Genomic DNA, 115,343 nt, shown 5'->3' with positions numbered 1-115,343 from the left:
AAAATTGCCGAAGAAGTCAAGCAACAGATGGGGGAAGCACCCGTCATTATTGGATTAAGCAAATGGTCAATTGCAAGCGCACTGACCTTCTATAGTCATCACCCACTTGCGGATATTCGTTCGCGCAATGTATTCGGGGAACCTGCAGTTATGTACGATTACTGGCAAGCCTCAGGGGAGCCGATTCATCAACCGATTCTTCTGGTTGGCATGAGAAAACGGGCCTTTGATGCATTTTCCGAGCAAGACAACAACCCCGAAGCCAGCCTCGTAACACCCAGTGAAATTAACTCACGTATTGTCTATCGACATGATGGCGTCCCTTTGCGCAAGGTTTACTATCGTATAGCGCAAGGTTATCTTGGCCATTCCACCGCAAAATAATTGAGATACAGCCCAATCGGGTGAGGATAAAGGAGGAGCCATAGTGAGCTATGGCGACGACGAACAACGCCGCAGTGTTCTCGCCAGATACAATCCAAGTGTTACCGTTATTTATGAAAATCACAAATGGACGTGTTGCTGGCGGTATCGCTCGGCTATGTTTTACTCAGGGTGATCAGGAATCAGGCGGATTGAGGGTGAAAATGGGGTTTTCAGGCAGGCACTACTTAGGGTATTGTTAGATCCACCGACACAATGATTTTTAGTCAGATGGCTGCAATATTATACCTTCTCAAAATCATCGACTGAAAGCTTGGAACAACGTCTATTAATATCTGCGCTCTGAGATTTGCAGCCAATTTGGCTGCTCGTTAGTAAAGGTTTCTAATACAAATTTCCCGGCAATATCAGCATTTCTCATCGAAAGCCCCCTGGTTACATGCCGAGATTACTCCTGTTGGTTGAGAAGCGCGCAGCATAACCGTTTAGATTTATTTACTTCATAAAATTAATGATCAAATCCTCGCCAGGTTCCTTTAAGGAACTAATTGAGCTAAAATAAACCTTTGACTAGGAGATTGTCATGTCTGTAAACGTAAAACTATCAGAGAGCCTGGTGGCCGAGGCCAAGCGCTACGCGCAAACACAGCATCGCTCGCTACCCAAGCAGATCGAATACTGGTCGCAGATTGGCAAAATTGCAGAGGAGAATCCTGATTTGCCGTTTACCATGATCCGCGACATACTGATTGCCGATCAGGAAGAGCCAACGGGTGAGTACCAATTCGACTGATGCGGTTATATGTCACGCCCACATTTGAGCGCGCTGTAAAGAAACTGCACCCACAGCAAAAACCTGATCTTGATGAAGCAGTGCGTGCCATTGCATCAAATCCTGAATGCGGTGAAGCAAAAGTAGGCGACCTGCTTGGCATCCGGGTCTATAAATTCCGTTTATCAAACCAATTGTGCATGCTGGCATATCGTATTCTCGATAAGGATAGCTTGAAACTACTGGTCTTCGGGCCCCACGAGAATTTTTATCGCGATCTCAAGCGGCATGAGAAGTGATCTTTTTTTATTCAGCATTAAAATAGCTGAACTTTAAATTAGTTTTGGGGGTATTACCAAGTTAAGTCAAATTGGACTGATTTTACACCTCGAGTCAGTATTATGAATATTTAACAATCAATGAGTTAAAAATTAGTGCATTGACTAGTTTTTATGCAAATTTACTTAACTTGGCAATACCTATGTACATCTTTCATGTTAGCTGGGTTCCCGATAACCCCGGATATTTCGATAATTCAGGCCGCTTTATATTTTGGGCTGAAACGGAATCTAAATCTAAAGACAAAACGCCTGCCAATACCCATGCTGGCACTGTTTTTCAATAAAAAACAGTTACAACAGTTTTTTATTGATGAATTCCCGCTAAAAACAGCACTTGTCAGTGTATTAAATCCACAGCCATCCCATTTCTACATAGCGCTTCCCAGTCAGGACGATATCCCACTGCCAAGCCCTGAAATGGCATTAATTACCGGTGAAATGATACCCGAAGAATTTGACTGGCAGAGCTGGAATATCTTGGTTTATCCTTGGAGAAGCCTTTATTATTCTTAAGGAGGCTCTGATTAACTCACCTTTGTCATTCCGAACGTAGTGAGGAATCTTTGGCAATCAACAATATAGATTTCTCGCTATGCTCGAAATGGCAGTTATTCAGAGGTTCCTTAAGGGAAATCCGTTTCTTAGCATTACTGTTGATACCGGTATAAAATTGACCACCTGTGCCGGTTGAAATTTGACCAGGGGAAATCAGTGCGTAGGGTACTACGCATCTGTGGATAAGTCGACCAGTATCCAGTGGGCACGGTAGCGCCTTGTCTGAAACCGTCGTGCGGACAATCTTGCCGCGCCGTACACCTTCCAGCCCCAACCGTTTCATCAGCCGCTCAACAGTGCAACGAGCTACCTGTATTCCTTCGCGCTTAAGTTGTCGCCATACCTTGTCGGCACCATAAACCTGCAGATTGGCCTGCCAGATTCGTTGTATCTACGGCATCAGATCGTCATCGCGAATAGCTCGGGCACAGCGCAATGCCGGATTACGCAGTTCGACAACGTGACGTCGATTCCCGACGAAGCGACCTGCAATACCTTGCAGATCGGCTCGACTCCGTGGGTGTCGCGATGCCGGTCAATGAACGATCTTAGGATTTGAGTTTACGGTCGAGCTCCGCCTGGGCAAAAAAAGCACTGGCCAGTTTCAGTATCTCATTGGCGCGACGTAATTCCTTGACTTCACGCTCCAGTGCTTTGATGCGCTCGCGTTCTTCACTGGTGACGCCATCTCGCAAGCCTGTGTCGATCTCGTGCTTCTTTACCCAATCATGCAATGTCGGTGGTGCGCAGCCAATCTTTGGCGCTATCGATTCTATCGTCGCCCACAGCGAAGGATACTCACTGCGATGCTCTTGCACCAGACGGACTGCGCGTGCTTTTACTTCAGGGGAATATTTGTTTAATTTATTCATGGCTCCATTCTCTCAAGATTTGGAGCCTCCTCAAAACCCGGGGCGATTCAGTTCTAATATGCTGCCAGTTTTCCGCAGGATAATCATAGAAGGCCAGCATGGAATCTTTATCCTTTGTCAGACATTCCATCGCCTTCGGATACTTCGGACTAAAACGTTCAATACAGTTATCAAATGCTTCATAAGCCTTTTCCCGTGTTTCCGCCTGCCAGATGTTATGCAGTACTTCCTTGACCTTGAGTTGCATGGCCTTGGGCAGCTTTTCCATTACATTGGCGGTTTTATGCACCCAGCAGCGCTGTTGACCGGTATCCGGCCAGCATTTGGCAACAGCTTTCCAGAATCCCAGTGCGCCGTCACCGACAGCCAGCTTAGGAGCCTCCTTAAGCCCTCAGTGATCATGCCCAAAATAAGCACCAACCAGCCACACTGTACCAATACCTAATACGATAAGTATTACCTGCTGAATGGTCGCACCAATCTCCGGACGTTTATGCAGACTGGGAATGAGGTCAGCCATCGCGACATAGGTCATACTGGCCGCAGCAAGTGCGAGTATGGGTGCGATCAGATGATCGAGTTGATTAAGCATGAAATAGGCCAACACTCCTCCCAATACCGTGGCCACACCGGATAGAAGGTTGAACCATAGTGCGCGCGCACGTGAGAAGCCTGAATTGAGTAATATAATGAAATCCCCTGTTTCTTGAGGAATCTCGTGTGCAGTAATTGCGATTGCCGTAACAATCCCCAACTGGATATCCGCCATAAAAGCTGCTGCGATTAGTATACCGTCTACAAAGTTATGAAACGTATCACCCAGTACAATCATCATGCCACTACGGCCATAATCATGATTAACAGGGATTGGCGCTATCTCAGCTGCCGCTTCATGCACCTCGCACTCACCCAAGTGGCAATGACGCCAAATCAGCAATTTCTCCAGGATAAAAAAAACAAGAATACCGCACAGCATCATTAGGGTTAACTGTCTGGGCTCAGATGAAAGCTCCAGCGCTTCGGGCAGCGCATTGAGAAAGGCAGCACCCAAAAGTGCACCAATTGCATAGGAAACCAATATCGATATCCAGGTACTACTCCGTGCATTCAGTGTCAGCAATGCGGCAAGTCCGATGCTCAGCAGCGCCCCCAGCACGCTGGCCAATATGATCCAGGTCAATACCGACATGTTATCCATTCGATGAATCTGACGTCATCCACAGCAGGGCAGCCATTCTCCCGGTTTGTCCATCGCGGCGGTAGGAATAGAATCGGTCAGCGTCACTGAAGGTGCATAATTCGCCACCAAACACCTTATCAACACCTGTTTTCGCGAGACGCTGACGCGCCAGCTGGAAAATATCCGCATAATACTTTCCCCGTTTATCAGTCTCTGTAAACGCATTTACTGACTGACTATCGGATTGGATAAAAGTCGATCTGACCTCTTCACCAACTTCAAAATATTGGGGTCCGATTGCCGGCCCAAGCCAGGCAATGATTTGTTTACTTGTTGAATACTGTCGCATTTCTCGAATCGTATTTTCAATAATACCGCTTGCCAGTCCCCGCCACCCCGCATGGGCAATGGCAACGACACTTCCAGCCTCATCACATAAAAAAACTGGCAAACAATCTGCCACCAGAATGGCACAGACAACTCCACTGCATCTACTGATAGCCGCATCCCCTTCAGATTTGATATTGCTTACAGTATCCACCCATATCGGTCTATTTTTATGCACCTGAGCCAACCAGCAAGGTTCTTGAGGCAAGTATTGGCATAACTGCGCACGATTTCTCTGAACCACATCCGGATTATCGCCAACATGATCACCCAGGTTGAATCCAGAATAGTTGCTACGCGGATTATGGTCAGATTCTCTCTTACGAGTAGTAAATAGTGCCTTGATATTATGCGGCGCAGGCCATTCCGGGACAATCCAATCCATCATGGTTTCGGTATTGCGAGGAGAAAAAAACGCATCGGCACATACAATAATTTTACAGATTTCACTCTCACCGAGAACTACTGCAATGTCAACGGATAAAGATCCGCGAACACATTACATATACGATCTATTTGTTCTGGCGTATGCGCGGCGCTGATACTGCAGCGAATCAGCGAACTGCCCGCTGGAGCCGCAGGTGGAAGAACCAGATTTACATATATCCCCTGATCCAGCAAAGCATTCCATAGCATTAATGCCTGCTGTGGACTGTTTAAAATAACTGCAACTATAGGTCCTGGTTGCGGACCCAGTTTATAACCATTCTTTTTCAGCATCGAGTAAATTTGATGCGCATTCTGCCAAAGCCGTTTTCGCAGAAGATACCCATTCTTCAACAAGCTCAATGCGGCTCGCGTCGACGCAATGGTCGCTGGTGAAGGGGATGCAGTGAAAATATAAGAATGACTAACATAGCGTAGCTGCTCAAGCTGAGCATGATTACTGACACAGTAGCCGCCAATGCCACACAGGCTTTTACTAAACGTACCAGTAATAAAATCAACTTCCTTGAGTAGCCCTGTCATTTCCACCAGGCCCTGGCCCGTCTCACCCAGCACACCCAGGGAATGGGCTTCATCAATCAATAAAGTTGCGCCATAAGTATTTTTCAATTGCACAATGTCAGCCAATGGTGCCTGATCACCCAACATGCTATAAATACCTTCCACAATGATCAATGTGTTCTGACAGCGATCCCCAAGACGGCGCAATCGTTTCTCCAGATCAGCTGCGTCGTTATGGCGAAAACGGATGATATCCGCACCACTCAATACACAACCATCATAAATACTGGCATGTGCATCCCCATCGATAAGCACCACGTCACCCTGGCCGACCAATCCCGAGATTGTGCCCAGATTTGCCTGGAATCCGGTTGTAAATACAATGCAGGAGCGACAATTATAAAATGCCGCAAATTCACTTTCCAAGGCACGGTGACCCAAGTAGTTGCCATTTGCCATACGTGAACCCGTTGTTCCCGTCCCTTCCTGATCAATCGCCTGATGAGCGGCTTGCCTGCATTCTTCAGCAAAACTCAAACCCAGGTAATTATTGGTTCCGAGCATCAAAATAACACGCCCGCCAATTCTGGCCTCGGTTGCCGATAAAATTTCCTCGATTGGGATACCAAAGGCACCCAACCCTTCTGGTAATTGGGCCTTTCTCAAGGCAGCAGCCGTATCCAGTTTCTCCAGCAGGTTCATTTTGATGTATTTTTAATTTTATAAATCAGATCGGCCAGATCCTGAACGGTCAGTACGTCTACGAGTGTATTAAGTGGCACTGAAATATCAAAATGATCTTCTATTTCCATCACTAAATTCAGCAACTTGACTGAGTCAATGGCAAGTTGTGTAATCAGATTGGTTTCAGCTGAGATAACCACTTCAGTCTCAACAAACTTTACCAACTGCTCGCAGAGCATCTCCGCAATTTGCGCTTGAGTCATTTCAGTCATAGCAGGTTCAATTTAAAATAAAATGAATTCGGACAAAAAGCACATATTCCTGATAAACCAGGATTAGGTTAGCGTGGGTAAAGCAACTTGCAGTGGCATCTTGGGGTGCCAGTTTTGTAATGCTTTCTGTAGGATAGTGATATCACAGGTCCAGTCAGGATATTGAAGTTCCTGAACTTTACCCGGTGTCAACATGGGTGCGTAACCCAGAACGGATGCCAGCCACAAGTTCAGGCTTGCCAGTGACGACAGTCCAATCAAAGGGATACGCACATGACGAATCTTTCTTCCTAATACTTGCTCTGCAATCGACATAATCATGGCATAGTCATAGCCACTTGGAGTACCGTCATCGATTTCATAAATACCCGATATAGGCGTCTCAATGCTCAACCAGCAAATCATCGCTTCCACCAGATCGTTAACATGTACCAATCCAAAACGATTTGTAGCCGGACCAAGAGCAGGTAAAACACCATATTGCATTGCCTGTAACAGAGGAGTTAGCACTTTGTCACCCGGGCCGTAAACTGCCGCCGGTCGAAAAACAGTCACTGCCAATTGATCAGCAACCATTGACAGTAATTGTTCAGCATCATATTTACTTTGCGCATACCATGACAGCTGTGGCTGTCTCGCAGCTAATGATGAGATATAAAGTAATCTGGAACAGGAACCTGTCTTGGCGACCGCCTGCAAAAGGTGCTTAGTACCGATAACATTATTGGATAAGAAACTTTCCCAGGAGTGTCCTTTAACCGCCCCAGCGCAGTGCACTACTGCATCGGCACCAGCCACCAATTCTTGCTGTATCTCAACACAGCTTAAATCACCAACAATCCATTCAACAGCAGAATGTATAAATGGGGCAGAAGCCTGCCGGGTAAGTACCCGAACCTTCCAACCCTCATCAATAAGCCGATCCAGCAGCACCCGTCCAATGAACCCAGTTGCACCTGTTACCGCAACAAGCTGGGGCATACGCAGTCGAATGAATTTGAACGATATTTATTAAACAGCAACTTGACCAGCTGATTTTTTGCAATTATTACGTTGCAAAAACCCTTGACGAGCAGCAAATCGAGACAACTTACCAGACGATGTTCTTGGCAAAGTATGAGGAGGAACAAGTTCTACCAGACAATTTACCCCAAAAGCCATATAAACCACCTGCTGTAGACGGTTGATAAGTAATTGACGGTCATCAGCAGAAGACAACCTACTCTCCACCACCAGCACTACCGAAGTTGAACCATTTTCATCGCTAACTCCAAAAGCAGAAGCCTCGCGCGTTCTGACTTCTGGTTGTTGCTCTGCCAATTCTTCTACATCCTGCGCCCTGATATTTCTACCATTGACGATAATGACATCGGTGCGCCGCCCAGTAATATATAGGTCGCCCTCATATAGAAAACCGATATCACCCGTATCAAGCCAGCCATCTTCTTTAACCACTTTGGCGGTTTCAATTGGATTGTTAAAATAACCTGTCATTACACTACCACCCTTAACCAAAATGCTGCCGACCATCATTGGGGGAAGTTCTACGCCATTTTCGCCAATTATTTTGATCTTGTGTTCAGCCAGCGGACGTCCACAATTTGCAAATTCATTAAATTTTCGCCCATCCGCCTGAACCCGAACCGCCATTTTCTTTTCAACCAGCGTCTTTGTATCCACACACAAGCTGCGTGCACCTTGACCAACACTTGGAAAAGAAACAGCCAAGGTGGATTCCGCCAGTCCGTAGCAAGGCAAAAAGGCATTCTCATTAAATCCAGCAGAAACAAATTTTGCAGCAAAGTTTTTTAAAATATCCAGACGGATCATCTCCGCACCCACCCCTGCGGCGCGCCAGCAACTCAAATCCAGTTCCTGAAGATCAGATTCTCGAGCACGCATCATGCAAAGTTTCAAACCAAATGGCTGACTGAACGCTATCGTGCAACGGTTGCGACTGATTAATCTGAGCCATTGCAGCGGCCGAATGGCAAAATCGCGCGTTGCCAGATAATCCACAGACAATTGTGCAGCCAATGGCGCCATCACTAAACCAACCAAACCCATATCATGGTAAAAAGGCAGCCATGAAGCACAGCGATCACCCTCTCTGACGTCCAGACCGTCGCAGACAATACCGCGCAAGTTGCTCATTAAAGCACGCTCGGTAATCACTACGCCGCGTGGCAGGCGTGTGCTGCCAGAAGTAAATTGCAGATACGCAGTTTCATCCGGCGTATTTGCATGAGGTTGTGTGTCTATCCCGGGCAGTTGCGCTAACTGTTCAGGTGTGCCACACCATCTGAATTCATTATTTTTAATATCAATCACGGCTTCTTCCAGGAAACCAATGAAATCAATCTCGGCCAAAGCCAGACTGGCCTGGCTACTCTCCAGCATACCCCGGAGTTGCTGCACATAAACTGCATGACTACCGAGATTAACCGGAACCGGCATAGCAAATGGCACCAATCCGGCGTAACGGCAAGCAAAGAAAAGTTCAACAAAAGCAGGTGTAGTATCCGCAATTAACGCCACCCTGCTGTGACGGGCCAATCCAAACCCTGCGAGTCTTTTGGCAGTGGATAAAGCGCGCTCGCGCAATACGTCATAAGAAACAACCGACTTCAGATTTCCTTTGGCATCATAGAAATTATAACCAGTCTCTCCTTGTGCTGCGTACTCAAGCGCTTCAATTAAAGTACTGAAATCTGCCCTGCGCTGATTTAGTCTATTTGCAGTAGGTGTGGCGGCTAATAGCTTTGATGCGGAAAGCAGAGAATCTGTGTTTTCTTTTAATACCGTAGTCAACTTGGTAATTGTCGAGCTCAAAATCTTCCCCTAGTAATATTCTGGTCAACTTGTTTAACAGGACGACGGCGCTCAATTTTGAGATGAGTACTGATCTGTCGATATTTGTATAAAAAGACAAATCCACTCGTATTGCCTGACGAGAACAAGTGTGTCATATTTGGTAATAAATGCGTGGACGCGAGCTTATATAAGCATGATTTTTCTGTCAAGCAATGACGGTGTGAATGTTGTTATTCTGCTACAGTTTTCATCATTTATTCATGAATACCTATCGAGGCAAAATTACCGAAGTCAGCTCTAAAATAATCCCAATACCTCTATCGGTCTGCACTCAACAGCAGACTAAAATCAGTACGCAGACTCGCTCATTTGAGGGTTTTGTGCATTCCACAGAAGAATCACAATAAAATTGATCACACTCAAAGTTAAATCTACCGATATAGATAAATGATGAAACCAAGCCCTATCCTTATTCTATTAAAGCTCTTCCTGATAGTTGCCCCAATTGATGCATTGGCTAAAAGCTGGGTACTTCCCCCGAATGATGTAGATATTTTTGGCGAGATCCAAATCATCGCGGCCCATCGCGAAGAAACATTACTCGACATTGCGCGACATTATGAGATTGGACAGGACGAAATGTTACTTGCCAATCCCAACGTGAATCGCTGGTTACCAGAGCAAGGCTCTGAAGTAGCGATACCTTCCCGTTACATTCTCCCTCAGGCACCGAGAACTGGGCTAGTCATCAATCTGCCAGAGATGCGCCTTTATTATTTCCCCAAAGCAACCAAAGGTGAAAAACCCAAGGTTATCACCTACCCCGTCAGCATTGGCAGAATGGACTGGAACACACCGCTTGGAAAAACCACCATTACCAGAAAACAAAAAGATCCGACATGGACACCTCCTCAGTCTCTCAGAGAAGAAGCGATGGCAAATGAGGGAAAACGCTTGCCGGATATCGTACCGGCAGGCCCAGATAATCCACTCGGACGCTACGCCCTATACCTGGGTTTATCCGGATATCTCATTCACAGCACGAATAAACCATTTGGTGTCGGCATGCGGGTTACTCACGGCTGTATACGCATGTACCCGGAAAATATAGAAGAATTATTTACAATCATTCCGGTCAACACGCCCGTATACATTGTCAATCAACCGATCAAACTGGGCTGGCTTGAAAAAAATCTGTATATTGAGCTACACCCACCGCTGGATGAGGACATGACTGATACTGAGCCTGTTTTGTACATGCAAGAAATCTATACTGCCGTTCAGTCTTTCTTACAAAAAACAGATACATCCTCTGACGGGAAGTCGATTCACAGCACTAGAATTAATGAAACAGCACTTGCTGAAGCTATTAAAAGAATAGATGGTATCCCAACACTCATTTCAACAGAATAATGATAATGAGCTACATACATACAACCTCAACCATTATCACTCCGGTATTATTTCCGCCGCGAGAGACGTAATTAATACCGAAGTTCCGCCCGCTAAAACATTATTTATGCATGGCACGTTTGAACATACGATCAATTTTTGTCTCAGTATCAATCGACCGCACATTTGCCTCATTAGCCTTATCCATGGCACGGTTCGCCATATCATTGGCGCTATTTGCTGCAGCGCGTGCAGCGGCAGCGTCTGACTGTGATTGAGAAACTCCAGCTTCAAGCGCATCTACACGAGACTTAAGTGAGCTTAATTCATCTGTCGTAGCGCAACCAGACAACCCCACAACCCCAACTATCAGCAATCCGAGAGCATTAGCACGTAACATCTTTACCTCCTTCACAAAATTAATAAAACTGGCGAGTTGTATTTAACTACATTTCCGTTTTTTTGCAAAGAGAATTAGTACATTAACATATTAACTCCTTAATCAAGCCAGCTTCCTCCACGCGAAGGCTCAAAGCTTGTCAATAATACTGCCATGCCCGCTCACTGGTCCATCGTTCGCTTTTATAGCGTTGCCACGCGGCTTCCTTTTTGATAGCAATGTTGATTGCGCTCAATACCGCATCAATATTAACTGGTTTGTGGGGAAGTTCAACTTGCCCAGTCAGATTAACATCCAGGTGCAGCTTACCTTTTTGATATAGCGACCAGATTTCACTGCCATAGTCCGTATAAGCAAGCTCGGGGGAAAATCTGCTGAGAAAAGCAGTAATATTCCTTACGTCGCGCCTCAGGATTGCCTCCGCACTGTTATTATGCGCGGCATGAACAGCTTGTGGAAAGTCAATGATAACCGGGCCAGCGTTCCCGATCAGCACATTGTATTCTGAGAGATCACCATGCACGATACCGCTGCAAAGCATCCGAACCACTTGCTGAATTAGAAAACCGTGATAAATTCTGGCTTGCTCCGCTGTCAAATCCAGTTGATTTAACCTGGGCGCAACATAACCGCTGCTATCCACGATCAACTCCATCAACAGCACTCCTTCAAAAAAATTATAAAACTTTGGAGTAACCACGCTGGCAGTAGCCAGCTTTCCCAGTGTATCCACCTCCACACTGTGCCAGGCATCATCCCGGATCGTACTTACAAAACCACTTTTGCTACGCATAAAACGAGTATGACGGCGATTGGTAATTTCACGTCCTTCCAGATAACAGGAGTTTTGTCGAAAATTTCGCTTCTGCTTTTCCTTGTATACTTTGGCACAGCGATATTCTTCCCCACACTTCACTATATAAAGCATCGCCTCCTTACCGCTCATGAGTTCGCAGACAACTGAGTCAATCAGCCCTTCTTCGATCAGTGGTTCCATTCTGCTAGGTGTTTTCATGGTTTTCATTCTCCTGTTAGCTGAGTCACTAATTTATCGAATCAGAAACGCGCCACATCGCTTCTACAAATTAATACTGCGAGAATCTGGTAGTTTTACTGCGATGCCACTGTGCATCGGGCAGTGATGAATCTGCTGTCCTGGTTGCTACTTTATTTGGATCAGTCTGCTTTTCCGCATCATGCAAGGGTTGGTTTTTACGGGTAAGCGAGTTTACGGGATGTTTTTTTACCTCTTGTAATGCTTTATCAGTCGATAGGAAAATCATTGCATGAACTCCTTTGGAAAGATCATCACGGCACTCCATATCCGGGATGTGAAACGTATTGTAAAGAGAAAAATATGATTTTGGAATGTGACAAATTGTCGCGCGACAATTTGTCACACCTTGATTTCGAGCTCGAATACCCTCTGCTCATTTAATGAAAACCATGTCTAACCTGCGCATTAGTGCACGATAGTCAATGGTTATAATATGGAGACACAGTTACACTCGCGTGACATTAGCCATTCTTTATGTGTTACCTCATTACCTAATCCCAGCCCATCAAAATCCATGAATAAGTTTTTATTTATTGCCACCCTATCGTTACTCACCCTGTTAACAATGACCGGTATCACATTGTGTTATGCGGACAAGCTCGACAACAAACTCCAGGCAATGCAGACAAAAATTGATGCGCTAGGTGAAGTTAATCCTGAAGAAGCGCCGCAAAAAAAAAGATTGCGCGAAATATTCAACGAACATTTGCAGATACTGCACGATCATCAGGATTATCTCGACAAAACAGCCACCTATTCCCAACAACTGGAAAATTATCCGCAGCAGATCACGACACTGAGGCAGCATCAAGCCCCGCCGGAAGCAGGAATAACTTCACAGCAACTTGCCAAGCTGACGCTAAATGAAATGGAGCGACAATTGGTTACTGCTCAGGCAGATCTGTCGGAATTAAAAAATCAGCGACAAAAATCCATTTCGGACCAGACACAATTACGTCAACGCATGGACAATATTCAGGAGGAATTGGCCTCTATCACCAATCAACGCTCCTTACTCAACGAAAAATCAGCGGTCATCCAAAAGGATGTCGATAAAAAAATACGGGGTGCACTTACAGATATACATGATGCTCAACTCCAAGCGTTAGCCGATAAAACCAGGATGCTCGAACTGGAAGCGCTGGTACTGCCATATGCCGCAGAAATAATCTCCCTACAGGAAGAACTATTGCTTGGCCCAAAAATTGAGAATCTGCTTCAGAAAATAGAACTGCTAGCCAGCGAAACCAACCTCAGACGCATGGCCGACACCAGGCAAGTCATTGAGCAATCCGAGCAGCTTTCTGACGAAAACATCCAGCAGTACCCGGAATTGAAACAATTAGCTGTGGATAATAAATTACTGGCTCAGAAATTGAATGACTATGCCAAACGCACGAAGCGGCTCACCAACCGGAAAACACGCGATGAAAATCGTTTTTCACTAATTACACAAAGCCACATAGCGCTGCAACAGCGACTCGAACTCGAGGGTGAAGATACTGATCTGGGCATACAAATCAGAAAGCAGTTCAAGAAAATCATGATCAAACCAAACGCGGCAAGAACAAAGCGTGAGCTGAATAACGCAAAACTCGATCTATATCAGCTGGAGCAGGAACGATTGCAAATTATGGATAGCATGAAAACTGTACAGCGCTTTCTAAAAAATGCAGAGATACCATCCGCTGACTCCATCGAATACAAAAAACTGACAGATACGTTTGCAAAACTGAAACAGTCTCGCGAACAGATCATTGAACAATACACCGATGTATTAAAAGGCCATATCAAGGAACTACAGTTTTATTTGTCCGCTCAGAATCAACTGACTGAAAAAATAGAACAGCACCAGGTTTTACTGCGGGAGAATCTGCTGGTTACCCGTAGCGCCAAACCCGTAACACAAGTAACCCCACAGGATTTTCGCGATGCACTTGGCTGGTTTAACTCCCCCCAAACAAAACGTAGTTTCACCAAAATAATAAGTTCTTCATGGCAGGAACTGGTGACAATATTTGGCACCTTTACCCTGCTTCTCACCCTGTTCAGGTGGTTATACTGGCCAGCTTATCTGCGCTGGGAAACAATTGGCAACAGTTTGCGCGGTAAGGTCCATCAGGACAGGCTAATCTACCCAGTAGGCATGCTGCTGAATTGTATTCTGGTGGCCGGATACTTTTCTTTGCCATGGCAATTGGCTGCGCTCATCATTCAGGATAATTCATCTTCAGAAGTCAGGCACGCCATGGTCGCCAGTCTGCAGGTTGCTGCCATTGCGATTTTCTGCTGGGTATTTTTACTGCTGCTGTTTCGTCCCGGTGGACTGCTCAGTCACCAATTTAAATGTGATGAGAAACTCGTCACTAAAATGCATCGTAACATCAAACGATTTGCTCCATTTATTGCCGCACTCAGCATCCTGATTGCCTTTATGGATACGCTGGATGATGATCTGGTACGCAACACGCTTGGCCGACTGACATTTGTAACACTTTGTCTCGTTCTGGCAATATCTGCACTGGGGTGGACAGGAATCAGTCTCAAAGCCAGGCAATTCTATCAGGGCATGGAATTCAATCCGGTATTGAATCCAAAATACTGGATGACTGCCTTGTTTCTGCTGCAAGGCTATATGATCGCGATGGCGCTGATCGGATATTATTTTGCTGCAATCTACCAGTATATTCTGGTCTTCCAGTCACTAAGCTGGGTCACATTTTTTACCTTGCTGTATTACGTCAGCTTCCGTAGCCTGCTGATTGCCCAACGGCAAATCGCATACCAGCGTGCCATCGAAAAAAGGGAGGAAATCCGCGCACAACGTGCACAAACAGACAAAGGCGAAGCAGACTGGGTTGATGAAAATTATGTTGATATCAAGACCATCAGCAGGCAATCCGCCACACTACTGAAAATCGGTATCTGGGGCTTGCTGATCACCGCATTGGGGGGAATCTGGATCGATGTCCTGCCAGCTCTCAGCTTTCTTGAAAAAATCACGCTCTGGCAAACCTCCTCACAAATCGATGGAGAAATCATCTCACAACCCATTACGCTCAAAGCGCTACTGGTTGCATTCATCGTATTTGGCCTCGCGTTTATTGCTGCACATAATCTGCCTGGCACACTCGAATTACTGGTTCTACGCCACCTCTCGCTCAATACCGGCACAGGCTATGCCATCACCACTCTACTCAGATACGTCATCGTAGTGGCAGGCGTTACTGCCACCTTTCAGACTTTAGGAATGGAATGGTCGAGCATTCAATGGCTGGTAGCCGCGCTCGGGGTGGGACTGGGATTTGGATTACAGGAAATTTTCGCCAATTTCGTATCCGGTGTCATCCTGCTTTTTGAACGTCCCATCCGCGTAGGCGATGTTGTAACGCTCAACACCACCACTGGAACCATCAATAAAATCCATATTCGCGCCACCACTCTAATTGATTTCGATCGTAAAGAGATCGTTGTGCCCAACAAGATATTTATTACGCAACAGTTAACCAACTGGTCACTGAGCGATCAAATAACGCGTATTGTATTACCAGTGGGAATCGCCTATGGATCAGACTGTGAAACCGCTCGCAGGCTATTGCTGGAAATCGCAAGCCAACATCCAGCTGTATTAAAAGATCCCGAACCTTCCGCTTTTTTTATGCGCTTTGGTGAAAGCTCGCTGGACTTTGAGTTAAGAGTATTTTGTGGGCTAATACAGGATAGACCAAAGCTGATTCATGAAATAAATATGGAGATCAGTCGTCTTTTTGCGGAAGCAGGTATCAATATCGCCTTCCCTCAACTAGATGTCCATTTACATAGCCTGACAACGATTTCGCCTGATAAGTTGAAATGGCGGGCGGATTCAAGAACGAACTGCAACAGTTAATGTTTAATAGTGATATTGACATCAGTCACTATTCGTCTGTGGAGATGAATATCTTATCAAGCCATGATCGAAGTTTGAAGATTTTATCGCCTGAAACGGGCTATTAACGCTGATTGGACTCAAAATATACATAATCTTCTTTGAAAGAATTAGATGTAATTTATTGTTTTTAAAGTTTATAGTTGGTTTTAGGGCAAATACTAAATAGCATCGATAAACAAAAAATACATAAATTTTCTTCAAAAGAACTAATTTAGTTTTAGAATGAAGCCGTGGGTGTAGAAACCAATCTTCATGCGGTAAAAATGATTGCTTGAGCGATGCTTAAACAAGAACCTGCTGAATAATAGCGATAAAAATAACTCGGCTAAACAAAAAATCCAAGTATAGCGACACTGGCTGCAAGCAATTACCTAACTTAAGAAGAGTTCATCGGGATTCTTCGTTGATTTATTTCAATCAGTTCGTTACTGGATACTATGGATACTTTCTTTCATGATATATCTGGACCAATTACCGTCTGGGTTCGCGGTGTCGGAGAACACTCGGAAAAAACTATCCATAAATTCGTCGACCTCTTGACCAAGCAGGACATCGAAGTACAAGATTATCGCACTCCCTGTAGTCACTCCGGTATCGTCTTTAGCAACAAAGTAACCCCGGAACTCTGCGAACAGTTATGCGAACTTAGCCACAACGGCCAAATACAAGTCCTTGCCTGCTGTCACGAAGCAATTTCAGGAGAAGCCATCTGGCAATTAATGGAAGCTGGCGCGTCTGATGTACTGGTTTGCACAAAAGATAATTTGATCATTCACGAAATCACCGCCCGCCTGCGCCGCTGGGAAGCCATCAATCGGTTACTCAATTCCTCGCTTGTTCAAAATGCATTAGTTGGTACAAGCCAAACACTGCAAACCATATTACGCCAAATAATCGAGGTCGCGCGCTTTACCAACGTATCGGTATTAATTCTCGGCGAAAGTGGCACAGGAAAGGAATTACTGGCCAATCTCATACACACGCTCGACAATCACACCGATAAGGGCGAGCTTATCATTCTGGATTGCACGACCATTGTGCCGGAATTATCAGGCAGTGAATTTTTTGGTCATGAACGAGGAGCGTTTACAGGCGCCACATCTTCAAGGGATGGAGTATTCGCACTTGCGAATGGCGGCACGCTTTTTCTGGATGAAGTGGGCGAATTATCTCTGACCATGCAAACTCAGCTTTTACGCGTAATCCAAGAGCAAACTTACAAGCGTGTCGGCGGTAATGCCTGGCAACGCACGTCATTCCGGTTAATTTGTGCCACCAATCGTGATCTCATGGCACAAGTTCAACGCGGTGAATTCCGCGCCGATCTCTATTACCGAATTGCCAGTTACATATGTCGGTTACCGCCTCTACGCGAACGATCTGAAGATATTTTGCCTCTAGCAAATTATTTCCTAAAAAAAAACTGCACGGACCACGATGTGCCCACCATTGATAAACCCATTCAAGAGTACCTGTTGCGCAGGCAATACCCCGGCAATGTGCGCGACCTCAAGCAGGTAATCGCGCGAATGTTGTGCCGCTATGCGGGTGAAGGCCCTATTACGGTCGGCTGCATTCCACCAGATGAACGGCCAGTTTTGTCTGAAGATTGGAAAGAATGGCGCGATATGAGTTTTGAACGGGCAATCCGCATCGCGCTTAGTCGCGGCGTGGGGCTCAAAACTATCAGCAAAAATACCGAAGAAACCGCCATTCGTATCGCGGTCGATGAAGCGAACGGCAACTTGCAGCGGGCCGCGCAACGTCTTGGTGTAACCGATCGCGCCTTGCAGTTGCGCAGAGCAGCGCAACGCCAGGAAAACAGCAAGTATTGATTACGCCATTTTTGTCTGCGGACTTTATTCGAAAAAAGCGAATTGCGCCGTGTTTAGCCGTTTGGATAAAGCGGATGGCCGATGTTGCCGCTCGGTAGGGATTAACTTTTTCAAATTAGTTCCCAAAATCAATTTTTCCTGCTGCGGTGAAAGACGTAATGCCTTGATTTTTGACAATTCAATGCCTGGATGAAGCCATGGCCCATCCGAACCAAACAAAATCTTGCCAGCTCCGGCGCGTTTTACCGCTTGCTCCAGCAAATCGAAACGCCGTACACCGGCAGTATCCGTATAGATATTCGGATGACGAACCAAATGATCAATGAGGCCCAGTTGTGCACGCCAATCGTCGGCAAAGCTGCCGAGATGGGGAATGATGAAGTTGACATCCGGATATTCTTGCGCCAGCAGCTCACAAACCGATACCTCTCCCACCACATCGTAAAGTACCGGCAAAGCGAAAGCCCTTGCCTCATCACAAATTTCACGGGTAATCGGTGCATCATGGCGATGCACTTTGATCCCGGCAAATCCATATTGTCTGACAGCGGTTTCGATCAATTGATGTACCCTCCCGCGGTCTCTGACCGCATGCACAAATGCAAAGCCATAAAACCTGTCAGGCTGGCTGGCTACAATCTTCGCCACTTCTTTATTGGCGACAGCGTAATCCGAATGAAATGCGGCAAATAAAACGCTGCGCTGAATTCCTGCCGCAGTAGCACGGCGCATATAATCCTCTAATGGAGCCCGAGTATCCCAGGGTCCAGTAAAACCATCGCCGCTTCCGGCATGACAGTGGCAATCGATGATCATCATGTCCTCAAAATGTTACTATGTTACGAATAGTTGCCTATTATCCCCATCTGACAAGACTGACATGCTGTCTCTGTCCTATTGCTGTCAGAAACCTGATGCTGGTCTCAATTCCATTAAAAAAATTGGGCAAATAAAATTTTTCATTCGCTCCGTGAATAGCATCGCCTGGTAAACCAAAGCCCATCAATACAACAGGCAGATGCAAAATTTCCTGAATCAGACCCACCACCGGAATCGTGCCGCCATTGCGTAAAAATACCGGCGCTGCCGCGAATCCCTGACGATAGGCACCCACCGCAGCAATTATTGCAGGATGGTTACGGTCCATCAGTACAGGCCGGGATGATGCGAAAGTGCAAATTCGTGTCCGCAGACCCGGCGGTGCAATCTTTGCCACATATTTACGGAATAACCGATCGATTTCCTGCGGGTCCTGGTCTGGCACCAGACGGAAGTTCAGTTTGGCCACAGCACGCGCTGGAATGACTGCCTTAACGCCGCCTCCCTGATAACCGCCATGCATGGCGGTTACTGTAATCGCAGGGCGGATTGTGGTACGTTCATACAATGAATAATCCTGTTCCCCCCAACCCATTGCCGCTCCGGCATGTTGTAATATTTTTTCGTCAGACGGCCCGACTCTGTTCATGAAGGCACGTTCCTTCGTATCCCATCGGCGCACGCGGTTATAAAAACCAGGGATAGCTATACGTCCATCTTGATCATGCATTTGCGCAATTATTTCACATAGTGCTTGCAACGGATTATGGATAGCACCGCCCGACACGCCCGAATGTAATTCCCGCTTTTGCCCAGTGATCTCCAGTTCAAAATTGATTAAACCTCGCAAGGCGTAAGTAATGGCAGGCTGATCGGCAGCCGGGATTTGCGTATCTGATATCACGGCGCAATCCGCGGCAAGAATCTGCTGGTTAGCAATTATGAAAGCCGGTAAATTGGGACTGCCGATCTCCTCTTCACCCTCAAACAGGAACTTGACATTAACAGGCAAATCCTGACCGCTCTGAAGAAATGCCTCCAGTGCCTTGACATGCGTAAAAAGCTGACCCTTATCATCGGAAGCGCCTCTACCATAGAGATTGTCTCCGCGGATAACCGGCTCGAATGGTGGCAATCGCCACTCATCCAGCGGGTCAGCCGGTTGCACATTATAATGGCCGTAAATCAGCACCGTAGGTTTTCCCAGCGTCCGGCATTTTTCAGCGTAAACAACGGGATGACCGCTGGTAGGAATCACAGTCACTCGTTCCATACCGATTTTTTGCAAATGACCGGCTAGCCACGCCGCACAACGCTGGATATCACTCTTATGCTGCGGCTGCGCACTGATACTCGGGAATCTAACAAACGCTTTTAACTCAGAGATAAAGCGTGCGCGCTTGTTCTGCGCATAAAAAAGCGTATCAGTTGAGATGGTTAACACGATAATTCTTATCCGCGTATCTCTCAGGATATCGATTGATCGCGAATCCTGGTAACAGCAAGCCCACCTTGCCTGCTTCGCTTCTAAGCACCAAACAAGTCTCAAATGGTAACATACTGAAATTAAATATATTTATCATGATAATCGCCTCTTATTACACGATTGACTCCGATAACAACTTTTTGACTTCAAGCAAAAATTTCCTCACCAAACTCAGGCTGTTGTTGTCTATTCTCTCCCCACGTCCGCCAAATATCCGGTATAGGATTGCCGCTACCAACCTTAAAATTTTGCCCGCCATCCCGTAAGCCCAAATTATTGACCGCCCATTGGCCAACGTGATACCAAATATCCGGACCCGGATCGTTTGCACGACTCGCACTGGATTGTCGATGCACCAAAATATGGGTAAGGTTCATATTTTTAACAAGGTAACGCACTAAACAACGCCCAGCCTTGATCTGTTCATTAGTCAGAACACCTTGAGGCGATGCGCCGTTCGGATATACATACCGTTTTCCCTTTATATCAGGAAAATTACCTGCAAATTCAACGGCCACACTGCCAGCATTTAATCCATTTGAAGCATTAAGGTAAGCTGCCAGTGGATGCAATTGCAGTATCTGCCCGTTCGGCTTGATTACAAAGTGCGCAGTGACACGATCATACCGATTAACTGGCGTATTTTTTTGATTGCCGGCAGTCTGATGCAACACCAATGCGTAGACTTTACTCATATCGCGCGGCTTTCCTTTGCGCTTATCTTTAGGCGTAAAACTGGTGCGATCTTCGATGGGCGCACAATCAGTCAGCATATTGGTAACTCCGCCCGAGAGCTTACGAGCTCCGGTGCTAATGGTGTTCCATACATCACCAAGAAACGCTTCCTGATCGGATCGCTCCGGTTGAATGCTATTGACCTGCCATTCATTATTAATCGCAGCGTTTAGTTCCGAATCTCTTCGAATCGCTGCAGGAAGATTTGGCACGTACATCCGCGCTGCGGACATTAAGGCAGCATTGGCGATAGCCTCGGGATTGGCTTGCGGATTGGCTAAAGCTGCTTGCCTGGCTGCTGCCGCTGCAATGCGCACAAAACGCCGCGCCATTTCCAGTTCTGCTTCTTCTGCAGGCAAACCGCTGAATTCAAGCTCCAGCGCTTTACTGACGGCTGTTCCGATGGCACCACCGATAGCCGTACCAACGCCCGGTATGGGAATAAAAGATCCTAGCGCTTTGCCAACAATCGGCAGCGCAACCTTGCCAATCGCTTTCAAACCTTTACCCAATGCAGGTAACACTTTCTTGCCGACGAAACGGCCAAATTTCTTCAATCCTCTGCCGATTCCCTTGAACATTTTGCCGAGAAATAAATCCAGCTCTTCTTCGTTGGAAATAGCCAATAATTCGGCGGCGAGTTCAAGCTCTTCCGCTTCGCTGAAAGGGTACTCCAGCTCCCATACTGTATTCTTCGGCAGGATCAAACCACCGGAGCCGCTGGCTGGAGCTGCCACTGGCCCGATTCTTTGTCCCCGGACATCCTTCGGTCCCATTGCAGCATAGGCTTTTCCAAGATTTTTAGCCAAAGGGCTCGGCAGAATGTTGGCCACCTGAATTTGGTCGAGTGCCTTGATTGGAACAATCGGATTTTTATGGTGAGGTAGCATCATTTTTCCAGCCCGAATCAAAGTACGTGTAATTAAATGCTCTATTACAGCACCGCATCCGCGAACAGGGCATGCACCGCTTGCTTGTATTCTGGCCAGATAATATCCAACTTTTCCCGGATACATCGCTCGTATATCTTGGTGAGTCTTATGTTCAAGTCTTTCCAGAAAGGATTGATCAATCGCTTTTCCAACCTTCAGAGTTTGGGTGATTATTTTTTTAGTTTTTCCGCCAACGGTTCTTCGCTCAAATAGAACAACAATATACACACCCACATCACCGTGAATTCGATCACGCGGGCGCTTCCGGATTTCCTCCCAGGTATACAACTTGGGCTTTTCATTACTGGGTTGCCAGGTTAACCAGGCAATAAAACCGGGCTCTTTGATATACGATTCAAGCTCAGAATTTTCCTCCGCATTTTGTCTGGAGCAAGCCGCCTTCAACGCATCTTCGGTATCCGGCCCAACGATGCCGTTTGCCCTTAATCCTTGCTGACGCTGAAAATTCCGCACGGCGCTGCGTGTTTCCCGGCCCATAATTCCGGTCACAGGAAGTTGCGTTCCCGTCGCTTGATTCAAGCAATCCTGTACCCAGCGGGTGCGTTCTGAGCCGGATGGTTCCGGTTCACTAGAATAGGGCTCGCTCGCAATCGGATAAGGTTCATAGACAGCGCTTCCAAATGGCCGTCGCAATCCCTTTACGAAAGGTCTTGTTTTCGAGAATGGCGGGCGCTTGGTTCCTTTTGGCTTCAAACCGGGACGAACGCCAAGCCTAAAACTGCGGTTTCTATATCCCGTAAATGAGCGGCGGATTCCTCGCTCACTCTCCACTTCGAACATTTCTCCCGTAATTTCTGGAGTAGGTTCTAACGGTATGGTTTTAAATCTCAATCCTTGATTCATGATTCACCTCTCGCCTATAGCTGTCATTATATGAAGCCCAAATACACTGATTCGCCACCGCGATTTGCAGCCTTGTTAGGGCCTCGTGTCAATGTACTCAGTATGTCGATGCAATGATCAATTTCTCCGATGGTATGCCGCGCTGTAATTAAAAAACTCAGATGCGCCTCGCCGTTATTGCGAGGCCGTGACAATACCGTTTGAATACCGTTGCGGGAAAGGTATTGGTGCATTCGGACTGCGGCATTTCCAACAATTCCCCTCAAGGTTTGCACAGGAAACCAGCCACCAATGGAATCCCGGCCGATGGTTTCCAATCCTTTGCGGAATTGCGCAACCCGCTGAGCCAATCTGTGTCGTAACAAATTCCCGTGAGCTTCGTTCACCTTCAACGCATGCCAGGCAGCCTGAATAACAGCTATTGATGGCGGACTGCCATGTACTCGGGTATCGCTGGTCATTTTAAAGCGCTTGATCAGTGTATTGCTGCCTGCCAGAACTGCTACCGGCACACCGAAACCTTTTGCCAGTGATGAACCCACTACAATATCCGGCCCAAAATTTCCACTCCAGCGCAACATACCACCCCCGCCTTTTCCATACGGACTGTGCAACGCGGGCGACCCTCCCAGAATTCCCAAAGCTTGGGTATCATCCAGCACCAGTAAGCCGCCAAAACGCCTCACAATCTCCAGATAGTCACCAACCGGTGCAGCATGGCCGCACGCCGGGCAAAAGCCATCCGCGATTGCCACGGGATGTTTCCCCTCATGTGCATGCCGCTTGATTTGTGCCAATAACGCATCAGGGTCGTGATGCCTAAAAGAATAAACAGCAACACCCTTGGCACTAAATCGCTCCGCTCCCCAGCGCGCAATCGCATAAGTCCCCTCGTCCAGATACAAAGTTACCGGTTGCTGGCACAACATCCCGAATAAATCCCAAAACAGATGCAAAGTGGAAGGCATTAAAACGCCTTGTTCGCATCCTTGTAATTGCGCCAGCTTCTCGGCTACTTTCTCGGCCCCGGGCGGTTCGGCAAGCGCTGCCGGAACCCCTAGTGTCAGTTGTTGCCAGGATTGCAAGAACTGGCTTGGATGATGCAATCCGAGGTAGAGCGCCGAGGTAAAATTAATCATAGCCATGCATCTCACATCGTCCGCTGCTGACTCGCCAAACGTTTCTGCAACAATACCGAGGGCAAAGTCGAATTCACGGGAGCATTGACGGTCGGATCAGCCGATAGGTCGACACCCGTCGCAGCACGGTAGGCATGGATATAGCCCTGTGCCTGTGGACGGAAAAACCGCGCCCAATTGAGCGCCTTGACAGGCTCAAACTCGTCGCTCCAATGTCCCCAGCGGATAGAAAGCAAAAGCTGCTCGCCGAACATACCCAGGTTACGGAAATGCAGCACGCTGGTATCGGTCCAGCCTTGCAATTTTTTCATCGCGTCAACACGATCCATCCAGGGCTCCGGATAAGCCACCATGATCCGGGTAGGTAGTAATTCCCGGAACTCCGGTCTGGCCAGCAACCACTGCTGCATCAGCATTTCAATGCGCGCAGTCGACGGTAAATCGCCGAACTGGTTGTGTGCACCCTGGGACAGAATCAAGTGTATTTCCTTGAGGGCATTGAGCACCGGGAAAGCATCGGCCTTGACGGTGGTATCGTCATCCTGTTTATAAAACACAGTACACAACCGCAACAAATGGTGAAAAGCCTCTAAGAATTTTGAACGCGTGTCGGCAGGCCGGAAATTCTGCACCGCTTTGCCTTCTAGGTGGAGGCCATAATGGTGATCGTATTCGTAATTGCGCCGATTGACCGTCAAGCGGTGTTGTTCATCCTGGATGTAGCCCCAAAGCACATTATTGAGCGGCCGTAGCGGATCCATTTCCAGATTGGCAAGCGGATCACGTGCAGAGGCGCGCACATTCTGAAATCGCCGCGTAATGGCGTTGGTTGTTTGCACCAGCATGCCTTCTTCGTGCCAGTAAGACCAGATGAGCTCCAGCAAGCACGGATTGGCGAGTTTTTCTTGCAGCAACCCAAAACATTCATCTGCGTCACCATTCGGGCTAGCTTCTTCGAATGGCTTAATTTTGATCGGAATATCAGGTAATTTACGTCTAATAACAGCGAGATAGGGCAACACATCTCCATTACCATCGACACCCACTAGATAATCTTTGTTGAAAGCTTGATTCAAGCCACTGGGTGGTATTGGAAGATCACGGCGATTCAAGTATGCTTCATCCCGAGCCGGATCAAAAGGTTGCAAATCATTGTGATGAACTCCGCAATTTACCATCACAAAAGCTTCTGTAGCCGCTTTAACAACACGATAAGCATCAGAATCTGTAAAAGGTAAAAAACGATTCTTCAATAACTTATCTCGCCACATCGAATGCTTTTCATCATAACGATCACTTTCAAATTGACTTAATTCCCGCGGTTTCTGCTTACCACAGAAAATCCAATCCATGAAACTCAGATAATTATTGAATGAAAGTGCTTCTGCACTATTACGAATACCTGTCCAAAACGCGGTATCTTCAGTAAAAGATGTTTCTGTCCGAGTGAGGCTGGTCGTAGTTCTGGCATCGACATGATGTACGTTACGTACAGCCGTGCCAATCAAGTTTGTGGCGATTGATGAGCCGTCAGCATGCTTGAGCGATGTATTAAAGGAATAACCACCTTGCATTCCTGTCGTATCGACGGCTGCTTCGTATACGCGATCCATGCCATCCACAAAGATAGAAGGTTGAGATAAACCGCCCTGATTAGAAGACAATTTAATATCTGGATTCCCCAAAGATGCGCTATGTGAAATACGAAGTTTGGCCGGTTGACCCGCTACAATATCTTGACATAACGCTTCTTCAGTTTTTGGACCACACATTACAAGCTGCTGCGTAAAATTTACTGGCACTCCAAGATTAATCTGTTTGGTGCAATTACAGTCTATTGAGAATAATCCTTGTGGTTCATCGCCTGAACACGCAGCCGGTTCCTCATGGAAACCAAAGGCATTCTCATAAGCTAAACCATATTGGTGTGAATCACCTCCTGGAAGCTCAAAAACCGCATACCCATTGTCATCAGTGACCCGTGTTCTTATATGCTGCCATTCACTGAGTTTCCATTCCAGAACTTTAATGCCCGCCCCATTGATCGGTATTTTATTTCCGCCCGAATCATACAAGCGAACTCTCAGCACGCCATCACATAGAGCTTCGCAGTTCTGAACTTTTCTGGATTTTGTATTCATGTCATTCTCCTGAGTAAATAGTTAATAAAACGATTTTGTTGGTAGTAAGTTTGCAAGCCAAGGCTTCGGCTGTTCTGATTGCATTGAACAGGCTGCGGACACTGTCAAGGTACTGCGCAGCGCCCAGTGGGTGAGCAATTTTCCCAATATAGTGCTTTCCTGTTCCGGGCTCATGCGGCCATCGGCACGAGCTTGACCGATCACGGCAAAAGCCAGCACTGGTGATGCCCGATACATTCTCACTGGTTCCTGCCGCCACGCCTGAAAAAGTGCCTGAAGCTGTCGCGGCTGGCGGTTTTGCACCTGCAAGGCTTCAGCCAGGCTGTGCCCGCGCAGGCTTTCTGGCCGATGATTAATCAGCAGCGCCACGAAGCCGGGCAAAGTCGCCTGCAGCGACTGATAATCCTGCTGTTGCGCCGCATCCAATCCATCCAGCGGGTAGTACGATTCCCAGAGTCGCGCCAAACGTTGCCACTGTGGATGCGGATAAAGCGCCTGACCAATCGCACAACTCAGCTTGACCCGTATCCACGGCGCAGGATGCGGATCATCCCGATTCAAGCGGAATACAAAAGCGCGCGGCAAGCTGACCACGCCCATCAATCCGAGCGTTGCGGCAATACCAATGCGAGCAACAGACCAGAAATCGGCGATGATTTCTGAAATCCACCGTTCCCACAACAACCAAGTGGTGCTATAGGCTCCACTACCCCGTTGCATACCTTGCAAAACAGGCCGCAAGGAATTGACCAGGTTAAGCAATGCGGCAGACTGATGTCCTATCTCATGAATCAAAGAGGAAGCGATACCACTGCCCACCATGCGTTCCCGTGGAATACGAATCACCGCTACCGGATTCTCACCGCCACCCGGCAATCGTGTTCTTGCACGACGAATTGCTGCGCCAACACCTCGATCGAGATAGCAGATGACCGGCGGTACCTCGTAGTAATGCCCCGGAATAGTGAGCGCATCAGCCGAGACGACCTCAAGACCGGAAAGCCAAACGCCAATCTCATTCTCGCTGCGCTGCGTGAGTGCATCGTTGAATAAATCAAATTGTGTCAGCACCGCATTGAATCGCAACCGCAACAGAGAAAACAGCCGTTGCGCATGGGCAGGATTTGCCCTCCGGCCAAACGGCCCGCGCAACCAGGCGATGTAACGTTGGATCAAACTTCTGAGTTCCCGCCGTCCCTGCATTAGATAACGTTCGATGCCAGTTTGCGTTGCCGGTAATAACGATGCCGCTGGCAGCATGGTTTCATGCAAGGCGAATGGCTTGACACGTTTCAACCTGGTCAGCAAAGCGCGAGCTTCTTGCTCGAGCATCCATGCGGCGTAAGAAGCGGCGGCCATGATAGGTTAAACTCCAAACAATATGATTTTGTTACCGCGCCGCATCCAGCGGCCGCTTACGGCACCCCGCCCACAGGAAGGACACGCGCCGCCTGAAGCTCCGGGAGTTACAACAGGAGCGCCGCGAACCAAGCCCGGTGCAAGTTGACGGGCTGCTGCCGCAACTGCTGATTGCGCGACTGCTCTCGGGTTAGCCGCCTGTGAGGTTAATGCTGCGTTTTTTGCGGCTGTTCCTGCAAACTGGACAAAGCTTTTGGCAGCTTCGTATTCCTGATCTTCATGGCTTAATCCTTCCAGCTCCAGGCCAAAAATGCGTCCTGCGGTGGAGGCTGCTTGGCTGCCGATTTTGGCACCGCCCGCACCGCCGAAATAACTGCCAATAGCACTACCCACCGCAGGCAATGCTTGCTTGGCTGCACCTTTCAACAGACCGCCAAGTTGCTGACCTACCGGAGATTTAATAAATTTCCCAGCCACTTGTCCCGCTCTTTTAATGAGATTTCCCAGAAACCGATCCAACTCCGCTTCGTTACTGACACTCAGAAGTTCTGCCGCGAGTTCCATCGCTTCCGCCTCGCTAAAAGCACCGGTTTCACCGTATTCTCCATACTCTCCATATTCTCCGTATTCGTCATATTCGTATTGCTCCTGTTCGTAGTTTTCCAGCTCGGCGTTACTTTCCAGTTGTGTGCGATCAATATCGTGCATGTTCATTCTCCTCACAAATATGTTTATGAAACTGCTTAGCAATTCACAATGATGATGTTGCGACCACGCCGGAACCATCGGCCTCCACGCCCTTTACCAGGCACGGCTGATGGCATGGTTGATGTCGATCCCGAGCCTGTTAAATTGGGCGCGTAGACCTGTGCGGCCTTGTTAGCGGCCATTTGCGCAGCGCTGCGAGGATTAGCAACAGGCGGTGCTGATACGGCATTCTTCACGGTATTTGCGGCAAAACGCACAAATTGTTTTCCACCTTCAAATTCTCGATCTTCCTGACTTAGTGCCTCGAGTTCGAGTCCAAGCGCGCTTCCTGCTGCGGAAGCCAACCCGCTGCCAATCTTGGCACCAAGAGGACCGCCAAAATAAGCTCCCAGTGCACCACCGGCAATCGGTAAAGCTTTTTTTGCAACGCCCTTGAGCACACCACCCACCGCCTGACCAATGGGAGATTTCACTACTTTTCCTAGAGCGCTACCTGCTTTCTTGATCAGTTTCCCAAGAAAACGATCAAGCTCTGCTTCGTTAGTAACTTCCAGAAGTTCGGCGGCAAATTCCATCACTTCTCCTTCGTTAAATACTTCCCCCCATTCCGCTTCACCATACTCAAATTGCTCGCCTTCATACTGTTCACCTTCATATTGTTCGGCTTCAAAATCACTCATTTCAGGATTGAATCCAAAAGTATTTTCACTCTGATACATGGTGTAGTCCTCCACTAATTTTTTATTCAAGTGCTTACATTAAATAGCGCTGTGCGCTCCTTTCAGGTCAATCGGTTTAACTTTGATCTCCCTTATCTTGATATATGCAAGTCACATGCCAAAAAAATTAATGTTGCAATATATTCCTTAGAAATTAATTAATATACTGAAAACAAATACGAAAAAATAATTGAACAAAAGAAATGAATAAGATGAGAGAGTAAGTTCAACGAAATTTACTTCGTTAAGTGTGGTCCACGCCGACTTGCACGCGAAAAAGATTTCGGCTCTATGGTAGTCCACTGTGATGCAGGGCAGATTCAAGAACCAACTACAGAATTTAATCTTTAATAAACATTATGATATGCGCTACTTAGTACTTGAAATAACACCTATTCCGTGAATGCTTATTAGTAGAAATCCAGTGTTAGCTTGTATTGATCCATACGCTTTACTATGGCAAGATGCGGTGCTATGGTTAATGACTAGCACCCGCCTAAAAACCCGCTCTCTATTTAAAAGGCTATGTCATCGTTAATTGTTGGTCACTGCAAATAAACACTATTTATCATTTATAAACAAGTCGTTAGCCAAAAAACCAATAATTGATATTTTTCTTTAAATTCACTGGGTTACATGGCAACCACTAACTAACGATGACATAGCCATTTAAAAAGACAACAAGTTACCTCCAGTTATGGTAAGGAGGCTTGTGGAGATTCGGAGCTAAACCGACCTCATCTACAGAGGCTGGCCTACTAAATTATAAGGCTCCAGATTATCAGTGACAATCTGGAGCCTTATAGATATGTAATCAAATTCCAGGACAACAAACGCGATTTCTTCCTGACCGATCCTGCAAGCCATAACATAGGCAGGATCATCAATGGCAGCGTCCAGGGCTCTGAAACGACACCGACTGTTACTGCGTCGGCAGTCAATTGGAAGGACATATTGTCAGGTGTGATCATGCTTAATACCCAGTTTGTAGCCCAGCCAGCCCCAGATTGCGGATAATCCCGCGCCTGTCAGACCGATTCCCAGCAGACCAAGCAGGCTCAGTGGAGCGAACAGCCAGCTGCTGAGCGCGTCACCACCACGAAAAATAACGGTATCAATAAAATGCTTGCCTTTATACTTGGTTTCCACATCCACTGAGGTAAACAGCGCCTCACGACCAGGCCGGATGATGGCGTATTCTCCTACTCGGCGAATCACCATTGCGGCAATAAGCATAGCAGGCGTTGGCATGAGGCCAAATGCTATGAACGCCAGCACCATCAACAACGGAACCAGCGCCAGGGTTTTACCGACACCAAGAAATTGCATCAAACGGCTGGTCACAAAGAGTTGCGTCAAAATGGATAATACGTTCACAGCCAGATCTATTAATGCGAAAACCTGTGTCTGGCTTTCCCTGTCCTGAAAATATTGCTCAATAAATGCAGCTTGCTGCAAATACAAAAATGTACCAATGGTGCTGGCCAGCAGAATAAATATGGCGATTCCTTGTAAATAGCGCGATTGCATCAGTAATGTCATGCCGGAGAACCAGCTGCCACCCATCTTCTGATCGGGCAATACCTGATTGTGTTGCAAATTACTCCCATGATTTGAATGAAACATCAGTCGATCACTATGCCAGCGTAGGAGCAAACGGATGCAGATCACGGCAACCGAAAGTAAGGCAGCGCTAAACAGCAATAAATTATGCGCACTCAAATACGTAACCAATAGCGCAGTTATTGCCGGGCCAGCAATCGCACCAGCACTGCCACCCGCCGCGATGACGGCAAACAGCCGATGCGACTGCTCCTTGTCGAACAGATCCGCCATCAAGCTCCAGAATACCGATACAACGAAGAGATTGAATACGCTGAGCCACACAAAAAAGGTGCGTGCAAGCCAAACATTGTTAGGGTCCCAGGAGAATCCCTTATAGAACAAAAGAATATTGATGATAAAAAAGGTATAAACCCACGGTAAAAAAATACCGCGGGCAAAACGACTACATATCCAGCCATACACCGGCACTACCAACAACATTGCGATGAATGTTGCGGTAAACAGCCATGGCAGATGGCTGACTCCCCCTGCCAGCCCCATTGCATCGCGCATCGGCCGCAGCATGTAATAACTGGACAGCAGACTGAAAAAATAAATAAAAGACAGCAGTACCGCATAAATTTCGGCTTTTCCGATCTGTAGCAGTCGCTCGGTCCAATAATTGCCCTCCGTCTGCTGAATGGGACTGACAATATCTTCTGACTGGCTTTTCACGGACATCAGTCCCGTTGCGGCGCCTGATAGAAAACGTCCCAGTCAATCACCGGGTTGCTATCAGGCAGACTGACGATCTCGAAAGTTTTGTTGTAAGCAGAAGGACGTTTCAAGGCTGCCACACAAACCCGCGCAACATCCTCGCGGGGAATCATCGCGCGGGCATAAGTTCCTTGAGTTACCCGGATGCCGGTTTTACCGCCAACATCATCGGACAAGCCACCGGGACGCACAATCGTGTAGGAAATGCCACTTGCTCTCAACACTTCTTCTGCTTTTTCTTTCCAACGCAGGATGGGGCGAACCTCCCCTCCTGTTTTATATACTGATGCGCTAAGGAACCTCTGAAAAACAAACATTCTGAACGGCAGTCACTCAAAAACTAGCCACTATTTTCAAATAGTGACGCTGATTTTTATGAAAACAGCTATTTCTCTCTGGAAACAAGTCCATTTACTGGCTTGTTTTCAAATTTCAGACGCAACAAGGCGTCGACGTTCATAGGCGTCACCACGGATGACGTTGGCAATGGCTGTCAGGAAGGTCAAACGGGCCGCATTTTTGGCCAGGCCGCGATAGCGATTTTTAGCATACCCAAAGCGGATTTTGATATCCCGAAACACGTGTTCGACTTTGGCGCGGCGTTTCGCCAGCTCACGGGCGGCACCGCGCAGTAGTTGAGCCGCCCCGGAATCGTCTTTCGTGAGCCTGGCCAGTTTGCCCGGACGCATCGCGATCACGCAGGCTGGAGGGCTTTCCGCCGGCATCTCCGGGCGTTTATCCAGCCCCTGATATCCGGCATCGCCATGAACAAACTGTTCCTCGCCATGCAGCAGGGCGGCGGCTTCGGCAACGTCGCTGACATGCCCCGAGGTTACTTTGAGCGTATGCACCAACCCGGTTTCATGATCGACGCCGATATGAAACTTGCTGCCGAAAAACCATTGATTGCCCTTTTTGCTGGAATGCATTTCTGGATCACGCGACCGGCTCTTATTTTTGGTTGAAGTCGGCGCGGCAATCAGGCTGGCATCGACGATGGTGCCGGCTTTCAAGAACAACCCACGCTCACCCAGCGTTTGGTTGATGACCTGGAAGATCTGATCCATTAACCCGTGTTTTTCCAGTAAATGCCGAAATTGCAAAATGGTGCTTTCATCCGGCACGGCTTCCAGACGAATGCCGCAAAAACGGCGCAGTGATTCAATCTCATACAGCGCATCTTCCATGCCCGGATCGGAATAGTTGTAGATAATTTGCGCAACATGCGCGCGCAGCATCAATTCCAAGGCAAATGGTTTGCGGCCACGCCCATTGCCTGGCGCATAGTGTGGTTCAATAACATCAATCATAGCCTGCCAAGGCAATAATCCATCAAGTTGATCGAGAAACTTCTCGCGGCGCGTGACTTTGCCCTTATTGGCGTATTCGGCATCAGCAAAACTCATCTGTTGGTAAGGTTTCATGAATAGCTTCTCGAAAAAGTTTGATGCAGAATTATATTACTTGCGGGGAATTAATCAGAGGTTCCCTAAGACCGGCTGTTGAAACTATGATGATCTGCTTCACGCTCTGCTGTTTTGCCGCGTTCACCAGGTGTTGCGTCCCTTGGTAATCAACAAATTGTCCACTGTTGGGATCGGCATCATCCTGGGTGCGCGCACCAATGGCTGAAAAGACATAATCTATGCCGCGCATGGCATTTTCCACCGATGTGGCGTCACGTATATCACCTTTGAATAATTCAGCGCGATCACCAAACAGCGATCTTGCCTTGTCTTCATCACGCACGAACACACGAACATGGTATCCCTGATCAAGTAGTTTTCTGACGATATGCTGCCCAGTACCACCCGTTGCCCCGGCTACCAGTACGCGTTCGTTTTCTGCCGCATTCGTCACGGCTGTCGCTATTGACGTGCCTGTGACCACTATCGCTATGATCATGTTTTTCATGTGATTTAGTTTTCAAGGGTTGTAAAAATATTTTTTTCAGCAGTTAAACGCCAATTCACCAATAAAGGCTCTGCCCGCATGAGGTTCGCCTGATAGCTGCGTTCATTAGTGATGTTACATTGCAAAACTGACACGTAATCCCCTCATAGACGATCTTGTAAAGCATTACAAAGCGCGGGACACACGATGCTGATCGATCTTTGTTTTGACAATTCTGGCGAAGAAGTGCCCATGAGGCAGTGGCGTGCTACCCACCGTTAAAATGGTGGGTAGCACTTTGCCTTGCAGCGAGGAGGAGAGTAAATAAAAGTTAAGAAGATGCAGTCAAACCAGGTGTGAAACTAGTTCAGGCGGGAAACAGCTAACTTCAATCGTTCAAATTTTTTGGCGCGGCGTTTGTTCAGCCAGACAATCACTCCGGTAATTAACATAATGAGTGGTGCAAACCCTACGATTAATACAAGAATCTGCCCGGGTTGACCAAGAATTTCGCCGTTGTGCAAAGGAAGCTGCAGATTGATGAAAGTATCACCGGCGGCAAGCTTGTGTGGATCACGCACTTCAATAATGTCACCACTATATTGGTCTACCCAGACCAGCGTCTTGCCGTTTGAGGTGAACTCGGTTGGCTGGCGTGCTGTCACCATGTAAACACCATTTACATCTGCTGGCAGGAACAGGCGTTGCGGCGTGATCTCTTCAGCAAAATGGGTAGTTATTTTTGCTAACGCTTGCTCAGGTGTCAGCGGTGCAGTGTTATCCATCACCTGGGATTTGAGATCACGGGGTATCTCAGTCAAGGGCGAGAAATAACCGATCATTGGTTTGAACACTTGGGGAAGATTAAAATATACGCCGGATAGCGCGACTGCAAACATTACGACCGCAGTATAAATACCCGTGGTTTTATGCAGATCGAAGTTGAAGCGGTGTGAGCTGGCATTGCGTTTTATAACAAATGCTTGCCGAATTTTGGTGAATTTTGGCCACCACAGATAAATTCCGGTTACGGTCAAAAACAAGGTCAACAGGGCGGTAATTCCCATAACCAGTTTTCCGGTATCTCCCGCCAGCAGCTTGTAGTGAAGCTGAAGGATCACGGTCATCAGTGCATCATCCCGGTCGCGATGCCCCAGTATTTCTCCGGTATATGGGTTCACCATCACCTCATAAAAATGATGGTTATGGCCTTTGTGCTCTGGATCCGGATGTTTGATCTGGTAACGCACCATCAAAACATCATCTTTTTCCCGTGGCAGATAGAGATGGTGCGGCGGATCTTTGATTGGCGATACCTGATTCGCTGCTTCGATCACGCTGAGGAACGACTGGTATTCTCCCTGAACCTCAACCTGCATCATGTCTGCATTCAGCCATTTGTCAATCGCGTGCTTGTAGACCAGGAGACTTCCCGTTACACCAGCCAGCGCGAGCAACACACCTAGCCATAGCGCGATGTACAAATGAATTTTCAGCAACACCGTGCGCAGAGTGGTCTTTTTTATGGCTGCGACCCATTTGCCGGATAACGATCCGGTTCCGCCTGGCACCGGAAGCATCCCAGCTGTTTTTGACGAGGATAAAGGATCTATTGTTGACATATGCCAACCTCCGCTTTCAAGTAAGAAATAAGCTATTCAATTTTCTTATGACTTCGCTTCAATCAGCACCCGGTTAAAATCGTAAATGAGCTTCTGATTGAGGATAATTGTAGGGGAAAAAAAAGATGTGTCAATGCGACAAATTGTCGCACCTATATGTTTTTATGGGAATTATTGGGAGAATCAAGAGAGGATTGGGGGTGTTTAATTATCCCATCTGCCCCATGTATTAGACGACAATTAACCTGTCCGGTCAGGCGACAATTATCTTGACCGGTTGAGTGAAAGTATCAGTATGAGTTCTTTTCTATATAAGGAGAAAGAACTTGCCTGGAAAACATATCACTCATCAACAGGAAGCTATTTATATGAAGAATCGTCAGATAGGGCATGGTCAGGGGACAGCGGCTGCGAAAGCGGGGGTAAGTATCCGCAGTGGCCGCAGGATTGAGAAGGGTGTGCGGGTGGAGAAGTCGCAACGGCAATGGCGCACGCGCCAGGATCCTTTGAGCTGGTTTGGGAGACTGAATTGGTTCCATTGCTGCACGGGGAACCTGAACTGACCGGGACTACGCTTTGGGAGTACCTGGATGATCGATATCCCGGCCAATACCCGGAGAAATTGCTCAGAAGCTTGCAGCGCCGTGTAAAACACTGGCGGGCAACGCAAGGTCCCGGTAAGGCGGTCATGTTTTGCCAGTCGGTACCTGCCGGGCACCAGGGGTTGTCCGATTTTACCTGGCCGCGCACGGCAATTACGATTGCAGGCAAACCATTTGATCACCTGCTGTATCAGTTTTGTCTGGCTTATAGTCATTGGCGCGCGGTTCATATCATCCGGGGCGGGGAAAGTTATAGTGCATTGGCCGATGGATTGCAGACCGCCTTGCATAAACTGGGCGGCGTGCCCAGGGAACATCGCACCGACAGCCTGAGTGCCGCATACGTCAATGCGAGCCAAAAACAAGAACTCACGCAATCTTATGCGGCGCTGTGTCAACACTACGGCATGAAGCCTACGGTCAATAACCTGGGCGTCAGTCATGAAAATGGCGCCGTAGAAAATGCCCATGGTTCGCTCAAACACCGGATTGAGCAGGCGATCAAACTGCGGGGATCGGCGGATTTCGACAGTGTGGTTGCCTACCGCCGTTTTCTTGAACGGATCGTCGATAAGCTCAATCTGCGCTGCAGGGGGCGATTGGCGGAAGAGCAATCGCATCTCCAGCCACTGCCACGCTACCGCTTCATGGACTTCAGTGAACTGACCGTCAAAGTGACCACCAGTAGCACCATAGCGGTAAAACGGGGGCTCTACAGTGTGCCATCCAGACTCATTGGCGAGAACATCCGGGTTCATCTCTATCACGATCGTCTGGAATGCTTTGTCGGCCAAACACCGGTCATTACATTACCGCGCGCGTATCCGAAAACGCCGGAAGGACGCGCCCGGCGCATCGATTACCGTCATGTGATTCATGCATTGGCGGCAAAGCCACAAGCCTTTCGCTTTTCCCGGCTGCGGGATGATCTGTTGCCAACGCCACAGTATCACCAGCTGTGGGCGCGGGTACAACAACAATTTGATCCCGGACTCGCTTGCAAATGGATGGTATCGGTGCTGCGTTTTGCCTACGACTATGATTGCGAGAGCCAGTTGGCCGCTGAATTGTTGCAACAACATCCGCTACCTGAACTGCAAACACTGCAAAAGCGATTTCTGCGGCAGCATGCGCCGCAGCCGGACATCCCAATTAAACAACACACTGCGGATACCTACGATCAACTCCTCAGCGGAAACTGGGCAACACAAGGAGGCAGCTCATGTCTGAATCGCTCCCACTGATGCTCAAGGAACTCAGACTCCCTGCCTTTGGCCAGCATTACCGGCACTTCCAGGATCAAGCCGCAGAACACGCCTGGAGCTACAGCCAATATCTCGCCGCCCTGTGCGAACAGGAAGTCGCCCAGCGCTTCCAAAGCAGAATCAGCAACTGGACGCATGAAGCCAGACTGCCGCGCGGCAAAAGCTTTGCCACTCTGGCGCTGACCGAACTGCCTCAAGCCGCTCAGAAAAAAATCATTACGCTGCGCGACAATACCTACTGGGCGAGCCAGGCAGACAATGTGTTGCTGATCGGCCCATCCGGTGTCGGCAAATCACATGTGGCGGCAGCATTGGGGTTGCATTTGATTGAACAAGGCATTCGCGTCAAATGGATATCAGCTACCGCACTGGTTCAACTCCTGCAGCAAGCCAGGAAAGAACTGGACTTGATGTCCGCCATGACGCGGCTGGATAAATACCGTGTACTGATCGTTGATGATATCGGCTATGTCAAAAAGACCGATTCGGAAACACAGGTATTGTTTGACTTCATTGCCCATCGCTATGAAAGCGGAAGTCTCATCATTACTTCAAACCAGCCTTTTAGCCAGTGGGATCAAATCTTCCCTGACACCATGATGACTGTTGCCGCCATCGACCGGATCATCCATCACGCAACCATCATCGAAATCGACAGTGAAAGTTATAGGAGGAAAAACCAGAAAAAATCATGAAGTAGCTAATAAACTCAACCGGCCATCATAATTGTCGTCAAAGCGGCCAAGATAATTGACGCGAGATACCCATGTGTCCGGATGGCTGTGCTGCCAAGATAACCATGGCCAGCGATAACGGCAGGTGTCAAGATACTTTTCGCCTAAACACATCATTTAAGCAACTTTTTCCTGGCGGTTTCCGGCGATTGCTCATTACCGGGGTTGAGCTTTACTATAGGAACCTCTGAAAAAAAACGTTCCGAACGGCAGTCACTCAAAAACTGGCCACTATTTCAAATAGTGATGCTGATTTTTATGAAAACAGCCGTTTCTCTCTGGAAACAAGCCCATTTACTGGTTTGTTTTCAAATTTCAGACGCAAATTGGTAAGGTTTCATGAATGGCTTCTCGGAAAAGTTTGATGCAGAATTATATTGCTTGCGGGGGATTAATCAGGGGTTCCTTAAGACAATAAGACTCCTGGGTTAGGGCTGCGCGTCACCGCTGCAGGCTGATTTATCCGATTTGGTGAGTTATTTTTTTCATGTGATTACGGTGACACTCACTGAGCATCGTACTTTTAGGTTTCAGGCAGCAGCCAATTCGCTGGCAATCATTTCAGCCTGCTTCAATACCATTTCAGTCGCGATCAATTGCATATCGGGCGGATAACCGAATTGCCGCAGTGTGCGTTTTACGATCACTTTCAGCTTGGCTTTCACACTTTCCTTGATCGTCCAATCTATCGAAGCATTTTGACGGACCCGCTGGGTCAGTACGATTGCCAGTTCACGTAACTTGTCATTTTGCATCAGTTGCCGTGCACTGTCGTTGCTGGCCACAGCAGTGTAAAAGGCATATTCAAAAGTTGATAAATGAAGCTTCTCGGCCTCTTGATCGGACGCCACGATTTCCTTGCTGATTTTGATCAACTCATCAATCACTTCAGCAGCGGTCAGAATCTTGTTGTGATATTTCTTGATGGCATTTTCCAGCATTTCCATCAAAGATAGGCTTTGCATCAAATTTGTCTTGGCGCGCACTTTCAGTTCATCGTTAATCAGTTTCTTCAATACTTCCAGAGCCACATTCTTGTGCTGGTAGTCTTTGAGTTCCGCCAGGAAGTCATCGGAAAGAATTGAAATATTGGGTTTCTTGATACCGGCTGCGTCGAATACATCAATCACTTGCTCCGATACCAAAGCCCGGTCAATGACCTGCCGGATGGTGGTTTCAATGTCCTCATTGGTTTTGCCACCACCTGTGCTGTCGAATTTGGACAGGCGTGCTTTGACAGCCTGAAAGAATGCCACTTCGTCTTTCGCATCCAGGGCTTGTTCATGCGGAATGGCAATGGCAAAAGCCTGAGAGAGTGCAGTTATTTCATTGATGTAGCGTTTCTTGCCATCTTCCAATCCGAGAATATGGTCTTCAGCCGCCAGAATAAGCGCCAGTTTCCTCGAAGTATCTGCCGCAAAATAATCTTCATAGGCGAAGCCGTGATACATGGCGGAAACGACTTCTAGTTTCTCTAGCATTAACGCGACGGCTTGTTCCTGCATTAAAGTCGGATCACCTTTTCCACCCGCATCAGAATAGAACGATAAGGCTTCTTTCAAATCCGAAGCAATGCCAAGATAATCCACCACCAACCCACCGGGTTTATCGTGGTATACCCGGTTGACCCGTGCAATGGCTTGCATCAGGTTGTGGCCTTTCATGGGTTTGTCGATATACAGCGTATGCATACTCGGTGCATCAAATCCGGTCAGCCACATGTCACGCACGATCACCAGTTTCAGCGCATCGCTGTCATCCTTCATACGTTCAGCCAGTAGCTTACGTTGCTGCTTGGTAGTATGGTGTTTTGCCATGACCGGACCATCGGAGGAAGCCGCTGTCATCACCACCTTGATCACGCCCTTGTTTAAATCCTCTGAATGCCAAGCCGGTCGCAGTTTGACGATTTCACCGTAAAGATCAGCGGCAATACGGCGCGACATGCACACAATCATGCCCTTACCGGCAAAGACTTCCTGGCGTGCTTCAAAATGACTGACGATATCCTGCGCAATGTTCTGGATGCGGCGCTCACTGCCAATCAGCGCTTCCATCTGTGTCCATTTGGATTTGGCTTTCTGCGAATCGGTCAACTCATCCTGATTCAGTTCGTCATCCAGTTCCTTGATCAGTTGCCTGCCTTCCTCACTCAACGCGACTTTTGCCAACCGGCTCTCATAGTAGATGCGCACCGTGGCGCCATCCTCCACAGCCTGTGCAATATCGTAAATATCCACATAGTTGCCAAACACGGCGGGTGTGTTCACATCCGTGCTTTCAATCGGCGTACCGGTAAAACCCAGATAAGTGGCATTGGGTAGCGCATCGCGCAGGTACTTGGCAAAACCGTACACCACTTTCTTGCCGATCACTTCACCCTGCGCATCTTTATCATCGATGGTTTTAGCACTAAAGCCATATTGCGTACGATGCGCTTCATCGGCGATCACCACAATGTTGCGGCGGTCAGAAAGCTCTTCATATACATTGCCTTCTTCCGGCTGGAATTTCTGGATCGTGGTAAAGATCACGCCACCGGATGCCACACGTAACAATTCTTTTAATTGCTGACGATTCTCGACTTGCCTGGGTTCCTGTCGCAACAACTGTTTACAGGCTGCAAAAGTATCGAACAATTGATCATCCAGATCGTTGCGGTCAGTAATCACCAGTATCGTCGGGTTATTCAATGCCAATACGACCTTGCCGGTATAAAACACCATCGACAGCGATTTACCGCTGCCCTGGGTGTGCCAAACGACACCGGCCTTTTTATCGCCTCGGGGTTGTTGCGCCACATTGGGCAAACCATAGCTGGCCGGGCTTTGCATGATTCTGGAATCAAGGCTAATGTCTGCTGCACGCAAGGTTGAAGCCACCGCTGCATTCACTGCGTAATACTGATGATAGGCGGCAATCTTCTTGACTGTGCTGATGCTGATCACGCCAGTCTGTGGATCTTCTTTCCTGGATTGCTCAAACACCACAAAATGCCGCACCAGATCGAGCAAGGTTTTTTTGTTCAGCATTCCTTTAATCAAGGTTTCCAGCTGGCTGACCAGATGGGAGGCTTCTACCTTGCCGTCGGCGGTTTTCCAGGTCATGAAGCGACTGATACCTGCTGACAGTGAACCGGCTTTGGCTTCCAGTCCATCCGAGATCACCAGCAAGGCGTTGTAGGTAAATAAACTGGGAATGCTCTGTTTGTAGGTTTCCAGTTGCTTGAATGCGGATTTAATCGTGGTGTTTTCATCGGTGGCATTTTTGAGTTCAATCACGACCAGCGGGATGCCATTCACAAACACCACCAGATCGGGGCGTTTATTCTGGTTGTTTTCAATAACGGTAAACTGACTGGCCACGACAAATTCGTTATTGCCGGGGTTTTCAAAATCAATCAGCCAAACGATATCACCGCGCTCATTGCCAGCTTGCTGGTAACTGACCTTTACGCCTTCGGTGAGCAAGCGGTGAAAAGTTTCGTTGTTGCTGAGTAATTCCGGGGAATGGATGCGTTCGACTTCTTTCAGGGCGGTTTGTAATACCGTGACCGTCATACCAGGGTTGATGCGCTCGAGGGCTTTTTGTAACCGGCTGGTGAGCAATACTTCGTCGTAGCGGGTGCGTTCGGGATGGTCACCGTCGGGAGCAATGTCTGGGGCGTGGATATGACTATAACCGAGCTGCTCAAACAGTTTGATGGCTAGCTCTTCAATCGCTGATTCGGTGAGCTTAGTCATTTTGAACAGATGCCGCCAAATTAAGACGGTTAGCGGCTGCCAGGAGCCGCTTATCCTGCGTCCACAGCCGGGTATTGCCGGATAACTGCGTTGAAGCTAATAAATGGGCATCGATTAAGCCAATACCCAAACCAAACAGCGAATGTTTTTCGATGAAATAATTTACTTCATCGGTAAAAGCAACGGGAGCCTGGGGCAGATTATCCAGCGCGGTCAGAATTTCTTTACGTTGGTGCAAATTGCCCAACGCCAGTTCACCACGCACAAAAGGATGACCCAATACATTATTTTCAGTCAGCAGGCGGACTAAATGCGGATCGTTATTGCGCAGATGATTAATCCAGACCGAGGTATCGACCAGAATCATTCAGGCATTGATTCGCTGGTTTGCCGGCGTGGGATAGCGTTCAATTGCGGCTCAGAGCCGCCCAAATTGGCCAGCCTTTTGGCACTTTCTCGCTCGATTAGGGCTTTTAATGCTTCTTTGACCAGTGCGGACTTCTCCTGCACATGGGTCAAGGCCTGTGCTTTTTTCAGTAATTCGTCATCTAATACGATGGTGGTTCTCATGGCTTTCCTCCAGATACGTCATCGAATGATGCGCTTTATTATGCATGGAGGCAAGTAGAAGAAAAGCGCCTGTGTTTCCCGGCATGGCCCATTCTTGCTTCGATGCCGTATATCGTGAGCTTAGACATAATAAGTGTCCGTATCCCAGCACCGGGGATTAGTTTGAATATATTCCGCAATTTTCAGGTAAGCATCCTCGTCGCGGATAATGTGCTCGTAATAATTGCGCTGCCAGAAACGTTGGCCGGATGTACCCGATATTGCATTAAGCCGTTTGGTCACCGACGATTTAACCCCCCGCACAACATCCCCCACCGTAGAGGCGCGTTGCACCGTTGATGTGGGTAGTACCGCAGGGGCGCGTTGCACCGTTGATGTGGGTGGTACCGTAGGGGCGCGTTGCACGCGCCCTGGTTGTTCATCCGAGTCCGCGCATTCAGGGTGCATGCCATGGGGCCGCGTGCAATTGGGGCGGATGCAATCCGCCCCTACGAGTTGGATGATACCGTGGATGTGATTGGGCATGATGACAAATTCGTGCAATACGACATGGGAACGGATACGTTCTGTTTTGCGCCATTCTTCATCTGCGACAATCCCCGATTCATTGAATTGCATCTCACCATCAACAATGTTTCCAAACAATGGCACCCGATTATGCGTGCAGATGGTAATGAAATACAATCCGGCCTGTGAATAATCATATCCTTGCAATCGAATCGATTTGCGGCGATGGATGGTTGGATTGTAGGTCATTGTATTCGAATGATTGTAGGAGGTAGGGGAGAATAATCATTTTCCCCTACGGATTATTGCCATTGATCAAATTGATGATGACTTTCACCATCGTGTCTTTTTCCTCGGGTTTGCTTTCGGCAATCAGCAACGTAAAAGCAACCAGGGCATTATCGGCGATGCGCTTTTCTCCGTCTGTATTAAGGAGATAATCATGCCGCGCCAGAAACCAGACAAACAGCGCGGCGGCAATACGTTTGTTGCCATCGGAAAAGGAATGATTCTTGACGATAAAATACAACAAATTGGCCGCTTTCTCTTCAATACTGGGGTAAAGCTCCTTGCCGCCGAACGTCTGGTAAATGGTTTGCAGCGAACTTTTGAAGGAATCATCTTTCTCGTTGCCAAACAGTCCACCTAACTTTTCCCACGCGCGCCAAAGCTGAATTTGCTGGATCGCTTCATCATACGAAATTCTGCATTGTCCGGCTTGCTGGATGCCAGTCACCTGTAAACGCTGATGATCGTAATCGTCCAGCACCGTCAATGCGTGGCTGTATTTCTCCAGGATCGACAAGATACCTTGCGATTCGGAAGCGGTTAAGTCTTTCTGCTGGAACAAGCGTGAAGACAAGGCAATCGCTTGTTTTAAATCCGCGAGTTTTTGCTGTTGCGTCTGGAGTTTTTGTTCATTCAACGCATACCCTTGCACCAGGTAGTGCTTGAGAATGTTGCTGGCCCAGATACGGAATTGCGTGCCTTTTTTGGAATTGACGCGATAACCGACGGAAATGATCATATCCAGATTGTAATGTTCAATCTCGCGGTTTACCTTGCGTTCGCCTTCCTGTTGAACTATCCGGAATTTCCGGATAGTTGCCTCAGCGGCAAGCTCTTGCTCAGCCAAAACATTGTGGATGTGTTCATTGATGGTGCGCACATCCTTATCAAACAAAGCCGACAGTTGGCGCTGAGTCAGCCAAACCGTGTCTTGATCCAGAGTAACCTCAAGCTGCACGCGGCCATCGGCGGATTGATAAATAGTAATCTGGTCTCGCGTATTCATACGGTTACGCGTACTTCGCCGCTCATTAGTTTGGGGAGCAGGGTGTCACGGAGGGTTTCGAGGGTATGGATTTGAGCACAATTCTCTATGACTTTGTCATTTATCGGCTTTGCTTCTTTCTCAAACTCCACAATTAGCTCAGATGAAGGAATAATTGTCTCAAGTGCATCAAAATCTGATTTACTAATCGAACCAAAAACAGTTCCCTCATCATTGAACTTCTTTATCTCTTCCATGAGAGAACGCAATTTGAAATAAGTATAGGTATAGTAGTTGTTGTTATTTTTATAGCGGAATGCAGCAACGCCACGCCCAATGCAGCATTCCTTACGAGCCATATTTTGGGCACCAACTGGCACACGCACACTGATTAAAGTATCAAATCTTTGTGCAAATCTTGTCGGTTCCGTTGTATAGACACGCTCTTTTGGAAATCGAAACTCAAAATCAGCATTACCCTGAAACATTGGCACACCAATACCATCTTCATTGAAAGAAATACCCAATGGAGATTGCCCCATGGTGAAATCAAGTTCATCACCCAACTTTCCGACTTCCCAGTCCTCCCCAACCTCCTCCACAAACCACTGCCTAAACAGCGTTTCAGCCATGGCTTCGAGGGTTTTATTCTGGCGGTGCAGCAGGTCGATTTTGTCGTCAAGGCTGCTGAGGACAGAGGCGATGGCTTTTTGTTCTGATAGCTCAGGATATGAGACGGGAAGACTTTTCAATATTTCCGTATTGATAGATGGCATGGTTGCACCCACGGCAATACTTAATACATAGTCTCTAAATGGTTTCTGCTGAAAGAAATAGCTTAGGAATCGCGCATCTACTTTCTCATCAGGTCTTACACGTAACATTCTCGAGGAAAACATCCACCCTTGCTGATGTGGTTTGACAAATGCACTTAAATCTACGGAACCAACACGCGTAAATATAATGTCGCCTTCATTTAATAAATATTTCGAGAGCCTATTTTTATCTTCATCCGTAACACTTGGATAGCTAAAGTTATTTATCCTGAAATTACTAATGTGTTCAACTGTTACTACCGGTGTGCCGCCAGTTATATATTGTTCGTTTTTAAGCTGGCTTCCAAACGGACCGGTTTGGATTTCTGCAATTTCACCCAATTGGCATTCTCGCCACTCACTCACAGCTTCACCCGAGCCAAACTCTCAGCAATGGCCTTGTTCAACACCGACTCTTCCTGCAACTGCGCCTCGAATTCCGCCTTCAACGCGGTAAAACGCTCGGGGAAATTAAAATCATCTTCTTCATCCGGCAGCCCCACATAACGCCCCGGCGTCAGCACATAGTCCAGTTCAGCCACACGCGAAATGGGTATCGACGCGCAAAACCCCCGCACATCCTCGTAGGGGCGGATTGCATCCGCCCTCGTTGCTCCCGTTTCATCCGCCACATCATCAGGGCGCATGCCATGCGCCCCTACGGATGGGGGTGGATCGTTGGTGCGCCAGGCGTGATAGGTGCTGGCAATTTTGTGGATGTCGTCATGCGACAATTCGCGCGTGCGGCGATTGATCAAATGGCCGAGGTTGCGCGCGTCGATGAACAGAATCTCGTTTTTGCGCGGATGCCCGTTGTTGCGTGCGCGATTCATGAACCACAATCCCGTCGGAATTTGCGTATTCAAGAACAATTTGGCGGGCAGGTTGACGATGCAGTCGATCAGGTTGCCTTCTGCAATCAGGGCTTTGCGGATGTCGCCTTCGCCGGAGGTTTTGGAAGTCAGTGCGCCTTTGGCCAATACCACCCCGGCAATACCGGTGGGCGACAGGTGATAAATAAAATGCTGCAACCACGCAAAGTTAGCATTACCCGATGGTGGTGCGCCATATTGCCAGCGCGCATCACCACGCAATTGTTCACCGCTCCAATCACTGACATTGAACGGTGGATTGGCGATGATGAAATCGGCTTTCAGGTCTTTGTGCGCATCGTTCAGGAACGAGCCTTCGGTATTCCATTTCACTTGCGAGCTGTCGATGCCGCGAATGGCCAGGTTCATTTTGGCCAGGCGCCAGGTGGTCTGGTTGCTTTCCTGGCCATAGATGGAAATATCGTTAATACGGCCTTGGTGTTCCTCGACAAACTTTTCTGATTGCACAAACATGCCGCCAGAACCACAACAGGGATCAAACACGCGGCCTTTGTAGGGTTCCAGCATATTCACCAGCAATTCGACAATGCTGCGCGGGGTATAAAACTGGCCGCCTTGCTTGCCTTCCGCCAGCGCGAATTCACCGAGGAAGTATTCAAACACATGCCCCAGTACATCGGCACTGCGGGCTTTGGCATCGCCAAGTGCAATGTTACCGATCAGATCAATCAATTCGCCCAGTGAGGTAGGGTCAAGGTTCTGTCGTGCATAGACTTTAGGCAGCACACCTTTGAGCGATGGGTTTTCTTTCTCAATGGCATCCATAGCGGCATCCACATGGGTTCCAATATCAGGTTGCTTGGCTTGCGCCACCAAATGCGACCAGCGCGATTCAGCAGGCACGAAGAACACGTTCTCTGCCTTGTATTCATCCTTATCTTCCGGGTCGGCTCCAGCAAAATCACCTTCACCGGCCTTGAGTTGGGCGTAGTGTTCCTCAAAAGCATCGGAGATGTATTTCAGGAAGATCAGTCCCAGTACTACGTGCTTGTATTCGGCGGCGTCGATATTCTTGCGTAACTTATCAGCTGCTTTCCACAGTTGCTTTTCCAATGGCTCTTCTTTGGCTTCTTTTGTTTTGGCCATGGTTATTTATTCTTTCCTTTTGGCATTGGGATAAATAGCAAGACGTTTCGATTGGATTGTAACTATAAAATAAGACAATAGCTTAAAAACAATCACTAAAATATCGAAAGTATATCCAGCGTCAAACGTAAAAGAATTGTAACTTGTCAGCCATAATCGTCCATGTGCGGCGATATTCAATATCAAGATTCAAGATCAAAGGATAAGCGTCACCACGGATGATGACAGCAGCGTATTGTTTTAATTCGAGCGTCTGCAGCAGAGGTAAAGTAAATCGTGATAGTTTGTTGGTAACGATTCCCCAGGGAATCAATTCACTTTCAGAAACGAACAGCCATGCCGCCATAGAAAAAACGTGCCCCCGGATCCAAAGCCCGGGAAATTCCTGAGAAACCGTCTGCAGGTTTGCGATTGGTCAGGTTGTCGATTCCCGCAAAAACATTCAGTTGGCTGGTCAGGAAATAATCCAGTTTGATATCCATATTGAAATGATCAACAAACACGTTCTGTCGCACAGCGTTCTGGCCAAAGAGATCCCACTGTGAAATCATGTTAATGTTAAATAAAAGTTTGTCCTGATAGTTAAACAGGCTTTGCACCCGCACCGTATGATCCGCAGCCCGGTTACTCAAGCGCAGTCCGGTTGCCTTGTCCCTGGTTTTAAGATATTCATAGCTGGTAAACAAGCGCCACCAGTCAAATACCTGATAATTAAGCACCACTTCTACTCCATCGATCAGCGCCTTACCTACATTGAGGGTGTCAAAGCAACTCAACGTTCGGGGCAATTCACCGGGTGTCTGCGTCCGTCCGGCGGTACACACCGGAATTCCGTTGCGAAATATCTGCCCAACCGATTGCGACAGAATCAAATCCTTATAGTTGGTACGATGATAAGTGACGTCCAGCTGACCACGCTTAAACCGGTAGGCTCCAGAAATTTCAAAGGTTTCTCCATTTTCAGCTTTTAGCTGAGGATTACCAAAAATAAGCGAAGTGGAAATGAAGCCAGGGCGGCTCGCAGTACGCTCAATCGTTATGAACTGACTGGTAAAGCTTGGCGCAGTGAATCCCTGGCCATAACTGGCTCGCAGACTAAACGCGTCGTATCCATACGTTCCGCTGACGCGCGGATTCAAACTGCCACCAAAATCGCTAAAACTATCATAACGTAACCCGCCAAGCAGGGAAAAACGTCCCCAGGCGCCACTCAGGTTGTATTCCGCCTGGGTCATCCCATGATAAACCGTACGGGTTTGCCTGCCACCGGTAAAAACATTTACATTAACGGATTCGTCACGCCCTCCCGCTCCCATCGTCCAGGTCAGGTTTTTCAAAGGAAAAAAAGTTACAAAAGCATTACCTTCCATCCGCTGGAAATTGGTGGTTTCCGGCACATTACTGCCAGACCGGACAACCGCAGTATCAGACACACCGTAGCCGAGTGAAAGGTCAATCACACGGGTTTCATTGGCATCGTTATAGTGCAGGCGTCCCTGCGATCGATCCTCTTTTTCGAATCCGCGCGTACCGCCAAAACGTATATTTTCGTCATCCTGATTGGTATGCTCCATGGCCCATGACAACCGTTTGCCGTTCTGGATCTGCCAGTCCCCGTTATAAGCCAGAAATTTCTGTGACAAATCGTTCAGATCAGTATGCGATGCCTGGCGATTGAAGCGAAAACGGTCGCGCTCACGCGCTTCAAATGAAACCCGATGGCGGGTACCGTAAAATTCTCCGCTTTCGAGAAACATACGTCCGATTATGCTGCCACGCTCCCCTTGTCCCGTGGCGCCACCCATCAAATAAGCGCCGCCACCAGAATTTTTACCTGGCTTGCGAGTAATGATATTGACTACACCTCCAATGGAATCAGCGCCGTAAAGAGCCGACATGGGGCCACGTATAATTTCGATGCGTTCTATGTTCTCCACAGATAGTCCAATCAGATCGGAATTCCCGAATTTTCCGGTGCGACGCAGCCCATCGACCAGTAACAACGTCTGGCCTTCGGCCGATCCTCGCACGGTAAAACCAGAGGTGGAACCACGATCACGCATGTCGACACCGACAGCATATTGCAACAATTGCGGAACCGATCGCAGCGATAGCGCATTGATTCGTTCCCGGTCGATCACTTCAATGCTGGCCTGGACATCTTGAATGTTCTGTTCGATGCCAGGCGTGACGGACGAAACAGTAATTTCCTGCAAACGCGTCATATTCTGTACAACTGCAATCGGCAAATTTTCGGAGGTGTCCTGCGCCAGTGTCAGTGAAGATACGCAGCCGCCCAGCCACAACAAACAAAGATTTTTTTGATTTTGCACGGTATTTTCTCTTTATTTTGCCAGCGGTTCCGGATCTGCCTCCAGCGTGGCAAATACCTGCATCCAAGCCGGCTGTTGCTTGTCATTTCCATTGAGGATCTCAAAAGTCTTGCGATAGGTAGCAGGGTTGAATAAAGCCTGAACTGCGGTCAGCGCAACATCGGCGCGATTGATGGTGCCGCGGCCAAGGTTGTCGCCCTGGCCAAAGCGAATGCCATTGCTACCGCCCGGCTCATCCTTCAACCCGCCCGGACGTATGATGGTGTAGGCAAGACCACTGCGGCGCAGCACATTTTCTCCAAGAAGCTTCCATAAAAGAATGTCGTTGAAGCGCTGGTTCAGCATGTGATCGATCTGGGTGACGCCCATCGAGGAAATCAGGACAATATGCGCCACGCCAGCTTCTTTGGCTGCTTCAACCAGATTTCTGACCCCACCATAATCCACATATTCCGGACCATTCGGTCCAAACCAGTCACCGCCAGAACCAATCGCGATGATCAATCCACTGATATTCTGCAGCGCCGGTTTCAGCGTATCGGTGCGCTTGACGTCCACCACCCTGGTCTCAGTATCTTTACCCAGCAATTCCTTGGCCTTGTGACTGTCGCGCACCAGCGCGCGCACATGATAACGTTCGTCCTGTTCAAGCAGCCTGGTGACCAAAACCCCGGTACGGCCGGTCGCGCCGGCGACCGCAACCAGCTGAGTGGATTCCGAATACACGGTCAGTGGTGACAGCACAAGAATACCGAACACTGCCGCGCAACGGATCCAAGTCATGTTGATAGCTATTTTCATTATTTTCTCCTGCGATCAGAATTTCAAAACAACTTGTGCTACATAGTTGCGGCCAGGGTTGGGCGAGAACTGAAAGTATTGTTCATTCAGCAGATTGTTAGCAGAAAAGCTGAATTCGGTCATCCTGGTAGGTGCATAGATGATTTTGGTATCCAGCAGCCAGAACGACTGAAAACCACCATAGACATCGTGGATCACATCCAGGTTTTCGGCCGTGTCGAACGACTTGCCGACGTGGCGCCCGGTCAGGCTGCCTGCCCATTGATGCCAATTGGCCTCTATCCCAGCGGTAAACAGGTGTTTCGGGCTGTTAGGCAGACGTTTGCCTTCCGTTGCCGGGTTGTTGACATCCTTGAGTGTCTTGGCCACAGGGGTCCAGGTGTAATTCGAATGCAGACGCAACCAGTCAGTGATACGCTGATTCAAGGACAACTCAACGCCACGTGTAATGCCAGATGCCGAGTTCACGCGGATTGATTCGCGTGCAGTCGTAGTAAAGGCCAGAATTCGCGAAGTGATGACGTCGAATAAACGGTTTTCAAAGAATGTCGTTTTGAATTGTGTGCCGCTTGCGGCCAGCGTTTGATCCCAACCAACTTCCCATGAAAGTGCCGTCTCCGGTTTCAGGTTGGGGTTGGAAAGATTGAGGTTGATTCCGCGTCGTGAATCCACAAACAGGTCTTGCAAGGTAGGCGGACGAAATGCGCGGCCGGCGGAACCACGAAATACACCACCCTCCCACGGTGCCTGGTAAACAAGCGACAATTTGGGGCTGACTTCTACCACTGATTGCCTGGCGGTTGGCTTGACGACACCGTTAGCAAAATCGGTGCTGTTACCTTCCGCCGTCCACCAGTCCAATCGGGTGCCAAGGTACGCCGTAAGACGATCCGTCAGGAATATCTCATCCTGAGCAAAAAATGATGTGGTCGTCGTTTCCGCGTCGGCTTTCAGATTGAGACCCGTGCGCGAATGCAGATCACGCCAGTTGGCCAGCGAATAGTCGCGCCGCTTGAGTGTGCCATGCTCGACCTGGAATCCGGTGGTAAAAAAATGCTTGTCCCAAAGCCGAAAGGTAAACAGCCCCTGACCATTGATCAGCTCTTGCGGTGCATGCACTGAACTGCCAGGCCCTCCATCGAAACGCGATTGTGGGCCCACAGAAGTAAACCAGAAATTGCGCAGCAGATGACCAAAACTCAGCGAGAAACGGGAATGTTGAGACAGATCATGCTCGAAATCGAGAAAAGTGCGCAGATCATCTTCATGGGATTTTGCATTCAAAAACAAATTCGGGGTTATCGGATTGAGTATCGTGCCATTAACATTGACAATGCCGCTGGTGACGACATTGCCAGCCGAATCCCGCAAAAAACTGGTTGGGCCTTGTGTCCCCACATCCGAGAACAAGTAGCGAGCACCACCTGACAGCCGCGTCGCGGAACTGAAATCATAATGGGCCTTGAACTGACCAACATGATATTCCCATGGCGCCTTGCCATTGTCTCCCACTTGAAAAGTAGACGTGCCGCGTGATGTCCGAGTGGGAATTGCGCCCGAGACAGGTGTGCCTGCTGCGCCTGTCTGGTTACGTGCCGGATCACTGAATCCCCAGATATCGCGGAACCCACCACTGGTCTCAAAACGATAACCCATGCTGATTGAATCGCCCCGGTTTTTCCGGAGACTATTTACCTTGAGTCAAACCGCAACGGCTGACTCTCTTGGTTGGTGATAATAGGCCATTTCAAATTCTGCCGGCGGAATATTTCCAATCGGTTCCAACAATCGGCGATTATTGAACCAATCTACCCATTCCAAGGTTGCAAACTCAACATCGTCGATATTGCGCCAGGGGCCGCGGTGCCGTATGACCTCGGTCTTGTATAATCCGTTAATTGTTTCGGCGAGTGCATTGTCATAAGAATCACCAACACTGCCAACAGAAGCATCAATATTGGCTTGTATCAAGCGTTCCGTATAGCGGATCGACAAGTATTGGCTACCGTGGTCGCTATGATGGACTAATCCCTTAATTTCGTGCCGTGCACACAATGCCTGTTCCAATGCGTCAAGCACCAGATCGGTATGTAATGACCGGCTGACTCGCCAACCAACAATATACCGGGCAAAAACATCGGTAATAAAAGCTACATAAACAAATCCCATCCACGTTGCAACAAAGGTAATATCCGCTAACCACAATTGATTGGGCCGGGTCGCCACAAATTGTCGGTTAACCTTATCTGTTGGGCAGGCAAGTAAGTTATCTGCAATCGTTGTCCGGCACTTTTTACCACGCCTGGTGCCTTGTATCCCAAGTGTCTTCATCAATCGCTCGACGGTGCAACGCGCAGCGCTAATGCCTTCTCGCAACAATTGCCGCCATACTTTACGAACACCGTAAACCCGGAAGTTACTTTCCCAAACCTGCTGTATTTCGAGTGCCAGCTTCGTGTCCCGCTTGACGCGACCGGGCAATCGATCCGGATCTCTCTCCCGCCTTTTGTGCTCATAATAAGTCGACGGAGCAATCTGTATTTGCTTACAGATCGGCTCGACCCCATATTCCACCTTGTTTCTATCAACAAATAACATCATCATTTCGGTCGGCGGTCGAGCTCCGCCTGGGCAAAATAAGCGGATGCCTTCCGTAATATCTCGTTGGCCCGCTTTAATTCACGATTCTCCCGTTCCAATTCCTTGAGCCGCTCACGATCCGATGTCGACAACCCGCCTCGAATTCCTCGATCCGTCTCCGCTCTTCTTACCCATGCCCGCAATGTTTCCGCTGTGCAGCCAATCTTCGATGCGATCGATTTGATCGATGACCATTGCGATTCATGCTCTTTTTGCTGCTCGAATACCAACCTTACTGCTCGCTCCCGGACTTCCGGTGAATAACTAATTTGATTTTTCATATCCTCCTCCTCTCAAATCATTTTATCTCCGGAAAACCCGGGGCGATTCAGATCGCCAGTCCGTTATCAAACTTGTCACGATAGACGGCGCTGCCATATCCACCTTCCGGGGTGTTGAACTGATAGCCACCGGTGAGTGACAGCTCTCGCTTCACCGGCTTCTTTGAAATGACGCGGATCACGCCGGCGAACGCATTGCCCCCATATAGCGCCGAAGCAGCACCTGGGATTACTTCGATACGTTCGATATCTTCAGGAAACAGGTTGGCCCAGTTGATCGTGCCGAATGAAGGGTCATTCATTTTCTGGTTATCCAGCATAACCAGCGTGCGCGCGCCACCCGAAACGCCACGGATTGAAATACGATTGGCACGATTGGCGGAAGCGGCGCGGCTGCCTTGATTAGCGCCCCAGACATAAACCCCGGGCGTCTCCTGCAAAATATCACCGATGCGACGCACATCACGCATCCGAATCAGATCCTTGCTGAGTAAATGAACCGTCCCAGGCGTCTCTTCCAAGGACTTTTCTGAAAGTGTCGCCGAGACCACCACGGGTTTGAACACAACCGAATTATCAGAATTTCCAGTTCTGACGACAGGATCGATTACTGACTCCACAGCAGCCTGTTTAATTTCCGGGTTCTTCTCCACCGGTGAATACTGTGCCAGAGAAACCGGCACCCACGACAGATAAATAAAAACACAAAATGCGAACGGAACGGCTAGGCGAAGTAAATTCATAAAAATTATTAATTATTGGTTTTAAACTGGAAAAATCGAAATCTGCAGTATGGTAATCACAGGTAACCATTTGAGTCAATGCGACAAATTGTCGCATTGACCTGAAAACAAATAACGATAGAATTATGAAAATACATAAAATTTACAAAAAATAACGGGGAATCTAATGAAAGTAATAAAAATTGAATTGTCATGGCCATTGATCTCAATGCTATTAGTGATAACGATTTGGGCGAATGCCATTCGTCCTTCGGCTGCGGCTGAAACTCGGCAGGACACTTTGGCTTCACCCGTGAAAACTATTAATGAGGACACGCAGGAACCAGGGGACAAGCCCGATAAAACAGATCACAGTAAGCATAGAATGCCGTCCAAACCAGATGGCGTGATCAGCCTCGATATCGTGGAGAAAAATAACAAGATCTACCTGCTGTTGGGTCTGCATGAGAAAGGCGAGCAATCCGTTGTGCTGAAGACCTCCAGGGATGGCGGCAAGACCTGGTCCGCGCCCGTTACCGTAGATACCGGCCAGACGCTGGCGCCGAACCTGATCCGCAGCAATGATGCAAGACTGACGGTATCGGGCGATCATCTGCTTGCTTTCTGGACGAGTTACAAGGAAGGCGCAATGCATAGCGCCGGACCGATGATCGTCGCGCGCTCGGTCGATGGCGGTCAAACCTGGCAACCTGGCAACAGCCCGACTGATTGGAATAAAGGTGCGCATGCGTTTTTCGCTACCGATGGAGATCGGCAGCAGTTGCATCTGGTCTGGCTGGACAGCCGGCATGGGCCAGTTAAAGTAAAAGGGGCGCAAGGTATGCGCCATGCCTACTCCACCGACGGCGGCCTAAGCTGGAGTAGCACAATCACACTGGATGGTGCCACCTGCGCATGTTGCTGGACATCGGCACGTTTGCACGAAGACAAACTTTATGTGCTTTACCGCGACAAGTTGCCTTCCGATATGTCGTTTGGCATGATTCACGGACAAGCCTGGCAGCGCATGGGGACGGTTGGCGAATTCAACTGGTTCTTCGAAGGCTGTCCGCATATCGGTGGCGCCATGGCGTTCGGGCAGAGCAAGCATGGAAGCCATATCCACACTGTCGTGGGAACGGGTCATCCAGAGCGCAGTGGCATCTATTATTTACAAAGTACAGATGGTGGCAAGCAGTGGTCTTCACCGGTCAGAATGGGGGATGATAGTGGCCTGCACGGCGACGTGGCAGTCAACGAACATGGCCGACTGGTCGTGGTCTGGGATGGCCTGGCAGAAAATGGACTGGCAATTTTTGCAGCGGAACAGCGCAAGGATGGTACATTCAGCGACCCGGTAAAGGTTTCCTCACCCGATGTCAGAGCAGCCTTTCCACGGGTGGTGCCAGCCGGAGAGAAATTTCTGATAGTGTGGACACAGAGCAAGGATGGCAAGCGTGAAGAACTGGAGATGCAGCATTTTTAAGATCGGCAGACTCAGGAGAAAATCATGAAACACCTGCCATTGTATTTCAGCCTGCTCGCCAGCCTCTGGCTGGCTTCAACTGCGCCAGCCAATCCTCAGCAGACGACAATCCGTCCGTTCGTCAAGAGCAGTTTCGCCCAGATTCAAAACATGAACAGTGGCAAGCCATTTTTACTGACTTTCTGGGCAAAAACCTGCAGCTATTGCATGGATGAACTTGCCTCGCTTGGGAAGATGCAAGAGATCTACCCAAAATATGAAATTGTCGTAGTGGCGACCGACCCGTTACTGGATAAAGACATCGTCTGGCAAATCTTGACGACGCATGATCTGCGACTCGCCGAAACCTGAGTATTCAGCGAATATTTTCCCGAGATTCTTTACCGGGAAGTCGATGCGCGCTGGCGCGGGAGAATTGCAACTGACATTTTTTGTGAACACTCTCATTCATCGTCAGCGGTCGTCTCTATGACAACGCATTCAAAATGTGGCTGGGGCCTGGAGCTATGCCAGCCGGACTCCTGGAGAACTTCATGGACCATTCAAGACAGATGTTGGGTGCGTGGTATTGGAAATATCGTTTCCGAATCGCGTTGGCTAGCCAATATCCAATACGAAGTGACAACGATCGGTTATATCCCGTGATATAGCCACTTACAACGCTTCAAATATACCTGCTGCACCCATGCCACTCCCCACGCACATGGTAACCATGCCGTAGCGAAGCTTGTGGCGTCGCAAGCCGTTGAGCAGGGTGGCAACACGAATGGCACCAGTTGCACCCAATGGATGACCGAGCGCAATCGCCCCTCCTAACGGATTAACTTTGGCGGAATCCAGTCCGAGTTCGTTAATAACGGCAAGACTTTGTGCCGCAAACGCTTCATTGAGTTCGATCCAGTCGAGTGCGTCCTGGCGGATACCTGTCTGTTGCAACACTTTGGGAATTGCTTTGATGGGACCAATACCCATAATTTCTGGTGGCACCCCCGCAACACTGTAGCCGATGAAACGTCCCAGTGGCGTCAGATTGAAACGCTGCATGGCCGTTTCACTCATGACCACGACTGCACCGGCACCATCTGACATCTGCGAACTGTTACCGGCAGTTACCGAGCCATGTGCGGCAAATACCGACCGCAGTCTGGTCAGTGCTTCCAGACTGGTATCCGCGCGCGGCCCTTCATCATTATCTTTCGTGACGGATACATGATGAATCTGATGCAGATTGAGATCAGGCTGGTTTTCCTCGATGGTATAGGGAGAGATTTCTTCCCTGAATTCCCCTCGCTCGATTGCGCAGATCGCCCGCTGGTGGCTCTGTAATGCGAATGCATCCTGTGCTTCGCGGCTGATCTTCCACTTTTCCGCCACTTTCTCGGCGGTAATACCCATCCCGTAGGCAATGGCAACATTTTCATTGCCGGCAAACAGGTGGGGATTCATTGAAACCTTGTTACCCATCATCGGAATCATGCTCATACTCTCGGCTCCCGCTGCAATAATGATATCCGCTTCACCCAGACGAATCCGGTCTGCTGCAATGGCAACTGCTTGCAGACCAGACGCGCAGAAACGGTTGATCGTCATACCAGGCACGCTGTCAGGCAGCCCTGCCAGCAAGACAGCCACACGAGCAACGTTAATACCCTGCTCAGCCTCCGGCATCGCGCAGCCGACGATCACGTCGTCGATCGCTGTTGGATCTATTCCATCACATTGTTTCAGGGCAGCCCGCAGAACGTGAACCAGCAGATCATCCGGGCGCACATGCCTGAACATTCCTCTGGGCGCCTTCCCCACCGGCGAACGGGTTGCGGCAACAATATAGGCTTCCTGGACTGGTTTGGTCATCCGATTTCTCCTGAATGGTAATTTGGCAACTCACTCACCTTCAATTACGTAAAGGTTTGCCGGTTTTAAGCGTATGAGCGATACGTGCCTGAGTTTTCTCAGTCGCTAACAACTCGATGAATGCGGTGCGTTCCAGACCCAGCAGCCATTCCTCATCAACACGGCTGCCCGCAACGACATCACCACCACACATGACATGTGCAATTTTGCTGCCAACCAGGTAATCATGTTCCGAAATAAATTTTCCTTCGAGCAGATTGACAAGATTGCTTTTGATGGTTGCAATCCCGGTTGCGCCCGCTACTGTGATTTCACGTGGCCGCAACGGTGGACGATAGCCAGATTCAGCCAGGGCAAGCGCCTGCATCTTGGCAACGTGCAATAACTCAAAACGATTCATCACAATGACATCAGATGGCGACAGAAAGGAGAGCACCTTCGCCTGCTCGGCGCTTTTAGCCATCTCCGCCATGGCAACTGTTCTGAAATAACGCTGTAAGTACATAAATGGATCACCATCGACAGCCTGATGCGAAGCACGTAACGCAAATTCCTTACATCCGCCACCAGCCGGCAACAACCCTACCCCCGCTTCAACCAGTCCGATATAGCTTTCCAAGGTTGCCACCGCACGATCACAATGCATGATGAATTCACAGCCTCCACCCAAAGCCAGTCCATCAACAGCAGCCACTGTCGGTACCATGGAATAGCGTAAATGCTGCGATATTTGCTGAAACCGGGCGATCATCGTTTCTACTTCCGCGAGCTTGCCTGCCATGAGCACATCCGCCATGTCCAGACTGCGCGCAGCTTTGAGGATGGTGGTCTGTGCAGTTTTTTTTATTTTTTTAACAAAATCATCAAACGCTGAAGGTGGCATCTCTGCTTTTGGTCGCTCGGTTGCCTTCTGCAAATTGGCGCCGAATGAAAACGGAGGCTCGGTCTGCCAGATAATCAAAGCCCGGAAATGGTTTTCCGCTTCGATGATGGCTTCCTGCATCCCCTGCAATACCGCATCATCGATGGTATGTTTCTTGGTTTTAAAACTCACAATCGCAATTTCATCACCGGTATGCCACAGACGCAACGCTTCTGTCTCCAGAATAGTCTCGCCATAAGTTGGCTGCTCGCCAATCAGTCTGTCCGGAAACAGCTGCCGCCGGTAAACCGGCAAACTGGATCGTGGCTGGATCTCACCGGTTGCTGGCACAAAAGAACCACCTGGCGCATGCACACCCTGTATCGATCGCTGGCTGATAGATTGCACCCATGCGGGCATGGCAACCGTTGCCATAGCCTTATCTGCAGCAATATCTTCGTTTACCCAGTCCAGAACGGCATTCCACCCGGCTGATTGCCAGATTTCAAACGGCCCCTGCTGCCAGCCAAATCCCCAGCGCACCGCCAGATCGAGGTCACGTGTACTGTTTGCGATAGATTCAAGCTGAACTGCACAATAGTGGAACAAATCGCGATGAATGGCCCACACGAACTGTGCCTGTGGATGCGGATGTTTGCGTAACGCCGCAAACCTGGCAGCTGCGTCCTTCAGCTTCAACACCGCTTCAACCTCATCATCGACTTCCTCTTCAGCAAGCCGATACATTTCATGTTCCGGATCGAGCACGTAGATTTCCTTTCCCTGTTTCTGGTACACGCCCTTACCGGTTTTCTGACCCAGCGAACCATCCTTGACCAATTTATCGAGCCAATCGGGAGTTGTGTAGAAATTATGCCAGGGATCATCTACGAGATTGTCTTGCATCGTCTGGATGACATGCATGAGGATATCAAGCCCTACCAGGTCGGCGGTACGAAAAGTAGCGCTTTTGGGGCGCCCAATCAGGGACCCGGTCAGTTTATCCACCAACTCGAATCCTAACCCAAACTGCCTGGCATGATGCATCGTCGCCAGCATCGAGAAGATTCCTATCCGGTTGGCGATAAAATTGGGGGTATCTTTGGCGCGAACGACACCTTTGCCCAGTGTCGTGACCAGAAAAGTTTCCAGGGTATCGAGCATAGCAGCATCACTGTAGTCACTTGCAATCAGCTCGACCAGATGCATATAGCGCGGCGGGTTAAAGAAATGCACACCGCAGAAGCGCGTCCGGAGCGACTGCGGCACCGCGTTGGCCAATTGACCGATGGAGAGGCCAGAGGTATTGCTGGCTAGAATGACGTTATCATGCAGATAAGGTGTAATTTTCTCGTACAACTGCGCTTTCAGTTCCAGACGCTCGGCAATCGCCTCAATAATCAGATCGCAATCACCCAATCTTTCCAGATGCTGATCATAATTGGCCGGTTCAATACAAATCACCCGGCTGGCAGTCGATAGTGGCGCAGGTTCCTGTTTTTTCAGCTTGTCGATCGCGCGAATGACGTTGGCGTTAGTATCTTTCTCATCCGTCGGCAACTCAAACAGTAGAGTTTCAATGTTGGCATTAATCAGGTGCGCGGCTATTTGTGCCCCCATGACGCCAGCCCCCAATACAGCCGCCTTCTTCACACGAGCTGGATGAGTAGTCAAAATTTCCTCCAATTGAAAAGGTTATTGGAAAGCATCAACTATTTTTTGAGCGGTCTGCTCAAAATAAATCTGTAGCCAGACAACCTGAAACCCTGGCTACAGCCGCACCACAGGCACGAAGTCTTCTCCAGAAAAGACTACAGGCTTGAAATCCAAAGCGCAAGCGTAAAGTTTTAATCTGTAGAGAATCGACTGGCGACGGCTACGCTCATGCTACTTGGTTTGCTGATCACACATGGGGGAGCGGCTGTAACATAGTTTGGTCATCAATCCGTCAATCTGGCTCATGCTACAATCCCACACCGCTACAATTTAATCAAACACCACATGAAAAAGTTTATGTCTGATCCAAACAGCGCTGCCGCAGTCTCGCCAGCTCGGTTGACAGTTTCGCTATTGCTCGTGTCATTTTTTATTTTGGTGTCATTACTGATCTGGCTAAGCGTTGTTTTAGTTCCCCCTGAACAGGCTCTTTTTATAATTGACAGCAGCTGGCATCATGGATTTAACCATCCGCTGGAGGGGTTGGATCATATTGTCGTGATGCTGATGGTGGGTGTCTGGGCGGCACAAATGCGGGGTAATGGCACCTGGCTGTTACCGCTGGCTTTTGTTGGAAATATGAGTATCGGCGGGCTGGCCGGGGTGCTAAGTCTTGCCGTGCCTGGTGCGGAAGCAATGATTTTATTGTCCGGTATCGTGATGTGCGTTCTGGTGATCCGCAAAATCCATTTCGCTACCTGGATGAATCTGCTGCTGGTGGCTTTTTTCGCTTTTTTTCATGGCTATGCTCATGGTCAGGAGATCCCGGTTTCGGCGAGCTTCGCCTCTTATGCAACTGGTTTTTTACTGGCAACCATGTTGCTGCACGGTATCGGGATTTTAGTGTTTCGTCTGGCTGTGTTAAGTATCACGAGTCTGGCCAGCAACGGCATTTATGCACAGCAAGCGGAACGCGTTATCCCCTCTCAGGTCATCAAGCCTCATTTCCCCGGAAGTCCTGTTTTGCTGAGTCATGCTTCTTCCATGGTTTTGCAAGAATTGACGATTACCGGTCGCGGGGATTCTCAAGTCGGCATTGCTGATAGTGCTTCGCAGGGCAATATTGGGCAGGAGCAATTGCAGTTTCGGCCGATTTCACGCCCCGGGGAAGTGTTAGAAACAGTACCCGGCCTGATTGCGACTCAACACAGTGGTGAAGGCAAAGCCAATCAGTTTTTTCTGCGTGGTTTCAATCTCGATCACGGTACGGATTTCCTCACATTGATAGACGGTGTGCCGATCAATCAATTATCACATGCGCACGGCCAGGGCTGGACGGATACCAATTTCCTCATTCCCGAATTGATCGAGACGCTTGAGTACAGAAAAGGAAGTCACTATGTGGAACACGGTGATTTCTCCAGCACCGGTGCGGCCAATATCCGCTATTTCAATACGTTGCCAAATAATATTTTTAAATTCACGGGTGGTAGCTTTGATTATTATCGCGGACTGTTTGCCGGCTCGCAGAAACTTGCGGGTGGAAATTTATTATTTGCAGGCGAAACCGTACATAACGATGGCCCATGGCGAATAGGCAATAATTATTTGAAATTCAATGGCGTGCTGCGTTACAGCCAGGAGCGCGAGAACCATGGCTGGAGTATTACCGGCATGGCGAGTACCGCCGACTGGCGGGCAACTGACCAGATACCCAGACGTGCGCTTGAGCAAGGCAGTCTGGGGCGTTTTGATGCGCTCGACCCAACGGATGGGGGGTAAAAGCAAGCGCTTTAGCTTGACTGCGGAGTGGCATCGTCAGGATGCCAACAGTGCCAGTAGCGTGATGGCCTATGGTGTTTATTCAAAGCTACGCTTATTTTCTAATTTCACGTATTTTCTTGATAATAATGAGTTGACCAATCCAGACGGTTGCAGTGGTCTGAATGGATTTACCCCTGGATCACGTTCACGAATCAATCGGGACATTTTCAGCCGCTGTGGCGATCAGTTCGGACAACCGGATGAACGCTGGACAACGGGATTCAAGGCCAGCCATACCTTTTTCCATAAACTTGGTAGCGCGGATTCCGAAACTGTCTTCGGTTTTCAGATGCAGAATGACAATATCAAAAATGCGCTGACCAAAACCCATGCGCAACGACAACATGATATTACGCGGGAGGATACGGTCTGGGTTACAAGCTTGAGTCCCTATACGCAAAACCGGACCTACTGGACTCCATGGCTACGCACCACCATGGGTGTGCGGTTTGATGGCTACCGTTTTGATGTCAGCAACAGCAATATTGCCGGCAATAATGGCGTGCGCCATGACGGTATGATCAGCCCAAAAGGGAGTATCGTGCTTGGCCCGTGGCAAGATACCGAACTGTATCTGAACGGCGGATTGGGCTTCCACAGCAATGATGCACGCGGCGTAAACACTCGGATTGATCCAGCAAGCGGTGATGCGGTTGACCGAGCCAGGCCACTTGCACGTACCTACAATGCAGAAATTGGTTTGCGTTCCACCTGGATCAAGGGATTACAAAGTACATTTGCCTTTTGGTGGATGGATACACAATCCGAACTGGTATTCGTTGGAGACGCAGGTACAACCGAAGCAAGCCGGCCCGGGCGGCGCTTTGGTGTTGAATTCGCCAATTACTACTCCCCCGTACACTGGCTGACGCTGGATGCTGACTTCAGTTTCTCGCGGGCACGTTTTCGTGATAATGCCCCGGAAGGTAACCGTATTCCAAATGCGGTAGAAACCGTCATCGCGGCTGGCGCAACAGTACATGATGTCTTCGGTGGCTTTTTTGGGGGACCGAGGCTGCGCTTTTTTGGCCCACGTGCGCTGATAGAGGATAATAGCGCCCGCTCGAACAGCACGCTGCTACTATCAGCGATGATCGGTTACCAGTTTAATAATAAACTGACAGTTCAAGCAGAGGTATTCAATCTGCTGGATCGTAAGGATGATGGCATTACGTATTTTTATCCCTCACGTCTTCCAGGAGAAGCCGCTGGTGGCAGAGATGATTTCCATTTTCACCCCGTTGAACCAGTCAGCTTTCGTATTGGATTTACCTGGAAATTCTAATTAGTCTGGATTCGTGAGCAACGGAGATAGCTGGAATATCGGGCGAGGGGAACGGGGACGCCATACCGGTTCATTGAATGCGAGAGCCATTCTGCATGGGGATGCCGCCATTTGATGACAACGGTCATCCGGATGGCCACTCGCTATTCTGCGTTCAACGGCTCGTACCACTTTTATCTTTTCTCTATCCCCATACCTCAACCTCTTTCTCGAATTGTAATTGGTTATCGGGCACGCCCAGCCTGATTTTCCAGTTGTAGTGGCTGCTGCGACAATTTGTCACATGGTTTTTATAGTAATTTTGCGTTATCGTAATGCACATGATGAGCTTTCCCCGCGCGCATTCGTTCAACTAAATAAACTTCATGGGCATTATTAGTAATCTGCACCAAACCCCACTTAGCAATAATCTGAACAGATTATTTTTATTGCGGAATATCGCTATATTTACCCAAATCATTATTTTCAGTCTGGTTTATCACTTAATAGAACTTGATTTACCTTGGAAAAACATCATGATCACCATTGGTGTATTACTGGCGATCAATTTCCTGACACTCATCCGGTTGCAATATCAGTGGCCGGTTATCAATCCTGAGTTTTTCTTTCAATTATTAATTGATATCGGTGCGTTGACCGTTCTGCTCTATTTTAGTGGCGGCTCAACCAATCCTTTTGTTTCTCTTTATCTGATTCCATTAATCATTGCGGCTACCGTACTCCCCTGGCATTACACCTGGATTATGGCGGCGGCTTCCATTACTTGTTATACCTTGCTGCTGTTTTACTACATCCCGCTGCCACATAACCACACCGATGATCACAGTCGCCATATGTTTGAATTTAACCTGCATGTCGCAGGTATGTGGTTGACATTCGTACTCAGCACCTTGCTCATTACCGGGTTCATCGTAAAAATGAGTACCTCTATCCGCGATCGTGATAAAGAGCTTGCAAAATCACGTGAAAGATCTCTGCAGAATGAGCAGATTATCGCTTTGGGCACACTGGCGGCCGGGGCTGCCCATGAGTTAGGTACGCCGTTATCTACCATGGCTATCATTGCGCATGAACTTAAGCAGGATTACCCTGATGACAGTGAATTTCAGCATAACATGCAGATTCTGCGAGACCAGATTGAGCTTTGCAAACAAACGCTAACACAGCTGCTTGCCAACGCGGGACAAGCGCGCGCAGAGGAAGCCAATGGAGAGCCGGTAGATCATTTTCTAAAAAAGGTAATCGACAAATGGCAGTTAATCCGTCCATCGGTTAAATTTACCTATCAGTGTAACGGTGTGAGCCCTGCCCCCCTGATTATGAATACTCAATTATTGAGTCAATCCATCCTCAATTTGCTCAATAACGCAGCCGACGCTTCTGTCGATCAAGTTAATGTCACCAGTGGATGGGATCATGATCTGCTCCATCTTGAGATACTGGATGATGGCGAAGGGCTGAATGCCGAAGTAATGGAACGCGCTGGTGAAGCATTTTTTACCAATAAAGGACCAGGAAAAGGTTTTGGAATAGGACTTTTTCTGGCGAATACCAATATTGAGCGTTTTGGCGGAAGTGTCCGTCTATTTAACCGCCCTGAAGGTGGAGCATGCACCCATGTCACCCTGCCTATCATGCAATCTGGTCATCAACCCATTCCATCTTGATCACAATCACAACAGGAGTAACGCATGAATGATACTGACAAACCCAATCTGCTCATTGTAGATGATGATATTGTCTTTTGTGACGTTCTGGCAAAAGCAATGAAAAAACGAGGATTTGATGTGGTAACCGCCCACACCATCCATACTGCACTTGAATTGGCGGAATCCATAACACCTGAATTTGCGGTAATTGATCTAAAACTTGAGGATGAATCCGGGCTAGTACTGGTCGAGAAATTCAAGGAAATTGACCCAGGAACCCGTATCGTTGTATTGACTGGTTATGCCAGCATTGCAACCGCAGTTGAAGCAATCAAACTCGGCGCCACCCATTACCTGGCAAAGCCCGTCGATGCGGACAATATCATGTCAGCATTCGAGCGTATTAATGGAGACGCGCAAACCCCCATCAGCATCAATCCAATATCAGTGGAACGATTGGAGTGGGAATATATTCATCGGATTCTTAAGGAAAATGACAACAATATTTCTGTTACTGCCCGAGTGCTAAATATGCACCGCCGCACCTTGCAGCGGAAGCTATCAAAAAATCCCGTACCTGTACAAGTCTGCGAAAATTAAACCCAATACAATTAACTACTTAGAAATAGGAAAATATGATTCCAGAAGCAGGTTAACCATAAGTGAGATATCTGGTTAAATATTTCTCAACAATAAAAAAGGCCTCGGTGAAGTTACCGAGGCCTTTTTTACATTTCTTTAACTAACCAAATACAAATTGACTCAATTATGTATCAGTTTTTAGTGATCCATCGCTGCATCGGCACTAAAGCTTGCGGGTGCTTTGAGTTGTTGCATCAGATCGTTATTCCATTCACCTTCTACATTCATATGCGCAGCAGCGCCGAGTAACACCGCTTCGATCAGATTATGACTGAGATACACATACAAACCAGGTTGTTTAAAATCATACAACGCAGCAACTGCAGCACCGCCAGGTACAAACCATGTTTCCTGGCTGGTTAAAGGAACATCACTGAATGAACCACCTTGCCAGACCAGATCACCATGGCCACCGATCAGATGAGGGCGCGAATCGCGGTTGGCCTGGGAATGAATAAACAGGACTTTTTCACCCACTTTACCTTTCAATGCGTTATCACCCGTAATTGCACCAACGGCACCGTTGAATACCACGTGGGTTGGAACCAGCCCTTTGGAGAGCTCAAGCATATCAGACATACCTGCGGCAGGTGAGTCATACACTTTATAATTGCCTTTTTCATCTTTTGGCAAGTAAAAATCCTGTTCGCCAATGTAATAAGCGCGGTCGTAGCGAACTGGTTTGCCAGCAGCATCTTTCAGACCATCGCGCGGCAGAACCATAATTGCTCCACTCATACCAGAGATAACGTGAAAAGGAATCATCATGCCGCCCGGAGCGCAGTGGTATACAAATACGCCAGGTTTAACTGCTTTCCAGCGTAAAACCACTTCCTCGCCTGGTTGAACCAGGGTCAGGCCAGCACCACCTAATGCACCGGTGGCAGCATGGAAATCGACATTATGTGCCAGGGTACTTGTTTTTGGATTGGCGAGTGTTAACTCAACATAATCACCTTCATGAACAACGATCAGCGGTCCAGGAATGCTGCCATTAAAAGTCAAACCCCAGACTTTTGCACCGGGAGCGATTTCGACCAGCTTTTCGATGGTTTCCATACGTACTTCAACAATTTTTGGACCACCTTTGGCAACTTGATCATGTTTTGGAACAGCTGGTGGAGCAACCAGTTCTTGTTTCACTCTAGGTAATTTTGAAATATCGGTCGCGGCTACTGCAACTCCGGTAGCAGCAAAACATACTAATCCCAGTCCGATGACTGCTCGAACAGTTCTATTCATACATCCCTCCGTAATTATTGAATTTCTACATGATGCACATAAACATTAAATGTGCATTATTCTATCTGCAGGTGCTGCTATAACTTGGTTACGTTAATACTCCCCCATCATTTATTTAAGAGCCAATGGCGGAACGCAGAACATACACTTTGAGAGAAACTCTGTCAACGTCTACACCGCGCTATTACTTATAAATTCATATTGATTAACAAGTTAGCGTTCATCACAATGGAGCTTCCCGAGTACAGGCATATCTCAAAAATTTTGAACCACAAGCAGAACGTGGTATCAACAACATAATCCGATCGCGGACAGCCACATCTGAGATGTAGCGTGATATTTTTATGATAGCCACAAGGCGCTGGTTAAACATTAACTGTTGCAGGTGGTTTTCGAATCTATCAGGTTTTCATTAAGCCGGCTGAGTGCGACAATTTGTCGCATGTTAACAGCAATCAGTCGTTATACAATCACCCTGATCGTCATTTCCAATTTCGACTGAGAGAAAATCCCATGCATTCTTCTGTTGTTCATAAACTGCCCTATTGGTGGCTTTATTGCACCGTTTTTCTGACTGGCGCCTCGGTGATGGTGATCGAGTTACTTGGTACGCGCTTGATTGCTCCGTTCTATGGCGCAAGTCTTTATGTATGGGCGTCGCTGATTTCGGTGACGATGATCGCGCTGGCCATTGGTTATTACGCGGGCGGGCATTGGGCGGATCATGCCAAACGAACTGGACTCGCACTGATCATCGCGCTGGCAGGCTTACTGACGCTGGTTATCCCGTGGATGACAACACCGGTGCTACTCGCAACCGATTCGCTGGGTCTGCAGATGGGAACGTTCATCAGCACGCTGATTCTGTTTACGCCCAGTCTTATCATGCTTGGCATGGTTGGTCCGTTCGCCGTCAAGATGGTAACTGACAGTCTCAGCGGAGTTGGCGCGAGTACCGGTTCAATCTATGCGGTCAGCACGGTCGGTAGTGTGGTAGGGACATTGTTGCTTGGTTTCTACCTGTTCCCGCGCATTGGTTCTCGTGAGATTTTTGTTGGCGTTGGCCTGGGATTGTTTGTACTGGCAGCACTCGTTGCTTTTTTTGAACGCAAGCGTATCCCGATGAGATATTCGCTGGTTCCTGTGGTTTTGTTGGCGCTGCCTGGCATGATGCTGTTTCCCGGTGGACTTTCTTCAGGTAATGCGGCCAGCCACTCCGAACAGTCCTACCAGGTACAGTTTGAACGCGAAAGCCTCTATGGCTGGGTACGAGTACTGGATAATCCTGCTGCAAACATGCGATTACTAATGGCAGATGCATCGACAATTGGCGCAGCCAGCATCAGTCACGGCGAAAATCTGATGACGTATCAGAGAATTGTTGAGTTGATTCCGCAGCTAGCACCGGATATTAAACGCGCGCTGTTGATTGGACAGGGTGCGGGGCACATGGCAACCAATCTGTTACGATTCGGTGTCACGACGGATACCATCGAAATCGATCCAGCGGTTGCCGAGGCTGCACAGGATTATTTTGACTTCAAGCCAACCGGTAATCGAATCATTGGTGATGCACGCTACGCGATCCGTAAATTGCAGGGTAGTTATGATCTAATTATTCTGGATGTATTCACTGGTGGTGCCGAACCGGTACATTTACTGACTGAGGAAACACTACAACAGATTAATGGCCTGTTAAGCAAACAGGGACTGTTGGCGCTGAATTTTGTTTCGTTTCTGGATGGCGGTGAAAATATCGCGTTAGCCTCAGTTGGGAAAACTCTCGCGCAGGTTTTTCCGCATCAACGGGTGTTCATCTCCGAACCAGGAGTCGAATTCAATGATTTTATTTGCTCGGTGGGGGGACCCCCCACACAATAAAATTAAAAAAAAAATTTTTTTTTTTTTTTTTGGGCTTGGGTCTTTTTTAAAAATAAAAAATTGTTTTTTTTCCCCGCCACCAACAATTAACGATGACATAGCCTTTTATTTTTATCGCCTCACAAAATCTCTTACATATTGAGGGTGGAGCACTCTCCAGAACACAGCGAGCCTGGTTGAAAGACCGGCTACTCACCATCGATACGAGTCGTGGTGTCATCCTGACCGATAATTTTAATCCGCTGGAAGCGTTGCAGGCCCGTAAATCCGAATATTATCGGCAGCTGATTATAGAAACCGTCGGCACCAGTCAATTCGTGCGCTGAAGCGGCTGATATTTATCAAGTATGTGCATTACTGGCTGTTGCCCATTGGGCGGAGGTATAAGTTTTCATTGACAGCGCATGAATTTCCTCGCGCATACGTTCACCAAGTGCACGATAAACCAGTTGATGCTGCTGTACCATGCTTTTGCCTTCAAACTGGTCACTGACAATGACAGCACTAAAATGATGGCCGTCATCTCCTTCCACGCGAATCCATTCACAAGGTAATAAAGTTTTAATAGTGTGTTCAATTGAATCTGCGGTAACCATGTTGTTTCCTTTTATTGCAAAATGTTAGAAATAATAACACGCGTTCATTGTCGAATTTTATAGCCGCTTCGCAGCATCCACAATGCCCATCCGGAGATGGCCATGAGGCACGTCAGAATGATCAGCAAACTGATATAGGGTGAAAAATCAGAAACCCCAAAAAATCCATAACGCAGGCCATCCACCATATAAAAGAACGGATTCAGGTGTGACAAAAGCTGCCAGGTGGGAGGTAGCGAATGAATCGAATAAAATACACCGGAAAGAAAAGTCAGCGGCAGGATAATGAAATTTTGGAATGCTGCCAGTTGATCAAATTTATCTGAAACAATACCGGCGATCAATCCCATCACTCCCAGTATAGCGCTGCCCAACACGGCAAAAATAAACACCCAGCCGGGTAACTGGGGAGTGACCGGAAAATACCAGAGTGCCGACAGGTAGACACCTAGCCCCACCATTAGCCCACGCAGCACGGCAGCACCAGTGTAGGCGAGGAATATTTCCAGATGCGATAGAGGGGTTAGCAGGATAAACACCAGATTGCCAGTTATTTTGGACTGAATCAGGCTGGAAGATGAGTTGGCAAACGCATTTTGCAGAATAGCCATCATCACCAGCCCAGGTACCAGAAAGGCAACATACGTCACACCGGCGTACACTTCGGCCCGTTCAGCCAGCACATGGGAGAAGATCATCAGATAAAGCAGACTAGACAATACTGGCGCCAGCACCGTCTGAAAAGCAACTTTCCAGAAGCGTAGCAACTCCTTATACAGCAGAGTATAAAAACCTGTCATGGCACAGCAGCCCGATCCATTTCTTCCATGGTTCTGACAAAAACATCCTCAAGGTCGGGTTGCTGCAAATGAAGATCAATGATCTGGATGTCCGCCTCGCGCAACAGTGACAGAATAGTTTCAATCTCGGTATATTCCTGAATGCTGATACGGTATAACCCGCCAACTGGATCATGCCTGACTGCCCAGGACTGTAATTTATCAGGCAACGTATTGACGGACAAACGTAGCAGCAACGTATAGTCCCGAGTGGCACGCACCAGGTTATTGATATTATCAAGTACGACAACCTGACCACGCTTGAGCATAGCGACCCGATTGCACAATGCTTCCGCTTCTTCCAGATAGTGTGTAGTCAGCACAACGGTATGGCCTTCCTGATTAAGTTGCTGCACAAACTGCCACAAACTTTGACGCAAATCGACATCGACACCGGCTGTGGGCTCATCGAGAATAATGACAGGGGGTTTGTGTACCAGTGCCTGGGCAATAAGCACCCGCCGCTTCATTCCACCAGATAGTGCCCGCAGATTGGTATGTGCCTTGTTTGCCAGATCGAGTCGAAACAGGACCTCATCGACCCATGCATCGTTATGCTTGATACCAAAATACCCGGACTGCATGATCAGCATTTCACGAACACTGAAAAAAGGATCATAGACCAGCTCTTGGGGAACTACACCTAACCGTTTGCGTGTTTGCTGGTACTGAGACTGAACATCGTATCCCATTACCTTGGCGGTACCGCTGGTTGGCTTGACCAGACCAGCGAGTATACTGATCAGCGTAGTTTTACCGGCACCATTTGAGCCGAGTAATGCAAAAAATTCTCCCTGCTCGATTTGAAGATCTACGGTATCAAGCGCAGCCAGTGCTCCGTAGCACTTGGTCAGTTGCCGGACCTCAATGGCAGGTGTCATTGAATGAGATTATCCGAGGACGAAATAAGTAAATAGCAGATTTTTGACAAAATCAATCCAATTCGAGCGGCAGCAATTCGGTCAGATCATACAGTTTGATGAGGCTCACCAGATTCTGCGGCAGGTTGATCAGCCGAAGTTGCTGACCATTCTTCTGGGCAGTCCGCAGCCACGCCAGCAACATACTGACCGCTGCGGAGTCCAATTCCGTAACTTTCGCCAGGTCAACAACAGATTCCATTTGATTGATAACAGTCATTCCAGCGCGAGTTATCTCAGCTACGTTGGCAAATGTTACAGATCCAATAACACGTAGCCGATTATTTTCAAAAATGATATTTTCCATTCTGATCAGAGTAGGAAAACTACTGCCCAAGTAGCGAGAAGTTTTTTTCTGAAAGGGTTGCAATCAGGCCATCTATTCCTTTATCACGGATCTGACTATTGAAGGAACCCCGATAATTGGTTACTAAACTAACCCCTGCCACGGTTACATCGTAAACTTTCCACCCCGATGTGGTTTTTTCCATGGAATAGTCGATTGGAACCGGCTGCCGTCCGCTCCCCTGAATGACCTTTGCTTTGACTGTCGATCGAGTGGAAGCGGGATCAATGATAGTCTGCTCAATCTCTATGACTGCATCACGGTAATTAGTTAACGAGTTTGAGTAGGTGCGCACCAGCAGAGTACGAAACTCATTCACCAACAGTTTTTTCTGCTCATCCGATGCTTTTGACCAGTTTCTTCCCATGGCCAGTTGCGTCATACGGGGAAAGCTGAAATGAGGCAGAATTTTGTCCTTGATCAGCGCCAGGATTCTATCCTGATCACCAGTCTTGATGCCGTCATCCTTGCGAAGAATTTCCGTTACTTCATCTACCGTGCGCCGAATGATGCCGTCAGGCATATCATCCTGACTCAATACGGGCAAGGCATGCATGATTAATACTAATAGTAGAAGTTTTATAAATAGTTTCATAATTAATTAATTGATTATTAAGAATTACGTCAATCTCCAGCTGCCTTGTTAAATAGAAAACGCCCGATCATTTCTTCCAGCACCACTGCTGAATTGGTTTTCATAAATCGCTCACCATTTTTGAGCATGTCTTCATCGCCACCAGGTAACAGGCCAACATATTGTTCCCCTAATAGCCCCGATGTTAGGATGCTGGCAAAGGTATCTTTAGGAAAACGGTAGCGACTATCCATGCTCAAAGTAACAACCGCATCATAGGTTTCCAGGCTGAACTCGATATGCGTCACTCGACCTACCACCACCCCGGCACTTTTAACTGGTGCACGTATTTTCAGTCCACCAATATTTTCAAAATTACCCAATAGCGTGTAACTGTCTTCACTCTGATAGCTCGTCAGATTACCAACCTTCAGACCCAATATCAATAATGCACCCATACCTGCCATCACGAACACGCCTACCCAAAAATCCATTACTGTCCGTTGCATCAAGCTACTCCTCTGAACATGAATGCCGTCAATACAAAATCAAGCCCCAGAATCGCCAGCGAAGAAGTCACGACAGTCCTGGTCGTCGCCATTGAGACACCTTCTGCGGTTGGTGGAGCGTCAAACCCCTCAAATACGGCTATAGCCGTGATCACCACACCAAAACAGCAGCTCTTGATTACCCCATTGACGATGTCGTAGCGAAAATCCACCGCATTCTGCATCTGTGACCAGAATGATCCTTCATCCACACCGATCACTACGACCGTCACCAGATAGCCGCCAAACACGCCCATGACTGAGAACATGGCAGCCAATAATGGCATAGAAAAAACTCCCGCCCAGAATTTGGGCGCGACTACACGTGCGATGGGATCAACCGCCATCATACCCATTGCCGATAGTTGCTCGGTTGCTTTCATCAGGCCAATTTCTGCGGTCATCGCCGAACCTGCACGACTGGCAAACAACAATCCTGCAACCACGGGACCCAGTTCCCGTACTAATGACAACGCAACCAGCGTACCTACTGCAGATTCCGAGCCAAATTTCTGCAAGGTCTCATAGCCTTGCAAGCCGAGCACCAGCCCAACGAACAATCCCGACACTGTAATGATGACCAGCGACATCACCCCGGCATAATATATTTCACGTGTAATCAGACGGGGACGCGCAAAGCTGGTCCATGATTTGAGCAGAACCAGCAAAATAAAGTGGCTGGCGCCGCCCAGACGCCAGATTCCGTCAATCGTTCGGTGTCCTATTCGCTGAACAATGACAGCAGCCCGCTTGATCAAAATAATTCCCGCAATTTAATTCTCATTTCAGCCGAATTCCAAGATCATCAGCATAAGCTCTTGCCTGGTAATGAAATGGCACCGGGCCATCCACTTCGCCATGAATGAATTGATGGACGAATGGCGTAGCAGATTGGCTTACCTCCTCAGGCGTGCCATGCGCGACAATTTTACCATCGGCCAGGAAATAGACATGATCAACGATCTGCAGAGACTCTTGCACATCGTGCGTTACCAGAATTGAAGTCATGCCAAGCGCATCAGTCAGCCGCCGGATCAGGCCACCGATGACACCTAATGAAATGGGGTCAAGCCCTGTAAATGGCTCGTCAAACATCATCAGCATGGGATCGAGCGCAATCGAGCGCGCCAGCGCCACTCGGCGAGCCATACCACCTGAAAGTTCTGTCGGCATAAGATGGTGTGCACCACGCAAACCAACGGCATGCAGTTTCATCAGCACCAGATCGCGGATCATATCTTCAGGCAAATCGGTATGCTCGCGCATCTGGAAAGCAACGTTATCGAATACCGACAAATCGGTAAATAACGCGCCGAACTGGAACAGCATTCCCATTTTACGACGCAGTCTGAACAGTCCGTTACGGTCAAGTTCATGTACGATCTCACCGGCAACATGAACTGTGCCCGCAGTCGGTCGGGCTTCACCGCCAATCAAACGCAATAAGGTGGTTTTACCTGATCCGCTCCCCCCCATAATGGCAATCACTTGCCCGCGAGGAATCGCAAGATTGACGCCTTTCAAAATGGGTGTGTTCCCATAGGAAAAACTGACATCGTCAAACTTGACCAGCATATTTTCGGCAGCAGAAATCATTAGAATAAAATGTATGGAGCCAAACCGATTACTTGCACGAACAGTGAACGCTATACATGCAATATTCCGTTCTTGTGGCGTAGTATATATGCTTTCAAATCCTGCTTGATTTCAGGTGCCAGCATAAAAAGACCGATAATATTGGGTACGGACATTGCCAGCACCATGGAATCCGTGAACATCATAATATTGGATAGTTCAGCAGAAGCGCCGACAACAATTGCAAGGCAAAACAGTATCTTATAAATTACCTCGATATACTCACGCTCACCAAACAGATAGGTAACACATTTCAGACCGTAATACGACCAGGAAATCATGGTTGAATAAGCAAATAGAAAAACAGTTGCCGCCAGCACATAGGGAAACCCCGTCAACCCAGTAGCAAACGCTCTGGAAGTCAGTGCAACCCCTTCCATGCCGTTACCTTCAATATAAGTATCAGAGATGACAATGACAAGCGAGGTAATCGAGCAAATAACGACTGTATCGATGAACGGCCCCAGCATGCCAACGATTCCCTGACTGACGGGCTCATTCGTTTTGACTGATGAATGGGCAATGGCTGAAGAGCCCAAACCAGCTTCATTAGAAAAAGAAGCGCGCTGCACACCAATCAGCAGCGCACCCAACAAGGCACCCATCCCCGCCTGCGGATATAGCGCCATTTCAATAATAGTCTGCAATGCCGCAGGAACTGCTTCAATGTGCATGCCAATCACTGTGCAGCCCATCAAAATATAGGTAATCGCCATCAATGGAACAATCCGACCAGCAACTGCCGCAATCCACTGAATACCACCCAGTATAACCATGCCAACCAGTATCGCAGTGATTAATCCAAATAACCAGCCATGATTTGCCAGAAACCCAGTGTTACCTCCCGTAATAATCAGTGCCTGATGGTAGGCCTGGTTGACTTGGAAGAGGCCACCTGCGCCCAGTGTACCGCCAATGCAGCAGACAGCGAATGCGGCGGCCATAAAACTACCCAGACGTGGATAACCGTGGCGGTCAAAAGCGCTTCGCAGATAATACATCGGCCCGCCCGATATTTTTTCAGGGTGGCGTTTAGAACCATGCTGACGGTATTTGATACCAAGCGAAACCTCAATCAGCTTGGTTGACATGCTAAATACGCCCATAACCGCCATCCAGAATGCCGCACCCGGCCCACCCACCGAGATAGCAACAGCTACGCCGGCAATGTTGCCCAGTCCTACCGTACCGGAGAGCGAAGTCATCAACGCTTCGAAACGGCTGATTTCCCCATCTGTATTTTTGTTGCCATGGGTATCACACAGCAGGCGGACTGCATGTACAAAATAACGAACATTGGCAAAACCCAGATACAATGTGAAAAAAAGTGCAGCCGCTACTAACCACAGCAATACAAGCTGAATTTCCATGCCCATTACGGACACGCTGAAAAGTACGACTGAGGAAACGATGTAGGACAACGGTCCGAAAGCGGTATCGATGGCCTGGTCAATTCCCATAACAGATTTCTATCATCACAAAAATTAAGTTAGCGGAATCGTAAAATGCATTTTAGCAGATCATGCAAGAACCATCCGGTCTCACCGGCAACGATATGGATGAATCGATGGTTGATCTGCCTGATCGTTGTTCTGCTGTCAACTTCACCGGGTCTGGCAAATACGATCTACCGTACACAGGATGCCGAAGGTAATGTCACCTATTCAGATGCACCAACCCCTACTGCCCGAACACTAAAGCTAGATTCCCGGCCCTCGCGGATTGCCTACCAGGTGGTCAGGGTAATTGATGGCGACACGGTCACTTTGGAAGGTGGCAAACGCGTCAGATTACTGGGAATCAATGCACCTGAAATTGACAGTCGCAACCGTACTGGCGAACCAGGCGGTATTCAGGCGAAGAACTGGCTGCGCGACAAACTGCAGGGACGTCATGTCTACCTGGAATATGATCAACAGCAGCAGGATCATTACCAGCGCAAACTCGCCCATCTTCATTTAGCCAGTGGTGAACATATCAATCTTTCGCTTGTGGCGAATGGTTTAGCCACCGTTGCGATTATCCCTCCCAATATTCGCTATGCCGATGTGATGATCAGGGCGCAACAGCAGGCCGAGAGACGACAAATAGGTATCTGGGCAATGGCGCATTACACACCTCGCCCACTCGCCAGATTGACTGAGAAACCCGCCGGTTGGCAGCGCTATCACGCCAAAATCATTAAGGTGGAACGCAGTAGACGCTACAGTCGGTTGATCGTCAGCAATAATATCGATATCCGTATTGCTAACAATGACCTGGCGCTGTTCCCCCCACTAACGCATTTTCTAAACAAGCGCGTCGAAGTACGCGGATGGGTATCACGCAGCAAAAATCACTTTTCCATTCGGGTGTACCACCCAAGTACGCTGATTCTTAAGTAATTGACTGTGTATCACTTCAGAAATCACTAAAACGCGATCGCTTCCGCCACTGAATGCGGGGAATAAGCAGCCCGAGTAACAGGCCAGAAAACAGCACAATCGCACCAGCATAGAACCAGTCTCGCTGGATATGACTGGTGAGGGTGGCATTTTCCTGTTCAAGTTCCGCGAGTTTTGCTCCCATTACCGTGTTCTGCTGTTGTATTTCCTGGTGCTGGCTTTCCAGGGCAATGGCATTAGCGGCAGTTTGTTTGATATTGGCCAGTTCCTCCTGGAGAAGCTGATTATCTTTTTCCACAGCGACAACCTGTTTGGATAACGTCTCAAATTCCAGTTTGATCAGACTAGCCTGCGCCCCTGGGCCGTCCACTCTTCCCTCCGCGCCAGATAGTTGTAAACTCAGATTTTCCAGCAGCTCCCGCGCTGATTGTTCTTTCATCAGGTGCCTGCTTAACACCCAGCCCTCTGAACCACTTTTTGATTTCACCCTGCTATACCCCTTGGCTTTGTCATGCTCCAGCACCTCCACTCCATCACCACTTTTGAGCATGCGCACGATGGCATGTTGTTGACTCGGTCCTGTGCGCAACAACACTTCAACCTGGTCACTGGCATAACGTTTCTCGGCACGTGCTGTCAATGTCAACGCTAACAGCAGAAAAATCAAGACAAGTTGATACAGGCTCAATTCTTTATTGATTGTCATAGTGATGAAATAAATAACAACTGCAGCATAACTTAACCTTCAAAAAATTTATTTATCCTCAAAGCCTGATAAAAAAAATCTGATTAAAAGCGACATAAAGAATGGAAAGGCGCTCAATGCTGTCACCAGATAGTGCTCAAAGGTGAACTGATCACCTTCATCCATAATGATATAAGTAAAAAAAACACCAACTGGAAATATGATGGTGAGCAATTGCAGAAACAGGAAAAGATTTCTCATGAGGTTTTTAGAAGCAGTTTAGAAGCAAAAAAACTTTACAGCCAAACTAACAACATGATTAACCATGTGTATTGGCAATGTTTCTCAATTTTATTGATTAGGTTTACAATAGAATAACATACAATCTTTTAACATCGAGGGGTACGCATAGATGTCTGAGAAAACCGGAGTGTCGCAATCGCTTATGATCTTGACAAACTATCCAGACGCAGCGAGCGCAAAGGTATTAGCAGAAAGTCTGATTGGTGATCGATTGGTTGCGTGTGTCAATATTTTTCCTGTCTGCCGTTCGCTTTATCGCTGGCAAAGTCAGCTTAGAGAAACAGAAGAAGTTCCCGTCATGATTAAAACTACTACACGGCACTACAGCGCAGTCGAGAAAACTATCAAGGCGCTGCACCCTTACGAACTCCCCGAAATCCTGGCAGTCCAATTCGATAAGGCGTCGCCTGCTTATTCACAATGGGTTATTAATGAAACAAATAACGGATAACCGGTTAATAGATCACATGTATTGGTTAAAAATAATTTTTATTATTTTACTGTGTTTTGCCAACACCTGCACTTTCGCGGAAGAAAAAAAATCCTCAAATTTCTTGTCAGTTCTCGAAAAACTGGGAGCAAGTTTTGGCGAAGCACAACAGGAATTACTGCCACCCGATGATGCCTTCAAGCTGTCATTGGAAGTACGTGATGCCAATACGATAATTGCCCACCTGACACCAGCTAAAAATTATTATCTTTATCGGGATAAGATAACCTTTGAATCCAATAGTAAAGGAATTTGGATTGAAAAGATCGCGCTACCAGCAGGGAAAATCAAGGAAGACCTGACTTTTGGACAAACTGAAGTTTATTATCAACCTCTACAGGTAATTATTTCACTGGGGCGTGATGATGAAGCCAAAACGAATGAATTAGCGCTTGCAGCTACTTATCAAGGCTGCAATGAACCGGTAGGTGTCTGCTACGCCCCCATCAATAAAACCAATAAACTTGTTTTACCCGCCGCCTTGGCTGCAATCGATGCCATCGCCGGAGCAATCAGTCCGGATGCCTTTGCATCAGCCAAAAATGATGCGACTTCACAGCTGTTTCAAACTCCCGCATTCTCGTCATCTGCTCCAATTTTCGAGACAGAAACCTATAAAATTGAGCAGATGTTTGCCAGTGGTAATTACTGGCTGATTTTAAGTGGCTTTTTTGTAATTGGCCTGTTGCTGGCTTTTACACCGTGTGTGTTTCCGATGTTTCCAATTTTGTCCAGCATCATTGCCAGCAAGGGACAGCATCTCTCAAAAATGCGTGGATTTATTCTATCGCTGGCTTACGTATTAGGTATGTCGATTACGTACGCCATCATTGGAGCAATAGCAGGACTGTCTGGCTCAATGTTGTCGGCCGCACTGCAAAACACCTGGGTGCTGGGTACATTCGCTCTCATATTTGTACTGCTGTCTTTTTCCATGTTTGGTTTTTATGAGTTGCAGTTACCGTCGTCACTTCAAAATAAATTAACAGCCGAAACAGGACAGCTAAAGGGAGGGCATCTAACCAGCGTATTTGGCATGGGCGCATTATCCGCTCTGATTGTCGGCCCTTGTGTCGCTGCACCGTTAGCTGGCGCATTGCTTTATATCAGCCAAACGCGCGATCTGATATTGGGAGGGTCTGCCCTGTTTGTCATGGCGCTTGGGATGGGTGTGCCGCTACTGCTGCTGGGCATTTCTGCCGGAGCTCTGTTGCCGCGTTCTGGCGGCTGGATGGAATCCATCAAACAGTTTTTTGGCGTATTATTGCTCGCCGTTGCAATCTGGCTGATTTCACCCGTGATTTCCGAGGTAGTGCATATGCTGCTATGGGCAGCACTACTGATCATTTCTGCAATCTACCTGCATGCTCTCGATCCACTTCCTGCACAGACAAACGGATTTAAAAAATTCCTAAAAGGTGTGGGGGTGATTTCGCTGTTAACTGGCGTGGCTATCCTGATTGGCGTGCTCTCCGGTAGCCGGGATGTATTGCAGCCTCTGTCGAATTTTAATTTTATATCCAGCAACGCTGATGCTCAATATGCAGAAGGGGGGAAAAACAAACAGTTACCATTCAAAAAAATCAAAACTGTTTCAGAACTGAATGAATTCATTGAGCAATCCCGTGGACGTCACGTCATGATCGACTTCTATGCCGATTGGTGCGTCTCCTGCAAGGAAATGGAGCGCTTCACCTTTAGTGATCCCCGAATCCAGGCACGCCTCCAGGATGTTGCACTGGTAAAAATTGACGTGACCGCAGGCGATCAGGATGATTTAGAATTACTCAAACGCTTTAATCTTTTCGGTCCACCTGGGTTGCTGTTTTTTGACCGGATCGGCCAGGAAATCCCCAGAATTCGAGTTATTGGCTATCTGAACCAGGATGATTTTTTGACCGTGCTCAACGCAGTCCTGATCTGATCTTTCTTTTTTATCTTCTGTTGTTCCAATTTTTGTGGTTCAAATATGACCCTACCGAGCAAGTTTTCGTTTTATGTCGTGGTTGCCATTTTGTCACTGGCAGCCGGCTTTGCCTATAAATCCAGGCAGATTAACAATAGTCTGTATATGACCAGTGAACAGAAGCAGGAAGGTGCGGAAGCATTCTTTAATGCCGCGTTAACTGACGTAGCTGGAGTTGTCCAGCCGGGTGAGCAATGGCGGGGGAAAATTATTGTGGCCAATTTTTGGGCGACTTGGTGTGCGCCCTGCCGTGACGAAATTCCGGAACTGATCGATACCTATGCCAGTTACCGCGACCAAGGAATTATAGTAGTCGGTATCGCCGTTGATGACACCCAAAAGGTAGCTGCTTTCAGTGAGGAATTCGGGATCAATTATCCGATAGTGGTCGGGGAGTTCGATGCGTTTACTCTTGCGGAAGCCATGGGTAATCCGCAAGGGGCTTTGCCTTTTACGGCAACTATTGACCGGAGTGGCAACATTATCAACACTCATCTTGGCCGTATCAAAAAGAAACAGATCGAAGAAATTATCCGCGAGCTGCTCTGAACAGGCTGGATTAAATCTGGATTTGCCGGTATCGATGTACCGCTTCCAGCATGCTGTTCAATGCATTCTGGATTTTGTGATGGGGCGCAGCCAGATTCATGCGCATAAAACCGCTGCCTTGTGCGCCAAACAGAATACCCGGACTTAGACCGATCCCTGCCTCAAAAACAAAGAAATGGCGCAGTGCATCATCATTCATATCCAACGCACGACAATCCAGCCACAGCAGATAGGTTCCCTGTGGCAGAATCGGCCTGATTTCCGGGAGATGTTTCGCCAGAAAATTCTGCACCATATCTCGGGTATGCGCCAAATAAACCATTAGAGAATCCAGCCACGAACCACCCTGCTGATAGGCTACTTCAAATGCAACCAGGCTGAATGGATTGGTGACGCTGATATGCAGCCTATCCAGATAGGAAGTTATGGCATCACGATACCTGGCGTTTGGAACAATCAATGCCGACAGATTCAGACCAGGAATATTGAAAGTCTTGCTCGGGGCAACTGCCGTGATGATGGATTGCGGATTGCCTGCCAATGCGGCCAGAACCTGGTGGCTATGGTCAGGGTATACCAGATCTGCGTGTATCTCATCACAAACGACGATTAATCGATGCTGTTCGCAGACCGCCAGCAAATCGAGCAACTCCGGTTTCTGCCAGACACGACCGACAGGATTGTGCGGAGAACAAAACAGCAGCATCTGCGCTGTTTTCGCCTGCATCGACAACAAATCAAGATCCATGCTGTAGAAACGATCCTGTCGTCGTAACGGATTTTCCAGTAATTGCCTGCCTGTTTTCGTAACCGCCGAAAAAAATGGAAAGTAAACTGGTGGCTGCGCGATTACATGTGCACCCGTTTCAGTCAGTGTCAGAATACTCGTAACAAGAGAAGGCACAACACCCGGGCAAAGCACGATCCATTCACGTTCGATTTCCCATCCATGCCGCTGTTTGAGCCAATTAATCAGTGCAGCATAAACACCATCCGGCACTTGGGTATAACCATAAATGGGGTGTGACGCACGCGCGCGCAATGCTTCGGTAACCGCAATCGGCGCGGCAAAATCCATATCGGCCACCCACATCGGTATTACGCCAGCATGACCAAATACCGTCTGACGAGAATCATACTTGGTACTAAAAGTGCCAGATCGGTCAATCTCGCGGTCAAACAACTCCATATCCGTCAAATTTTCTCCCAGATCGTCGCTTCGGACAGAGTATGCTGGAACTTGTGCGAAGTTTCACGAATCACGAACGGAACTTCCAGAGGAATGCTAACTAAGCGAAAATGTTGACCAAGCATGGCTTTGAGCCCATCCAGCGTACTGAAGCTTTCGCCATCACGTTTAAAGCCACCAATCCATGCAGACCGCCTGGTATGCTCTTCCAGCCAGGTGTAAGGTGAGGCAATCAGTAGTAATCCACCCGAATTCAGGCGTTCGTGAACACTCTGCAGGAATCTGGCGGGATCATATAAACGGTCGATCAGATTGACTGCCAGAATCAGATCGAAACCAGCCAGCATTGGCTTAAGGTTACATGCATCTCCCTGAAAAAAAACAACCTTATTCTTGACCGCTTCCAGTCCAAGCCCGATCAATGATCGTTCCCGATAAAATACTAATTCACCTTCATCGACAAGCGTATACCGCAACACTCCTTGTTGAGCAAGCTGCACACCCTGATTGATGAAACGAGCGGAAAAATCGACACCGGTAACATGGTCAAAATGTCTGGCGAGCTCGAAAGTCGCCCGCCCGGAAGCGCATCCCAGATCGAGTGCCGTGCGCGCCGGTCGGTTTCCCATTGCGGCAATGGCCAATTCCGCAAGTGCTTTCGGGAAATTCGGCACATCGAAATAAGTATCACCATAGTGAAACTCGGCGTACTCCGATAAGAGTTTATCCGTCTCATAACGCGATCCAGGCTGAATCGCCGGTGACGTTGAAATCACATAGCGGAACCCGGCATGTTGAAAAAAATGCCGCCGGAAAGCATAGCGTGCCGCTTTAAGTGACTCATTTCCACAGGAAATCCAGGAACCACCCTTGATGAGATTGTGCTGGTCATCAAAAGTTGGCGTAGTGAAGTCATCGTATAACGGATGCACATCGAACCCAGAGAAAGGATGCATCGGTGTTTCCGTCCATTGCCAAACATTGCCAACAATATCGTAAAAATCACCTTGCTGGAATACATCCACCGGACAGCTGGATGCGTAAAAATCGAGATGCAGATTTCCCTTGGCAGGTGCATCATGGGCTATCTCAGCTAAACCGGCAACTTCATACAAACGGTACCATTCATCTTCCGTTGGCAAACGCACCGGCTGACCAGTTGTTTCTGCTTTCCAGTTGCAGAATGCTTTAGCTTCATGATAATTGGTCTCCACTGGCCAGTTTAACGGCATCGGAATTTCTTCGGTCATGAGGCGGACTAGCCATTGATCTCCCTTGCGTACCCAGAAAGTCGGATATGCTGCGCCTGTATGTTTCCGCCACGCAAGCCCCTCTTCTTCCCAAAATTTATCTGCCTGATATCCACCCGCCTCTACAAAAGACAAAAATTCCTGGTTACTAACTAAATAGCGGCTTGCCTGAAAAGCCCCGACCTCAGCTTCATGATGGCCATATTCGTTATCCCAGCCATAAAATGAATCTGCTACCCTGTCCTTGCCAATTACGATATGGCCTGCCGCCACCGCTATCATCTCGTTTTCCGGGGCTTTTCCGCTGGAACGGCACGGCTGCCATGCCGGATGTGGCTTGACATGATCGAGTCCATGCTGACGGATTAGCACCGAGGAAGTTTCCAGGTGAATACGCTCATGCTCCACACTCATCAAGATCGCCCACCACGGGCTTTCCCAGGTAATGGGCAGCGTCAACGGCAAGGTATTGATAACTTCATCTACCCTGCTTCGCATCGTTCGGCGATAAGCCATGACACTTTCTACAGTTGGCCACTCATAATGCGTGGTATCCAGATCATCCCAACTCATTTCATCAACCCCAACCGCAAAGATTGATTCCAAATGTGGATCTATTCGCTCAGTAAATAAGCCAGCCAGTATGAATTTATTGGTAAAAAATGTTGCGGTATGCCCCAGATAAAATATCAGCGGATGACGCAACGTGATCGGCTTGTTAAGATAGGCTCCATCGTCATCGTTACGTAAGATTTCGAACAACTGCTCATAGCGATCCAGCGTAGCATGGAAATAATGGCGAATTTCCTGGCGCTTGGCAGAGATATCCTTACCAGTAAGCAGAGGAGCCCGATGGCAAAACTCAGGTTTTGAAGACATAGGTCACTTTTAATTAATCCTGTTTTTATCGATAAGACGGATTATACCGTCTTCAACCACGCGGGGCATCGTGTGGCAGAAAAAGTATAAACCTGCAACATGTGCATAAAAAATTAAGGCTATGTCATCGTTAGTTAGTGGTTGTTATGTAACCAAATGAATTTAAATAAAAATATCAATTATTGGTTTTTTGGCTAATGGCTTGTTTATAAATGATAAATAGTGTTTATTTGCAGTGACCAACAATTAACGATGACATAGCCAAAATTAAACAATGGCTTTTAGCACAGCAACAAAACTCATTCCTGAAGTCGCTCGTTCATTTGCAAGAATACTGACTGTGTTACATCGCATCGAAGTAACCGCATGAATTAAATTGTGCTATGTTGTATCACTGCCATGAGGTTTTATGGAAAATTTTTTCACAAAAAGGTATGATGCCGCCTTATTCCTTGGAAGAAAGACTGGCGATAAGCACGGAAGAGTGGCCGAGCGGTTGAAGGCACTGGTCTTGAAAACCAGCAATGGGAAACTATTCGTGGGTTCGAATCCCACCTCTTCCGCCAATCGTATCCGCGCATCATTGGATCTTAAAGTACTACTTTATAAAACCACAAAACGTACATCAGATACCGCAATAAACCATGGTCACTACCATGACAGCAGCCCGGCTGGTCACAAAACATGCCGAATTAAACTCAAATCGGAGATGGAGAAATACAGATGAGTGTTCCTTTTTTGCAACAGTATCGAGTCGGCAGTTACCTGTTAAAACAGAAGCTCCTGGGTAACAAGCGCTATCCACTAGTATTGATGCTTGAGCCTCTGTTTCAATGCAATCTGGCATGTGCGGGGTGTGGCAAGATTGACTACCCCGATGAGACATTACGTCGCCGCTTGAGCGTCAAGGAATGCCTGGATTCTGTTGATGAATGTGGCGCACCAATTGTCTCTATCGCGGGCGGTGAACCATTGATTCACAAAGAAATGCCACAAATTGTCGAAGGTATCATCAAGCGTAAAAAGTTTGTTTATCTGTGTACTAATGCCCTGTTGCTTGATGATCGCATGGATGACTATCAGCCTTCACCCTATCTGACTTTCTCGATTCATCTGGATGGAAATAAGGAACACCATGACAAGTCCGTTTGCCGGGACGGTGTTTATGACAAGGTTATTCCCGTTATTAAACAGGCAGTTGCCCGTGGATTCCGGGTAACGGTTAATTGCACATTATTTCAGAACGAAACAGCAGAGGAAGTGGCTGAATTTTTTGACACAGCTTCCGAGCTCGGAATCGAAGGTATTAATGTATCGCCTGGTTTTAGTTACGAACATGCGCCACGGCAGGATGTTTTCCTGCAACGCTCCGTAAGTAAACGGCTCTTTCGCGATATATTCAGATTAGGAAAAAAACGTAAAGTACCCTGGAAATTTAACCATTCCGGCCTATATCTTGATTTTCTGGCTGGCAATCAGAACTATCAGTGTACCGCCTGGGGTAACCCTACCCGTAATTTATTTGGTTGGCAGCGCCCCTGCTACTTACTGGTCGACGAAGGTTACGCAAAAAGCTTTCGTGAACTGATAGAGGAAACAGACTGGGATCAATATGGTGTTGGTAACAATCCTAAATGCGCTAATTGCATGGCGCATTGTGGATTTGAACCAACTGCCATTAACGATACGTTTTCACATCCCATCAAGGCATTGCGTGTCAGCATGAGAGGTCCTTTGACAGAAGGTCCAATGGCGCCGGACCCATTGCAAACGGCTACTTCACTCCATTCAGATGGGAGCAAACAGAAGGACTTTCCGCTGTCAGCCACTGTTGAGCATAAATCTTCAACAACTCCCACTGATAACTCATCAGACGCAAGTCGCTAAAATAAAATTTTATTTACTCGAAAATGAAAAGATTGTGAATAGCTTGAATAGTTATTCACAATCTTAGTATTGGTGATTTACTCCGCTTTTATAGGACTATTTTTATGGTGGGGGCTTGTACTCGCGCCGTGGCGAGCCTGGAGCACACGAGAATTGCTCGAGCCCCTGCCAGACTCCATTTCTCAGTCCGCCTTTGACACCGTCACAGTGCTGATCCCGGCACGTAATGAGTCCCGGATCATTGCGCAAACCCTGGACGCACTGCTAGTTCAAAATACCAATTTACGTATTATCGTCATTGATGACCAGTCAGAAGATGACACCGCAGTAATTGCCAAGCAGCACGGCGCCAGCGTTATAACGGGTACGACACCACCACCAGACTGGAGTGGAAAATTATGGGCGTTACAACAAGGATTACAAGCGGTACAAACCCGTTTTACTCTTTTACTGGATGCAGATATTACTCTGGCACCCGGCGCTCTGGCAGCACTTCTGCTTCATGCGCGAAAAAATGATCTGACACTGGTATCGTTAATGGCTACTTTGCCGGTAAAGTATTTTGCGGAACGTTTACTGATCCCTGCATTTATTTTCTTCTTTAAATTACTTTATCCATTCAGTCTCGCCAATAAGTCGACCTCACGTGTGGCAGCAGCAGCAGGGGGTTGTATTCTGGTTGAAACCAATGCGCTGAGATCTATCAATGCATTTGAAAGTATTCATGACGCACTGATCGATGACTGCACTCTAGCGGCCAAAATCAAACAGGCTGGTCATAAAACATGGATTGGTCTGAGCCACGGCGCATACAGCCACCGGAACTACGATAATCTTGCACAAATCTGGAATATGGTTGCCCGAACCGCGTTTACACAACTGAACTATTCTCTGGTTCTGTTGCTGGCATGTACCCTGATCATGATCAGCATGTTCTGGCTGGCGCCCGTATTAGTGATCATTTGCGCTGATATTCCTTGCCTGATTGCCTGGATACTCACCTGGACAGCCATGTGGATAGCTTTCACGCCCACACTCAGGTTTTATCAACGCTCTCCATTGTGGACAGCCACTCTACCACTGATTGGCACACTCTATTTACTGATGACCTGGACTTCAGCATTGCGTTATTGGCGTGGAGAACGCGCGCAATGGAAAAACAGACGATACGGAATCACCAAACATGATTAAAAATATTATTTATGCACTAGGATTAATTGGCCTGCTGCTCGGTTCCACAGCAGTATCAGCTCAATCCGGAGAACAAAAACATACTGATGAACCCCAGCAAATTATTGCCCTGTTACAAAATATGCTGATCAAAGCCATGCAACAGGGTAAAGAAATGAGTTACCACGATCGTGAAGCCTTTCTGGCGCCTGTTATTCAGCAAACGCATGATCTGGAAACCATCGTGCGCACCGTATTAGGCGCACACTGGGCAGATCTGGATAAAACGAATCAACAACACATACTCACCACATTTACACAAAATAGCATCGCGACCTATGCTGACCGCTTTGATCAATACGATGGTGAGCGTTTTGAAATTATCGAAGATCAACTTCTGCCGCGCGAGCGTATATTGGTTCGCAGCCGGTTTATTAAAGCTGACAAAGGCGTGATCAGCTTTGACTATGTTCTCCACCAGCAAAACGAACATTGGCAGATCATCAACATTGTAGTTGATGGCGTTAGTGATCTTGCTCTTAAGCGCGCAGAATATAATGCCATCATTCAGCAGGAAGGAATCCCATCCCTGATTAGCATTTTGCAGAGTAAAACCAATCAGATCAAACTTGATCATCAGCCGTAATTTCCTTTGTCAACAGGACTGATATCCAGAATATTTTTTGCTGATCACCAGTTCTCTTTAGCACAAGCATGACCATACCATCCGAGCAATCCACATTATTTCCTCAAAGCAATCGTTTTCTTTCCAACTGGATTACTTTTGTTTATCGTCATGCTGTGTGGATTATGATGGCAATGTTATTGAGCGCTATTCTGGCAGCTGGCTATACCATGCGAAATCTTGGCGTGGATACCGACACTGCGGATATGCTCTCTGAAGAACTTCCTTTTCGGGTCAATCTTGCCCGTTTTGAAAAAGCTTTTCCCCAATACGAGGAAATACTGTTGCTGGTTCTGGATGCGCCTACGCCAGAACAAGCCCATCTTGCTGCCAAGCAATTGAATGCCTACCTGTCTGAAAATCGGGATACTGTTGAATCGGTACTGCATCTGAATGGTGAGCCGTTTTTCCAGACGAATGGGTTACTTTATAAATCTCAGGACGAGCTCCGGCTGCTGGGAGATCGACTTTCCAATGCGCAGCCATTGATTGCCAGAATTATCCGTGACCCTTCCATGTTTACTTTTATCAGTCTGCTTCAGGAGGCTGTAACAGAGTTGCATACTGGCAGAAAACTCGAAATAGACGCATTACTGCACGCGGTAGCGTCAACGATTGATACCAATCTTGACGGACGCAGGCAAGCGCTATCCTGGCAAATCCTGCTGCAGGATGAAGCCAGTCAATACCCCTACCGTGAATTTATTGTTTTGCGACCCAAGCTGGATTTCAGTCAGATATTTCCAGCAGAGCTGGCCATGACCACCATTCATCAGGCCGCTAAATTCCTCGATCTGGAAAATCAATATGGTGTTCGCCTTAGAATAACCGGTGACGTTGCACTGGCACATGAAGAACTCACCAGTGCCATGCTGGGTGCCCAGAATGCAGGCGTCATTGCATTTATCGGTGTTGCCATCATTCTGATGATCGCGCTGCGTTCTGCCGGTTCAGTTGTCACTATCCTGGTCAGTCTTTTGCTTGGATTAATTTTAACCGCCGCTTTCGCCACACTGGCTGTAGGTCATCTTAATCTGATTTCGATTGCCTTTGCCGTGCTTTATATAGGTCTGGGTGTCGATTATGCCATTCACCTGCTATTACGCTATGCTGAACTGGGCAAAACCGACCTATCCCAACTTGACATGCTTCTGAACGCGGGTCGCGATACCGGCAGATCACTGGTGGTTTGCGCCATCACTACCGCCATCGGTTTTTATGCCTTTATTCCGACTACCTATCAAGGCATTGCCGAACTGGGAATAATTTCGGGTACTGGCATGCTCATCAGTTTGATAGTCACACTCACTATCATACCGGCGCTACAACGCTATCTGCCCATCCAGCCGCAATCTTTTCAACCTGAAAACACCTTATCACGATTACCCGGTTACTGGCTTAGCTATCCCAAAACCGTATTACTCATCTCGGCTCTAGCCGGAGTGGGATCCATCATGGCACTACCGGAAGTAAAGTTTGACCATAATTTGCTCAACATGAACAATCCGGATGGAGAGGCAGTACAAACATTTCGGGAGCTACTGGCAGATCCGGAACAATCCCCCTGGTTTGGTGCTATACCGGTTAACAGCCCGCTCGAAGCAGAAAAATTGACTCAACAACTAACACAATTACCGGAAGTAAAAAAAGTCATCAGTCTCACCGACTTTATTCCGGCGGAACAAGCCGCAAAACTTGCGTTGATCGATGAGATTTTATTGACACTCGGTCCGGATTTTTTTGCCCCGATTCAACCGGCAAACCAGCATCACACGGTTGCGCAACAGCGCAGCACGCTCATCGCTCTCCTTCAATCATTACAACCATTAGTACAGAATAAGAATCAGACTGTTATTGCCACTACAGCACAAAAACTGACAAATTCCCTGCAAGCACTATTATCAACTTTGGACGGCACCAGCGCCGCTGACAGCCAACGACTGCTCGCCAATATCGAGCAAGATCTACTAGGACTGCTACCCGAAACATTGGCGCGTCTGCAGACTGCACTGACTGCCGAGGAGGTGAATATTGATTCCCTTCCCGAATCGTTACGCTCGCGCTGGCTGAGCCCAGGAGGCGAGTATTTAGTCGTAGCTTATCCTGCCAGCAACATCGATGATAACGAAGCATTACGAAAATTTGTACGCACCGTACAGCGTTACGCGCCACAAGTCAGCAGTGCTCCCGTTATCATTCTTGAAGCGGGTGAAGCAGTGGTTGATGCCTTTATTCAGGCTTTTACACTAGCCCTCATCGGAATTCTGATTGCACTGTGGTGGTTGCTACGTAATGTGATGTCAATCTTTCTGGTTCTAATTCCCCTGCTACTGGCCGCTCTATTTACGGTTGCCGCCACCGCCGTACTACACATTCCTTTCAATTTTGCCAATATCATCGCCCTACCGTTACTACTGGGCATCGGCATCGACAGCAGTATTCACATGGTTACACGCAGTCGATGCCAATATCTGACTGGCGATCATCTACTCCATACCAGTACCGCGCGAGCTATCTTTTTTAGCGCCTTGACAACCATGACTGGTTTCGGCAGCCTGATACTTTCTTCGCACCCTGGTACAGCAAGTATGGGTTTGCTGCTGACCATCGGCATCACCTTCATTCTATTGTGCGTATTCCTGATATTACCCAACCTCATTCAGCTATTCGGTAACGACTCACTCCACACCAGATAACAGATAAGTTTGTCCCACTATAGTGATTTAAATGGTGATCAACGGATATTGAGGCAGGGAGCATGTCGCCATCTCATCCCTCATCAATACCGACGCTCCATGACTGAGTATGTTAGTAAAGCTGATTTTCCATGTGATCATCGATTTTAAAATCACGAAAAAAATAGTCAGTTTCCGGTGGAAGCTGTTCATGGTAGAAGTATTCATTGAGAGTACCATCCCGGTCTCTCATGCCGGTTTCGCTACTGATCTTTGCAACCACTATTCCCTCTGGGGGTGTCATTTTCTCAACAGGAATTTCTTTCAGTGCAACCGTCATGTAGTCTATCCATATCGGTAATGCCGCACGTCCCCCAGTTTCATTGCGCCCCATTGAGCGGGGCTCGTCATAACCCATCCATGCAGCCGCTACAAGATTTTTCTGATACCCACAGAACCAGGCATCAACATAATTACTGGTAGTTCCCGTTTTACCCGCTATATCCTGGCGGCCGATGATCTTGGCGCGTGTAGCCGTTCCGCGTTGAATAACATCCTGCATCATGCTGGTCATCAGGAACGCATTGCGCCGGTCGATCGTTTGCTTCGCATTTTTACCTGCAACAACCGATTTTGCCTGCTGTAACACATTGCCATTGCTATCCTCGATTCTCTGGATAAAATAGGGATGTACCTGATATCCGCCATTTGCAAAAACCGCATATCCCGCCGCCATCTGCATCGGCGTTACTGAACCCGCCCCGAGCGCCATCGGCAATACGGGCGCATGCCGGGATTCATCAAAGCCAAAGCGCTTGATATAGTCCTGCGCATAGCGCGGACTGATTGATTGCAAAATACGAACAGAGGCCAGGTTCTTTGAGTGAGTTAACGCAGTACGCATTCGGATTGGCCCACTAAACTTACCATCAAAGTTTTTAGGCTCCCAGGACTTGCCACCAGTTTGAGCGCGATCAAGAAACAAGGGCGCATCGTTGATAATAGTGGCTACCGTAAATCCTTTTTCAAGCGATGCCGAGTAAATAAAAGGCTTGAAACTAGACCCCGGTTGGCGCCAGGCCTGCGTTACATGATTAAACATGTTCAGCCCGAAATCAAACCCCCCTACCAGGGCGCGAATGGCTCCATCATTCGGATCCATAGCCACCAGCGCGGCCTCAGCTCCAGGCAATTGCGAAATCCTCCATTCATCTTTTTCTGTTTTTTTCAATCGAATCAATGCGCCAGGGCGAATCCGCTTATCCGAGATTTTGGGATCACTGCTCAAATATCTCTGTATAAATTTCAGGCTGTTGCCAGTCAGCTTGACCGTTTCTCCACTTCTAAGCATGGCCTCAATAGCACTGCTGCTGGCGGTAATGACCAATGCAGCCAACAAGTCATCGTAATCATTGAATCTGCTTAATATCTCTTTCAACTGCTCACCTGACTTAGGCAAACCAACAAATGCCTCCACACCGCGATAACCATGGCGTTCATCATATTCGAGCACGCCTTTACGCAAGGCGCGGTAAGCCGCTTCCTGATCAGGTTTCGTAACGGTGGTATAAACCTTGAAACCGCGCGTATAAGCTTCTTCCTGATACCGCTGATAAACAACCTGGCGCGCCATTTCCGCAACATAGTCTGCTGGCATGGCATAAACCTTTACCGGGCGATAAAGGGTAATGATGGTCTGCTTTGCCCGTTTCAATTCATCGGCGGAGATATACCCCAATTCATGCATTCGATTGAGCACATATTGCTGCCGACCCTGCGCACGTTTGAAATCAGCGACCGGGTTATACAAAGAAGGGGCTTTGGGAAGACCTGCCAGCATTGCCGTCTCCGCCAGATTAATCTGCGTGAGCGGTTTTCCAAAATAGGTTCTGGCTGCAGCAGAAAATCCATAGCTGCGTTGACCCAGATAAATCTGGTTAATGTAGAGCTCAAGAATGCGGTTTTTCCCAAGAGAGTGCTCTATTTTAAATGCGAGCAAGGCCTCGCTGAATTTACGCGTCATAGTTTTTTCCTTGGTCAGGAAAAAATTACGGGCTACCTGCATGGTAATGGTACTGGCTCCCTGACGGATACCGCCAGCGGAAAAATTGGAGCGCATTGCACGCAGCACCCCGATAAAGTCAACACCATAATGCTGATAAAAACGATCATCTTCTGCAGCGAGAATGGCCTGCTTCAGAGCAGCAGGCACCGCATTGATTTTGACGAAATCACGACGTTCCTCGCCAAACTCACCTATCAGCAATCCTTCCGCACTATAGATACGCAAGGGTATTTGCGGGCGGTAATTTGTCAGAGTATCCAGCGATGGCAAAGTTGGCAACGTTACCAGTGCAGCAAAAACCAGCAACATAATGGCAATCACACCCAGTGCCAGCAAGGCAAGAACAGAACGGAAAAACCAGCGTAGCAGCATTAAAAAAGGGCAGTTAAGTGGTATGAGAAGAAAATTATTGCTGAATTATAAAGGGTATATCAACTGCTATTAGATAAATTAAATTGCTGGACCATCTGTCAGAATCTGCCCTCATTAGCTTACAGATGAATTTTCCCTACCAGGAGGAAGGTTCATGAACAAGTCAACTGTTTTATTGACGTGCTCTTTGGTTGGGCACGAATGGGGGCACCAGCAGAATGAGTTCAAATATAGCCTTAATCAGCAAATCGCTGTTCAAGCGACCGAATATCAATTTTGATATTCGCCTGTTTTCCAGTAGCTCCAGGTTGATAGGAGTTGATATCAGCGCATCTTCCGTCAAGATGGTGGAGCTATCTAAACTAGGCAAGGATGTACATGATCTGCGACTGGAAGGTTACGCGATTGAGCCGATGCCAGCTGAAGCGATTATCGATGGCAATATTAATAATCTGGAACAAGTAGGCGAGTGTATCTTGCGTGCCTGGAAAAGAATGGGTGCCAGACAAAAAAATATCGCCCTCGCGTTACCCTCAGCTTCAGTAGTGACCAAAAAAATTAGTGTCCCCACGGGATTGCGCGAAGATGATCTTGCTTTTCAGGTAGAAACCGAGGCCAATCAATATTTGCCATTTGCCATTGATGAAGTCAATCTTGATTTTCAGGTAATCGGAGAAATCGCGGATCATCCCGAGGAAACAGAAGTACTGATTGCTGCCGCCCGGAAAGACAAGGTTGAAGATCGTGTTGCTGCGGCTGCAACTGCGGGTCTCAAGGTAACCGTCATGGATGTCGAGCAGTTTGTTGCGCAAGCCATTGTCTCTCGAATTATTAGCAACCAGTTACCGGATGGCGGCAAGAACAAGGTAGTGGCACTTGTGGATATTGGTTCGAGCAACACCCGAATCAATGTGCTTTATAACGGTGAAACCATTTATATGCGCGATCAGTCGTTCGGAGGCAATCAACTGACGCAGGAAATACAAAATCATTTCAATCTCTCTGCAGAAGAAGCGGAAACTGCCAAGCGCAAGAAGACTTTGCCAGAAAATTATCAAACCGATGTACTGCAGCCCTTCCTGGAAACCCTGGCACTTGAGGTATTTCGGGCATTGCAATTCTTTTTCACTTCCACTCAGTTTGCACAAGTAGACCACATTTTTCTTTCCGGCGGCTGCGCTTCCATCCCGCACCTGGAAGAAATCGTGTCCACACGAACCGAGGTAATCACGCAAGTCATCAATCCGTTTGCGGGCATGTCACTGTCCAAGCGTATTTCATCCAGACAACTGCAAGAAGACGCACCCATTTTATTAATTGCCAGCGGGCTCGCCATGCGGGGGGTTGACTAACATGATATGGATCAATTTACTGCCGCACCGGGAACTGAAACGTAAAGCACGTCAACAGCAATTTGGTGTGATGTCAGGCTTGATGGTCGCAACCGGCATACTGATCGTTTGGGGTGTGCATGAAATGGTGGTGGACAAAATTAGTCAACAACAGGCCAGAAACCAGTATTTACAGAATGAAATTGCATTACTCGATCGGCAGATTGCCGAAATCAAACTCATCAGGGAAAAGATACAGCAATTGGTTTCACGCAAACAGATCGTGGAGTCGTTGCAGGCCGATCGGGTCAAAGTCGTGCATATGCTCGATCAGATGGCACGACGAATTCCGGATGGGGTAAATCTCAAGAGCTTCAAACAGGCTGAGCAGCATCTCCATCTTTCCGGTTATGCCCAATCCAATGCCTGGGTATCTACCCTGATGCGCAACCTGGATGCTTCACCCTGGTTTGAGTCGCCGCTGTTAATAGAAATCAAGGCAGTAACCATCGATGGCAAGCGAGCCAATGAGTTTGATATGAGTGTCAGGCTTTCCGAATTGCCAAAAGATGAGGAAGCAGTCGAGATTATTGCGATTGCCGACAAAACGGGAGAACGATAATGGACTTATTGGAAGAATTGCGTCGCATCAATCCCAATGATCCCGGTAGCTGGCCTGCTCAAATCAAGGCGGGGGCGTTATCAATTTTATTGCTGGTCATCCTTGTGGGTGGTTACCTGCTGGATTGGCAGGAGCAATGGGAAATACTGGAACAGGCACAGACAGAAGAAGCCACACTCAAGCAAACCTATCTAGTCAAAAAAGCAGATTCCATCAATCTCGACGCCCTGCGTCAGCAATCTGCTGAAATTGAGCAATCACTCGGCGCCCTGCTGAAGCAGCTACCAAACAAATCCGAACTGGATGCCTTGCTGGTAGACATCAACCGTGCTGGTCTTGGGCGAGGCTTACAGTTTGAACTTTTTAAACCGGCTGCCAGCGAAACCTTGCGCGAATTTTATGCCGAGTTGCCGGTTTCTGTCCGCGTAACCGGCAGTTATCACGATATCGGGGCATTTGCCAGCGATGTTGCCCAATTACCGCGCATCGTGACTTTGCATAATATGGAAATTACACCTACAACCGATCGCCAGTTAGTACTGAATGCTGTCGCCAAAACTTTTCGCTATCTGGATGAAGACGAAATCAGTAACCAGTTGCAAGGAACAAAATGAGCAAAATTCATCAATTAGGGTTATCCATGGCGTTAGCCGGGTTGGTGTCAGCCTGCGCCGATGGTGAACACGGAGACTTACGGGAGTTTGTCAAAAATGCTGGCGCTGGAATGCAAGGAAAAGTAGACCCCTTGCCCGAGATTCGGCCACTGCAGCAGTTTGTTTATCAGGCTTTTGAGATACCGGACCCTTTTAGCGCCAGTAAAAACAAGCAAGACAATTCCAGCCAGAATGAGCTCAAACCAGATTTGAAGCGCCAGAAAGAAATTTTGGAAAATTATGCGCTGGAAAATTTATCAATGGTTGGAACATTACAGCGTGGTCAACAAATTTATGCCTTGATCAGAACACCGGATAACACGGTTCACCGCGTGAAAAATGGCAATTATCTCGGAAACAATTTTGGATTAATCACCACCATTTCTGAGGAAAACATTACCTTGAAAGAAATGATTCAGGAAAGTGGCCAAGCCTGGGTCGAACAGGTCGGCACTCTCAGACTGCAATCCCAGGAGTCAAAAAAATGATTGGATTTAATTTATCAGGGTGGTCTATGCGTAATCAAACAAAATTCAAACAATTTGGCATGTATTTATGGCCACTTTTAATTGGAATCATGATCTTTCCGGCAAATGCCGCTGTTAAACCTTCAGCTCAGAACACCATTCTTGGTATGGATGTCACCGCTGATACCAATGGCGCAATTATCACAAAAATAATCTTTGATCGCCCGCTGGCATTCATGCCGACGGGTGTCATGCTGGACAGTCCTTCCCGGCTCTACTTCGATTTACCCGGCGTAGACAGTTTAGTCGAGAAACGGGGAGGCCTGACGGGTCAAGGCGTGCTGCGCGATATCCAGATGGCCAAAGCCGAGAACCGTACCCGTCTGGTAATGAATTTACATGAAGTAGCTACCCATGAAACGAGAATAGACGGCAATGCTTTGCTGATCACGCTCACAAGCTCCATACGCTCCACCAGGAATGGCCCCAGCCAACCGCTGATTGCTCGCCCCAATGTTGGCCAACAGCTGACACAGTTGAGTCTGGTGGATCTGGATTTTCGCCGTGGCACGCAGGGAGAAGGACAGATTAAAGTCGAATTATCCCAACCAGGTACGGTAATCGATGTCAATCGGCAAGGAAATAAGCTCTATGTTGAATTCATACAAGCTTACCTGCCCTCTAATCTGAAACAACGACTCGATGTTGCTGATTTTGGAACACCGGTACGCATCATTGAAACCCATGCAGACAAAGATCGCGTCAAAATGCTCGTTGAGCCCCAGGGTAACTGGGAGCACTCCGCTTTTCAGTCAGGCACAAGCTTTGTGCTGGATATCCGCAATGTTGCCAGTGGCGAAGCCATGCCTGTTCATAAGAAACTCGCCAGCGGCGGTTACACCGGCGAAAAATTGTCACTGAATTTTCAGGATGTCGAAATCCGCTCTGTTTTGCAGGTTATCGCCGATTTTACGGATTTAAACATCATTGCCAGTGATTCCGTCAAGGGCAATCTGACCATAAGGCTGAAAAACGTACCCTGGGATCAAGCACTGGATATCGTGCTGCAAAATCATGATCTGGACAAACGCAGAGCCGGAAATGTTATTTTCGTCGCACCCAGAGAAGAAATGGCTGCCAGGGAAAAATTGCAGTTGGAGCAACAGCAGCAGATTTCAGAGCTGGAAGTTCTACAAACCGAAACCTTCAAACTCAATTACCGTACTGCCAGTTCGATTGCGCTCAAAGGCATCATGAGCCAGCGGGGAACGATTGAAGTGGATGACATCAGCAACACACTGACCATCACCGATATCCCGGCCAGGTTAGCGGAAGTGGCTAAACATATCTCCAATCTCGATACCCAGGTACGCCAGGTCATGATTGAAACACGAATCGTCGAGGCAACGGATACCTTCAGCCGCAATCTTGGCGCCCGCTTTGGTGTACAAAATGCCACCCGTATCAGCGATCGAAAACTCGGTGTATCCGGCAATCTGGGCAGTTCCAGCGAACTGGCAGCCGGTGCTTCCCCCAGTCTTGATGGACAGAATCTCAATGTCAATCTTCCCGCCGCCGCATTGGCTGGGGTGGCAGGCGGCCCGGCAGCATTGGGACTAAGTCTGATCAAGATCAACAATGGCACCCTGATCAATCTCGAATTATCGGCACTCGAATCCGACAGCAAGGGGCGTGTCATTGCCAGCCCTCGTCTGGTAACAGCCAACCGGGTGGAAGCCAGCATCGAACAGGGTACTGAAATTCCCTTTCAAATCGTCAGCGCAACACGCCCGCAGATTCAATTCAAAAAGGCTGTGCTGGGACTGAGAGTGACCCCGCAAATTACACCAGACGACAATATCATCATGAAACTGAAAATCAATCAGGACACCCGTGGTGAGAACACCCCCTCGGGTCCGGCGATCGATACCAAACAAATTGTCACTGAAGTTTTGGTAGAAAACGGTGGAACCGTCGTAATTGGTGGAATTTTTGAACAAACTGAAAAAAATGAACGTAACCGAGTGCCATTCCTGGCAGACGTACCCTTATTAGGCAATCTGTTTCGCAATACTGCGAGACGTAATGACAAGCGCGAACTGCTGATCTTTGTCACCCCTCGGATTCTGAATGAAACACTGGGTGACAGCATTCGCTCTGCACTGAATAATTAACTTTAAATGTAGCTACGTACCCCCAATAGTTAAGGCGCCTTATCTGAAAATTGAAGGAGATAGCATGCAACTGAACATGTTAGATTTCATTTTTGACGAAGCATATTGCGTCATTTCGGACGTCTAATTTCATGCTGGAGAACGACCAATACACAATCACCAAACGGAGAAATCGAAATGACCGAACAAATTTCCTTCGAAACCACTGAGTTTGCCGACAACCCGGAACCGCGTTGCCCTTGCCTATTGCTGTTGGATGTATCCGGCTCGATGCAAGGGCAACCGATAGTCGAACTGAATGCCGGCTTGACCACTTTTAAAGACGAACTGGCAGCAGACGCCTTAGCCATGAAGCGAGTGGAAGTTGGAATTGTGACTTTCGGGCCTGTGCAGATCGCCTTGCCGTTTCAAGGAGCAGCGGCGTTTTACCCTCCAACATTGATGGCGCAAGGTGATACCCCGATAGGTAGCGCAATCAAACAGGGGTTGGATATGATTCGCCAACGCAAAGATGAATACAAGGCCAATGGAATTTCCTACTATCGTCCATGGGTGTTCCTCATTACCGATGGCGGGCCCACCGATGAATGGCAATCGGCTGCCGCTGCCGTGCGGGAAGGCGAAGCCTCCAAGTCGTTTGCCTTCTTCGCGATTGGGGTTCAGGGCGCCAACATGGATACCTTGCAACAAATCAGCGTGCGAGAACCATTGCGGCTGGATGGCTTGCGGTTCCGGGATCTGTTTAGTTGGTTGTCGAGCTCCTTGCGCTCGGTATCGCAGTCGACACCGGGCACGGAAGTTTCATTGCAGCCACCGCAAGGGTGGGCCTCTGTGTGACGTGGCGTGTAGTGGCCGCCTCCGCGGTCGGGACATCCCACACAGTTACCGGCACGGCCTGTCAAGATAGTTGCCTCGCTCAAGTTGAAACCGATCCAGATAAACCGCCCCTACTGACCATCTTTGTTGCCGACGGTGCCGGTAGCGCCCTCCATGGAGGTACTGGTGCCGAATTGGCGATTGAAGCCGCCACAGCCTTTGTCGGCCAACACTATACCCAAGCAGGGGAATATGCCCTCACTAACCATTGGGCAGTGGAATGTATCCAAGCCGTGCGGGCCAGAATTTATGCGACGGCGGATCAGCAGGGGGCGAAGGCCCGCGACTACGCGTGCACCTTCTTAGGGGTAGTAGCATCTCCCTCCGCCACGTTGCTCATGCAGATTGGCGACGGTGGGATCGTGGTCGATGTCGGCAATGGGCTGGAGGTACCCATTACCCCGATGGCTGGGGAATACGCCAATATGACCAACTTCGTTACCGACGAAAATGCAATTGACGTGCTGGCGGTGACAACCTTCCCCACCCGCGCCGACAAAGTCGCGGTCTTCTCCGATGGCGTCCAGCGGTTAGCGTTGAACATCGCAACCAATACCGCCCACGCCCCTTTCTTCACGCCATTTTTTACAGTTTTGGCAATGGCCACAGCAGAGCAAGAGGATTATCTTCAAGCCGAATTAGCGCGATTCCTCCAGAGTCCGGCCGTGAACGAACGTACCGACGACGACAAGACCTTGGCCCTCGCTCATTGGGTGGGATAGGTGCGCCATGACGAAAACCTTCGTCACCGGCACGGGTAAGGCCATCCAAATCGGGCGGGAACTCGGCAAGGGGGGAGAGGGTTCGGTCTATGAGGTACCGGCGAACCATTATTGGGTCGCGAAGTTATACAACGCGCACCACCAGCCGGATGCGTCGAAGCAAGCCAAACTGCGTTTTATGGCAGCCACGGCCGATAAAGAGCTCCTGAGTTACGCGGCCTGGCCCCAAGAGGCCCTGCACAAAACTCCCAACGGGCCGGTTGTTGGGTTCTTGATGCCCAAAATTAGTAACCGTCCAACGCTCCCATCTACGCAATCACAATTTTCTGGATTATTCTCCTCTGCATTACCTTACAGGAGGATAAGCCATGGCATTACAGGATGATAAGCAAAAGCATATCAGCAACTGGCAAACGAGCGGTTTGTCGCAGGCAGCCTATTGCCGGGCGCTCGGGTTGAATGCGAAGACGTTTGGGAATTGGTTGCGCGCTCACCGGCGTGGGCGCGATGATATCAAGCTGCCAGCCTTGATTCCGGTTACGATCAAGCCGACAGCGGCGTCAGTGGAAGTATTGCAGCTTCGCTGTCGCGGTACGCATGTGCTGGAATTACCACTGAGCGTTTCCCCGCGATGGCTGGGAGAATTGCTGTCATGTCTGGGTTGATTGCGCACGCGGGTAAGATCTGGCTGGCGGTCGATCCGGTGGATATGCGTCGCGGCATGGATGGCTTATCGATGATTGTGCAGCAGGTATTGGGTCACCCGCCCTGCGCGGGTTCGGCGTTCATATTCTGCAATCGCGCGGGCAATCGCATCAAGGTCTTGCTGTGGGATGGCACGGGGGTGTGGTTATGTCAACGCCGCCTGCATCAGGGGCGGTTTGTCTGGCCGAGGCAGGATGCGGCGTGTGTCGAGTTAGCGCTATCGCAGTGGGAATGGTTGATTGCCGGCGTAGACTGGCGGCGTTTATCGGCGCGGCCACAATGGCATTTTCAGGTGTAGAAAATATGTAATAGTTGTTTATTAACAGTCGGTTGATTGCGAATTCATGGTATAATTCACCTCATGAATTCACTGGCGCAACTAGATCAACTTAACCTCGATACGGCCACCAAACAACAGGTGGTCAACCTGGTTCAGGCATTTCAGTTTGATCTGACCCAGCAAACACAGCAGATGGTTTATGCGCTGGAACTCAAGATTCAGGCGCTCACCCTGGAATTGGCGCATCTGCGCCGTATCCGATTTGGCAGGAAAAATGAAGCGTTGTCTGCCTTGTCACCCAGGCAGCTTTCTTTGTTTGAAGAATCGGCGCTGACCGATATCACGGCCATTGAGGCTGAAATCGAGCAGGTCAACAGCACACCAACCCCAATGCCACCAAAGTGCCGCGTACCCGCGCCGGTCGTCAGCCGCTGCCAGATCACCTGCCGCGCATCGAACACCGGCATGAACCCGCATCCTGCCAATGTGACCGATGCGGCTGCGATCTGACGAACATCAGAGAAGACATCACCGAGCAGCTTGACGTGGAACCCGCCAGATTCTTCGTTCATCGCCACATTCGCCCACAGTACGCCTGCAAATCCTGTGAAACCATCACGGCAGAACCCGTGCCACCGGCAGTCATCGATGGCGGCATGGCCGCTCCGGGCCTGCTTGCCTGGGTAATGACAAACAAATACCTGAATCACCTGCCACTTTATCGCCTGGAGCAGATTGCTGCCCGTGACCAGGTCACGCTGCCCCGTTCCACCCTGGCCGAATGGGTAGGCCGTACCGGCGTAGCCCTGCAACCATTGGTCGATCGCCTAACCTGGCATCTACTGCAGGGCAACACGCTGCATGCCGATGAAACACCAGTTTCACAATTGGAACCCGGTCGTGGCAAAACCCGTAAAGCCTACCTGTGGGCCTACCGCAGCAATGACCTTGAACCCGGGCCGCGTATCATCGTCTTCGACTATCAAGCTGGCCGTAGCGGTCAGCATGCACGGCACTTTCTGCAGAATTGGCAAGGACACCTGATGGTTGATGACTATGCTGGGTATAAAGCACTTTTTCCACAGCCACATCGCCTTGCGTCGAATTGGCCTGCTGGGCGCATGCGCGACGCAAATTCTTTGACCTGCACCAGGCCAATGCCAGCACGATGGCATTGGCAGCGATACAGCGCATCAGCGTCTTATACGCAATCGAAGCAGAAGGCAAAGACCTGAGCATCGAAGATCGCCTGCAACTGCGGGCAGACAGAAGCCTGCCCGCACTGCATGCATTGCATGACTGGCTGATGCAAACCCGTAGCCAGACCGCAAATGGCGGCGGCTCCGCCAAAGCACTCGACTATACCCTCAGACGCTGGCCCGGTCTCATCCGCTACGCACAAACCGGCTTTCTTCCGATCGACAACAACCCGGTGGAGAACACCATCCGCCCGATCGCAATCGGTAAAAAAGAATTGGCTATTCACCGGATCGGAACGCGCCGGTCAACGCGCCGCTGCCATTCAAACCTTGTTCGGTACCGCGCAACTCAACAAACTCGATCCCGCCGCATGGCTTGCAGACACCCTCGCCAGACTACCCACCTGGCCCAATAACCGCATCGATGAATTGCTGCCGCTCACACCAGCGTTCATTCAATCACTTAAACAGCAGGAAAGATAGATGGGAGCGTTGGACGGTTACCAAAATTACAGGAAAAGCCGAACTACACGAGATCTACAGTCCTGCGCATAGGCGCCAAAACTACCCCGATGTTGGCTGGGATTTCTTAATATATGCGGCCAGGAATATGGCTGCTGCATTTGCCGCCCTGCATCGTCATGGTCATCTGATTGGCGACGTCAATCAAAAGAACTTTCTGTTTGGCAGGAACAGCAAAGTTGTTCTTGTTGACTGCGACTCGTACCAAATTAACGCCAAGGGTGTGCACTATCAATGTGAAGTCTGTCTCGCGTCAATTATCTTGGCCGCTTTGACGACAATTATGATGGCCGGTTGAGTTTATTAGCTACTTCATGATTTTTTCTGGTTTTTCCTCCTATAACTTTCACTGTCGATTTCGATGATGGTTGCGTGATGGATGATCCGGTCGATGGCGGCAACGGTCATCATGGTGTCAGGGAAGATTTGATCCCACTGGCTAAAAGGCTGGTTTGAAGTAATGATGAGACTTCCGCTTTCATAGCGATGGGCAATGAAGTCAAACAATACCTGTGTTTCGAATCGGTCTTTTGACATAGCCGATATCATCAACGATCAGTACACGGTATTTATCCAGCCGCGTCATGGCGGACATCAAGTCCAGTTCTTTCCTGGCTTGCTGCAGGAGTTGAACGAGTGCGGTAGCTGATATCCACTTGACGCGGATGCCTTGTTCAATCAAATGCAACCCCAATGCTGCCGCCACATGTGATTTGCCGACACCGGAGGGACCGATCAGCAACACATTGTCTGCCTGGCTCGCCCAGTAGGTATTGTCGCGCAGCGTGATGATTTTTTTCTGAGCGGCTTGAGGCAGTTCGGTCAGCGCCAGAGTGGCAAAGCTTTTGCCGCGCGGTAGTCTGGCTTCATGCGTCCAGTTGCTGATTCTGCTTTGGAAGCGCTGGGCGACTTCCTGTTCGCACAGGGCGGCGAGATATTGGCTGTAGCTCCAGGCGTGTTCTGCGGCTTGATCCTGGAAGTGCCGGTAATGCTGGCCAAAGGCAGGGAGTCTGAGTTCCTTGAGCATCAGTGGGAGCGATTCAGACATGAGCTGCCTCCTTGTGTTGCCCAGTTTCCGCTGAGGAGTTGATCGTAGGTATCCGCAGTGTGTTGTTTGATTGGGATGTCCGGCTGCGGCGCATGCTGCCGCAGAAATCGCTTTTGCAGTGTTTGCAGTTCAGGTAGCGGATGTTGTTGCAACAATTCAGCGGCCAACTGGCTCTCGCAATCATAGTCGTAGGCAAAACGCAGCACCGATACCATCCATTTGCAAGCGAGTCCGGGATCAAATTGTTGTTGTACCCGCGCCCACAGCTGGTGATACTGTGGCGTTGGCAACAGATCATCCCGCAGCCGGGAAAAGCGAAAGGCTTGTGGCTTTGCCGCCAATGCATGAATCACATGACGGTAATCGATGCGCCGGGCGCGTCCTTCTGGCGCTTTCGGATACGCGCGCGGTAAGGTAATGACCGGTGTTTGGCCAACAAAGCATTCCAGACGATCGTGATAGAGATGAACCCGGATGTTCTCGCCAATGAGTCTGGATGGCACACTGTAGAGTCCCCGTTTGACCGCTATGGTGCTACTGGTGGTCACTTTGACGGTCAGTTCACTGAAGTCCATGAAGCGGTAGCGTGGCAGTGGCTGGAGATGCGATTGCTCTTCCGCCAATCGCCCCCTGCAGCGCAGATTGAGCTTATCGACGATCCGTTCAAGAAAACGGCGGTAGGCGCCCACACTTTCGAAATCCGCAGATCCCCGCAGTTTGATCGCCTGCTCAATCCGGTGTTTGAGCGAACCATGGGCATTTTCTACGGCGCCATTTTCATGGCTGACGCCCAGGTTATTGACCGTAGGCTTCATGCCATAGTGTTGACACAGCGCCGCATAAGATTGCGTGAGTTCTTGTTTTTGGCTCGCATTGACGTATGCGGCACTCAGGCTGTCGGTGCGATGTTCCCTGGGCACGCCGCCCAGTTTATGCAAGGCGGTCTGCAATCCATCGGCCAACGCACTATAACTTTCCCCGCCCCGGATGATATGAACAGCACGCCAATGACTATAAGCCAGACGAAACTGATACAGCAGGTGATCAAATGGTTTGCCTGCAATCGTAATTGCCGTACGCGGCCAGGTAAAATCGGACAACCCCTGGTGCCCGGCAGGTACCGACTGGCAAAACATGACCGCCTTACCGGGACCTTGCGTTGCCCGCCAGTGTTTTACACGGCGCTGCAAGCTTCTGAGCAATTTCTCCGGGTATTGGCCGGGATATCGATCATCCAGGTACTCCCAAAGCGTAGTCCCGGTCAGTTCAGGTTCCCCGTACAGCAATGGAACCAATTCGGTCTCCCAAACCAGCGCAAAAGGATCCTGGCGCGTGCGCCATTGCCGTTGCGACTTCTCCACCCGCACACCCTTCTCAATCCTGCGGCCACTGCGGATACTTACCCCCGCTTTCGCAGCCGCTGTCTCCTGACCATGCCCTATCTGACGATTCTTCATATAAATAGCTTCCTGTTGATGAGTGATATGTTTTCCAGGCAAGTTCTTTCTCCTTATATAGAAAAGAACTCATACTGATACTTTCACTCAACCGGTCAAGATAATTGTCGCCTGACCGGACAGGTTAATTGTCGTCTAATAGAAGTCGGAACTCGAGAATTTACGCCACCAGAATTGCAAAGTGTACGTAACCGTCCAACGCTCCCATCTATCTTTCCTGCTGTTTAAGTGATTGAATGAACGCTGGTGTAAGTGGCAGCAATTCATCGATGCGGTTATTGGGCCAGGTCGGTAGTCTGGCGAGGGTGTCTGCAAGCCATGCGGCGGGATCGAGTTTGTTGAGTTGCGCGGTACCGAACAAGGTTTGAATGGCAGCGGCGCGTTGACCGGCACGTTCCGATCCGGTGAATAGCCAATTCTTTTTACCGATTGCGATCGGGCGGATGGTGTTCTCCACCGGGTTGTTGTCGATCGGAAGAAAGCCGGTTTGTGCGTAGCGGATGAGACCTGGCCAGCGTCTGAGGGTATAGTCGAGTGCTTTGGCGGAGCCGCCGCCATTTGCGGTCTGGCTACGGGTTTGCATCAGCCAGTCATGCAATGCATGCAGTGCGGGCAGGCTTCTGTCTGCCCGCAATTGCAGGCGATCTTCGATGCTCAGGTCTTTGCCTTCTGCTTCGATTGCGTATAAGACGCTGATGCGCTGTATCGCTGCCAATGCCATCGTGCTGGCATTGGCCTGGTGCAGGTCGAAGAATTTGCGTCGCGCATGCGCCCAGCAGGCCAATTCGACACAAGGCGATGTGGCTGCGGAAAAAAGTGCTTTATACCCAGCATAGTCATCGACCATCAGGTGTCCTTGCCAATTTTGCAGAAAGTGCCGTGCATGCTGACCGCTACGGCCAGCTTGATAGTCGAAGATGATGATACGCGGCCCGGGTTCAAGGTCATTGCTGCGGTAGGCCCACAGGTAGGCTTTACGGGTTTTGCCGCGACCGGGTTCCAATTGTGCAACTGGTGTTTCGTCGGCATGCAGCGTGTTGCCCTGCAGTAGATGCCAGGTTAGGCGATCGACCAATGGTTGCAGGGCTACGCCGGTACGGCCTACCCATTCGGCCAGGGTGGAACGGGGCAGCGTGACCTGGTCACGGGCAGCAATCTGCTCCAGGCGATAAAGTGGCAGGTGATTCAGGTATTTGTTTGTCATCACCCAGGCAAGCAGGCCCGGGGCGGCCATGCCGCCATCGATAACTGCCGGTGGCACGGGTTCTGCCGTGATGGTTTCACAGGATTTGCAGGCGTACTGTGGGCGAATGTGGCGATGAACGAAGAATCTGGCGGGTTCCACGTCAAGCTGTTCGGTGATGTCTTCTCTGATGTTAGTCAGATCGCAGCCGCATCGGTCACATTGGCAGGATGCGGGTTCATGCCGGTGTTCGATGCGCGGCAGGTGATCTGGCAGCGGCTGACGACCGGCGCGGGTACGCGGCACTTTGGTGGTATTGGGGGGTGGTGTGCTGTTGATCTGTTCGATTTCAGCCTCAATGGCCGTGATATCGGTCAGCGCCGATTCTTCAAACAAAGAAAGCTGCCTGGGTGACAAGGCAGACAACGCTTCATTTTTCCTGCCAAATTGGATACGGCGCAGATGCGCCAATTCCAGGGTGAGCGCCTGAATCTTGAGTTCCAGCGCATAAACTGTCTGCTGTGTTTGCTGGGTCAGATCAAGCTGAAATGCCTGAACCAGATTGACCACCTGTTGTTTGGTGGCCGTATCGAGGTTGAGTTGATCCAGTTGCGCCAGTGAATTCATGAGATGAATTATACCACGAAATCGCAATCAACCGCCTGTTAATAAACAACTATTACATATTTTCTACACCTGAAAATGCCATTGTGGCCGCGCCGATAAACGCCGCCAGTCTACGCCGGCAATCAACCATTCCCACTGCGATAGCGCTAACTCGACACACGCCGCATCCTGCCTCGGCCAGACAAACCGCCCCTGATGCAGGCGGCGCTGACATAACCACACCCCCGTGCCATCCCACAGCAAGACCTTGATGCGATTGCCCGCGCGATTGCAGAATATGAACGCCGAACCCGCGCAGGGCGGGTGACCCAATACCTGCTGCACAATCATCGATAAGCCATCCATGCCGCGACGCATATCCACCGGATCGACCGCCAGCCAGATCTTACCCGCGTGCGCAATCAACCCAGACATGACAGCAATTCTCCCAGCCATCGCGGGGAAACGCTCAGTGGTAATTCCAGCACATGCGTACCGCGACAGCGAAGCTGCAATACTTCCACTGACGCCGCTGTCGGCTTGATCGTAACCGGAATCAAGGCTGGCAGCTTGATATCATCGCGCCCACGCCGGTGAGCGCGCAACCAATTCCCAAACGTCTTCGCATTCAACCCGAGCGCCCGGCAATAGGCTGCCTGCGACAAACCGCTCGTTTGCCAGTTGCTGATATGCTTTTGCTTATCATCCTGTAATGCCATGGCTTATCCTCCTGTAAGGTAATGCAGAGGAGAATAATCCAGAAAATTGTGATTGCGTAGATGGGAGCGTTGGACGGTTACAAGTGTACAATCTTTCAGTCAGGTAATCCGTACTAAAAATCATGACAATTTTGGTTTGGCGCTGTTGATCTTCCACTTGCTGTTTGGTGGGCGACATCCCTACTCGGGGGTGCCACTCCGGGCCGATGCGGGTGAAGCTTTGGAAAAGGACATCCAAGCCTTTCGCTATGCCTATGCCCCCGACGGGCAGCAGCGCGGCTTTACCCCCCCACCCAAATCCATCCCGATCTCCATTGCCCCCGTCCCCATTCAAGCCATGTTCACCTTGGCGTTTACGGAAAACGGCGCGAAGGGAAGCCGCCCCACAGCCCAGCAATGGGTAACCGCCTTGGACGGTTTACGGGGGCAATTGAAGCGTTGTGCGACGACACCAATGCATGTCTATCCTGGCCACATTGGCCGGTGCCCGTGGTGTGTGTTGGAAGATCACGGGGTTATCTACTTTTTGGATATCCAAGTGGGGATTACCGCCACCGGGTCCACTGGCTTTATTTTGGCGCGGGCCTGGGCGGCGATTGAAGCCGTGCCGCCACCTCCAGCAATCCCCATCCCAAACATCGCCACCATTGCGGTTAAACCCACCCCATTACCACCGGGCATCCAACAACAAGGGATGATTACTTTCTGGCGGATCGTTATTGTTGGGGTTGCGCTTTGGCTTTTTGCCGTTATCCCCGGGGCGTGGTTCTTCGTGCTGGGGGGGGCATGTTGGATGTGGGCAGTGGTGAGTAATCTAGGGAGAGATGAGCGTAAAGCCGAACGAATCAAACGCCAAGCGGCACGGGATGCCGCTCAGCAGGCGTGTGACCAGATCATCGCGCGGGCACAACAAGAAACCAATCCTGAAGCGTTCAGTAAGCGGAAACAAGAACTCGCCCAATTGCGGAATGAATACCAACATCTGCCCGAACGTGAGAAAACGGAAATCACCAACCTGCACGCCACGGCGGAAGCCCGGCAGAAACACCAATTCTTAGAACGCCACTTTCTTGATGCCGCGTCAATTTCTGGGGTTGGCCCCGCCAAGAAGGCCGCCTTGAGGTCATTCGGGATTGAAACAGCGGCGGATGCCACCTGGAACAAAGTTATCTCCGTGAAAGGCTTTGGCGAAGTCTTGACGCGGGCCGTAGTGGATTGGCAGAAAGCCTGTGAACGCAGGTTTGTCTTCAATCCCAATCTGGCGGTAACCGAAGCTGATAAGAACGCCGTGCGGGCCAAGATTGCGACCCGTAAACGTACGCTAGAGATTACTCTTAACGCGGGGGCTGCGGAGCTACAACGCCTGCGCCAAGATATGATCAGTAAAGCGAAACCGCTAAGCCCCGCATTGCAGGCGGCCAGCCAGAAATTGGCCCAAGCACAGGTTGATTTCAATGCTATTTAGTGTCTGCCCGAAAACCCAATTTTCACCCTCAATCCGCCTGATTCCTGATCACCCTGAGTAAAAGATAGCCAAGTGATACCGCCAGCAACACATCCATTTGTGATTTTTTTATGATTTTTGGAAAATATTTCCGAAAAAGACGGTTTCCGCACAGCAGTCATCGCTGATTGTTCACAATCGAATTACGGTGGAATTGTAACCGTCCAACGCTCCCATCTACGCAATCACAATTTTCTGGATTATTCTCCTCTGCATTACCTTACAGGAGGATAAGCCATGGCATTACAGGATGATAAGCAAAAGCATATCAGCAACTGGCAGGCGAGCGGTTTGTCGCAGGCAGCCTATTGTCGGGCGCGGGGGTTGAATGCGAAGACGTTTGGGAATTGGTTGCGCGCTCACCGGCGCGGGCGCGATGATATCAAGCTGCCAGCCTTGATTCCGGTTGCGATCAAGCCGACAGCAGCGTCAGTAGAAGTATTGCAGCTTCGCTGTCGCGGTACGCATGTGCTGGAATTACCACTGAGCGTTTCCCCGCGATGGTTGGGAGAATTGCTGTCATGTCTGGGTTGATTGCGCACGCGGGTAAAATCTGGCTGGCGGTCGATCCGGTGGATATGCGTCGCGGCAGTAACCGTCCAACGCTCCCATCTATCTTTCCTGCTGTTTAAGTGATTGAATGAACGCTGGTGTAAGTGGCAGCAATTCATCGATGCGGTTATTGGGCCAGGTCGGTAGTCTGGCGAGGGTGTCTGCAAGCCATGCGGCGGGATCGAGTTTGTTGAGTTGCGCGGTACCGAACAAGGTTTGAATGGCAGCGGCGCGTTGACCGGCACGTTCCGATCCGGTGAATAGCCAATTCTTTTTGCCGATTGCGATCGGGCGGATGGTGTTCTCCACCGGGTTGTTGTCGATCGGAAGAGAGCCGGTTTGTGCGTAGCGGATGAGACCTGGCCAGCGTCTGAGGGTATAGTCGAGTGCTTTGGCGGAGCCGCCGCCATTTGCGGTCTGGCTACGGGTTTGCATCAGCCAGTCATGCAATGCATGCAGTGCGGGCAGGCTTCTGTCTGCCCGCAGTTGCAGACGATCTTCGATGCTCAGGTCTTTGCCTTCTGCTTCGATTGCGTATAAGACGCTGATGCGCTGTATCGCTGCCAATGCCATCGTGCTGGCATTGGCCTGGTACAGGTCAAAGAATTTGCGTCGCGCATGCGCCCAGCACGCCAATTCGACGCAAGGCGATGTGGCTGTGGAAAAAAGTGCTTTATACCCAGCATAGTCATCGACCATCAGGTGTCCTTGCCAATTTTGCAGAAAGTGCCGCGCATGCTGACCGCTACGGCCAGCTTGATAGTCGAAGACGATGATACGCGGCCCGGGTTCAAGGTCATTGCTGCGGTAGGCCCACAGGTAAGCTTTACGGGTTTTGCCACGACCGGGTTCCAATTGTGCAACTGGTGTCAACACAACTGGTGTTTCATCGGCATGCAGCGTGTTGCCCTGCAGTAGATGCCAGGTTAGGCGATCGACCAATGGTTGCAGGGCTACGCCGGTACGGCCTACCCATTCGGCCAGGGTGGAACGGGGCAGCGTGACCTGGTCACGGGCAGCAATCTGCTCCAGGCGATAAAGTGGCAGGTGATTCAGGTATTTGTTTGTCATCACCCAGGCAAGCAGGCCCGGGGCGGCCATGCCGCCATCGATGACTGCCGGTGGCACGGGTTCTGCCGTGATGGTTTCACAGGATTTGCAGGCGTACTGTGGGCGAATGTGGCGATGAACGAAGAATCTGGCGGGTTCCACGTCAAGCTGCTCGGTGATGTCTTCTCTGATATTAGTCAGATCGCAACCGCATCGGTCACATTGGCAGGATGCGGGTTCATGCCGGTGTTCGATGCGCGGCAGGTGATCTGGCAGCGGCTGACGACCGGCGCGGGTACGCGGCACTTTGGTGGCATTGGGGGTTGGTGTGCTGTTGATCTGTTCGATTTCAGCCTCAATGGCCGTGATATCGGTCAGCGCCGATTCTTCAAACAAAGAAAGCTGCCTGGGTGACAAGGCAGACAACGCTTCATTTTTCCTGCCAAATCGGATACGGCGCAGATGCGCCAATTCCAGGGTGAGCGCCTAAATCTTGAGTTCCAGCGCATAAACTGTCTGCTGTGTTTGCTGGGTCAGATCAAGCTGAAATGCCTGAACCAGATTGACCACCTGTTGTTTGGTGGCCGTATCGAGGTTGAGTTGATCCAGTTGCGCCAGTGAATTCATGAGATGAATTATACCACGAAATCGCAATCAACCGCCTGTTAATAAACAACTATTACATATTTTCTACACCTGAAAATGCCATTGTGGCCGCGCCGATAAACGCCGCCAGTCTACGCCGGCAATCAACCATTCCCACTGCGATAGCGCTAACTCGACACACGCCGCATCCTGCCTCGGCCAGACAAACCGCCCCTGATGCAGGCGGCGCTGACATAACCACACCCCCGTGCCATCCCACAGCAAGACCTTGATGCGATTGCCCGCGCGATTGCAGAATATGAACGCCGAACCCGCGCAGGGCGGGTGACCCAATACCTGCTGCACAATCATCGATAAGCCATCCATGCCGCGACGCATATCCACCGGATCGACCGCCAGCCAGATCTTACCCGCGTGCGCAATCAACCCAGACATGACAGCAATTCTCCCAGCCATCGCGGGGGAAACGCTCAGTGGTAATTCCAGCACATGCGTACCGCGACAGCGAAGCTGCAATACTTCCACTGACGCCGCTGTCGGCTTGATCGTAACCGGAATCAAGGCTGGCAGCTTGATATCATCGCGCCCACGCCGGTGAGCGCGCAACCAATTCCCAAACGTCTTCGCATTCAACCCGAGCGCCCGGCAATAGGCTGCCTGCGACAAACCGCTCGTTTGCCAGTTGCTGATATGCTTTTGCTTATCATCCTGTAATGCCATGGCTTATCCTCCTGTAAGGTAATGCAGAGGAGAATAATCCAGAAAATTGTGATTGCGTAGATGGGAGCGTTGGACGGTTACGTGGAATTACGGTGGGAATTACGAATTACGGTGACAGGGTTACGGTGACAGTTTACTGAATATACTAATTATGCTATGCTACCGGCATGGCTCGCATACCTCGTATTGTCATTCCCGGCTATCCGCATCACGTGACACAGCGTGGCAATCGCCGTGCTCCAACATTCTTTGAAGATGGTGACTACGAGCTTTATGTGGCATTGCTGGGAGAAGCAGCCCGAAAGGCCGGAACAGAGATCTGGTGTTACTGCCTCATGCCCAATCATGTGCATATCATTGTTGTTCCCTCGGATGAAGATGGATTACGCCGCACTTTTGCCGATGCCCATCGGCGTTATACCGGATATATAAATGCCCGCCTGCGGGTGACAGGGCATTTATGGCAAGGGCGATTTAGCTCGGTTGTGATGGATGAGGAACACCTGATGCATGCCGTGCGATACGTCTCGATGAACCCGGTTCGTGCCGGGTTGGTTGAACGGGCAGAAGCGTGGCGCTGGTCAAGTGTTGCCAGTCACCTGTCAGCGCAGGACAACGAGTTAGTCAAGGTTGCGCCTGTGCTGGATCGTTATGGTGATTTCGCTACCTTTCTTGCTCAGGAAAATATTGCCGAGGTATACAAAAGACTTCGTCAGTCAGAAACAACGGGGCGACCCTTGGGTTCGGAGGATTGGGTCGAAAAGTTAGCGGCAATGACTGGCCGTGAACTTAAAGCGAAAAAACGTGGCCCCAAAAGAATAAAGGGCGGGAGTTAAGTATATTTAGTAAACTGTCACCGTAATTACAGACTGTAAAATACACAAAATAAGTCATAAAAATAAAGCTAAATTCATATCTTGTTCTTAACGACAAGTTGTTGACATAATTTTATAATCAAATAGCTGGTCTTAATAGATATTAAAGCTGAAGTTATGCTTATAACCAAAACCTAATAAGGAAGTTAGTGTATGTATATCCAGTGGAAAAAATCATACGAAACAGGCCATTCTCTTATTGATGCAGAACACCGCCTGCTAGTCATGCTTTTTCGCAAGCTCGACGTAGCTATCAAGACTCGTGAGTCTGAAGCATCAGTTTCACGCATCGTTCAAGAAGTTAAACAGTACGTAAAATTTCATTTTACAAGCGAAGAAAATCTTATGTATGAAACAAACTATCCTAGAATAGAAGGACACATAGCAATTCATACCCACCTACTGGTGGAATTAAACAACATGACGAGTAAACTTACTTTGCACCAGGAGTTTCCTGAAGACGTACTCGATTTTCTCTCTGATTGGTTAACCAATCACATCGCGCATCACGATCAGCTATTAGCCAAACACGTTGATAGTGCCACAGACCGGCCTGTAGCTGAGTTAATTTACCCCGAGTATCTACAAACGATTATCACACAGGTTTCTACACCGGATTAAGGCTGTTGTCTTGTTTGTACTCAAGCTTAGACATTCAGCATCCGGACGCAACCATCATCGAAATCGACAGTGAAAGTTATAGGAGGAAAAACCAGAAAAAATCATGAAGTAGCTAATAAACTCAACCGGCCATCATAATTGTCGTCAAAGCGGCCAAGATAATTGACGCGAGATAGGATAAACAGCGTTGGTCAAAAGCAATTTCGCCATGCGGTTAATTCAGTAACCATGATTTTGATACCATCGTACAGCGTCTTCAAGTGCATACCGAGCCGGGCGGAATGTGTAACCTAATGTCTTAATTGCTTTCTCACTGGTAAAAAACATCATTTTTCTTGCCATGCGAATGCTGTCCAGCGTAGCTCTGGGTTCCTTATGAGTGATAGCTGCGATTTGTTCCATGAACCATGCGATGGGAAGCATAAGATTCGTCGGCAGATTGATACGTTTTTTACGCTGACCGATAATATCGTCAAGCGTTTCCAGCACTTCCAGCAGGGACATATTGTCGCCACCGAGGATATAGCGTTCGCCTGTTTTTCCATACTGACATGCCAGCAGATGACCCTGAGCGATGTCATCGACATGTGCAATATTCAGGCCGGTATTTAGATAGGCAGGCATTCTGTCATGCAGGGTATCCAGAACGATGCGTCCAGTCGGTGTTGGTCGAATATCGCGCGGGCCGATTGGTGTTGATGGATTGACGATGACCACGGGCAATTGATGCTGCCGTATCAAGTCTTTAACCCTCTGTTCTGCAATGTATTTTGATCTTTTATAGTGACCATTGATCTGTTTCAGGGTGACGGGTATTTCTTCGTCGGCTGGCGTTCCATTAGTTGTCAGTCCCAGGGTTGCGACGCTGCTGGTATAGATAATACGTTTCAATCCGGCATTGGCGGCGGCAATGATTAGTGTTTCGGTACCGTGTACGTTGATGTCGTACATGGTTTGAGGATCAGGTACCCACAGACGGTAATCCGCAGCAACATGGAAAAGATAATCGCAGCTTTCAACTGCCTTTTCCAGCGAGCACCGATCACGCAAATCGCCTTCAAAAATTTCAACTGGCAGGTTATCGATATTGCGCCGGTCGCTGTTGGGTCTGATCAAGAGCCGTACTTCATGCCCCGCTTTCAGCAGGCAAAGCATAACTGCTGAACCTAAAAAACCCGTTGCGCCTGTGATGAGAGATTTCATGACAGAATACTTTGATACTCTGAACCTATTGTCATCCGGTTATTTCGGACGATGCGCATGAGGGCTCCTTCGAATGAAGTTCGTTTGTGGAGGTGAATTACGGTGACAGTTTACTAAACACACTTAGCTCCCACTCTTTGTTTTTTTGAGGCTGCGTTTCTTCGCCCTCAGTCCACGGCCAGTCATTGCTGTTAACTTTTCGATCTAATCCTCCGAACCGAATAACCGGGCATCGCAATACGAGGTAAGCGAGCCATGCCGACAATATGATATGGCATATTTAGCAAACTGCCACCGTAATTCACTGTAATTGTGACGACAGCCTGGCCTTGATGCTGATATCCTGCCAGGCTGTCATCCGGTTACGGTCACCGCTGCTATTGATTCTGAGCGGCTATTCAGGGATTCGGGTCAGAATAGCGGTTTCTCTAGGATCCTTGAAATCTGCGCTGCCCTCGCTGAACAACCCAACAATCAACTGCTCGCCACTTTGGCGGATGCCAAACAGATTATTTTGTAACCAATTAAAATTGATTGTTGGGGTACTAAATGAAGCTCTCCCAGAGACAAATCCATACGACCAGTTGGCTGTTAAATTAGGCACGATATCCCTGTCGCCAATATCGGGATGTCCCGCAGCAGGACCGGACACAATTTGTGCGGTAAAATTATCTAAAGCATTACTACAACCTGAGCCGCCAGGTCCAATGCCCCGGATTGTGTAGAGTGAACGGCTGTCATTTAGAATCGTCGGGCCTTCCAGCAAATAGCAAATACCGCCTTGGGTCCTGTAAAGCCCGGTGCGGATGCTCGCGATTGTCTGCACGGGTTGGGACAATGCAACCGAGGAGATTTCCTCGAACACAAACCCCTGATTGGGCAAAAAGGTAAATTTGAACGACGCATCATATAGCGTGGTCTGGCCGGTATCGATATCCGTTACCGGGACGCGCAGCATATTGATGTTGCGCCCGGAGCCGATCACGTGGCCAGCATGAAAATCAACATTCAGACTTGTTCCGGGAACAATCTCCGACATAGCCGGCCCAGACAGCAGACCACATACCATTGCAACTAGCAAGGCTGAAAATAATTTATTATTCATTTTGCATGTCTCCTTTGTTTTTGAAAAATCCCCTCTACACAATTCTATAGCGGGCGGAAAATATGCTAAACCATACCTCGCAACCCTGCAACCTTGATATCAAACGTGCACGCCAGGAAAACGCATGAAATTCAAGATACCGGCGAATAGCCTGAAACTTTTTTTGGGTAAAAGATTGGTGGCGAAAATGGAGTTTTCGGGTGGACACTAATTATGCTTGAAAGATTCTGGAAAAAATGGTGTGATAGCGAAGTAACCTCGTATTCTGGTGAAGAGAAGTCGGCTGCATGTACAGCAGGGTGGGGTTACATTTTAAAATTAACGTTGAAGTCCAACCACCTTTCTCCGCGTAGCGGCTTCGTCCAACCCAATTTCTGACAGGATTTCCAATGACAGTTGTTTCCGTCTCTCCACGCTTAACCCCAAAAATTCCACGTATTGGCTTTGTCTCACTCGGGTGCCCCAAAGCGACGGTTGATTCGGAACGAATTTTAACTTGCCTGCGTGCCGAGGGCTATTTGATTTCACCCAGTTATGCCGATTCTGATCTGGTGATCGTTAATACCTGCGGTTTTATCGACAGTGCCATCGCAGAATCCCTTGAAACAATTGGTGAGGCATTGGCCGAGAATGGCAAGGTGATTGTCACGGGCTGTCTGGGTGCAAAAGGGAATATCGTGCGGCAAATGCATCCCAGCGTGCTGGCGGTAACCGGGCCGCAAGCGACAGAAGCGGTGATGGAAGCGGTACACCAGCATTTACCCAAACCGCACGACCCTTATATGGATCTGGTTCCGCCACAGGGAATTAAGTTAACACCCAGGCACTACGCCTATCTGAAAATTTCAGAAGGATGCAACCATAAATGCACCTTTTGCATTATTCCCAGTATGCGAGGAGCGCTGGTCAGCCGTCCGGTTGGCGATGTGCTGCAGGAAGCACAGAATCTCGTTGATGCTGGTGTTAAGGAATTACTGATCATCTCGCAGGATACCAGCGCCTATGGCGTAGATACTGGTTACCGCACTGGTTTCTGGCAAGGCAGGCCCGTACGCACACGGATTACCGATTTGGCAGAGGTTCTGAGAGAATTGGGAATCTGGGTGCGTCTGCACTATGTTTATCCCTATCCACATGTTGATGAACTGGTTCCATTGATGGCGGAAGGCAGTTTGCTGCCTTATCTCGACATCCCTTTTCAGCATGCCAGTCAACGAATTCTGAAACTCATGAAACGACCGGCTAACAGTGAGAATGTCTTGGCACGCATACGCAATTGGCGCAGCCTCTGCCCTGATATGGCCATTCGCAGCACTTTCATAGTGGG

At 48.8% G+C, this 115,343-nt stretch carries 97 protein-coding genes, 1 tRNA gene, 9 pseudogenes and 2 other annotated features (2 of these 109 running past the window's edge); of the genes and pseudogenes, 42 read left to right on the top strand and 65 right to left on the bottom strand.

Annotated features, from left to right (window positions below; all coding sequences use genetic code 11):
• The 4 genes from IPG31_02165 to IPG31_02150 form a co-directional block, all read left to right on the top strand.
• Positions 1-384 carry the final stretch of a glycosyltransferase family 39 protein gene (locus IPG31_02165; GenBank protein ID MBK6617199.1) on the top strand. It extends 2,211 nt beyond the left edge of the window, so the window shows 384 of its 2,595 coding nt (coding positions 2,212-2,595); its start codon lies beyond the left edge, outside the window; its stop codon occupies positions 382-384.
• A gap of 583 nt (positions 385-967) precedes the next feature.
• Positions 968-1,177, top strand: coding sequence for a hypothetical protein (locus tag IPG31_02160; protein ID MBK6617198.1), 210 nt, complete (start codon positions 968-970; stop codon positions 1,175-1,177).
• The gene (locus IPG31_02155) at positions 1,177-1,455 is read left to right on the top strand and encodes a type II toxin-antitoxin system RelE/ParE family toxin (GenBank protein MBK6617197.1); all 279 of its coding nucleotides are present in this window, start codon (positions 1,177-1,179) and stop codon (positions 1,453-1,455) included. Before IPG31_02160 ends, IPG31_02155 begins: the two co-directional genes overlap by 1 nt.
• Positions 1,456-1,650: 195 nt before the next feature.
• Positions 1,651-2,010, top strand: a complete 360-nt coding sequence (locus IPG31_02150; GenBank protein MBK6617196.1) for a hypothetical protein — start codon at positions 1,651-1,653, stop codon at positions 2,008-2,010.
• A 238-nt stretch (positions 2,011-2,248) separates the two neighbouring features.
• On the opposite strand, the pseudogene IPG31_02145 reads toward IPG31_02150, so the two are convergent.
• The 8 genes and pseudogenes from IPG31_02145 to IPG31_02110 all read right to left on the bottom strand — a co-directional run bounded on the left by IPG31_02145 (position 2,249) and on the right by IPG31_02110 (position 9,227).
• Positions 2,249-2,924, bottom strand: a pseudogene (locus IPG31_02145) (IS3 family transposase).
• Positions 2,530-2,646, bottom strand: a sequence feature (AL1L pseudoknot). (Overlaps the previous pseudogene by 117 nt.)
• A gap of 40 nt (positions 2,925-2,964) precedes the next feature.
• Positions 2,965-3,315, bottom strand: a pseudogene (locus IPG31_02140) (transposase).
• Positions 3,316-4,113 (bottom strand): ZIP family metal transporter, encoded by a 798-nt coding sequence (locus IPG31_02135; GenBank protein ID MBK6617195.1) that lies wholly within the window; start codon positions 4,111-4,113, stop codon positions 3,316-3,318.
• A gap of 1 nt (position 4,114) precedes the next feature.
• On the bottom strand, positions 4,115-4,879 hold the full coding sequence (gene pgeF / locus IPG31_02130; protein MBK6617194.1) for a peptidoglycan editing factor PgeF: 765 nt from the start codon (positions 4,877-4,879) through the stop codon (positions 4,115-4,117).
• A gap of 74 nt (positions 4,880-4,953) precedes the next feature.
• Positions 4,954-6,141, bottom strand: a complete 1,188-nt coding sequence (locus IPG31_02125; GenBank protein ID MBK6617193.1) for an aminotransferase class I/II-fold pyridoxal phosphate-dependent enzyme — start codon at positions 6,139-6,141, stop codon at positions 4,954-4,956.
• Positions 6,138-6,395, bottom strand: a complete 258-nt coding sequence (locus IPG31_02120) for an acyl carrier protein (GenBank protein MBK6617192.1) — start codon at positions 6,393-6,395, stop codon at positions 6,138-6,140. The genes IPG31_02125 and IPG31_02120 overlap by 4 nt, the downstream gene beginning before the upstream one ends.
• Before the next feature lie 63 nt (positions 6,396-6,458).
• Entirely contained in the window at positions 6,459-7,376 is a 918-nt protein-coding gene (locus IPG31_02115; GenBank protein MBK6617191.1) for an NAD(P)-dependent oxidoreductase, read from the bottom strand.
• Between the two features lie 30 nt (positions 7,377-7,406).
• On the bottom strand, positions 7,407-9,227 hold the full coding sequence (locus IPG31_02110) for a fatty acyl-AMP ligase (protein MBK6617190.1): 1,821 nt from the start codon (positions 9,225-9,227) through the stop codon (positions 7,407-7,409).
• 432 nt (positions 9,228-9,659) lie between these two features.
• Between IPG31_02110 and IPG31_02105 the strand changes: the two genes are divergently transcribed.
• On the top strand, positions 9,660-10,622 hold the full coding sequence (locus tag IPG31_02105) for a L,D-transpeptidase family protein (protein ID MBK6617189.1): 963 nt from the start codon (positions 9,660-9,662) through the stop codon (positions 10,620-10,622).
• Between the two features lie 100 nt (positions 10,623-10,722).
• Here the strand turns inward: IPG31_02105 and IPG31_02100 are convergent, their stop codons facing one another.
• The 3 genes from IPG31_02100 to IPG31_02090 all read right to left on the bottom strand — a co-directional run bounded on the left by IPG31_02100 (position 10,723) and on the right by IPG31_02090 (position 12,284).
• Entirely contained in the window at positions 10,723-11,001 is a 279-nt protein-coding gene (locus IPG31_02100) for a hypothetical protein (protein ID MBK6617188.1), read from the bottom strand.
• A 139-nt stretch (positions 11,002-11,140) separates the two neighbouring features.
• Complete coding sequence (locus IPG31_02095; GenBank protein ID MBK6617187.1) at positions 11,141-12,016, bottom strand: serine protein kinase RIO; 876 nt, start codon at positions 12,014-12,016, stop codon at positions 11,141-11,143.
• A 70-nt stretch (positions 12,017-12,086) separates the two neighbouring features.
• Positions 12,087-12,284 carry a hypothetical protein gene (locus IPG31_02090; GenBank protein ID MBK6617186.1) on the bottom strand — a complete coding sequence of 66 codons (198 nt, stop codon included), beginning with the start codon at positions 12,282-12,284 and terminating at the stop codon, positions 12,087-12,089.
• Positions 12,285-12,572: 288 nt separating this feature from the next.
• Between IPG31_02090 and IPG31_02085 the strand changes: the two genes are divergently transcribed.
• Positions 12,573-15,947: a mechanosensitive ion channel gene (locus tag IPG31_02085; protein ID MBK6617185.1), complete on the top strand. Its 3,375-nt coding sequence runs from the start codon at positions 12,573-12,575 to the stop codon at positions 15,945-15,947.
• Between the two features lie 479 nt (positions 15,948-16,426).
• Positions 16,427-17,824 carry a sigma-54-dependent Fis family transcriptional regulator gene (locus IPG31_02080; protein MBK6617184.1) on the top strand — a complete coding sequence of 466 codons (1,398 nt, stop codon included), beginning with the start codon at positions 16,427-16,429 and terminating at the stop codon, positions 17,822-17,824.
• A gap of 24 nt (positions 17,825-17,848) precedes the next feature.
• On the opposite strand, the gene IPG31_02075 is transcribed toward IPG31_02080, so the two are convergent.
• The 13 genes and pseudogenes from IPG31_02075 to IPG31_02015 all read right to left on the bottom strand — a co-directional run bounded on the left by IPG31_02075 (position 17,849) and on the right by IPG31_02015 (position 34,563).
• Entirely contained in the window at positions 17,849-18,640 is a 792-nt protein-coding gene (locus IPG31_02075; GenBank protein ID MBK6617183.1) for an amidohydrolase family protein, read from the bottom strand.
• 40 nt (positions 18,641-18,680) lie between these two features.
• Positions 18,681-20,078, bottom strand: a complete 1,398-nt coding sequence (locus IPG31_02070) for a dipeptidase (GenBank protein MBK6617182.1) — start codon at positions 20,076-20,078, stop codon at positions 18,681-18,683.
• A gap of 197 nt (positions 20,079-20,275) precedes the next feature.
• On the bottom strand, positions 20,276-22,660 hold the full coding sequence (locus IPG31_02065) for an N-acetylmuramoyl-L-alanine amidase (GenBank protein MBK6617181.1): 2,385 nt from the start codon (positions 22,658-22,660) through the stop codon (positions 20,276-20,278).
• A 26-nt stretch (positions 22,661-22,686) separates the two neighbouring features.
• Positions 22,687-23,805, bottom strand: coding sequence for a pyridoxal phosphate-dependent aminotransferase family protein (locus IPG31_02060; GenBank protein MBK6617180.1), 1,119 nt, complete (start codon positions 23,803-23,805; stop codon positions 22,687-22,689).
• 5 nt (positions 23,806-23,810) lie between these two features.
• Positions 23,811-25,940, bottom strand: coding sequence for a hypothetical protein (locus tag IPG31_02055; protein MBK6617179.1), 2,130 nt, complete (start codon positions 25,938-25,940; stop codon positions 23,811-23,813).
• Positions 25,941-26,024: 84 nt separating this feature from the next.
• Positions 26,025-27,299 (bottom strand): annotated as a pseudogene (locus tag IPG31_02050) (hypothetical protein).
• Between the two features lie 6 nt (positions 27,300-27,305).
• A complete protein-coding gene (locus IPG31_02045) occupies positions 27,306-28,007 on the bottom strand; it encodes a hypothetical protein (GenBank protein MBK6617178.1) in 702 nt (233 codons plus the stop codon).
• A gap of 35 nt (positions 28,008-28,042) precedes the next feature.
• Complete coding sequence (locus IPG31_02040; protein MBK6617177.1) at positions 28,043-28,756, bottom strand: hypothetical protein; 714 nt, start codon at positions 28,754-28,756, stop codon at positions 28,043-28,045.
• A 927-nt stretch (positions 28,757-29,683) separates the two neighbouring features.
• Complete coding sequence (locus IPG31_02035; GenBank protein ID MBK6617176.1) at positions 29,684-31,012, bottom strand: MFS transporter; 1,329 nt, start codon at positions 31,010-31,012, stop codon at positions 29,684-29,686.
• On the bottom strand, positions 31,012-31,365 hold the full coding sequence (locus IPG31_02030) for an NAD(P)H-binding protein (GenBank protein MBK6617175.1): 354 nt from the start codon (positions 31,363-31,365) through the stop codon (positions 31,012-31,014). The genes IPG31_02035 and IPG31_02030 overlap by 1 nt, the downstream gene beginning before the upstream one ends.
• A gap of 108 nt (positions 31,366-31,473) precedes the next feature.
• Positions 31,474-32,454, bottom strand: a complete 981-nt coding sequence (locus IPG31_02025) for an IS5 family transposase (protein MBK6617174.1) — start codon at positions 32,452-32,454, stop codon at positions 31,474-31,476.
• A gap of 49 nt (positions 32,455-32,503) precedes the next feature.
• Positions 32,504-32,962, bottom strand: a complete 459-nt coding sequence (locus IPG31_02020) for an SDR family NAD(P)-dependent oxidoreductase (GenBank protein ID MBK6617173.1) — start codon at positions 32,960-32,962, stop codon at positions 32,504-32,506.
• A 341-nt stretch (positions 32,963-33,303) separates the two neighbouring features.
• Complete coding sequence (locus IPG31_02015; GenBank protein ID MBK6617172.1) at positions 33,304-34,563, bottom strand: PepSY domain-containing protein; 1,260 nt, start codon at positions 34,561-34,563, stop codon at positions 33,304-33,306.
• Between the two features lie 368 nt (positions 34,564-34,931).
• Between IPG31_02015 and IPG31_02010 the strand changes: the two are divergent.
• A pseudogene (locus IPG31_02010) lies at positions 34,932-36,409 on the top strand (IS21 family transposase).
• Positions 36,388-37,125 (top strand): ATP-binding protein, encoded by a 738-nt coding sequence (locus IPG31_02005; protein MBK6617171.1) that lies wholly within the window; start codon positions 36,388-36,390, stop codon positions 37,123-37,125. The pseudogene IPG31_02010 and the gene IPG31_02005 overlap by 22 nt, the downstream one beginning before the upstream one ends.
• On the opposite strand, the gene IPG31_02000 is transcribed toward IPG31_02005, so the two are convergent.
• From IPG31_02000 to IPG31_01935, 14 genes are all read right to left on the bottom strand, one after another.
• On the bottom strand, positions 37,120-37,281 hold the full coding sequence (locus IPG31_02000) for a hypothetical protein (protein MBK6617170.1): 162 nt from the start codon (positions 37,279-37,281) through the stop codon (positions 37,120-37,122). The genes IPG31_02005 and IPG31_02000 overlap by 6 nt on opposite strands.
• 413 nt (positions 37,282-37,694) lie before the next feature.
• Positions 37,695-40,907, bottom strand: coding sequence for a type I restriction endonuclease subunit R (locus IPG31_01995; GenBank protein MBK6617169.1), 3,213 nt, complete (start codon positions 40,905-40,907; stop codon positions 37,695-37,697).
• Positions 40,900-41,274 carry a type II toxin-antitoxin system VapC family toxin gene (locus IPG31_01990; protein MBK6617168.1) on the bottom strand — a complete coding sequence of 125 codons (375 nt, stop codon included), beginning with the start codon at positions 41,272-41,274 and terminating at the stop codon, positions 40,900-40,902. Before IPG31_01990 ends, IPG31_01995 begins: the two co-directional genes overlap by 8 nt.
• Positions 41,271-41,477: a type II toxin-antitoxin system VapB family antitoxin gene (locus IPG31_01985; GenBank protein MBK6617167.1), complete on the bottom strand. Its 207-nt coding sequence runs from the start codon at positions 41,475-41,477 to the stop codon at positions 41,271-41,273. The genes IPG31_01990 and IPG31_01985 overlap by 4 nt, the downstream gene beginning before the upstream one ends.
• Positions 41,478-41,597: 120 nt before the next feature.
• Complete coding sequence (locus IPG31_01980; protein MBK6617166.1) at positions 41,598-42,233, bottom strand: hypothetical protein; 636 nt, start codon at positions 42,231-42,233, stop codon at positions 41,598-41,600.
• 46 nt (positions 42,234-42,279) lie between these two features.
• Entirely contained in the window at positions 42,280-43,278 is a 999-nt protein-coding gene (locus tag IPG31_01975; protein MBK6617165.1) for a virulence protein RhuM/Fic/DOC family protein, read from the bottom strand.
• Complete coding sequence (locus IPG31_01970) at positions 43,275-44,438, bottom strand: restriction endonuclease subunit S (GenBank protein ID MBK6617164.1); 1,164 nt, start codon at positions 44,436-44,438, stop codon at positions 43,275-43,277. The genes IPG31_01975 and IPG31_01970 overlap by 4 nt, the downstream gene beginning before the upstream one ends.
• A complete protein-coding gene (locus IPG31_01965; GenBank protein MBK6617163.1) occupies positions 44,435-46,051 on the bottom strand; it encodes an SAM-dependent DNA methyltransferase in 1,617 nt (538 codons plus the stop codon). Before IPG31_01965 ends, IPG31_01970 begins: the two co-directional genes overlap by 4 nt.
• 121 nt (positions 46,052-46,172) lie before the next feature.
• A complete protein-coding gene (locus IPG31_01960) occupies positions 46,173-46,397 on the bottom strand; it encodes a hypothetical protein (protein ID MBK6617162.1) in 225 nt (74 codons plus the stop codon).
• Entirely contained in the window at positions 46,372-48,384 is a 2,013-nt protein-coding gene (locus IPG31_01955; GenBank protein ID MBK6617161.1) for a TonB-dependent receptor, read from the bottom strand. Before IPG31_01955 ends, IPG31_01960 begins: the two co-directional genes overlap by 26 nt.
• Before the next feature lie 12 nt (positions 48,385-48,396).
• Entirely contained in the window at positions 48,397-49,185 is a 789-nt protein-coding gene (locus IPG31_01950; protein ID MBK6617160.1) for an SDR family oxidoreductase, read from the bottom strand.
• Positions 49,186-49,200: 15 nt separating this feature from the next.
• Positions 49,201-50,841, bottom strand: a complete 1,641-nt coding sequence (locus IPG31_01945; GenBank protein ID MBK6617159.1) for a TonB-dependent receptor — start codon at positions 50,839-50,841, stop codon at positions 49,201-49,203.
• A 45-nt stretch (positions 50,842-50,886) separates the two neighbouring features.
• Positions 50,887-52,106, bottom strand: a protein-coding gene (locus IPG31_01940) for an IS3 family transposase (protein ID MBK6617158.1) whose coding sequence is annotated in 2 segments (ribosomal slippage) — positions 50,887-51,821 and positions 51,821-52,106 — 1,221 coding nt in all. Because the reading frame shifts where the segments join, the coding sequence is not laid out codon by codon here.
• Positions 51,712-51,828: a sequence feature (AL1L pseudoknot), on the bottom strand. Its footprint overlaps the gene before it by 117 nt.
• 47 nt (positions 52,107-52,153) lie before the next feature.
• The gene (locus IPG31_01935; protein ID MBK6617157.1) at positions 52,154-52,849 is read right to left on the bottom strand and encodes a Plug domain-containing protein; all 696 of its coding nucleotides are present in this window, start codon (positions 52,847-52,849) and stop codon (positions 52,154-52,156) included.
• Between the two features lie 208 nt (positions 52,850-53,057).
• On the opposite strand from IPG31_01935, the gene IPG31_01930 reads away from it, so the two are divergent.
• A complete protein-coding gene (locus IPG31_01930; protein MBK6617156.1) occupies positions 53,058-54,314 on the top strand; it encodes an exo-alpha-sialidase in 1,257 nt (418 codons plus the stop codon).
• Positions 54,315-54,338: 24 nt separating this feature from the next.
• On the top strand, positions 54,339-54,665 hold the full coding sequence (locus IPG31_01925) for a hypothetical protein (GenBank protein MBK6617155.1): 327 nt from the start codon (positions 54,339-54,341) through the stop codon (positions 54,663-54,665).
• A gap of 303 nt (positions 54,666-54,968) precedes the next feature.
• Here IPG31_01925 and IPG31_01920 read toward each other — a convergent pair whose 3' ends face one another.
• Positions 54,969-56,168, bottom strand: coding sequence for an acetyl-CoA C-acyltransferase (locus tag IPG31_01920; GenBank protein ID MBK6617154.1), 1,200 nt, complete (start codon positions 56,166-56,168; stop codon positions 54,969-54,971).
• A gap of 40 nt (positions 56,169-56,208) precedes the next feature.
• Entirely contained in the window at positions 56,209-58,683 is a 2,475-nt protein-coding gene (locus tag IPG31_01915) for a 3-hydroxyacyl-CoA dehydrogenase (protein ID MBK6617153.1), read from the bottom strand.
• 360 nt (positions 58,684-59,043) lie between these two features.
• Between IPG31_01915 and IPG31_01910 the strand changes: the two are divergent.
• The 3 genes and pseudogenes from IPG31_01910 (at position 59,044) to IPG31_01900 (ending at position 64,044) form a co-directional block, all read left to right on the top strand.
• Positions 59,044-61,795 (top strand): annotated as a pseudogene (locus IPG31_01910) (TonB-dependent receptor).
• Between the two features lie 365 nt (positions 61,796-62,160).
• Positions 62,161-63,462 carry a HAMP domain-containing histidine kinase gene (locus IPG31_01905; GenBank protein MBK6617152.1) on the top strand — a complete coding sequence of 434 codons (1,302 nt, stop codon included), beginning with the start codon at positions 62,161-62,163 and terminating at the stop codon, positions 63,460-63,462.
• A gap of 24 nt (positions 63,463-63,486) precedes the next feature.
• Positions 63,487-64,044 (top strand): response regulator transcription factor, encoded by a 558-nt coding sequence (locus IPG31_01900; GenBank protein MBK6617151.1) that lies wholly within the window; start codon positions 63,487-63,489, stop codon positions 64,042-64,044.
• A 180-nt stretch (positions 64,045-64,224) separates the two neighbouring features.
• On the opposite strand, the gene nirK is transcribed toward IPG31_01900, so the two are convergent.
• Positions 64,225-65,328 carry a nitrite reductase, copper-containing gene (nirK, locus tag IPG31_01895; GenBank protein ID MBK6617150.1) on the bottom strand — a complete coding sequence of 368 codons (1,104 nt, stop codon included), beginning with the start codon at positions 65,326-65,328 and terminating at the stop codon, positions 64,225-64,227.
• Positions 65,329-65,841: 513 nt separating this feature from the next.
• On the opposite strand from nirK, the gene IPG31_01890 reads away from it, so the two are divergent.
• Together IPG31_01890 and IPG31_01885 are read left to right on the top strand one after the other, a co-directional pair.
• Positions 65,842-67,209 (top strand): fused MFS/spermidine synthase, encoded by a 1,368-nt coding sequence (locus IPG31_01890; protein MBK6617149.1) that lies wholly within the window; start codon positions 65,842-65,844, stop codon positions 67,207-67,209.
• Between the two features lie 176 nt (positions 67,210-67,385).
• Positions 67,386-67,535: a hypothetical protein gene (locus IPG31_01885; GenBank protein ID MBK6617148.1), complete on the top strand. Its 150-nt coding sequence runs from the start codon at positions 67,386-67,388 to the stop codon at positions 67,533-67,535.
• A 15-nt stretch (positions 67,536-67,550) separates the two neighbouring features.
• Here the strand turns inward: IPG31_01885 and IPG31_01880 are convergent, their stop codons facing one another.
• From IPG31_01880 to IPG31_01840, 9 genes are read right to left on the bottom strand one after another with little or no spacing between them, the layout of a single operon-like run.
• Positions 67,551-67,805 (bottom strand): BolA/IbaG family iron-sulfur metabolism protein, encoded by a 255-nt coding sequence (locus IPG31_01880; GenBank protein ID MBK6617147.1) that lies wholly within the window; start codon positions 67,803-67,805, stop codon positions 67,551-67,553.
• A gap of 44 nt (positions 67,806-67,849) precedes the next feature.
• Positions 67,850-68,605, bottom strand: coding sequence for an ABC transporter permease (locus IPG31_01875; protein ID MBK6617146.1), 756 nt, complete (start codon positions 68,603-68,605; stop codon positions 67,850-67,852).
• The gene (locus tag IPG31_01870) at positions 68,602-69,525 is read right to left on the bottom strand and encodes an ABC transporter ATP-binding protein (protein ID MBK6617145.1); all 924 of its coding nucleotides are present in this window, start codon (positions 69,523-69,525) and stop codon (positions 68,602-68,604) included. The genes IPG31_01875 and IPG31_01870 overlap by 4 nt, the downstream gene beginning before the upstream one ends.
• Before the next feature lie 52 nt (positions 69,526-69,577).
• Positions 69,578-69,871, bottom strand: a complete 294-nt coding sequence (locus IPG31_01865; protein ID MBK6617144.1) for an STAS domain-containing protein — start codon at positions 69,869-69,871, stop codon at positions 69,578-69,580.
• 19 nt (positions 69,872-69,890) lie between these two features.
• A complete protein-coding gene (locus IPG31_01860) occupies positions 69,891-70,505 on the bottom strand; it encodes an ABC transporter substrate-binding protein (protein ID MBK6617143.1) in 615 nt (204 codons plus the stop codon).
• A gap of 29 nt (positions 70,506-70,534) precedes the next feature.
• Positions 70,535-70,993, bottom strand: a complete 459-nt coding sequence (mlaD, locus tag IPG31_01855) for an outer membrane lipid asymmetry maintenance protein MlaD (protein ID MBK6617142.1) — start codon at positions 70,991-70,993, stop codon at positions 70,535-70,537.
• The gene (gene mlaE, locus IPG31_01850) at positions 70,993-71,790 is read right to left on the bottom strand and encodes a lipid asymmetry maintenance ABC transporter permease subunit MlaE (GenBank protein ID MBK6617141.1); all 798 of its coding nucleotides are present in this window, start codon (positions 71,788-71,790) and stop codon (positions 70,993-70,995) included. The genes mlaD and mlaE overlap by 1 nt, the downstream gene beginning before the upstream one ends.
• A 22-nt stretch (positions 71,791-71,812) precedes the next feature.
• Positions 71,813-72,628, bottom strand: coding sequence for an ABC transporter ATP-binding protein (locus tag IPG31_01845; protein ID MBK6617140.1), 816 nt, complete (start codon positions 72,626-72,628; stop codon positions 71,813-71,815).
• 50 nt (positions 72,629-72,678) lie between these two features.
• Positions 72,679-74,127 carry an alanine:cation symporter family protein gene (locus IPG31_01840; protein MBK6617139.1) on the bottom strand — a complete coding sequence of 483 codons (1,449 nt, stop codon included), beginning with the start codon at positions 74,125-74,127 and terminating at the stop codon, positions 72,679-72,681.
• A 45-nt stretch (positions 74,128-74,172) separates the two neighbouring features.
• Here IPG31_01840 and IPG31_01835 point away from each other — a divergent pair, with 45 nt between their 5' ends.
• Positions 74,173-75,051: a thermonuclease family protein gene (locus tag IPG31_01835; GenBank protein MBK6617138.1), complete on the top strand. Its 879-nt coding sequence runs from the start codon at positions 74,173-74,175 to the stop codon at positions 75,049-75,051.
• Between the two features lie 16 nt (positions 75,052-75,067).
• On the opposite strand, the gene IPG31_01830 is transcribed toward IPG31_01835, so the two are convergent.
• Complete coding sequence (locus tag IPG31_01830; GenBank protein ID MBK6617137.1) at positions 75,068-75,757, bottom strand: TIGR04211 family SH3 domain-containing protein; 690 nt, start codon at positions 75,755-75,757, stop codon at positions 75,068-75,070.
• 48 nt (positions 75,758-75,805) lie between these two features.
• A complete protein-coding gene (locus IPG31_01825) occupies positions 75,806-75,997 on the bottom strand; it encodes a hypothetical protein (GenBank protein ID MBK6617136.1) in 192 nt (63 codons plus the stop codon).
• 151 nt (positions 75,998-76,148) lie between these two features.
• Here IPG31_01825 and IPG31_01820 point away from each other — a divergent pair, with 151 nt between their 5' ends.
• Genes IPG31_01820 through IPG31_01810 form a run of 3 tightly spaced genes read left to right on the top strand, consistent with a single transcriptional unit; the run spans position 76,149 to position 79,044 of the window.
• Positions 76,149-76,490 carry a divalent-cation tolerance protein CutA gene (locus IPG31_01820; protein ID MBK6617135.1) on the top strand — a complete coding sequence of 114 codons (342 nt, stop codon included), beginning with the start codon at positions 76,149-76,151 and terminating at the stop codon, positions 76,488-76,490.
• A 16-nt stretch (positions 76,491-76,506) separates the two neighbouring features.
• The gene (gene dsbD, locus IPG31_01815) at positions 76,507-78,453 is read left to right on the top strand and encodes a protein-disulfide reductase DsbD (GenBank protein ID MBK6617134.1); all 1,947 of its coding nucleotides are present in this window, start codon (positions 76,507-76,509) and stop codon (positions 78,451-78,453) included.
• A 45-nt stretch (positions 78,454-78,498) separates the two neighbouring features.
• Complete coding sequence (locus IPG31_01810) at positions 78,499-79,044, top strand: TlpA family protein disulfide reductase (protein MBK6617133.1); 546 nt, start codon at positions 78,499-78,501, stop codon at positions 79,042-79,044.
• Positions 79,045-79,054: 10 nt separating this feature from the next.
• On the opposite strand, the gene IPG31_01805 is transcribed toward IPG31_01810, so the two are convergent.
• Positions 79,055-80,233: a putative C-S lyase gene (locus tag IPG31_01805; GenBank protein MBK6617132.1), complete on the bottom strand. Its 1,179-nt coding sequence runs from the start codon at positions 80,231-80,233 to the stop codon at positions 79,055-79,057.
• Between the two features lie 5 nt (positions 80,234-80,238).
• Positions 80,239-82,362, bottom strand: a complete 2,124-nt coding sequence (gene ovoA, locus IPG31_01800) for a 5-histidylcysteine sulfoxide synthase (GenBank protein ID MBK6617131.1) — start codon at positions 82,360-82,362, stop codon at positions 80,239-80,241.
• 478 nt (positions 82,363-82,840) lie between these two features.
• Between ovoA and IPG31_01795 the strand changes: the two genes are divergently transcribed.
• The 5 genes from IPG31_01795 to IPG31_01775 all read left to right on the top strand — a co-directional run bounded on the left by IPG31_01795 (position 82,841) and on the right by IPG31_01775 (position 88,800).
• A tRNA-Ser gene (locus IPG31_01795) sits at positions 82,841-82,928 on the top strand.
• Positions 82,929-83,085: 157 nt separating this feature from the next.
• Positions 83,086-84,249, top strand: coding sequence for an adenosyl-hopene transferase HpnH (gene hpnH, locus IPG31_01790; protein ID MBK6617130.1), 1,164 nt, complete (start codon positions 83,086-83,088; stop codon positions 84,247-84,249).
• A gap of 60 nt (positions 84,250-84,309) precedes the next feature.
• Positions 84,310-85,440, top strand: a complete 1,131-nt coding sequence (locus IPG31_01785) for a glycosyltransferase (protein ID MBK6617129.1) — start codon at positions 84,310-84,312, stop codon at positions 85,438-85,440.
• Complete coding sequence (locus IPG31_01780) at positions 85,433-86,065, top strand: ABC transporter substrate-binding protein (GenBank protein MBK6617128.1); 633 nt, start codon at positions 85,433-85,435, stop codon at positions 86,063-86,065. Before IPG31_01785 ends, IPG31_01780 begins: the two co-directional genes overlap by 8 nt.
• A 68-nt stretch (positions 86,066-86,133) precedes the next feature.
• The gene (locus tag IPG31_01775) at positions 86,134-88,800 is read left to right on the top strand and encodes an MMPL family transporter (protein ID MBK6617127.1); all 2,667 of its coding nucleotides are present in this window, start codon (positions 86,134-86,136) and stop codon (positions 88,798-88,800) included.
• Positions 88,801-88,912: 112 nt separating this feature from the next.
• Here the strand turns inward: IPG31_01775 and IPG31_01770 are convergent, their stop codons facing one another.
• Positions 88,913-91,216: a penicillin-binding protein 1A gene (locus IPG31_01770; GenBank protein ID MBK6617126.1), complete on the bottom strand. Its 2,304-nt coding sequence runs from the start codon at positions 91,214-91,216 to the stop codon at positions 88,913-88,915.
• A 218-nt stretch (positions 91,217-91,434) separates the two neighbouring features.
• On the opposite strand from IPG31_01770, the gene IPG31_01765 reads away from it, so the two are divergent.
• The 12 genes and pseudogenes from IPG31_01765 (at position 91,435) to IPG31_01710 (ending at position 101,065) form a co-directional block, all read left to right on the top strand.
• On the top strand, positions 91,435-92,568 hold the full coding sequence (locus tag IPG31_01765; GenBank protein MBK6617125.1) for a pilus assembly protein PilM: 1,134 nt from the start codon (positions 91,435-91,437) through the stop codon (positions 92,566-92,568).
• A gap of 1 nt (position 92,569) precedes the next feature.
• Positions 92,570-93,169: a PilN domain-containing protein gene (locus IPG31_01760; protein MBK6617124.1), complete on the top strand. Its 600-nt coding sequence runs from the start codon at positions 92,570-92,572 to the stop codon at positions 93,167-93,169.
• Entirely contained in the window at positions 93,169-93,783 is a 615-nt protein-coding gene (locus IPG31_01755; protein MBK6617123.1) for a type 4a pilus biogenesis protein PilO, read from the top strand. The genes IPG31_01760 and IPG31_01755 overlap by 1 nt, the downstream gene beginning before the upstream one ends.
• Positions 93,780-94,310: a pilus assembly protein PilP gene (locus tag IPG31_01750; protein MBK6617122.1), complete on the top strand. Its 531-nt coding sequence runs from the start codon at positions 93,780-93,782 to the stop codon at positions 94,308-94,310. The genes IPG31_01755 and IPG31_01750 overlap by 4 nt, the downstream gene beginning before the upstream one ends.
• Before the next feature lie 26 nt (positions 94,311-94,336).
• Positions 94,337-96,463: a type IV pilus secretin PilQ family protein gene (locus tag IPG31_01745; protein ID MBK6617121.1), complete on the top strand. Its 2,127-nt coding sequence runs from the start codon at positions 94,337-94,339 to the stop codon at positions 96,461-96,463.
• A gap of 177 nt (positions 96,464-96,640) precedes the next feature.
• On the top strand, positions 96,641-97,300 hold the full coding sequence (locus IPG31_01740; GenBank protein ID MBK6617120.1) for a VWA domain-containing protein: 660 nt from the start codon (positions 96,641-96,643) through the stop codon (positions 97,298-97,300).
• Positions 97,297-98,061, top strand: coding sequence for a protein phosphatase 2C domain-containing protein (locus IPG31_01735; protein ID MBK6617119.1), 765 nt, complete (start codon positions 97,297-97,299; stop codon positions 98,059-98,061). Before IPG31_01740 ends, IPG31_01735 begins: the two co-directional genes overlap by 4 nt.
• 7 nt (positions 98,062-98,068) lie before the next feature.
• Positions 98,069-98,446: a hypothetical protein gene (locus IPG31_01730; protein MBK6617118.1), complete on the top strand. Its 378-nt coding sequence runs from the start codon at positions 98,069-98,071 to the stop codon at positions 98,444-98,446.
• The gene (locus tag IPG31_01725; protein ID MBK6617117.1) at positions 98,430-98,726 is read left to right on the top strand and encodes an IS66 family insertion sequence element accessory protein TnpB; all 297 of its coding nucleotides are present in this window, start codon (positions 98,430-98,432) and stop codon (positions 98,724-98,726) included. Before IPG31_01730 ends, IPG31_01725 begins: the two co-directional genes overlap by 17 nt.
• Positions 98,714-99,064 (top strand): IS66 family insertion sequence element accessory protein TnpB, encoded by a 351-nt coding sequence (gene tnpB, locus IPG31_01720; GenBank protein ID MBK6617116.1) that lies wholly within the window; start codon positions 98,714-98,716, stop codon positions 99,062-99,064. Before IPG31_01725 ends, tnpB (IPG31_01720) begins: the two co-directional genes overlap by 13 nt.
• Positions 99,065-99,127: 63 nt before the next feature.
• Positions 99,128-100,728 (top strand): annotated as a pseudogene (locus IPG31_01715) (IS66 family transposase).
• Between the two features lie 127 nt (positions 100,729-100,855).
• Positions 100,856-101,065 (top strand): hypothetical protein, encoded by a 210-nt coding sequence (locus IPG31_01710; protein MBK6617115.1) that lies wholly within the window; start codon positions 100,856-100,858, stop codon positions 101,063-101,065.
• A 14-nt stretch (positions 101,066-101,079) separates the two neighbouring features.
• Here IPG31_01710 and IPG31_01705 read toward each other — a convergent pair.
• From IPG31_01705 to IPG31_01685, 5 genes and pseudogenes are all read right to left on the bottom strand, one after another.
• Positions 101,080-101,815, bottom strand: a pseudogene (locus tag IPG31_01705) (ATP-binding protein).
• Complete coding sequence (locus IPG31_01700) at positions 101,794-103,272, bottom strand: IS21 family transposase (GenBank protein ID MBK6617114.1); 1,479 nt, start codon at positions 103,270-103,272, stop codon at positions 101,794-101,796. The pseudogene IPG31_01705 and the gene IPG31_01700 overlap by 22 nt, the downstream one beginning before the upstream one ends.
• Before the next feature lie 208 nt (positions 103,273-103,480).
• The gene (locus IPG31_01695) at positions 103,481-105,082 is read right to left on the bottom strand and encodes an IS66 family transposase (protein MBK6617113.1); all 1,602 of its coding nucleotides are present in this window, start codon (positions 105,080-105,082) and stop codon (positions 103,481-103,483) included.
• A 63-nt stretch (positions 105,083-105,145) separates the two neighbouring features.
• Positions 105,146-105,496, bottom strand: coding sequence for an IS66 family insertion sequence element accessory protein TnpB (gene tnpB, locus IPG31_01690; protein MBK6617112.1), 351 nt, complete (start codon positions 105,494-105,496; stop codon positions 105,146-105,148).
• On the bottom strand, positions 105,484-105,780 hold the full coding sequence (locus tag IPG31_01685) for an IS66 family insertion sequence element accessory protein TnpB (protein MBK6617111.1): 297 nt from the start codon (positions 105,778-105,780) through the stop codon (positions 105,484-105,486). Before IPG31_01685 ends, tnpB (IPG31_01690) begins: the two co-directional genes overlap by 13 nt.
• Positions 105,781-105,916: 136 nt before the next feature.
• On the opposite strand from IPG31_01685, the gene IPG31_01680 reads away from it, so the two are divergent.
• Positions 105,917-107,245: a helix-hairpin-helix domain-containing protein gene (locus IPG31_01680; protein ID MBK6617110.1), complete on the top strand. Its 1,329-nt coding sequence runs from the start codon at positions 105,917-105,919 to the stop codon at positions 107,243-107,245.
• 276 nt (positions 107,246-107,521) lie between these two features.
• Positions 107,522-107,818 (top strand): IS66 family insertion sequence element accessory protein TnpB, encoded by a 297-nt coding sequence (locus IPG31_01675; protein ID MBK6617109.1) that lies wholly within the window; start codon positions 107,522-107,524, stop codon positions 107,816-107,818.
• A gap of 78 nt (positions 107,819-107,896) precedes the next feature.
• On the opposite strand, the pseudogene IPG31_01670 reads toward IPG31_01675, so the two are convergent.
• From IPG31_01670 to IPG31_01660, 3 genes and pseudogenes are all read right to left on the bottom strand, one after another.
• Positions 107,897-109,513: pseudogene (locus IPG31_01670) on the bottom strand (IS66 family transposase).
• A 63-nt stretch (positions 109,514-109,576) separates the two neighbouring features.
• The gene (tnpB, locus tag IPG31_01665) at positions 109,577-109,927 is read right to left on the bottom strand and encodes an IS66 family insertion sequence element accessory protein TnpB (protein MBK6617108.1); all 351 of its coding nucleotides are present in this window, start codon (positions 109,925-109,927) and stop codon (positions 109,577-109,579) included.
• Positions 109,915-110,212: pseudogene (locus IPG31_01660) on the bottom strand (IS66 family insertion sequence element accessory protein TnpB). Before IPG31_01660 ends, tnpB (IPG31_01665) begins: the two are co-directional and overlap by 13 nt.
• Before the next feature lie 167 nt (positions 110,213-110,379).
• On the opposite strand from IPG31_01660, the gene IPG31_01655 reads away from it, so the two are divergent.
• On the top strand, positions 110,380-111,048 hold the full coding sequence (locus tag IPG31_01655) for a transposase (GenBank protein ID MBK6617107.1): 669 nt from the start codon (positions 110,380-110,382) through the stop codon (positions 111,046-111,048).
• Between the two features lie 192 nt (positions 111,049-111,240).
• Positions 111,241-111,708, top strand: coding sequence for a hemerythrin family protein (locus IPG31_01650; GenBank protein ID MBK6617106.1), 468 nt, complete (start codon positions 111,241-111,243; stop codon positions 111,706-111,708).
• A gap of 219 nt (positions 111,709-111,927) precedes the next feature.
• Here the strand turns inward: IPG31_01650 and IPG31_01645 are convergent, their stop codons facing one another.
• Positions 111,928-112,911, bottom strand: a complete 984-nt coding sequence (locus IPG31_01645) for an NAD-dependent epimerase/dehydratase family protein (protein ID MBK6617105.1) — start codon at positions 112,909-112,911, stop codon at positions 111,928-111,930.
• Between the two features lie 394 nt (positions 112,912-113,305).
• On the bottom strand, positions 113,306-114,016 hold the full coding sequence (locus IPG31_01640) for a hypothetical protein (protein MBK6617104.1): 711 nt from the start codon (positions 114,014-114,016) through the stop codon (positions 113,306-113,308).
• A gap of 389 nt (positions 114,017-114,405) precedes the next feature.
• Here IPG31_01640 and rimO point away from each other — a divergent pair, with 389 nt between their 5' ends.
• On the top strand, positions 114,406-115,343 hold the 5' portion of the coding sequence (rimO, locus tag IPG31_01635) for a 30S ribosomal protein S12 methylthiotransferase RimO (protein ID MBK6617103.1). It continues 421 nt past the right edge of the window; 938 of the gene's 1,359 nt are visible here — the first part of the coding sequence; it begins with the start codon at positions 114,406-114,408; its stop codon lies off the right edge, out of view.

Origin of the sequence: Nitrosomonas sp. (assembly GCA_016703745.1) — a bacterium.
GTDB lineage: Bacteria > Pseudomonadota > Gammaproteobacteria > Burkholderiales > Nitrosomonadaceae > Nitrosomonas.
This window is presented reverse-complemented; position numbering and strand designations above follow the sequence as displayed.

What these genes read in the sequence shown, in the direction of transcription:
- IPG31_02080 (MBK6617184.1), top strand. Translation starts at nt 16,427, where the DNA reads ATGGATACTTTCTTTCATGATATATCTGGACCAATTACCGTCTGGGTT.
- IPG31_01990 (MBK6617168.1), bottom strand. Translation starts at nt 41,274, where the DNA reads ATGATTCTGGTCGATACCTCGGTCTGGATTAATCATCTGCGCAATAAC.
- IPG31_01780 (MBK6617128.1), top strand. Translation starts at nt 85,433, where the DNA reads ATGATTAAAAATATTATTTATGCACTAGGATTAATTGGCCTGCTGCTC.
- IPG31_02045 (MBK6617178.1), bottom strand. Translation starts at nt 28,007, where the DNA reads ATGCACGATATTGATCGCACACAACTGGAAAGTAACGCCGAGCTGGAA.
- IPG31_02065 (MBK6617181.1), bottom strand. Translation starts at nt 22,660, where the DNA reads ATGAATCAAGGATTGAGATTTAAAACCATACCGTTAGAACCTACTCCA.
- IPG31_01695 (MBK6617113.1), bottom strand. Translation starts at nt 105,082, where the DNA reads ATGAATTCACTGGCGCAACTGGATCAACTCAACCTCGATACGGCCACC.
- IPG31_02030 (MBK6617175.1), bottom strand. Translation starts at nt 31,365, where the DNA reads ATGTTTGTTTTTCAGAGGTTCCTTAGCGCATCAGTATATAAAACAGGA.
- IPG31_01890 (MBK6617149.1), top strand. Translation starts at nt 65,842, where the DNA reads ATGCATTCTTCTGTTGTTCATAAACTGCCCTATTGGTGGCTTTATTGC.
- IPG31_02120 (MBK6617192.1), bottom strand. Translation starts at nt 6,395, where the DNA reads ATGACTGAAATGACTCAAGCGCAAATTGCGGAGATGCTCTGCGAGCAG.
- tnpB (MBK6617108.1), bottom strand. Translation starts at nt 109,927, where the DNA reads ATGTCTGGGTTGATTGCGCACGCGGGTAAGATCTGGCTGGCGGTCGAT.
- IPG31_02025 (MBK6617174.1), bottom strand. Translation starts at nt 32,454, where the DNA reads ATGAGTTTTGCTGATGCCGAATACGCCAATAAGGGCAAAGTCACGCGC.
- IPG31_02000 (MBK6617170.1), bottom strand. Translation starts at nt 37,281, where the DNA reads ATGATGTGTTTAGGCGAAAAGTATCTTGACACCTGCCGTTATCGCTGG.
- IPG31_02100 (MBK6617188.1), bottom strand. Translation starts at nt 11,001, where the DNA reads ATGTTACGTGCTAATGCTCTCGGATTGCTGATAGTTGGGGTTGTGGGG.
- IPG31_01995 (MBK6617169.1), bottom strand. Translation starts at nt 40,907, where the DNA reads ATGACTAAGCTCACCGAATCAGCGATTGAAGAGCTAGCCATCAAACTG.
- IPG31_01805 (MBK6617132.1), bottom strand. Translation starts at nt 80,233, where the DNA reads ATGGAGTTGTTTGACCGCGAGATTGACCGATCTGGCACTTTTAGTACC.
- IPG31_02115 (MBK6617191.1), bottom strand. Translation starts at nt 7,376, where the DNA reads ATGCCCCAGCTTGTTGCGGTAACAGGTGCAACTGGGTTCATTGGACGG.
- IPG31_01975 (MBK6617165.1), bottom strand. Translation starts at nt 43,278, where the DNA reads ATGAATACGCGAGACCAGATTACTATTTATCAATCCGCCGATGGCCGC.
- mlaD (MBK6617142.1), bottom strand. Translation starts at nt 70,993, where the DNA reads ATGCAACGGACAGTAATGGATTTTTGGGTAGGCGTGTTCGTGATGGCA.
- IPG31_01965 (MBK6617163.1), bottom strand. Translation starts at nt 46,051, where the DNA reads ATGGCCAAAACAAAAGAAGCCAAAGAAGAGCCATTGGAAAAGCAACTG.
- IPG31_01900 (MBK6617151.1), top strand. Translation starts at nt 63,487, where the DNA reads ATGAATGATACTGACAAACCCAATCTGCTCATTGTAGATGATGATATT.
- IPG31_01770 (MBK6617126.1), bottom strand. Translation starts at nt 91,216, where the DNA reads ATGCTGCTACGCTGGTTTTTCCGTTCTGTTCTTGCCTTGCTGGCACTG.
- IPG31_01860 (MBK6617143.1), bottom strand. Translation starts at nt 70,505, where the DNA reads ATGAAACTATTTATAAAACTTCTACTATTAGTATTAATCATGCATGCC.
- IPG31_02035 (MBK6617176.1), bottom strand. Translation starts at nt 31,012, where the DNA reads ATGTCCGTGAAAAGCCAGTCAGAAGATATTGTCAGTCCCATTCAGCAG.
- IPG31_02055 (MBK6617179.1), bottom strand. Translation starts at nt 25,940, where the DNA reads ATGAATACAAAATCCAGAAAAGTTCAGAACTGCGAAGCTCTATGTGAT.
- ovoA (MBK6617131.1), bottom strand. Translation starts at nt 82,362, where the DNA reads ATGTCTTCAAAACCTGAGTTTTGCCATCGGGCTCCTCTGCTTACTGGT.
- IPG31_01700 (MBK6617114.1), bottom strand. Translation starts at nt 103,272, where the DNA reads ATGAAGAATCGTCAGATAGGGCATGGTCAGGAGACAGCGGCTGCGAAA.
- IPG31_01725 (MBK6617117.1), top strand. Translation starts at nt 98,430, where the DNA reads ATGGCATTACAGGATGATAAGCAAAAGCATATCAGCAACTGGCAAACG.
- IPG31_02015 (MBK6617172.1), bottom strand. Translation starts at nt 34,563, where the DNA reads ATGTCAACAATAGATCCTTTATCCTCGTCAAAAACAGCTGGGATGCTT.
- IPG31_02105 (MBK6617189.1), top strand. Translation starts at nt 9,660, where the DNA reads ATGAAACCAAGCCCTATCCTTATTCTATTAAAGCTCTTCCTGATAGTT.
- IPG31_01945 (MBK6617159.1), bottom strand. Translation starts at nt 50,841, where the DNA reads ATGGGTTATCGTTTTGAGACCAGTGGTGGGTTCCGCGATATCTGGGGA.
- IPG31_01710 (MBK6617115.1), top strand. Translation starts at nt 100,856, where the DNA reads ATGGCTGCTGCATTTGCCGCCCTGCATCGTCATGGTCATCTGATTGGC.
- IPG31_01980 (MBK6617166.1), bottom strand. Translation starts at nt 42,233, where the DNA reads ATGACCTACAATCCAACCATCCATCGCCGCAAATCGATTCGATTGCAA.
- IPG31_01675 (MBK6617109.1), top strand. Translation starts at nt 107,522, where the DNA reads ATGGCATTACAGGATGATAAGCAAAAGCATATCAGCAACTGGCAGGCG.
- IPG31_02135 (MBK6617195.1), bottom strand. Translation starts at nt 4,113, where the DNA reads ATGTCGGTATTGACCTGGATCATATTGGCCAGCGTGCTGGGGGCGCTG.
- IPG31_01960 (MBK6617162.1), bottom strand. Translation starts at nt 46,397, where the DNA reads ATGGCGGCATGGCTGTTCGTTTCTGAAAGTGAATTGATTCCCTGGGGA.
- tnpB (MBK6617112.1), bottom strand. Translation starts at nt 105,496, where the DNA reads ATGTCTGGGTTGATTGCGCACGCGGGTAAGATCTGGCTGGCGGTCGAT.
- IPG31_02155 (MBK6617197.1), top strand. Translation starts at nt 1,177, where the DNA reads ATGCGGTTATATGTCACGCCCACATTTGAGCGCGCTGTAAAGAAACTG.
- IPG31_02085 (MBK6617185.1), top strand. Translation starts at nt 12,573, where the DNA reads ATGAATAAGTTTTTATTTATTGCCACCCTATCGTTACTCACCCTGTTA.
- IPG31_01840 (MBK6617139.1), bottom strand. Translation starts at nt 74,127, where the DNA reads ATGGGAATTGACCAGGCCATCGATACCGCTTTCGGACCGTTGTCCTAC.
- IPG31_01930 (MBK6617156.1), top strand. Translation starts at nt 53,058, where the DNA reads ATGCTATTAGTGATAACGATTTGGGCGAATGCCATTCGTCCTTCGGCT.
- IPG31_01645 (MBK6617105.1), bottom strand. Translation starts at nt 112,911, where the DNA reads ATGAAATCTCTCATCACAGGCGCAACGGGTTTTTTAGGTTCAGCAGTT.
- IPG31_01655 (MBK6617107.1), top strand. Translation starts at nt 110,380, where the DNA reads ATGGCTCGCATACCTCGTATTGTCATTCCCGGCTATCCGCATCACGTG.
- IPG31_01985 (MBK6617167.1), bottom strand. Translation starts at nt 41,477, where the DNA reads ATGAGAACCACCATCGTATTAGATGACGAATTACTGAAAAAAGCACAG.
- IPG31_02160 (MBK6617198.1), top strand. Translation starts at nt 968, where the DNA reads ATGTCTGTAAACGTAAAACTATCAGAGAGCCTGGTGGCCGAGGCCAAG.
- IPG31_02095 (MBK6617187.1), bottom strand. Translation starts at nt 12,016, where the DNA reads ATGAAAACACCTAGCAGAATGGAACCACTGATCGAAGAAGGGCTGATT.
- tnpB (MBK6617116.1), top strand. Translation starts at nt 98,714, where the DNA reads ATGTCTGGGTTGATTGCGCACGCGGGTAAGATCTGGCTGGCGGTCGAT.
- IPG31_01845 (MBK6617140.1), bottom strand. Translation starts at nt 72,628, where the DNA reads ATGATTTCTGCTGCCGAAAATATGCTGGTCAAGTTTGACGATGTCAGT.
- IPG31_01810 (MBK6617133.1), top strand. Translation starts at nt 78,499, where the DNA reads ATGACCCTACCGAGCAAGTTTTCGTTTTATGTCGTGGTTGCCATTTTG.
- IPG31_01765 (MBK6617125.1), top strand. Translation starts at nt 91,435, where the DNA reads ATGAGTTCAAATATAGCCTTAATCAGCAAATCGCTGTTCAAGCGACCG.
- nirK (MBK6617150.1), bottom strand. Translation starts at nt 65,328, where the DNA reads ATGAATAGAACTGTTCGAGCAGTCATCGGACTGGGATTAGTATGTTTT.
- IPG31_01775 (MBK6617127.1), top strand. Translation starts at nt 86,134, where the DNA reads ATGACCATACCATCCGAGCAATCCACATTATTTCCTCAAAGCAATCGT.
- IPG31_01730 (MBK6617118.1), top strand. Translation starts at nt 98,069, where the DNA reads ATGACGAAAACCTTCGTCACCGGCACGGGTAAGGCCATCCAAATCGGG.
- IPG31_01865 (MBK6617144.1), bottom strand. Translation starts at nt 69,871, where the DNA reads ATGGAAAATATCATTTTTGAAAATAATCGGCTACGTGTTATTGGATCT.
- IPG31_01905 (MBK6617152.1), top strand. Translation starts at nt 62,161, where the DNA reads ATGGGCATTATTAGTAATCTGCACCAAACCCCACTTAGCAATAATCTG.
- IPG31_01870 (MBK6617145.1), bottom strand. Translation starts at nt 69,525, where the DNA reads ATGACACCTGCCATTGAGGTCCGGCAACTGACCAAGTGCTACGGAGCA.
- pgeF (MBK6617194.1), bottom strand. Translation starts at nt 4,879, where the DNA reads ATGATGGATTGGATTGTCCCGGAATGGCCTGCGCCGCATAATATCAAG.
- IPG31_01835 (MBK6617138.1), top strand. Translation starts at nt 74,173, where the DNA reads ATGCATTTTAGCAGATCATGCAAGAACCATCCGGTCTCACCGGCAACG.
- IPG31_01745 (MBK6617121.1), top strand. Translation starts at nt 94,337, where the DNA reads ATGCGTAATCAAACAAAATTCAAACAATTTGGCATGTATTTATGGCCA.
- IPG31_02020 (MBK6617173.1), bottom strand. Translation starts at nt 32,962, where the DNA reads ATGAAAAACATGATCATAGCGATAGTGGTCACAGGCACGTCAATAGCG.
- IPG31_01685 (MBK6617111.1), bottom strand. Translation starts at nt 105,780, where the DNA reads ATGGCATTACAGGATGATAAGCAAAAGCATATCAGCAACTGGCAAACG.
- IPG31_01950 (MBK6617160.1), bottom strand. Translation starts at nt 49,185, where the DNA reads ATGAAAATAGCTATCAACATGACTTGGATCCGTTGCGCGGCAGTGTTC.
- IPG31_02150 (MBK6617196.1), top strand. Translation starts at nt 1,651, where the DNA reads ATGTTAGCTGGGTTCCCGATAACCCCGGATATTTCGATAATTCAGGCC.
- IPG31_02075 (MBK6617183.1), bottom strand. Translation starts at nt 18,640, where the DNA reads ATGATCATCGATTGCCACTGTCATGCCGGAAGCGGCGATGGTTTTACT.
- IPG31_01935 (MBK6617157.1), bottom strand. Translation starts at nt 52,849, where the DNA reads ATGAATTTACTTCGCCTAGCCGTTCCGTTCGCATTTTGTGTTTTTATT.
- IPG31_01640 (MBK6617104.1), bottom strand. Translation starts at nt 114,016, where the DNA reads ATGAATAATAAATTATTTTCAGCCTTGCTAGTTGCAATGGTATGTGGT.
- IPG31_01920 (MBK6617154.1), bottom strand. Translation starts at nt 56,168, where the DNA reads ATGACCAAACCAGTCCAGGAAGCCTATATTGTTGCCGCAACCCGTTCG.
- IPG31_01830 (MBK6617137.1), bottom strand. Translation starts at nt 75,757, where the DNA reads ATGACAATCAATAAAGAATTGAGCCTGTATCAACTTGTCTTGATTTTT.
- IPG31_01755 (MBK6617123.1), top strand. Translation starts at nt 93,169, where the DNA reads ATGGACTTATTGGAAGAATTGCGTCGCATCAATCCCAATGATCCCGGT.
- hpnH (MBK6617130.1), top strand. Translation starts at nt 83,086, where the DNA reads ATGAGTGTTCCTTTTTTGCAACAGTATCGAGTCGGCAGTTACCTGTTA.
- IPG31_01825 (MBK6617136.1), bottom strand. Translation starts at nt 75,997, where the DNA reads ATGAGAAATCTTTTCCTGTTTCTGCAATTGCTCACCATCATATTTCCA.
- IPG31_01650 (MBK6617106.1), top strand. Translation starts at nt 111,241, where the DNA reads ATGTATATCCAGTGGAAAAAATCATACGAAACAGGCCATTCTCTTATT.
- IPG31_01740 (MBK6617120.1), top strand. Translation starts at nt 96,641, where the DNA reads ATGACCGAACAAATTTCCTTCGAAACCACTGAGTTTGCCGACAACCCG.
- IPG31_02125 (MBK6617193.1), bottom strand. Translation starts at nt 6,141, where the DNA reads ATGAACCTGCTGGAGAAACTGGATACGGCTGCTGCCTTGAGAAAGGCC.
- IPG31_01925 (MBK6617155.1), top strand. Translation starts at nt 54,339, where the DNA reads ATGAAACACCTGCCATTGTATTTCAGCCTGCTCGCCAGCCTCTGGCTG.
- IPG31_01750 (MBK6617122.1), top strand. Translation starts at nt 93,780, where the DNA reads ATGAGCAAAATTCATCAATTAGGGTTATCCATGGCGTTAGCCGGGTTG.
- IPG31_01875 (MBK6617146.1), bottom strand. Translation starts at nt 68,605, where the DNA reads ATGACAGGTTTTTATACTCTGCTGTATAAGGAGTTGCTACGCTTCTGG.
- IPG31_01760 (MBK6617124.1), top strand. Translation starts at nt 92,570, where the DNA reads ATGATATGGATCAATTTACTGCCGCACCGGGAACTGAAACGTAAAGCA.
- IPG31_01820 (MBK6617135.1), top strand. Translation starts at nt 76,149, where the DNA reads ATGTCTGAGAAAACCGGAGTGTCGCAATCGCTTATGATCTTGACAAAC.
- IPG31_02060 (MBK6617180.1), bottom strand. Translation starts at nt 23,805, where the DNA reads ATGGCTATGATTAATTTTACCTCGGCGCTCTACCTCGGATTGCATCAT.
- dsbD (MBK6617134.1), top strand. Translation starts at nt 76,507, where the DNA reads ATGTATTGGTTAAAAATAATTTTTATTATTTTACTGTGTTTTGCCAAC.
- IPG31_02090 (MBK6617186.1), bottom strand. Translation starts at nt 12,284, where the DNA reads ATGATTTTCCTATCGACTGATAAAGCATTACAAGAGGTAAAAAAACAT.
- IPG31_01880 (MBK6617147.1), bottom strand. Translation starts at nt 67,805, where the DNA reads ATGGTTACCGCAGATTCAATTGAACACACTATTAAAACTTTATTACCT.
- IPG31_02005 (MBK6617171.1), top strand. Translation starts at nt 36,388, where the DNA reads ATGTCTGAATCGCTCCCACTGATGCTCAAGGAACTCAGACTCCCTGCC.